This is a genomic window from Corallococcus sp. AB032C (genome assembly GCF_003668935.1).
Lineage (GTDB): Bacteria > Myxococcota > Myxococcia > Myxococcales > Myxococcaceae > Corallococcus > Corallococcus exiguus.
In genome coordinates, this window is the sequence record NZ_RAWP01000037.1 from 1 (window position 1) to 84,439 (window position 84,439).

Annotated in this window: 72 protein-coding genes and 3 pseudogenes; 29 read left to right on the forward strand and 46 right to left on the reverse strand. The window is 70.5% G+C overall.

Annotated elements, in window-relative coordinates; genetic code table 11:
• Nucleotides 1-343 (reverse strand): MASE1 domain-containing protein (locus D7X99_RS18125; RefSeq protein WP_233613493.1); only part of this gene is annotated, 343 nt, incomplete at its 3' end.
• A 211-nt stretch (nucleotides 344-554) separates the two neighbouring features.
• Between D7X99_RS18125 and D7X99_RS18130 the strand changes: the two genes are divergently transcribed.
• The gene (locus D7X99_RS18130; RefSeq protein WP_120560975.1) at nucleotides 555-776 is read left to right on the forward strand and encodes a hypothetical protein; all 222 of its coding nucleotides are present in this window, start codon (nucleotides 555-557) and stop codon (nucleotides 774-776) included.
• Nucleotides 777-896: 120 nt separating this feature from the next.
• Here the strand turns inward: D7X99_RS18130 and D7X99_RS18135 are convergent, their stop codons facing one another.
• Nucleotides 897-1,088, reverse strand: coding sequence for a hypothetical protein (locus D7X99_RS18135; protein WP_120560974.1), 192 nt, complete (start codon nucleotides 1,086-1,088; stop codon nucleotides 897-899).
• A gap of 92 nt (nucleotides 1,089-1,180) precedes the next feature.
• A complete protein-coding gene (locus tag D7X99_RS18140) occupies nucleotides 1,181-1,387 on the reverse strand; it encodes a cold-shock protein (protein ID WP_121778874.1) in 207 nt (68 codons plus the stop codon).
• A gap of 356 nt (nucleotides 1,388-1,743) precedes the next feature.
• On the opposite strand from D7X99_RS18140, the gene D7X99_RS18145 reads away from it, so the two are divergent.
• Nucleotides 1,744-2,877 (forward strand): acyl-CoA desaturase, encoded by a 1,134-nt coding sequence (locus D7X99_RS18145; RefSeq protein WP_121778875.1) that lies wholly within the window; start codon nucleotides 1,744-1,746, stop codon nucleotides 2,875-2,877.
• A gap of 77 nt (nucleotides 2,878-2,954) precedes the next feature.
• Here D7X99_RS18145 and D7X99_RS18150 read toward each other — a convergent pair whose 3' ends face one another.
• The 4 genes from D7X99_RS18150 to D7X99_RS18165 form a co-directional block, all read right to left on the reverse strand.
• Nucleotides 2,955-3,614, reverse strand: a complete 660-nt coding sequence (locus D7X99_RS18150) for an HAD family hydrolase (RefSeq protein WP_121778876.1) — start codon at nucleotides 3,612-3,614, stop codon at nucleotides 2,955-2,957.
• A gap of 113 nt (nucleotides 3,615-3,727) precedes the next feature.
• Entirely contained in the window at nucleotides 3,728-4,306 is a 579-nt protein-coding gene (locus D7X99_RS18155) for a biopolymer transporter ExbD (protein WP_120574843.1), read from the reverse strand.
• A gap of 18 nt (nucleotides 4,307-4,324) precedes the next feature.
• Nucleotides 4,325-4,813 (reverse strand): biopolymer transporter ExbD, encoded by a 489-nt coding sequence (locus tag D7X99_RS18160; RefSeq protein ID WP_120574842.1) that lies wholly within the window; start codon nucleotides 4,811-4,813, stop codon nucleotides 4,325-4,327.
• A gap of 154 nt (nucleotides 4,814-4,967) precedes the next feature.
• The gene (locus D7X99_RS18165; protein WP_120574841.1) at nucleotides 4,968-5,711 is read right to left on the reverse strand and encodes a MotA/TolQ/ExbB proton channel family protein; all 744 of its coding nucleotides are present in this window, start codon (nucleotides 5,709-5,711) and stop codon (nucleotides 4,968-4,970) included.
• Between the two features lie 314 nt (nucleotides 5,712-6,025).
• Here D7X99_RS18165 and D7X99_RS18170 point away from each other — a divergent pair, with 314 nt between their 5' ends.
• Complete coding sequence (locus D7X99_RS18170; protein WP_121778877.1) at nucleotides 6,026-6,886, forward strand: general secretion pathway protein GspE; 861 nt, start codon at nucleotides 6,026-6,028, stop codon at nucleotides 6,884-6,886.
• A gap of 21 nt (nucleotides 6,887-6,907) precedes the next feature.
• On the opposite strand, the gene D7X99_RS18175 is transcribed toward D7X99_RS18170, so the two are convergent.
• The 4 genes from D7X99_RS18175 to grxC form a co-directional block, all read right to left on the reverse strand.
• Nucleotides 6,908-8,830, reverse strand: a complete 1,923-nt coding sequence (locus tag D7X99_RS18175; RefSeq protein ID WP_121778878.1) for a GAF domain-containing sensor histidine kinase — start codon at nucleotides 8,828-8,830, stop codon at nucleotides 6,908-6,910.
• Nucleotides 8,820-10,724 (reverse strand): PAS domain S-box protein, encoded by a 1,905-nt coding sequence (locus D7X99_RS18180; protein ID WP_121778916.1) that lies wholly within the window; start codon nucleotides 10,722-10,724, stop codon nucleotides 8,820-8,822. Before D7X99_RS18180 ends, D7X99_RS18175 begins: the two co-directional genes overlap by 11 nt.
• Nucleotides 10,725-10,830: 106 nt before the next feature.
• Nucleotides 10,831-12,501: a nitrous oxide reductase family maturation protein NosD gene (locus D7X99_RS18185; protein ID WP_121778879.1), complete on the reverse strand. Its 1,671-nt coding sequence runs from the start codon at nucleotides 12,499-12,501 to the stop codon at nucleotides 10,831-10,833.
• Nucleotides 12,502-12,874: 373 nt separating this feature from the next.
• Nucleotides 12,875-13,153 (reverse strand): glutaredoxin 3, encoded by a 279-nt coding sequence (grxC, locus tag D7X99_RS18190; protein ID WP_121778917.1) that lies wholly within the window; start codon nucleotides 13,151-13,153, stop codon nucleotides 12,875-12,877.
• Between the two features lie 207 nt (nucleotides 13,154-13,360).
• Here grxC and D7X99_RS18195 point away from each other — a divergent pair.
• Nucleotides 13,361-14,283 (forward strand): annotated as a pseudogene (locus tag D7X99_RS18195) (peptidase U32 family protein); the annotation flags it as partial.
• A gap of 182 nt (nucleotides 14,284-14,465) precedes the next feature.
• Here the strand turns inward: D7X99_RS18195 and D7X99_RS18200 are convergent.
• From D7X99_RS18200 to D7X99_RS18220, 5 genes are all read right to left on the reverse strand, one after another.
• Complete coding sequence (locus D7X99_RS18200; protein ID WP_121778880.1) at nucleotides 14,466-14,885, reverse strand: hypothetical protein; 420 nt, start codon at nucleotides 14,883-14,885, stop codon at nucleotides 14,466-14,468.
• 70 nt (nucleotides 14,886-14,955) lie between these two features.
• Nucleotides 14,956-15,702 carry a queuosine precursor transporter gene (locus D7X99_RS18205; RefSeq protein ID WP_121751978.1) on the reverse strand — a complete coding sequence of 249 codons (747 nt, stop codon included), beginning with the start codon at nucleotides 15,700-15,702 and terminating at the stop codon, nucleotides 14,956-14,958.
• Between the two features lie 76 nt (nucleotides 15,703-15,778).
• Entirely contained in the window at nucleotides 15,779-16,570 is a 792-nt protein-coding gene (locus D7X99_RS18210; protein WP_233613494.1) for a dihydroneopterin aldolase, read from the reverse strand.
• On the reverse strand, nucleotides 16,567-17,292 hold the full coding sequence (locus D7X99_RS18215; protein WP_120574833.1) for an SDR family oxidoreductase: 726 nt from the start codon (nucleotides 17,290-17,292) through the stop codon (nucleotides 16,567-16,569). The genes D7X99_RS18210 and D7X99_RS18215 overlap by 4 nt, the downstream gene beginning before the upstream one ends.
• Nucleotides 17,293-17,431: 139 nt before the next feature.
• Complete coding sequence (locus D7X99_RS18220) at nucleotides 17,432-17,920, reverse strand: hypothetical protein (RefSeq protein ID WP_169825510.1); 489 nt, start codon at nucleotides 17,918-17,920, stop codon at nucleotides 17,432-17,434.
• A 125-nt stretch (nucleotides 17,921-18,045) separates the two neighbouring features.
• Between D7X99_RS18220 and D7X99_RS18225 the strand changes: the two genes are divergently transcribed.
• Nucleotides 18,046-18,762: a class I SAM-dependent methyltransferase gene (locus D7X99_RS18225; RefSeq protein ID WP_121778882.1), complete on the forward strand. Its 717-nt coding sequence runs from the start codon at nucleotides 18,046-18,048 to the stop codon at nucleotides 18,760-18,762.
• A gap of 7 nt (nucleotides 18,763-18,769) precedes the next feature.
• On the opposite strand, the gene D7X99_RS18230 is transcribed toward D7X99_RS18225, so the two are convergent.
• Nucleotides 18,770-19,291 (reverse strand): GreA/GreB family elongation factor, encoded by a 522-nt coding sequence (locus D7X99_RS18230; protein WP_121778883.1) that lies wholly within the window; start codon nucleotides 19,289-19,291, stop codon nucleotides 18,770-18,772.
• A 127-nt stretch (nucleotides 19,292-19,418) separates the two neighbouring features.
• On the opposite strand from D7X99_RS18230, the gene D7X99_RS18235 reads away from it, so the two are divergent.
• Nucleotides 19,419-19,754, forward strand: a complete 336-nt coding sequence (locus tag D7X99_RS18235) for a PilZ domain-containing protein (protein WP_139919482.1) — start codon at nucleotides 19,419-19,421, stop codon at nucleotides 19,752-19,754.
• Nucleotides 19,755-19,764: 10 nt separating this feature from the next.
• Here D7X99_RS18235 and D7X99_RS18240 read toward each other — a convergent pair whose 3' ends face one another.
• The 5 genes from D7X99_RS18240 to D7X99_RS18260 form a co-directional block, all read right to left on the reverse strand.
• Nucleotides 19,765-20,244 (reverse strand): hypothetical protein, encoded by a 480-nt coding sequence (locus D7X99_RS18240; RefSeq protein ID WP_121751974.1) that lies wholly within the window; start codon nucleotides 20,242-20,244, stop codon nucleotides 19,765-19,767.
• Nucleotides 20,245-20,990: 746 nt separating this feature from the next.
• Complete coding sequence (locus D7X99_RS18245; RefSeq protein ID WP_121778885.1) at nucleotides 20,991-23,876, reverse strand: DUF4105 domain-containing protein; 2,886 nt, start codon at nucleotides 23,874-23,876, stop codon at nucleotides 20,991-20,993.
• Nucleotides 23,873-24,799: a hypothetical protein gene (locus tag D7X99_RS43735; protein WP_233613495.1), complete on the reverse strand. Its 927-nt coding sequence runs from the start codon at nucleotides 24,797-24,799 to the stop codon at nucleotides 23,873-23,875. The genes D7X99_RS18245 and D7X99_RS43735 overlap by 4 nt, the downstream gene beginning before the upstream one ends.
• A 159-nt stretch (nucleotides 24,800-24,958) precedes the next feature.
• On the reverse strand, nucleotides 24,959-26,320 hold the full coding sequence (locus tag D7X99_RS18255) for a D-arabinono-1,4-lactone oxidase (protein ID WP_121778886.1): 1,362 nt from the start codon (nucleotides 26,318-26,320) through the stop codon (nucleotides 24,959-24,961).
• A gap of 4 nt (nucleotides 26,321-26,324) precedes the next feature.
• Complete coding sequence (locus D7X99_RS18260) at nucleotides 26,325-27,500, reverse strand: amino acid deaminase/aldolase (protein WP_120574825.1); 1,176 nt, start codon at nucleotides 27,498-27,500, stop codon at nucleotides 26,325-26,327.
• A gap of 374 nt (nucleotides 27,501-27,874) precedes the next feature.
• Here D7X99_RS18260 and D7X99_RS18265 point away from each other — a divergent pair, with 374 nt between their 5' ends.
• Entirely contained in the window at nucleotides 27,875-29,002 is a 1,128-nt protein-coding gene (locus tag D7X99_RS18265; RefSeq protein ID WP_120574824.1) for a LuxR family transcriptional regulator, read from the forward strand.
• Nucleotides 29,003-29,044: 42 nt separating this feature from the next.
• Nucleotides 29,045-30,193: a metallophosphoesterase gene (locus D7X99_RS18270; RefSeq protein ID WP_121778887.1), complete on the forward strand. Its 1,149-nt coding sequence runs from the start codon at nucleotides 29,045-29,047 to the stop codon at nucleotides 30,191-30,193.
• Between the two features lie 152 nt (nucleotides 30,194-30,345).
• Here D7X99_RS18270 and D7X99_RS18275 read toward each other — a convergent pair whose 3' ends face one another.
• The gene (locus D7X99_RS18275; RefSeq protein WP_121778888.1) at nucleotides 30,346-31,725 is read right to left on the reverse strand and encodes a thioredoxin family protein; all 1,380 of its coding nucleotides are present in this window, start codon (nucleotides 31,723-31,725) and stop codon (nucleotides 30,346-30,348) included.
• 111 nt (nucleotides 31,726-31,836) lie between these two features.
• Here D7X99_RS18275 and D7X99_RS18280 point away from each other — a divergent pair, with 111 nt between their 5' ends.
• The 4 genes from D7X99_RS18280 to traB all read left to right on the forward strand — a co-directional run bounded on the left by D7X99_RS18280 (nucleotide 31,837) and on the right by traB (nucleotide 38,606).
• Nucleotides 31,837-33,582 carry a GTPase gene (locus D7X99_RS18280; protein WP_121778919.1) on the forward strand — a complete coding sequence of 582 codons (1,746 nt, stop codon included), beginning with the start codon at nucleotides 31,837-31,839 and terminating at the stop codon, nucleotides 33,580-33,582.
• Between the two features lie 87 nt (nucleotides 33,583-33,669).
• Entirely contained in the window at nucleotides 33,670-34,734 is a 1,065-nt protein-coding gene (locus tag D7X99_RS18285) for a hypothetical protein (protein WP_233613497.1), read from the forward strand.
• A 141-nt stretch (nucleotides 34,735-34,875) separates the two neighbouring features.
• Nucleotides 34,876-36,981 (forward strand): outer membrane exchange protein TraA, encoded by a 2,106-nt coding sequence (gene traA, locus D7X99_RS18290; RefSeq protein WP_233613499.1) that lies wholly within the window; start codon nucleotides 34,876-34,878, stop codon nucleotides 36,979-36,981.
• Complete coding sequence (gene traB, locus D7X99_RS18295) at nucleotides 36,978-38,606, forward strand: outer membrane exchange protein TraB (protein ID WP_121778890.1); 1,629 nt, start codon at nucleotides 36,978-36,980, stop codon at nucleotides 38,604-38,606. The genes traA and traB overlap by 4 nt, the downstream gene beginning before the upstream one ends.
• A 60-nt stretch (nucleotides 38,607-38,666) precedes the next feature.
• Here traB and D7X99_RS18300 read toward each other — a convergent pair whose 3' ends face one another.
• From D7X99_RS18300 to D7X99_RS18310, 3 genes are all read right to left on the reverse strand, one after another.
• Nucleotides 38,667-39,506, reverse strand: coding sequence for an Ig-like domain-containing protein (locus D7X99_RS18300; protein WP_121778921.1), 840 nt, complete (start codon nucleotides 39,504-39,506; stop codon nucleotides 38,667-38,669).
• A gap of 116 nt (nucleotides 39,507-39,622) precedes the next feature.
• The gene (locus D7X99_RS18305; RefSeq protein WP_233613501.1) at nucleotides 39,623-43,603 is read right to left on the reverse strand and encodes a protein kinase; all 3,981 of its coding nucleotides are present in this window, start codon (nucleotides 43,601-43,603) and stop codon (nucleotides 39,623-39,625) included.
• 109 nt (nucleotides 43,604-43,712) lie between these two features.
• Nucleotides 43,713-45,596 carry a lipase maturation factor family protein gene (locus D7X99_RS18310; RefSeq protein ID WP_121778892.1) on the reverse strand — a complete coding sequence of 628 codons (1,884 nt, stop codon included), beginning with the start codon at nucleotides 45,594-45,596 and terminating at the stop codon, nucleotides 43,713-43,715.
• A gap of 140 nt (nucleotides 45,597-45,736) precedes the next feature.
• On the opposite strand from D7X99_RS18310, the gene D7X99_RS18315 reads away from it, so the two are divergent.
• On the forward strand, nucleotides 45,737-46,390 hold the full coding sequence (locus D7X99_RS18315; protein WP_216672029.1) for an MBL fold metallo-hydrolase: 654 nt from the start codon (nucleotides 45,737-45,739) through the stop codon (nucleotides 46,388-46,390).
• 3 nt (nucleotides 46,391-46,393) lie between these two features.
• Here the strand turns inward: D7X99_RS18315 and D7X99_RS18320 are convergent, their stop codons facing one another.
• Both D7X99_RS18320 and D7X99_RS18325 read right to left on the reverse strand, forming a co-directional pair.
• The gene (locus D7X99_RS18320; RefSeq protein ID WP_121778894.1) at nucleotides 46,394-47,188 is read right to left on the reverse strand and encodes a hypothetical protein; all 795 of its coding nucleotides are present in this window, start codon (nucleotides 47,186-47,188) and stop codon (nucleotides 46,394-46,396) included.
• Nucleotides 47,178-48,080: a dimethylarginine dimethylaminohydrolase family protein gene (locus D7X99_RS18325; protein WP_233613504.1), complete on the reverse strand. Its 903-nt coding sequence runs from the start codon at nucleotides 48,078-48,080 to the stop codon at nucleotides 47,178-47,180. The genes D7X99_RS18320 and D7X99_RS18325 overlap by 11 nt, the downstream gene beginning before the upstream one ends.
• A gap of 182 nt (nucleotides 48,081-48,262) precedes the next feature.
• On the opposite strand from D7X99_RS18325, the gene D7X99_RS18330 reads away from it, so the two are divergent.
• On the forward strand, nucleotides 48,263-49,873 hold the full coding sequence (locus tag D7X99_RS18330) for a sodium:proton antiporter (protein WP_121778895.1): 1,611 nt from the start codon (nucleotides 48,263-48,265) through the stop codon (nucleotides 49,871-49,873).
• 19 nt (nucleotides 49,874-49,892) lie between these two features.
• Here D7X99_RS18330 and D7X99_RS18335 read toward each other — a convergent pair whose 3' ends face one another.
• Nucleotides 49,893-50,555: an SRPBCC domain-containing protein gene (locus D7X99_RS18335; RefSeq protein ID WP_121778896.1), complete on the reverse strand. Its 663-nt coding sequence runs from the start codon at nucleotides 50,553-50,555 to the stop codon at nucleotides 49,893-49,895.
• Complete coding sequence (locus D7X99_RS18340; RefSeq protein WP_121754233.1) at nucleotides 50,552-51,202, reverse strand: 2OG-Fe(II) oxygenase; 651 nt, start codon at nucleotides 51,200-51,202, stop codon at nucleotides 50,552-50,554. Before D7X99_RS18340 ends, D7X99_RS18335 begins: the two co-directional genes overlap by 4 nt.
• A 288-nt stretch (nucleotides 51,203-51,490) precedes the next feature.
• Between D7X99_RS18340 and D7X99_RS18345 the strand changes: the two genes are divergently transcribed.
• Nucleotides 51,491-53,761, forward strand: coding sequence for a di-heme oxidoredictase family protein (locus D7X99_RS18345; protein ID WP_121778897.1), 2,271 nt, complete (start codon nucleotides 51,491-51,493; stop codon nucleotides 53,759-53,761).
• A gap of 279 nt (nucleotides 53,762-54,040) precedes the next feature.
• Nucleotides 54,041-54,751 carry a hypothetical protein gene (locus D7X99_RS18350; protein WP_121778898.1) on the forward strand — a complete coding sequence of 237 codons (711 nt, stop codon included), beginning with the start codon at nucleotides 54,041-54,043 and terminating at the stop codon, nucleotides 54,749-54,751.
• On the opposite strand, the gene D7X99_RS18355 is transcribed toward D7X99_RS18350, so the two are convergent.
• Nucleotides 54,748-57,702, reverse strand: a complete 2,955-nt coding sequence (locus D7X99_RS18355; protein ID WP_147476178.1) for a hypothetical protein — start codon at nucleotides 57,700-57,702, stop codon at nucleotides 54,748-54,750. The two genes, D7X99_RS18350 and D7X99_RS18355, sit on opposite strands and share 4 nt — an antisense overlap.
• A 144-nt stretch (nucleotides 57,703-57,846) precedes the next feature.
• Between D7X99_RS18355 and D7X99_RS18360 the strand changes: the two genes are divergently transcribed.
• Entirely contained in the window at nucleotides 57,847-59,556 is a 1,710-nt protein-coding gene (locus D7X99_RS18360; RefSeq protein ID WP_121778900.1) for a GTPase, read from the forward strand.
• 174 nt (nucleotides 59,557-59,730) lie between these two features.
• On the opposite strand, the pseudogene D7X99_RS44285 reads toward D7X99_RS18360, so the two are convergent.
• A pseudogene (locus D7X99_RS44285) lies at nucleotides 59,731-60,183 on the reverse strand (M23 family metallopeptidase); the annotation flags it as partial.
• A gap of 380 nt (nucleotides 60,184-60,563) precedes the next feature.
• On the opposite strand from D7X99_RS44285, the gene D7X99_RS18370 reads away from it, so the two are divergent.
• The 7 genes from D7X99_RS18370 to D7X99_RS18405 all read left to right on the forward strand — a co-directional run bounded on the left by D7X99_RS18370 (nucleotide 60,564) and on the right by D7X99_RS18405 (nucleotide 67,166).
• Entirely contained in the window at nucleotides 60,564-61,202 is a 639-nt protein-coding gene (locus D7X99_RS18370; protein WP_121778901.1) for a TetR/AcrR family transcriptional regulator, read from the forward strand.
• A gap of 20 nt (nucleotides 61,203-61,222) precedes the next feature.
• Nucleotides 61,223-62,122, forward strand: coding sequence for a sterol desaturase family protein (locus D7X99_RS18375; protein ID WP_120574808.1), 900 nt, complete (start codon nucleotides 61,223-61,225; stop codon nucleotides 62,120-62,122).
• A 180-nt stretch (nucleotides 62,123-62,302) separates the two neighbouring features.
• Entirely contained in the window at nucleotides 62,303-63,892 is a 1,590-nt protein-coding gene (locus tag D7X99_RS18380) for a glucose-6-phosphate isomerase (protein ID WP_121778902.1), read from the forward strand.
• Nucleotides 63,893-63,953: 61 nt separating this feature from the next.
• The gene (locus D7X99_RS18385) at nucleotides 63,954-64,175 is read left to right on the forward strand and encodes a hypothetical protein (RefSeq protein ID WP_120574806.1); all 222 of its coding nucleotides are present in this window, start codon (nucleotides 63,954-63,956) and stop codon (nucleotides 64,173-64,175) included.
• Nucleotides 64,176-65,188: 1,013 nt separating this feature from the next.
• The gene (locus D7X99_RS18395) at nucleotides 65,189-65,770 is read left to right on the forward strand and encodes an SAM-dependent methyltransferase (protein WP_121778903.1); all 582 of its coding nucleotides are present in this window, start codon (nucleotides 65,189-65,191) and stop codon (nucleotides 65,768-65,770) included.
• A 55-nt stretch (nucleotides 65,771-65,825) separates the two neighbouring features.
• Nucleotides 65,826-66,596, forward strand: coding sequence for an SDR family NAD(P)-dependent oxidoreductase (locus D7X99_RS18400; protein WP_121778904.1), 771 nt, complete (start codon nucleotides 65,826-65,828; stop codon nucleotides 66,594-66,596).
• A gap of 42 nt (nucleotides 66,597-66,638) precedes the next feature.
• Complete coding sequence (locus D7X99_RS18405; RefSeq protein WP_169826432.1) at nucleotides 66,639-67,166, forward strand: hypothetical protein; 528 nt, start codon at nucleotides 66,639-66,641, stop codon at nucleotides 67,164-67,166.
• Here the strand turns inward: D7X99_RS18405 and D7X99_RS18410 are convergent.
• From D7X99_RS18410 to atpG, 10 genes are all read right to left on the reverse strand, one after another.
• Entirely contained in the window at nucleotides 67,156-68,187 is a 1,032-nt protein-coding gene (locus D7X99_RS18410; RefSeq protein WP_121778905.1) for a cytochrome d ubiquinol oxidase subunit II, read from the reverse strand. The two genes, D7X99_RS18405 and D7X99_RS18410, sit on opposite strands and share 11 nt — an antisense overlap.
• The gene (locus D7X99_RS18415) at nucleotides 68,177-69,517 is read right to left on the reverse strand and encodes a cytochrome ubiquinol oxidase subunit I (RefSeq protein ID WP_233613509.1); all 1,341 of its coding nucleotides are present in this window, start codon (nucleotides 69,515-69,517) and stop codon (nucleotides 68,177-68,179) included. Before D7X99_RS18415 ends, D7X99_RS18410 begins: the two co-directional genes overlap by 11 nt.
• Nucleotides 69,518-69,553: 36 nt before the next feature.
• Nucleotides 69,554-70,051, reverse strand: a complete 498-nt coding sequence (locus tag D7X99_RS18420; protein ID WP_121778907.1) for a hypothetical protein — start codon at nucleotides 70,049-70,051, stop codon at nucleotides 69,554-69,556.
• Complete coding sequence (locus tag D7X99_RS18425; RefSeq protein WP_120574800.1) at nucleotides 70,048-70,452, reverse strand: phage holin family protein; 405 nt, start codon at nucleotides 70,450-70,452, stop codon at nucleotides 70,048-70,050. The genes D7X99_RS18420 and D7X99_RS18425 overlap by 4 nt, the downstream gene beginning before the upstream one ends.
• A gap of 183 nt (nucleotides 70,453-70,635) precedes the next feature.
• Nucleotides 70,636-71,667, reverse strand: a complete 1,032-nt coding sequence (locus D7X99_RS18430) for an ADP-ribosylglycohydrolase family protein (protein ID WP_121778908.1) — start codon at nucleotides 71,665-71,667, stop codon at nucleotides 70,636-70,638.
• A 430-nt stretch (nucleotides 71,668-72,097) separates the two neighbouring features.
• Nucleotides 72,098-72,367, reverse strand: a complete 270-nt coding sequence (locus D7X99_RS18435; protein ID WP_120560928.1) for a hypothetical protein — start codon at nucleotides 72,365-72,367, stop codon at nucleotides 72,098-72,100.
• Nucleotides 72,368-72,505: 138 nt separating this feature from the next.
• The gene (locus D7X99_RS18440; protein WP_120560927.1) at nucleotides 72,506-72,910 is read right to left on the reverse strand and encodes a F0F1 ATP synthase subunit epsilon; all 405 of its coding nucleotides are present in this window, start codon (nucleotides 72,908-72,910) and stop codon (nucleotides 72,506-72,508) included.
• Nucleotides 72,911-72,939: 29 nt separating this feature from the next.
• Nucleotides 72,940-73,491, reverse strand: a complete 552-nt coding sequence (locus tag D7X99_RS18445; protein WP_121778909.1) for a hypothetical protein — start codon at nucleotides 73,489-73,491, stop codon at nucleotides 72,940-72,942.
• 12 nt (nucleotides 73,492-73,503) lie between these two features.
• Nucleotides 73,504-74,949 (reverse strand): F0F1 ATP synthase subunit beta, encoded by a 1,446-nt coding sequence (gene atpD, locus D7X99_RS18450; protein ID WP_120560925.1) that lies wholly within the window; start codon nucleotides 74,947-74,949, stop codon nucleotides 73,504-73,506.
• A gap of 329 nt (nucleotides 74,950-75,278) precedes the next feature.
• Nucleotides 75,279-76,175 (reverse strand): ATP synthase F1 subunit gamma, encoded by an 897-nt coding sequence (atpG, locus tag D7X99_RS18455; protein ID WP_121778910.1) that lies wholly within the window; start codon nucleotides 76,173-76,175, stop codon nucleotides 75,279-75,281.
• A 272-nt stretch (nucleotides 76,176-76,447) separates the two neighbouring features.
• On the opposite strand from atpG, the gene D7X99_RS18460 reads away from it, so the two are divergent.
• Both D7X99_RS18460 and D7X99_RS18465 read left to right on the forward strand, forming a co-directional pair.
• The gene (locus tag D7X99_RS18460) at nucleotides 76,448-77,095 is read left to right on the forward strand and encodes a vancomycin high temperature exclusion protein (protein WP_169822710.1); all 648 of its coding nucleotides are present in this window, start codon (nucleotides 76,448-76,450) and stop codon (nucleotides 77,093-77,095) included.
• A gap of 114 nt (nucleotides 77,096-77,209) precedes the next feature.
• Nucleotides 77,210-77,485, forward strand: a complete 276-nt coding sequence (locus D7X99_RS18465; RefSeq protein ID WP_120577195.1) for a hypothetical protein — start codon at nucleotides 77,210-77,212, stop codon at nucleotides 77,483-77,485.
• 102 nt (nucleotides 77,486-77,587) lie between these two features.
• On the opposite strand, the gene D7X99_RS18470 is transcribed toward D7X99_RS18465, so the two are convergent.
• On the reverse strand, nucleotides 77,588-78,961 hold the full coding sequence (locus D7X99_RS18470; protein ID WP_121778912.1) for an SMI1/KNR4 family protein: 1,374 nt from the start codon (nucleotides 78,959-78,961) through the stop codon (nucleotides 77,588-77,590).
• Nucleotides 78,962-79,176: 215 nt separating this feature from the next.
• On the opposite strand from D7X99_RS18470, the gene D7X99_RS18475 reads away from it, so the two are divergent.
• Nucleotides 79,177-79,536 (forward strand): co-chaperone YbbN, encoded by a 360-nt coding sequence (locus D7X99_RS18475; RefSeq protein ID WP_121778913.1) that lies wholly within the window; start codon nucleotides 79,177-79,179, stop codon nucleotides 79,534-79,536.
• Nucleotides 79,537-79,540: 4 nt separating this feature from the next.
• Here the strand turns inward: D7X99_RS18475 and D7X99_RS18480 are convergent, their stop codons facing one another.
• Together D7X99_RS18480 and D7X99_RS18485 are read right to left on the reverse strand one after the other, a co-directional pair.
• Nucleotides 79,541-81,406, reverse strand: coding sequence for an ABC transporter ATP-binding protein (locus tag D7X99_RS18480; protein ID WP_121778914.1), 1,866 nt, complete (start codon nucleotides 81,404-81,406; stop codon nucleotides 79,541-79,543).
• A gap of 37 nt (nucleotides 81,407-81,443) precedes the next feature.
• Nucleotides 81,444-82,400: a universal stress protein gene (locus D7X99_RS18485; protein WP_233613506.1), complete on the reverse strand. Its 957-nt coding sequence runs from the start codon at nucleotides 82,398-82,400 to the stop codon at nucleotides 81,444-81,446.
• 459 nt (nucleotides 82,401-82,859) lie between these two features.
• Between D7X99_RS18485 and D7X99_RS43155 the strand changes: the two genes are divergently transcribed.
• A complete protein-coding gene (locus D7X99_RS43155) occupies nucleotides 82,860-83,021 on the forward strand; it encodes a hypothetical protein (protein WP_169828131.1) in 162 nt (53 codons plus the stop codon).
• A gap of 86 nt (nucleotides 83,022-83,107) precedes the next feature.
• Here D7X99_RS43155 and D7X99_RS18490 read toward each other — a convergent pair whose 3' ends face one another.
• Complete coding sequence (locus D7X99_RS18490) at nucleotides 83,108-83,317, reverse strand: CsbD family protein (RefSeq protein WP_121778915.1); 210 nt, start codon at nucleotides 83,315-83,317, stop codon at nucleotides 83,108-83,110.
• Nucleotides 83,318-83,619: 302 nt separating this feature from the next.
• On the opposite strand from D7X99_RS18490, the pseudogene D7X99_RS18495 reads away from it, so the two are divergent.
• A pseudogene (locus D7X99_RS18495) lies at nucleotides 83,620-84,439 on the forward strand (methyl-accepting chemotaxis protein); the annotation flags it as partial.

The following is an 84,439-nucleotide window of genomic DNA, read 5'->3' on the forward strand; positions in this document are numbered from 1 at the left end:
GCCACGCGACGTCGCGCACGCGGTGCAGCTCCAGCGCGCCCCCCATCCGTTGGAACAGCAGCGCCGGCAGCACCGCCTCCAGCGTGGAGCCCAGCACGACGGACAGCCCCACCCCTGGGGTCACCCCCATGGCGTACGCCACCGCGCCCGCGCCCAGCGCCACCGCGGGCCAGCGCGACACGCCCAGGAGCAGCAGCCCGCCCAGCGCCACGCCCGACGGCAACCACACGGGACAGATGTGGCTCTGCTCCGCGGCCAGCGACAGGGCCACTCTCGCGGCCACCAGATACACCGCCGCCAGCGCGAGGACCTCCACGAGGCCCCGGACCGGGAACGCCGCCACACGGGCCTGAGGACGACCTTGGATGATGAATCCCCCCGTCCCTTCCAGGCCGTGACACCAGGGCCGGAGGAACATGCGTCATGCTAGCGGGGACCGCGGTGCGTTGCACCCCATCCGCCAGTACGCCCGCCCGGCGGGCAGGCGGTGTCCGGCAGGGGATGCAATGGACACACCTGGGGGCCGTAGGAAGAGGCAAGGAGGAACGAAATCCATGTCGCGTCCCGGTCTTGCTGCGCTGCTGTCGTTCTTCATCCCCGGCGTGGGGCAGATCTACAACGGTGACATCCTGCGCGGGGTCTTCTGGCTCATCATCACCCCCGGCTTCTGGCTGGGCACGGGCGGCATCCTCGGCTGGGTGTGCCACGTCATCGCCGCGGCCACCGCGTACAACCGCGCCGAGGACAAGGAGCGGATGAGATACGGCATGGGCTAGTCACGCGGTTCCGGAGCTCGGAAGCCGAACGAGCGCGGACATGAAAAAGGGGCCCACCGGCCCCTTGCCCACCGCCGCCCCGGTGCCCTCATGGGCCGGGGCGGTGTCGTTGCATCAGCCTCAGGTGTTGAACGCGTCGGGCAACGGCTGCGGGCCCGGGATGATACCGGCGATGTCGGGATCTTCTTCGCCCGGCCCGCGAGTCGGACGCTGGTCCTTCTCGGTCTTGCGCCCGGCCTTCTTGGCGTCCTTCTCGCGCTGCTTCTGCGCGCGCGCCATCTCCTTCTGCCGCTTCGTGGACCTTCCCTGCATGGAACCTCCTGGAAAACATTGACCGAAAAAGAGGCCCGGCCCCGTCAAGGCCGGACCTCGTGGATGCGTGAAGAGCAGCCGAGCCGGTAGGCTCAGCCGACCGGGCGGACGTTCTCCGCCTGGAGCCCCTTGGGGCCCTTCTTCACCTCGAACTCCACCTTCTGGCCCTCGGCCAGGGTGCGGAAGCCGTCCGACTGGATGGACGTGTGGTGGCAGAACACGTCCGGACCACCGCTGTCCTGCGTGATGAAACCAAAGCCCTTCGCATCATTGAACCACTTCACCGTACCACTTGCCATGATCTGCTTCCTTGTCCCACTGGCAACCCTGCAAAATCGCCGGACTGCCCGCCCCCATATTTTGGGGCGAAGACCGCGCCTTAACCCTGAACAGGCATGAAGTCGAGCCGGGAACCACTCCCGGTCGCCCTCACGCCGTCGAAGGTAACAACCTCGATCCAGCGGTGAAACGCCTTCTTGGGGCGGTGCATTTCCCGCTGGCTGACGCTCCAGGCAGCCAGGGGTGACAGGTTTTGGGTGCGACGGTGTTTTGGAATAGTTTCCGGCCCCGAACACTTCCGCCTGGACGTGTCCTATCGTGGGGTCCGCTCGTCCCGCTCCACCTTGCCGTCCCCTCTCGTGAGGCGTCCCTCCCAGTGACAAACCCAACCCGTGTGACCTTTGGCCAGCGCGATGCCTCCTTCGCGGAGGACCTGAAGCGGCGCGTCTCCGAGTACTTCGAGACACGGAACCTCTCTCAGCGGGCCAACAAGGCCATGTACGTGAAGGCCCTGTCCATCATGGGCTTCACGGGGGGCGTCTACGGCCTGCTGCTCAGCGGCCATTTCAACGCCTGGGGCATGCTGGGCCTGGCGGTGCTGATGGGCGTGGCCATCGCGGGCATCGGCTTCTGCATCGGCCATGACGGCGTGCACGGCTCCTACAGCGACGACGCGCGGGCGAACGCGGTGGTGGGCCTCGCGTTCGACGTCATCGGGGCGAACAGCTACATGTGGCGCATCACCCACAACGTCCTACACCACACCTACACCAACATCCAGGGTATGGACGAGGACCTGACGGTGAGCCCGCAGCTGCGGCTGTCGCCGCACAGCGAGTGGAAGGCGTACCACCGCTTCCAGCACCTGTACGCGTTCGCGGCCTACTCGCTGACCACCGTCTTCTGGGTGTTCGCCAAGGACTACAAGTACTTCTTCCAGAAGGACCTGGGCCCCTACAAGGACAAGAAGCACGCGCCGGCCGAGTGGGCCCGCCTGCTGTCCATGAAGGCCGTGTACTACGGCTGGACGCTGGTGATTCCGTGGCTGGTGCTGGACGTGACCTGGTGGCAGTTCGTGGTGGGGCAGCTGGCCATGCACATGACGGCGGGCTTCATCCTGGGCATCGTCTTCCAGCTGGCCCACGTGGTGGAGGACGCGGAGTTCCCCCTGCCTGACACGGAGGGCAAGGTGGAGGACGCGTGGATGGTGCACCAGCTGCGCACCACCGCGAACTTCGCCCGCGAGAACCGCCTGCTGAGCTGGTACGTGGGCGGCCTCAACTACCAGGTGGAGCACCACCTGTTCCCCAAGGTGTGCAGCATCCACTACCCGGCCCTGAGCGAAATCGTGAAGGCCACCGCCCACGAGCACGGACTGCCCTACATCGAGGCGAAGACCTTCCGGAGCGCCGTGGCGTCGCACTACCGGATGCTCAAGATGCTGAGCCGCCCGCCCGCGGTGGACGCAGCCGCGGAGCAGTCCAAGTCGAACCTCGCCGTGGCCGCCTGATCCACGAAGCCACCTTGCGGTAACCCAGGGGCCGTTCTCCTTACGCTCACGCGAAGGAGGCGGCCCCTTCCGCTTTCTCAGGGGGCCGCGGTCCGGAGCGCGGCCAGCAGCTCGCCCGCCGAGGAGACCACCGCGCGAGCCCCGTGCGCGTGCAGCTCCTCCGCGGTGCGGAAGCCCCAGGTGACGCCCACGCCGTACATGCCCGCGGCCTTCGCCGTGTCCATGTCCACGGAGGTGTCCCCCACGAAGCCGCACGCGTCCGGCGCCACGCCCAGCTCCGCCGCCAGGGCCAGCGCCGCGGTGGGGTCCGGCTTGCGCGGGATGCCCGGCCGCTCTCCGTACACGGCCGTGAACGTCACCCCCGGCAGGAGCCGCGCCGCCAGCCGCTTCACGAAGTCGTCGGACTTGTTGCTGAGCACGCCCAGCCGGATGCCCTCCGCCGCCAGCTCCGAGAGCGCGGCCTCCACGCCCGGGTAGGCACACGTCCGGTCGAACAGGTGGGTGTCGTAGTAGGCGTGGTAGGTGGCCAGCACCTGCCCCTGGAGCGCGGCCGGCGCCCCGCCCGTGGCCCGCTCCGCGAGCTTCGCCACGCCCTCTCCCACGAAGCGCAGGTAGGCGGCCTCCGGGTGCGGCGGCAGGCCGTGCTGCGTGAGCGCGTGGTTCATCGCCGTGGCGATGTCCCCCAGCGAGTCCACCAGCGTCCCATCCAGGTCGAAGAGCACGGCGCGCAGGCGCATGACGGCGGAGAGCCTTTCTTTCAAAAACGCGAACGCCCCGACCCATGCAGGGTCAGGGCGTCTTTTGTAAAGCGCGGATCCCGGAACCGGCCGGGATCCGCCGCGAAGCTTTGTTACGGGGTGGCGGCGGCGGTCTTCTCACCGGCCGCGGCGCCACCGGCCTGGATGACGGCGAAGTTGATGTTGTTGTAGCCGGCCGTGGCGCAGCTGAACATCACCCGCTTGATGACCTTGAACTGAACGTCCTTGTTGGCCTGGATGTTGACGTCACCCTTGAAGGTTTCGCCACCGCCGGCCATGGAGTGCAGGTCCTCGAACTGCTTCTTCATGTCCCGCAGCTTCTCTTCCAGCGCGGGGATGTTGAGGTACTCGTCCTTGGTGAGGTCTTCCACCCGGCCCACGATGGTGCCCGACACGCTGACCTGGTCGTTGGACACCATCACCACCGGGTGCATCTCCACTTCCTTCACGTTGACCGCTTCGGGAAGGACGATGTCCTTGGTCATCATCAGCACCTCGCCCGTCGCGGAGAAGTTCGCGATGAGGAAGAGCACGATGATGACGAACATGTCGACGAGCGGGGTGATGAGCAGGTCCGCGTTGCCGTTCTTCTTGCCGTGACCGCCGTGGCCGAAGACCTTGGAGTGCTCCAGCCGCTTGCCGTACCGCTTACCGGGAACCTTGATGCCCATGGCTTGGGTGCTCTCCTGTTAGCCCATCGCCGCGGAGACCGACACCTGGGGCAACCCGGAGCCGATGCACTCGTCGATGATGCGGACCAGGTCCTCGTAGCGGACCAGGTCCTCGGTCTGAAGGGTGATGGCGGACTGGTCCGGCAGCTGCGCCTTCAACTCCTTGAAGCGCGCCACCAGCTTGGTCAGGTCCGGCCGGCCCTTGTCATCCCGGGTGAGGGGAATGGGGTCGAAGGAGCTCTGGTCGGCGGTGAGGCGCATCTCCGTGGCGGACACCAGGAGGGTGAGCTGGACCGTCTTGGTCTTCTCCTCCTCCTGCTGCTCGTCCGTGGAGGCCCCGCCGGCCTGCGACACCTGGAGACGGCCAATCTGGGTCCAGACCGCCGTCATGATGAGGAAGCTGATGGTCACTGCCATCAGGTCGATGAAGGGCACCATGTTGATGGCGGTATCGAGCGGCTTCTTGCCACCCTTCCCACCTGTGCCCAGGTCCATTCCGCCGGCCATGGCGACTACCTCCCTGCTCTACCGCGCTCTTCGCGCACGAACGACGTTCAAGAAGACTCTGGGGACGGACGCGCCTGTCTGGGTCCACCACTTCGGGGCTACCAGACAGCGCGCCGGTACATCCGGTTCCAAACCGGCGCTGCCGTGAGGAGGACTACTCCTCGGCGTGCGCGTGGGCGGACGCGGGGATGTTCAGGTTCTTGAACTTGTCGCGGTTGGCCACGATGAGGTTCAGCACGGAGACGCTGGTCTCGTTGATGTCGTTGATGAGGCCCTGGGTGCGGCCCATCAGCACGGAGAAGGCGATCAGCGCCGGGATGGCCGTGAGCAGACCGAAGCCCGTGCAGTTCATGGCTTCCGAGATGCCGTTCGCCAGAATGGTCGCCTTGTCGGCCGGGTTCACGTTCGCCACTGCCTCGAAGCAGGTGATGAGACCGTTCACCGTGCCCAGGAGGCCGGCGAGCATCGCCGCGTTGCCGAGCATCGCCAGGTAGCCCGTACGAGCCTCCAGGCGGGGCGTCTCACGCAGGCTGGCCTCGTCGAGCGCCGCCTGGACCTCGTCCTGGCCCTTCGGCACGTTCATCAGACCGGCCTTGATGACGTTGGTCAGCGGCGTGTTCTTCTGGCCGGCCACGTAGTTGATGGCCTTGTCCAGGTCGCCCGCGTAGATGTGCTTCTTCAGGCCGCGCAGGAAGCCTTCCTTGTTGATGGAGGCCTTGCCGAACAGGACGATGCTGCGCTCGATGATGATGGAGAGCGCGACCACCAGGCAGACCGCGATGGGGTACATGCCGGCCTGACCGGATTCCCAGCGGCGCCCCAGCTCCTGCAGGAAGGTCTCATTGCTTCCGCCGGCGTTGGCGAGAACGGACAGATTGGCTACAAACCCCAGGTTCATCACGGAAAGCCTCCAGATGGGCGGCGCGGCGCGCGCTTGCGAGCCGTTCCGCACTGCTACCGGCCGGGTGGACATCCACCCAGGTCAGCAACAGGAATTTTGGATCACGGTGGCGCCGAGTCTAGGAACCGCTCCCAGGCGTGTCAAGGCAGGCACCCTCAGCGTTAGTTACTGAAATCTCACAGGAATTTTGCGTTGGCTCGCGGCTTGCCAAGTCGCTCCACAGGGCAAGTACCAGGCCCTTTCCAGCGGCTTGCGCAACAGGCGTGCCAGCGATTTGGGCACCTTCGGGTGACGTGTTAGGCGGGGAAACCATGGCCAGGAAGCGCATTGGTGAGCTGCTCGTGGAGCGCGGTGCGATCACCCCCGAGCAGTTGGAGGCGGGGCTCGCGGCGCAGCGGCAGACGCGGCAGCGGTTGGGCGTGACGCTCATCGGTCAGGGCGCCATCACGGAGGCCACGCTGGCGCAGGCGCTGAGCGAGGCGCTGGGGATGCCGCAGGTGGACCTGGCGGCGATCACCCCGGACTGGGCGGCGGTGCACCTGCTGCGAGCGCGCTTCTGCGAACAGCACGACCTGTTCCCCTACGCGTTGGAGAGCGTGGGCGGCAAGCGCCAGCTGGTGGTGGCCATGGCGGATCCGCTGAACATCTCCGCCATCGAGGAGATTGAGTTCACCAGCGGCCTGAAGGTCAGCGGCCGGGTGACGGCGCTGTCCGCGGTGCGCGGCGCGATCCTGCGCTACTACCACAAGGTCCCCGTGGCCACGGGCTCCCGCCCCGCTCCGGTGCGTCCGCCAGCCAGGGCCGCTCCGGCGCCCGCGCGGCCGGCCGTGGTGGAGGACGACGAGGAGGTCATCGTCGGCGAGGAGCTGCCCGCGTCGGAGAAGACCCAGCGCACGTCGCTGGCGGACCTCATCCGCGAGCGCGAGGAGCAGGCGAAGCGCAAGCGCGGCGGCGCGGTGGACAAGGGCAAGCCGCGGGCTCCGGCGTCCGGCGGGGGCGGCGTGCTGGACGACCTGGACTACCTCTTCGGACAGGCGGCGCGCGAGGAGCCGGACCGGCTGGAGGAGCTGGAGCGCCGCTTCTGGGCGCTGATGCGCATCATGGCGCGCAAGGGCCTGCTCACGAACGAGGAGTTCCGGCGCGAGTTGGACGACGACGGCGGCGAGGGCTGAAGCGCCCCGCCCCGCTCGCGCTCAATCCGCGGCCAGGGGCAGCCGCACCGTGAAGATGGTGCCCTGCCCCAGCGCGCTCTCCACGGTGAGGCGTCCGCCGTGGTTCTCCACGATGCCCTGGCAGATGGACAGCCCCAGGCCAGTGCCGCGCCCTTCGGGCTTGGTGGTGAAGAAGGGCTCGAAGATGCGCGACAGGTTGCGCTGCTCGATGCCGGTGCCGGTGTCGCGCACGCGCACCACCGCCTCCGGGCCCTCCTGAATCGTGGTCAGGTACACCAATCCGCCGGGCTGCATGGCGTGGCAGGCGTTGGTGATGAGGTTGACGAACACCTGCACCAGGTTGGCGCGCACGGCGGCCAGGGGCGGCACGTCGCTCGCGTATTCGCGCTGCACGCTGACGCGGGCCTGGGAGACGACGTGCTCGCAGAAGCCCACCGCCATGTCCACGACGGCGTTGAGTGACACGCGCTCCGGCCGGTCCTGCGCGGGCCGCGCGTAGCTCACCAGGTCGCGGGTGAAGCGCAGGATGCGGTGGCTGCTCTCCAGGATCTTCTTCAGCTTCTCCTGGTCCGCGGGGTTCGCGCCCGGCGTCATCCGCGAGCGCTGGAGCAGCGCGTCCGCGTAGGTGGCCACCGCCGTCATCGGGTTGTTGATTTCATGCACCACGCTGGCCGCGAGCTGCCCGATGGAGGCCAGCTTCTCCGCGTGGATGATGCGCTTCTCCAGCTCCTTCACCACCGTGACGTCCTGGCCGATGGCGATGACGCCCTCGACCTCACCCGGCTGGGTCTGCATGGAGGAGGTGGCGAAGGACACGCGCACCTCGCCGCCGTCGCGGGTGAGCAGGCGCGTCTCGAAGTTGTTCACGGACTCGCCGCGCATGGCCGCCGCCAGCACGGGCGCCAGCCGCAGCTGCTCGCTGGCCGCCACCAGCGAGGACAAATCCCGCCCCAGCACCTGCTCCTTGGTGAGGCCGGTGAGCGCGCTCAGCGCCTGATTGAAGACCACCACCTGCTTGTCCCGGTTCACCACCAGGATGAGGGCGTTGGCCTTCTCCAGCAGCTCCTCCAGGTACTTGCGCACGAACGTCAGCTCGTCGATGAGCTTCGCGTTCTTCACCGCGACAGCGACCTGGCTGGCCAGCTGGAGCAGCACGCGCTCGTCGTGCGCGGGGTCCGCGTCCAGGCCCTCCGGGTACTCCATGTTGATGGCGCCGAAGAGCTGTCCGCTCGCGACCAGCGGGGCGCTCACCGCGCGGGTGCTGCCATGGAAGAGCAGCGGCACCTCTTCGGAGATGGTCACCCGCCCCTGGGGCAGCGCCGTCTGCGTGAGGTTGGTCTTCTCCACCGAGCGCTGGAAGAGCACCAGCGGTTCGTGCGCGCCCTCCTTGAGGCGGCCTTCCGCGTAGAGCGACGTGAGGCCGCCGGTGCGCGCGTCCACGATGCGGATGCAGAAGGCGCGGCCGGGGAAGAGCTCCTTCACGCCGCGCGCCACCGCGGCCACCAGCTCCTCCTCGCCGCCGGCCTCCGCCACGCTGCGGCCCAGGTCCAGGAGCACACCTTCAGTGCGCGCCTGCTCCAGCAGGGCCCGCTCCGCCACCACCAGCCGGCCGCTGATGATTTCGGTATCCACGCGCGCGCGCACCGCCACGGTGTCCGCCCGGCGCGACAGGGTGAGCACCAGCGACGTGCCGCTCTGGAGCACGAGGTCGAACTCGTGGGACTGCCCGTCCTCCGGCGCGACGGCGCTCGCCAGGGCCTCGGCCACCATGTCCACGCTGATGTCGTGCATGGCGCAGAAGCGGCGCAGCGCGGGGTTCACGGCCGCGATGCGCAGGGACACGTCGCAGACGGCGGCGGGCTCGTCCAGCGCGTCGAAGAAGGCCTGGAAGGCGTCGGGGGCCAGATTTCCGGACGGGCGCACGGCGCGGACCTCACTCTTCATGGGAGCTGGCCTTGTCGAGGTCGAGGATCTGCTGCGCCCCCACGTACGACTTCGTCTCGTAGCGGGTGATCTTCCCGATCTTCCGGACGATCTCCGCCATGCGCTCCGCCTCGCGGTAGATGATGTCCACCGGCCTCCAGGCGAAGTCCTCCTCCTTGAGCTTGCGCTTGAGCAGCTCCGCGTAGCCCATCACGGAGGTGAGGGGCTGGTTGAGCTCGTGGGCCGCGGTGCCGGCGAGCGCGACGATGACGGCGTTCTTCTCGCTCTCCTCCAGCCGCGTCTCCACGTCGGACAGCTTGCGCTCCAGCTGCACCCGGTCCCGGAGGTCCGTGAAGATGCCCACGGTGAAGGACTCGCGGCCGCCCTCGTAGACGATGGAGGCCGTCATGTTCACGGGCACGCGCTCACCGGAGCGGTGCATCAGCTCCTGGCGCGTGAGTGACAGCCGGCCCTTGCCGCCCATGTCGGGCCCGCGCAGCTGGGCCATGATTCGCTGGGCGACGCCGGGCGGGTAGAGCTGGAGCGCGTTGAGCTTCTCCTGGGCCTCCTGCGCGGTGTAGCCGCACATGGCCTCCGCGCCCTTGTTGAAGAGGATGATGCGCCCCTTCAGGTCGGCCGCGATGATGGCGTCCACCGACGAGTCGATGAGCCGCTCCAGGAAGTCCTTCGTGTTGCGCAGCTCGTCCTCCAGCTTGCGAGCGTGCGTCACGTCGCGGAAGGACAGGATGGTGGCCGCGTCCTCGTCGCGCAGCGGCGCCGCGGACATGGACAGCGTGAGGCAGCGGCCCGCGGGCGTGCGCACCACCACGTCCACGCCCATGCGCGCCTCGCCGCGCGACGCGGACGTCACCAGCTCCATCAGCACGCCGTCGTCCACGGGCTGGGTGATTTGATTCAGGTGCTTGCCACGGGCCTCGCCAGCGGTGGTGTCCAGCATCTGAGCGCCCGCGGGGTTGAGCGACAGCACGGCGGCCTCGTCGTCGAGGATGGCCACGCCCTCGCTCACGTGGGCGAAGAAGAGCTGGTAGGGCTTGAAGGACGCGGCCTTCTCCTCCGCCGCCAGCCGCGCCGTCTGCACGGACTGGAGCACCGACGCGCTCCGCAGGGCCACCGCCGTCGCGTGGGCCACCGTGGTGAGGAAGTCGATTTCACGGGTGCTGAAGGCCCGCCTGCGCCCGGCCGCGCGGAGCAGCAGCACGCCGCGCACCTGGCCGCGGATGGGCAGGGGCAGCGCGGCGATGGCGTGGATGCCTCGCGCGGCCACGGCCCGACGCTCCAGGTCGCCCAGCAGCGGGTGCGTGGCGGCCTCCTGCATGACCACGGGCTTGCCGGTGCGCACCACCTCGCGGATTTCCGGGTAGCGCGCCAGGTCGATGCGCAGGTCCTTCATGCCCGGGTCGTCGCTGGCGGCGACGATGACGCCTTCGTCCACGCCACCGCCCACCATCACCAGCGTGGCGCGCGCGATGTCCAGCTGCTCCGCGAGGCGCCGCGTCACGCCGTGCAGGAGCGCTTCCACGTCGGAGCTCTCCGCGTAGTCAGCGGTGAGTTCCAGCAGCAGCGCCAGGTCCGTCTGGCTGCGGGCCTGCTCCTCACGCTCGCGGTGGCGTTCCGCGGCGCGCTGCAGGCGCCAGGTGAGCTCGTGCGGAAGGCTCTGGTGGGTGACGATGTCCGCGGGGCGCAGCGTGTCCACGGCGGCGAAGCCACGCGGCTCCGGGGACACCACCGCGAGGAGCGTGAGGTGCGGCCCGTTGTGGGACGTGAGCAGCTCCACCACGGCGGGGCCGCAGCCGGGAGCGGTGAGGTCCACCAGCGCCAGGGCGGCGTCGTCCGGGTCGTCCACCACGCGCAGGCCCGCGCGCTCGGCGGCGGCGTTCAGGGGTTCTCGAGCCACCGACCCTGGGGGGACCAGGACGATGCCGAAGGCGGGTTCCGACGGGGCCGACACGGGGCGCAGGACTCCGGAGCGAGGGGCCCCGGAGTCTACACAACCCCCGGGGTCAGGGGCAGCCTGACTCGAAGGCACCCTGGTCCGGCGCCGAGCCGCAGTAGGGCAGGCCCAGGGACAGGCCCGCTTCGCGCGCGGGGGACTGCGAGGAGAGCTGGTAGTCGTCCGAGCCCGTGCTCACGAAGCCGGGCGCGCGCTCCTGGGAGCGCTTGTCCAGGCCGGCCTTCGTGCGCCAGTCCGCCAGGCCCAGGGTGGCACCCTCCAGGTTGAACACCGCCGCGCCACTGCTCCGGAAGTACAGGTTGCCGTCCACCACCGCGCCGCTCCGGCCCGCGCCGCCGCGAGCGGCGATGCCACAGCCGGCGAAGATGTTGTTGCGCACATCCAGGCCCTGGCTCGCGCCGTTGGAGCCCGTGCCGAAGATGAGACACGCGCCGCTCAGGTTCCACACGGTGTTGTGCTGCACCTTCACGTCCACGGACGCGTCGATGCGGATGCCGGTGCCCTCTTCTCCGTCCGCCTCGCCCAGGCCGTCGTGGATGAGGTTGCGGCGCAGGATGACGCGCGTGGGGGGCGCGCCCTCGCGGTTGCCGCCAATCTGGATGGCGCGCGCGTTGGCGTAGAAGACGTTGTCCTCCAGCGTGACGTCGGACGGGGACATGTGGACGATGACGCCCTCGCCCGCGGAGGTGGCCACCTCGCGATGGTTGTAGATGGTGTTGCCGCGCAGCGTGACGCGGGTGCACGTCTTGATGTCCGCGCCGTTCTCCCGGTTGTCGTGGAGCTGGTTGTCCTCCACGAGCAGGTTGTCGAACGGCGTGCCTGGATTGGTGGCGCCGCCCTCCGGCCCCAGGCACTGCACGCCGTCGCCGGAGTTGTGGTGGATGTCATTGCCGCGCACCACCACGTTGCTCGCGGAGGTCTGCACACAGACGCCGTGGCTGTCCACGTCGCCCTTGTCGAAGTGGGAGATGTCGTTGTCCTCGATGAGGACGTCGTGCGCCTTCTCCGTCACGTAGACGCCCGCGCCCTCCGTGCCGTTCTTCAGGATGCTGTCCCGGAGCACGCCGTGGTGCGCGCCCGCGCCACGCCACATCACCGCGAAGGTGGACTCGCCGCCCACGTCCACCGTGAGCCCCTGGATGTTCCAGTACGCCCCGCTCACGTCCACCAGCGCCGTCTCGCCAATGGAGCCGCCCTTGAGGATGGCCGTGGCGCCCGGAGCGGCCCTCAGCGTCAGTGGCTTGTCCGCCGTGCCCTGCCGCTCCGTCAGCGGCACGTGTTCGCGCCAGGTGCCGGACTTGAGGAACACCGCCTCGCCGGGCTTCACCAGGGACAGGGCTCGCGCCACCGTGCGCAGGGGCAGCGCTTCCGTGCCCGCAGCGGAGTCATTGCCGCTGGGAGAGACCCAGAGCACGCGCGTGTATTGCGGCTCGGCGGGCGGCGGCGGTTCGGGCTCCGTGGGCGGTGGGTCTACCGGATCCGTGGGCGGATCCGTGGGGGTGGTGCCGCCGTCCGTGGCGACGCCTCCGTCCTCGTCAGGAGACGTGCCCGCGTCGGCCGGCGTCTGGGGCCTCCCTGGCGGAGTGATGATGGGTGGACCGGATGTGCCCGGAGGTGTGGCTGTCGCGGGCGCGGGCTCGACCTTGCCGGTACAGCCGACGGTGCCCGCGAGCATCCCGGCGGCACAGACGATGGTCGTCAGGGTCTGGCGGAAGCGCATGTGGACTCCTCGTAGGGGTTCACGGCGCGGGGGTGCGCTCGCGGGGTCGGCGGGCAACGGGAACACTCGTGCCGCGCATTCCCCGTCAGCCTTGGACTTCGCCGCCGCCCGGTCGCAGGGCAGCCGGGCAGGAATGTGAATCCACGCGGTTGGCCTGGCGACACCGGCCCGCGGATGTGCCGGAGGGTGGGCACCGCGCGCAGGACGGGCTTCAAGGCTCCCACCGCGAGGCCCCGTCCCAAGAGCGCGACAAGTTCCGCCGCCGGTCCCGTCCCAGCCACTGCCCGGAGGGACGACGCGGGCGCCCGGGAAACACGTGGGCCGTGTCCCCCGGCAGGAGGAACACGGCCCGAACGCGACGGCGGAGATGGCTTCAGGGAGCGGTGGAGTCCTGGGCCTTCCGGCCGAGGAGCGCGTCCAGTTCCCCGCGTGCCTCCAGGTCATACAGGTCATCGCAGCCACCGACGTGGCGGCCCGCGATGAAGATCTGCGGCACGGTCTGACGGCCGCAGCGCCGCAGCATCTCCTTGTGACGCTCTTCGTCCGCGGCGACATCCACCTTCTGGAACTCGCAGCCCTTCTCGTTGAGCAGGTCCATGGCCTGCCGCGAATAAGGGCAGGTGCGCTTCATGTAGACGACGACCTCGAGCATCACGACCTCCTGCATCAAAGGGTGGGGACTCCGTCCACGGTCCGCAACCCGGCACGAGGGCGCTCACGCCCCTGTCCGTTCTCCACGAACAACATCCCCGTGCCTCGCATGGGATGGCATCCCTCCCCTCAAACGGGTGCCCGTCCGGGGTGGAGTGGACAGGTCGCAAGAGGGGAGCGGCGGGAACGGGCGTGCTAGGTAGGAGTCATGTCTCCCCGACGCCCCGAAATCCTCGCCCCCGCTGGTGGCCTGGAGTCGTTGCGTGCCGCCCTGGCCAGTGGCGCGGACGCCGTCTACTTCGGGCTCGATGAAGGCTTCAACGCGCGGGCCCGTGCGGAGAACTTCTCGCTCGAGCGGTTGGCTGAGACGGTGGGGGGCTCATCCACCGGGCAGGCGCGCGCGCCTACGTGACGCTGAACACGCTGGTGTTCGAGCCAGAGCTGCCGGTGGTGGAGCACCTGTTGCGCGGTGTGGCAAAGGCAGGCGTGGACGCGCTCATCGTGCAGGACCCGGCGGTGGCGCTGCTCGCGCGAGCCATCTGCCCCCAGTTGGAGCTGCACGCGTCCACGCAGATGACGCTGTCCAGCGCGGAAGGAGCGCGGTTCGCCACGGGCCTGGGCTTCACGCGCATGGTGGTGCCGCGCGAGTTGTCTGTGGCGGAGATCCGCCGGCTGGCATCGCAGACGGACATCGAGCTGGAGGTCTTCATCCACGGCGCGCTCTGCATGTCGTGGAGCGGCCAATGCCTCACGAGTGAGGCGTGGGGTGGCCGGTCCGCGAACCGGGGCCAGTGCGCGCAGTCCTGCCGGCTGCCGTACGACCTGGTGGAGGGGCGCTTCCCGAAGCACCGCGGGCTGTACCTGGGCCGGGTGCATGCGCTGTCCGGCAAGGACGTGCTCGTGGTGCCGGACGACCGGCCGTGGACGGGCGCGCTGGGCCTGGGCGACGAACGACCGAAGGCCCCGGCGGGCAACGTGTCCGCGCCGCTCACGGGCGAACCCGACCCCGCGGACGTGGATCCGCGACCGGGCATGGGCGTGGTGTTCGACGCGGGAGCGCCGGAGGACAAGCACGAGCCGGGCGGTCCCATCTTCCGAGTGGAGCGCGAGGGCGACGCGTGGGTGCTGGGCGCGTATCAGGAGCTGCTCGCGGGCCGGCTGTCGCCTTCGGAGGCGGTGAAGCGCGCGGCGGTGCACGAGCAGTTCGGCGTCACTCGCGGCACGATGCAGGTGCTCAAGCACACGGCGGCGAACGCGCGCTGAGACACGGTGTGAGCAGGGCTCCTGCTTCGAGCCCTGGCCCTTTTGTTCGTTCAGGCGATGTGAAGCACGTCCCCGTGCGATGAGTCGCTCCGCAGCCAGCGCACGCGCAGGAGCGCGAACAACAGCGTCACGGCGGCGAACCACGCCCAAGAGGTGGGCTCAAGGCCAACCAGCGTCGGCTCCACGCCCTCCATCACAAAGCCATTCGCTGCGATGAAGGACGCCATGCAGAGCAGCCATGGTCCGATGAGGGCCACCGCCACGCAGCCCCACGTCAGGAGGTCACGGAAGGCCGAGACGGAGCTCCGGGACGACGGTGCCATCAGGCCCAGGACGTCATGGCCGTCGCGGGCTCCGCGCCGCAACCATCGCAGCAGCAGGAACACCACCACCGGCGAGAGCCAGAGTGCGTAGAAGAACCCTACCGTCGGCGGCGGTGGACCACAGACATCCGCGAGCGTGAACTGCATGGACACCCTCCTGTCGCTGAAGCGAACCAGAACCAGAAGGCGGGTTCAACAGGCCGAGGGTCTACCGCGTTCAGGCCGCGGCCGCGGACGGGGGCTCGGCCTTGGTGGTGACGAGGTTCACCGGCTCACCGTCCTCGCCCAGCACCACCGGGGCGATGCCCAGCTTGCGCTCCACCAGCGCGTGCCCCAGGTAGACGAGCGGCGTCAGGCCGATGGCCACCAGCAGCTTCACCGCGTACGAGGTGAAGATGATCCGGAAGATGACCTCCCGCGGAAGCACGCCCGTCCAGGCGATGAACTGCACCACCACCGTGTCGATGAGCTGCGACACCACCGTGGAGCCCGTGGCCCGCAGCCACAGCATCCGGTTGTTCGTCACCCGCTTGAGCAGGTTGAACACCGAGATGTCCAGGAACTGCGCCACCAGGTACGCCACCATCGACGCCGCCAGGATGCGCTGCGAACCGCCGAAGACGTTGTTGAACGACGACGCCACCGTGCCGCTGTAGTCCTTGGCCTCCGTCATCGGCGCCCACGGAATCTGGCCCGCCAGCGCGACAATCACGAACGTGAAGATGGCCATGACAAAGCCCACCCACGTCACGAACCGCGCGACCTTCTTGCCGTAGAACTCGTTGAGGATGTCCGTCAGCAGGAACGTCACCGGGAACGGCAACATCCCCACCGACATCACCGCCACCACCGGGCCCAGGTGCACCTCGAACAGCTTCACCCCGATGATGTCGCCCACCACCAGCGAGGTGATGAACAGCCCCGCGAGCACCACGAAAAGCTGAATCCGCCGGTCCAGGATCATCCGTTGCGTCCTTCAAGAACGAGGCGCCTCTACAGCTAGCATACCCTCCCGCCCCCGTCGCTTGGACGCCCGGGGCCTATTCGGGCAGGTAGTACAGCGTGCCCGCCCCTACCGGCGCGGCCTCCCCGGAAGCGCCCCCCCCGGAGAGCACCAGGCGTGGCCGGTACACTCCCAGCACTGTCTGCTCGGTCGCCGTCGGGTTGTCGTAGCCGTGCCCGAAGACCTCCGGTCCGCTGAACGCCATCCCCCGCCCCACCGGCTGCCCCTGCAGCACCAGCCCCGCGCCCAGCACCAGCTCCATTCCCTCCGTGTGGCCGTCCGCGCGCGGGGGGATGATCCTCCCCGGCTCCACCCGCAGCCGGTACACGCCGTAGGTCGCTCCTTCGTGGATGACGTCCACGTGACCGAAGGGCTTCGCCTCCGTCCGGTACACCATCTCCTGGGCGGTGCGGTGCACCTGGAGCGACGGGATGGCCCACCCCGTCAGCGCCTCCGGCTTGGTGACCCGCACCGTGGCCGCGTGCAACAGCGCGTGCGGCGCGGCGTCCGTGGGCGGCGCCAGGAGATAGCGGCACACCGCCTCCGCCGCGGACTCCAACAACTCGAAGCGGCACGCATCCAGGAGGAAGCGCAGCTCTCCGGCCAGGCGCCCGTAGTGCACGGTGTTCGCCAGCCTTCCACCCACCGCCGCCTGCCTCGCGTCCAGGAAGAGCGCCACGTCCAGCCGCAGGGGCTGCGGCGTCACGCGCTCGCGGTTGTAGAGGCCCACGATGACGTCCACCGTGAGCCCGCGCAGCTCCATCACGTCCAGCGGACGGCCCTGCGCGTCGGTGACCACGGGGTGCATCCACACGGGTTCATGGCTCACAGCTGCGCGCTCCTTCCGCCATCCACGGCGATGACCTGCCCGGTGAGGTACGGCGCCTCGCGCGCGAGGAACACCACCGTGCGCGCCACGTCCTCCACGCTGCCCTCGCGGCCCATGGGCACGCGGTCGAGCACTTCCTTCCGCGCCGCTTCGTCGAAGTGCTCCGGGAAGGCCACCACGCCCGGCGAGATGGCGTTGACGCGCACGTGCGGCGCCAGCTCCACCGCCAGCGCGCGCGTCAGCATCACGAGCCCCGCCTTGCTCACCGAGTAGTGCGAGTAGTGGCTCACCGCCCGCTCCCCGCCGATGTCGGTGAGGTGCACCACCAGCGGGTCCTTCCCCGCGCGCAGCGACGGCAGCAGCGCCTGCGTGAGGAAGAAGGGCGCGTCCACGTTCACGGCGAGCATGCGGCGGTACTGCTCGCGCGTCACGGCTTCGAAGTCCACGCGTTCGTAGAGCCCCGCGTTGTGGACGACCACGTCCAGCGCGGGATGCGCCTGCCGGACCCTCGCACCCAGCGCGTCCACGGCCTGCGCGTCGGAGAGGTCGCCGCTGTACAGCGTGACGCCGCGGCCCAGCTCCCTCAGCTCTTGCGCCAGTGCTTCCAGCGGCTCCATGGAGCGGTTCGCGTGAAGCGCCAGGTCGTAGCCGGCGCGGCCGAGCGCGCGCGCCACCGCGCTGCCGATGCGTACGCCCGCGCCCGTGATGAATGCGGTCCCCATATGCGGGCCCTGCCTAACAGGCCCGCCCGCGAAAAAACACCGCGGGGCGACACCTGGAGTCCCCACACCAGGTGCCGCCCCGCGTTGTTCCCCTGCTTCCCCTTTGCGTCGTCCGTCCCGTCTCGTCTCCTCGTGTTGGCTACGGGTAGTAGACCACCGTCTGCCAGCGGCGCCCGCCGTACGGCACCCAGACCCACTCCGTCACCGCCTGGTAGCCGCCCGCCACATAGCGCTGGTCGTAGTAGCCCGGCGTGCACCGCGTGTGGCGGCCGTGGCGGCCACGGGACACGCACTGCTCGGGGACCCAGACCTGCTCGTAGCGCGCCGGCACCCAGCGCTCCACCGTCTGCAGCTCGTAGCGGCCGCGCGAATCCACCGGGCGCGGCATGGGGCCCTGGTTGCAGTTCGGGCCGCGGCAGCCCATGAAGCGGCGCGTCTTCGCGTCGTCATTGTCGTAGCGGAACGCCTGGCCCTGCGGCGCGGAATCCCAGCCGCCGTTGTACCGCTGCTGGCCGCCCCACTGCGCATCCGCCCGGGTCGGGCCGCGCCAGTCCGCCGCGAACGACGTGGAGGAACCGAGCAGCATTGCACCGAAGGCCAGGGTCGCGAGTCCGAGCTTGAAAGCCATGTCTTCCATCCTCCGTCCGAGTTGCTTGTCCTGACTGACGGGGCCCCCGCCGGAACATTCAAATCCCATCGAGTCCCTCTCAACCCCGGTGGCGGGACCGGGGGGATGTGGGTACACCTCGTCCCATGTTCCACCGCGACGGCCCCACCTTCCGCGAGCTTGCACGGCAGGCCCTCACCTCCGTCGAGCAGGGCTACAACCTGCTCGCGCCCAAGTTCGAGCACACGCCGTTCCGCACGCCGGATCCAGTGCTCAAGGCCGCGCTCGCGCACGTGGGCCCCGAAGGCAGCGTGGGCAGTGCATTGGACGTGTGCTGCGGCACCGGCGCCGCGATGCGCGTGCTGCGCCCGCTGTGCCGTGAGCGCGTCGTCGGGTTCGACCTGAGCCAGGGCATGCTGGATGAAGCGCGGCGCAGGCTCGCGGATGCACCGGGCAGCGCGGCGCTCGACTTCGTCCGGGGCGATGCGCTGGCGCTGCCCTTCGACGCGGCGTTCGACCTCATCACCAGCTTCGGCGCCTTCGGGCACATCCTGGAGGAGGACGAGCCGCGCCTCGTCGAAGGCATCACGCGAGCGCTGAAGCCCGGCGGCCGCTTCGTCTTCGTCACCGCTCGGCCGCCGTCCGCGCTCAACCCCGGCTACTGGGTGGCCAAGGGCTTCAACGCCGCCATGCGCGTGCGCAACGCGCTCTGGAAGCCGCCGTTCGTCATGTACTACCTGACGTTCCTCGTGCCCCGCGCCCGCACGCTGCTGGAGGCGGCGGGCTTCGACGTGGAGGTGCGCGAGGGCGACATGCCGGAGCCCTTCGGCCGGCTCGTCACCGTCATCGCCACGAAACGCTGAAGAGGCCTTACGGCGCGGCCGCGGCGCCTTCGGACTCCGCGTACTCCACCGCGAGGACTTCGTACTCCACCGTGCCGCGCGGACGCTCCACCTGCACGGCCTCACCGGCCTCCTTGCCCAGGAGCGCGCGCGCCAGCGGAGACTCCACGCTCAGCCGCCCCGCCTTCACGTCCGCTTCATCCGGGCCGACGATGCGATAGCGCATGCGCGCGCCGTCCTCGTCCTCCAGCACCACCCACGCACCGAAGAAGACGCGGCCCGCCTGCGATGGATCCGGCTCCACCACCCGCACGTCCTCCAGGATGGCGGTGAGCTCGCGCGCCCGTCGCTCCCGCTCGCGCTTGCGCACTCCTGCTTCCAGTTCCGGCCAGTCCTGAGGAGCGGGGCCCTGCAACTCCAGCAGCTCCTCCTGGAGCGCGCGGTAGCCCTCCGGCGTGATGTAGCGCTGCTCCGCCGACGTCGACCGTGGACGCGCGGGGATGAGCCCCTCGTCGCCGCCCCCGTCTTCCTTGGTGAATGCCTTCGACATGGCCCGCTCCCTCCTCCCAAGAGATTTCTCAACGAATCCCGGGCTTTGCACGCCGGGTCCGCCTGCCCGCCCGCTTTCTATTGGCGCAATTTTACTACTGAGACGGAATCCGCAAGAATTGGAGGGCATGCACCTCCCCCGAGCCGTGCCTCGCTTCGAGCATCGCCTGGCCGTCCGTCTGCGCGGCATGCTGCCGCTCTACACGCGGGATGTGTCGGAGAGCGGCTTCTGCGCGGAGATGCTCCAGCCGATGAAGGCGGGCGATCTCGTCGAAGGCGCGTTGCTGCTGGGGGACGAGGAGGTCCCCTTCCAGGCCCAGGTGATGTGGTCCCGCCGTTCCGCCGGGGAGCGCACGCGGGGACGCTGCGGCGTGCGCTTCGTCACCATCGGCGAGGACTTCCAGCGGCGGCTGGGTGCGTTCAGGCGCTTGCAGGGCAGGCGCCTGATTCGCTGGTTCACCTGACGAACCGGACCTACTTCGCCGTTTCGGAGGCAGCCGGGGCCGCGGTCTCGGACGGAGCGCCGGGCGTCGCGGGCGTGGTGGACGGCTCCACTGCGGACTCAGCCGGGGGAGCGATGGGGGCGCCTTCGGGAGCCGGGGCCTGACCGGAGGGCACCACCTGGAGCTTGTAGTGGGCCACGCCCTTGGGCAGCACGACCTCCACCAGGGGGTTCTCCTTCACCAGTCCCGGGTCGAGCTGGAGGGAGAACTCGCCGTTCTCGTCGGTGGTCGCGTTGATGTGGTTGCGGTACTCGCCACCGAGAATCTTGGCGCCCTTCACCGGCTGGCCCGTCGCGGCGTCCGTCACGCGCAGCACCACGAGCTGGCCCGCCTGGAGCTCGGTGGCGCCGTTCGCCTGGATGACTTCGTTGTAGCGCGGGCGCAGCGCGCAGGCGGACAGCAGCGCGGAGGAGAGGACGGCGATGGTCAGCAGGTTGCGGCGAAGGCTCATGGAATCCATCCAGGCTGGGAAGCGGTACGGCGGAGGCGCGGCAGCATAGCCGCCAGCCACCGGACGCCAAGTCTCCGGTGCGTTACAGCCCCCGTGTGCGGCATCCGCCCCCACGCCGGGTCGGGAAATTCCCGGCGGGCAGGCACGGCATGCGCCTTCCTCCCCGAGGACCGGTGGAGCCGTCAGCCCTTCCACCCGCCCGCTTCCAGCACCATCTCCCAAGGTGTCCGGGCACGTTCTTCCCCCGCCCGCACGGAGGACAAGCTCCATGGATGAGACCTATACGGAGGAATCCGGACGCGTCGCGCGTCCGGAGCGCCGTTTTGAGATGGAGAACGGGCGGGCCGAGTACTCGCCCTTTCCGCCCGACACGCGCGTGGAGGAGAGCCGCGTCGTCTGGAAGCACAACCGGTTCGACGTGAGCGTGCTGACGATGGTGCTCATCAGCGCCGTCACGTTCTTCATTCCGTTGTTCAACGGCCTGCTGGCCGGCACGTTCGGCGGCTTCCACGCGGGACGCCCCCGCCGGGCATTGGCCGCCGCGCTCGTCGCTTCGGTGGTGGTGCCCGCCGCGTTCTTCGTGGCCTTCAACGTCTTCAGCGTGGGCTCCGTGCGCGTCTTCTACGGCCTGGGCTGGTGGAACTGGACGATGCTGCACGTCATCGGCCTGTTCATCGGGGCGCTCTGCGGCGCCTCCAGCCGTCCGGTGTGGACCGGTGAGGTCCCCATCTTCCGCTCGCAGTACGTCAGCGGACCTCCACTCCTAGCGCAAGGCGATGTCGCGCCAGCCCTTCCGGAAGGCTCGCGAGACTTCTCCCGGGACCTGCCCACGACGCGAGTGTCCCCTCCCAGTGGACCTGTGCGCGGGGAGTGAGCAGCACGCTCCACCGGGAGATGCGCCCCAGGTACCACTCCACCTGGAGCGTCGCGTCCGCCTCGTGCACGAAGCCCGGCGTGATGCCCGTGCGCCACGACGGCACGTACGTGGCCTCCAGGCGCAGGGCGCTGTTGCCTGGACCGGGCAGGCCCACGCGATGGGCCAATGACAGACGAGGCCCCACCGTGGGGACCGTCTCCCTGGGGCTCCAGGCCATCGTGGCCTGGGCGCCCAACCCCACCGCGAGGAAGGTGTCGAAGCGCTCCGAGGCCGCCACCACGCCCAGCGCCTCCGCCTCCACCGTCGCGCGGTAGGGCAGCGGACGGTCGATGTCCGTGGACATCTTCGCTTCCGCGCCCCAGCCCAATGAGTCGGAGAACGACCGTTGCTGCTGGGGCAGTTCGGGCAGCAGCGTGCGGTAACCCACCAGCGTCAGCCGCGAGCCGAGGATGCGCGGTACGCCCCAGCGCGGCTCCACCGACAGCTCTCCGTCCAGCACGCGCAGCTCGCTGCTGGACTGGAAGCCGTGCAGGCGCGCGTCGCCCAGGGCCTCGTTCATCGCGGAGGTGCGCAGGCTCACCACCGGCCGCGCGGCGCCCACCTCCGGGAAGTCCACGCCGCCGCTCACCACCGTGCGGGCCGCGCCAGATTCGCGCAGCGCGCCCCGGGCCCAGGTGGTCTCGAGCTCCACCTTCTGTTCGTGGTCCTTCGCGAGGAAGGCCCGCGGATCCACGTCCGCGAGCGGCCCGTCGTTGAGCTCGCCCTGCGCCTCGGTGGCCGCTGCGAAGGCGGCTTCGGTGTGCTCCGCGCGAACCAGGGCCTTGAGTTCGTCGGGCGTGGGCGGGCGCTTGATGGCCGTGTCCAGGGCCTGCTGGAGCAGGGCCGTGCGGTCGAGCACCGCGAGCTTGCGCTGCATGTCGTCCTCGCGCTCGAAGAGGAGTTGCCGGTCCTTGACGCCCTGGGCGGCGCCGCCCTGCCCTTTCAGCTCGAGGGCGACGAAGCGCTCACGTTCGATGGCGAGCTTCTCCCCTTCGGCCTGGTCCACCGCCGCGCGCTCCACCCGCACCGCGTGCGCCACGTAGGCGTGCAGGGCATCGCGGGCTTCGGCGCGCGCGGATGGAGGAGCGGCGTCGAGCGCTGTCGTCACTGCGTGAGGCAGCAGCTCGTAGGCCTGCCTGCGCACGTCGGGCTCAGGGGACTGGAGGCGGCGGTGCACGTGGTGCAACGGCGCGAGCGCGGGGGACGGAAGCAGGGAGGCCAGCTTCGTGAGCAGCCGCTCCTCTTCCACGAGCGCGCGCCGGGCGCGGTCTCCCGTGGATTCGAGGGCGTCCGGGACGTGCTCCAGCAGCGGCACCGTGAGTCCCTTCGCGTCCACGACGTTCGTCTTCGCCAGCGTGTCCAGCGTGGCCGTGGGCAGGACCCACAGCGTGCCGGGGGCGCTCACGTGACGGCCGTTCTCCAGCGAGCCATTGAGGAGGAAGAGCAGCGCGGCGGCGCAGTTGTCGGTGAAGAAGTAGTAGCCCAGGTAGCCGCGACGCTCGAGTTCCCAGATGCGCTCCAGCATGCGCTGGGACTCGCCGGGCGTGAGGTTCAGCCGGAAGCGTCGGATGGTGCGCTGCTCCAGCTCCAGCGACTCGTGGGTGATGTCGCCGAGGGTGCCCGTGAGGAAGACGGTGCTGTAGCCGCCCGTCATGCCCTTCATCAGGTAGCCCAGGCCCTTCTCCTCCATTCCGGTGAGGGCCACGAGCTGCACGACGCGCTCGAAGCCGGGGCCCTGCACCGTGGCGCCTTCGCGCCAGACCGGGCGCAGGAGCAGGTGGCCGAAGAGGGATTGGGGCTGGCGGCCCGTGGCCGCGACGAGCAGGACCTCCAGATGGGAGAGCGCATCCGCTTCCGCCCACGTGTCGAAGGCCGGGCAGTCTCCTCGCGTGGGCAGCGTGCCCAGGCGCGCCTCCGAGATGAACTCCGACAGGGCGCGCGTCTTGGACAGCTCCTGACAGCGCACCTGATCATCCTCGGGCAATGCGTCCGGACGCAGGGACTCCACGGGGACGAACAGCTCCTCCGCGAACGTGACGAGGTCCAGCGAGGCGCTGACCTGGCCCCGGGCTCGGCTGAAGGCTCCCGCGTAGGTGATGCTCGCGGACTCCTTCCACGTGAGCGGGCGCTCGAAGGGGAGCAGCCATCCGTCCAGCCTGCGCCACTGGGGACGCTTGCTCCAACCGCGCGCGTCGTCCCAGCGCTGCATCACGGCGTGCACCACGGCGCGGCGGCGCCACACGTGTTCGGCCTCCGTGTCGGTGAGGCGTGACAGGCGCAGCGTGGCGCGGCGCTCCTCGGAAGGGGCGTAGCGGTAGAGGTGGAACTGCTCGCGCTGCTCCGACCAGTCCGGACGGGCCTTCGTACCGTCACCCAGGCCCAGCGGCGCGGGCTCCGGATGCAGCACGAACTCCAACTTGCCTCCGGGGGGACGGCGCATCGCGGGAGGGAGGGCGGCGAGCCCCGCCTCCACGTCCGAGACCAGCGAGGCATCCCGAGCCGCCGCACCGCGCAGGAGGATGCCCGACGTGGCCTCCAGTGCCGCGACCCGTTCGGCCAGGACGACTTCCGGAGACAGCCCCTTCAAGAACGCCGGCACCGCGAGGTGGCCCAGGGGTTCCTCGGCCGGTGTGTCCTGTAACTGCTCATGAGCCTGCGCGCTCACGGTCAACAGCAGCACCGTGAGCAACCCCATCCAGGCTGTGCGAGGCCTCACTGGAGGGCCTCGGCCGCTTGGGTCGCACCCTCCTGTTCCTGGAGGAAGGCCTGACGGTCCTCTTCGAGCCGGGGTTCGGTGCGCGCCAGCTGGCCCACGCGTTCCAGCCAGGCGCGGGCGCGCTCGGGCGTCAGAGTCTTCGCGTCCGCCATCATCAGCAGCTCCTTGCGGTGCGTGCGCAGCAGCTTGCCGAAGACATCCAGGTTCTCACGGCGGATGCGCGCCGCCTGCGCCAGGTCCTCCACCGTCGGGCCCGCGCCCAACGCCAGGTCCTCTCGCAGCTGGTGCGTGCGAGCCCGCAGGTACACCTGGGCCGCGTGCCCCACCTCCTTCGGTGAGGGGCGCTTGCCCTTGCGCCGCTCCGCGCGCGCGTACGACTGCCAGATGATGATGCCCAGGCCCATCACCGTCAGCGCCACGGTGGCCGTCGACAGGAGCTGGTTCTCGCGGCCGTTGCTGCTCTCGCTGCGCGTGCGCGAATCGTCGCCCTGGTCCACCTGGTTCGATTCGCTGGTGCCCGCGTTGCTGTTCTCGCTGGAACCGGAGTGGCTGGAGCCCCCTTCTCTCGAGCTGTGGTCGCTGGAACCCGAGGAGTCACCCGAGTCCGACTTGCTCGAATCCCCATGGCTGGAGTTGCCCGAGTCGGAGTCGCTGGACTCGCCCGAGCCCGACTCGCTGGAGCCCTCGTCGCTGGAGCCATTGGAACCCGACTGGCTGGAGTCCCCCTGGCTGGAGTTGCCCGAGTCGGACTTGCTGGACTCGCCCTGGCTGGAGTCGCCCTGGCTGGAAGCGCCTGACTCCGACGAGTTGCCCGAGTCCGATACCTCCGCGGCCCTCAAGCCCACGGCGGGCGTGCGACAACCCACGGCGAGCATCAGCATCGACGCCGTCACCGCGCGCTTCCATGAAGACTTCGTCCGCATCCATCCCCCTCGAAAAGGCGCCACCGGGCCTGGCGCCAGCCAGTGCCCTAGCCAACCGCATGCCGGGCGCTGGATTGTGCATTATCGAGAGGTTGCTGGATCGTCTGACGCGATACGGCGCGAAAATCAGCCTCCACGGTGCGTCACGCGCTTCGCGCCTTACGCGAGCCTCGCGCTTCCGATTTCACCCCGGGTCCGGTGGGAACCCTCCTCCAGGAAGAGACGTTTCAGATAGGGATTGAGGAAGCGTCCCTCCGGGTCCAGTTGCTCGCGCACGCGCTGGAAGTCATCCCAGCGGGGATACAGGTGTTTCAGTGTCTCCGCCGTCTGGGTGTGCAGCTTGCCCCAGTGAGGCCGGCCGCCGTGGTTGCGGAAGATGGCCTCCGCGCCGGAGAAGTAGGGCTCCAGCGGCATGCCCCGGTATTGATGCACCGCGATGAACGCGCGGTCCCCGCCGTGCGCAGGGCTGAGGAACACGTCGTCGCCGCGCACGAAGCGGTACTCCACCGGGAAGTGCACGGGCAGCTGCTCGCGCGTGATGTATTCGGACAGCTCGCGCAGGCAGTCAGGCCCTCGCTCCACCGGCACGGCGTATTCCATCTCCTGGAAGCGCACGAGCCGCGGCGTGGCGAACAGCGTGTGGCTCTGCCCCGCCAGCACGCCTTCCGATGCCAGCTTCGCCGACAGCCGGCTCACCGGCGCGCACCACGCCGGCCGCATCCGGCACGCACGGCTCACCGCGCCGAAGACCGCGTTCTCCATCACCATCTCGCTGAACCAGCGCCCCATGCCCACCCCGTGCGGGGTCTCGTCCGTGAGGTCCATCGCCTTCGTCATCACGCGGTCGGAGTGCGGGAACCAGAAGAACTCGTAGTGCCGGTGGCGCGCACGCGCTTCATCCAATCCCGCCAGGCACTCCTCCAGCCCCAGGTTCCGCCGCGTCAGCCGCAGCCGGTACTCCGGCAGCAAGCGCAGCCGCACCCGCGTCACCACGCCCAGCGCGCCCAGGGACACCCGCGCGGCCTGGAGCAACTCCGGCGACGTGTCCTCCGAGCACGTCACCTCGTCCCCGCTCGCCGTGACGAGCGTCATCTCCGCCGCCTGTGTGGAGAGGATGCCCAGTCCCACGCCCGTGCCGTGCGTGCCCGTGCTCAGCGCGCCGCCCAGCGACTGCTTGTTGATGTCGCCCAGGTTCTCCATCGCGAGCCGGTGCGACGCGAGCAGCGTCCCCAGTTCGCGCAGGCTCGTGCCCGCCCACACCACGGCCTCGCGCGTGCGATCGTCCACGGACACCAGGCCCCGCAGCGCTTCGAGCGACACCATCGTCTCGTCCGTCGCGCACAGGGGCGGGAACGAATGGCCACTGCCCACCACGCGCACGGTGCGCGATTGGGCGCTGGCGTCGCGGAGCGCGGCCTTCAGTGCGTCCACGGAGTCCGGCTGGAGGAAACCGGAGGGATGGGCCACCACCCCGCCGGACCAGTTGCGCCACGTCTTCGTCTTCGCCGCTTCGGTCGTCATGCCGTCACCCCCATTCGCCCCGGTAGGTCGGGACCTCTTCCACGACGCGGCCGCCGGAGATGAGCAGCAGCGTGCGGAAGTGCTCACACACCTCACCCGCCTTCGCGTGCCGGAAGAACACCGGCGCGCCCAGGGGCAGCGGCACCGGCCCCGCGTACGCGATGGGCGTCTGTACCTCGCCCGCACCCTCCAGCGGGAGGAGCTTCGCGCCCTCGGGAAGGTAGGGCACGGGCAGCTTGTCCACGCCCGCCGAGCCGGAGGCCACGAAGCCTCCCCCCTGCAGCGTGAAGAGGCCCGGGCCGGGACGCCGCGTGACGGGGATGGCGAACGCCACCGCGGGCTGATGGTGGAAGCCGCGATAGCCGTCGAAGAGCGCGGGCGAGTACAGGCCGCTGCCCGCGGTGAGCTCCGTGACGCTCGCGTCCTCGCGCGTGGACTCCAGGCTGCCGGTGCCACCGCCGTTCACGAAGCGCGGCGCGAAACCTGCTTCCTTCAGCGCGGCCACCACCGCCTGCCTGCGCGAGTGCACGCGGCCCACCGAGCCCCGCTTGAGCGCGCGGATGACCACGTTCTTCGGCCCCGCGTGCGGCGCGGCGTCCGGCACACCCGCGAGCTGCGCCTCGTAGCCCATGACGCCCGCGAGGAACACGGCGTCCCCTTCCGCCGCGATGCTCCGGGCCACCACCAGCGCGTCCTCCGGCGAGCGCACCGGCGAGCGGTGCACCCCGAAGCGCAGGCCCGGCAGGTCCACGGACAGGTCCACGTCCAGGCACAGCGGCGCTCGGGTCCCATGCCGGCGGGCCGCACGGGCGGCGAGCGCCACGTGTTCCACCGAGTCCACCATCAGCGTCACGGGCGCTGGCGGCCGGCACAGCTCCGCCAGGGCCTCGGCATCCACGACGGGGTAGCCCATGAGCAGGTCGGTAAAGCCGCGCTCACGCAGGTGCACGGCCTCGTCGGCGCTGAAGCACATGAGGCCCTGGAAGCCGGGATGCCCGTCGAGCACGCGCCGCAGCAGCGCGACGCACCGCACCGACTTCGTGGCCACCCGCACCGGCAACCCGCCCGCGCGCCGCACCAGCGCCGCCGCGTTTTCGTTCAGCAGGTCCAGGTCCGCGAAGGCCAGGGGCAGCCTCCGTCCCTCCAGCGCCTGGGCGTAGTAGGCGTAATCACGCGGCATGTCAGTGCCTCCGGGCGCGGACATCATCGCCGCGCCCCCTCGGGTCCGGAGCATGATGGCACCGGGCGCGTGGGGTGGTGGACAGGCAGGGAGAGGAGCCGGAAAAGGGGCAGCGCGCCGGACATCCCTGGGGGAACGCCCGGCGCGCGCACACGCGGATACTTCGACTCCTAGGTCGGCCCACCCCCCCGGAAGGGCACGTGACGCCATGGTGCCGTCAGCCGAAAGTCATTTCTATTGAGGAAATCACGCGAGTCCCAAACGACTCGGGGGGCAGGAAATCACTTCCGACCTGGACAGGCGGAAGAAGCACTGATTCCACTCCCGACCTCACAAGTCTTCCAATTGTCCCCAACGGCTATAGTAAGAAAATCGTGATTGATTTGATTTCCGAGGACCAACGTCTCTTGCAGGAGTTGGAGGGCCTGCTGGAGGGATTGGAGCCCGGCTCCGAGGCCCTGCCGACGGTCCTCGCCGCGCTCCGAAGCGCCCTGCGCGCGGAGCGGACGGCGGCCTACGGCGTGGACGTGGGCCCAGACCGCTATCACACGGCGTTCGTTCACGGCGTCGGCTTCCCGCAGCCGCCCTCCATCCTCTCCGAGGCCTTCGACGCGTCGCTGCCGCCGGCGGGGAGCCGCTTCGGCTACTTCGATCCCGCGCGTCCGCCGCTGGCCCAGCGCAACCGGGCGATGCGCTTCTCGCCCCTGGGAATCTCGGAGACGCTGCGGGCCCTGCCCATCACCGGCGAGGGAGAAGGCCCTCTGTGGGAGCGGCTGGGATTGAGCGAGGCGGAGTGGGAGCACGCGCGGACGCAGCTGGCCGGGTATGCCTTCAATCTCTACCGGCAATTGGGATTGGAGCAGTTCGCGCAACTGCGGGTGCTGGTGTGTGAAGGCGACATGATGCTGGGTTGGGTGGGCGCCTTCCGGGCCGAGCCCTTCACGGAGCGGGAGCAGCGGCTGTTGCAGGCGCTGACGCCCGCCATCCAGCGGCGGATGGCCATGGACCGGCGGCTGCGCGAGGCGGGCCTCTTGGGGCCGGCCCTGGGCGCGGCGCTGGAGGTGCTGGGGCGGCCCGCATGGGTCGTCACGTTCAGCGGCCGGGTGATGCACGCGAACAAGGCGGGGCAGGCGCGGTGGGAGCAGGACTCGCAGGCGCTGGCGACGCAGGTGCGCGAGTGTCTGCGGAGCCCCCCGGGCGCGGGGCCGCTGTTCTCCTCCGGGCCGCTGCGCACGCAGGGGCTGCCGGACCACTACCTGGTGCTGGACCCCGGACCGCCGATGGATCCGACCTCGCGCCTGCCGGTGCTGACCCAGCGCTGGGGGCTCACCGCGCGCGAGGCGCAGGTGCTGGAGCACGTGGTGCAAGGGGAGACGAACAAGGCCATCGCCCTGCACCTGGGCTGCGCCGAGCGCACGGTGGAGGTGCACGTCACGCACCTCTTGAACAAGGCACAGGTGGAGAGCCGCTCCGCGCTCATCTCGCGCTTCTTCCAGTCCTGAGGGGCCGGTGGGCACTGCCCGGCGCATGACTAGGATGGAGGGATGGACGACGTGCTCTTGAGGAAGGCGCTGGCCCGCGCCGACGCGGCGGTGGCGAAGGGGCCACACGCGCTGGCGGCGGATGGCCAGCGCCGCACGCTGCATGTTGCGATGGGGGACCCGCAGGCGGACTTCGACCGGGTGCTGTCCATCCTGGCGCTGCACGGGCTGCTGGACGAAGAGGGAGGACTGCGGCCGCACGTGTGCCTGGTGTCCGTGGGCGACCACTTCGATTGGGGTCCCGCGGCGGACCGGGAGCGCGTGGCCCGGAGCGCGCTCCGGCTGGTGGCGTGGCTCGCGTCCCATCCGGCGGACCAGGCGGTGATGCTCCTGGGCAACCACGACCTGGGACGCGTGGGAGAGTTGGCGGACTTCACCGATGCGACGTTCCGCGCCGCGCAGGTGGAGGCGGACCGGGTCTACGCGGGGGACGACACCGACGCGGCGGCGGAGCGAGCCTTCCTCCAGCGCTGGCCTGGATTGCCTACGGCGGAGCTGGCGGCGCGCGACTTCAGCACCTGGACCGAGGAGCAGCGCGCGTGGGTGGAGCACCTGCTGCGCGCACGGCGCTTCCGCGTGGCGCATGCGGCCGGGGATTCGCTGTTGGTGCTGCACGCGGGTGTCACGCGCGAGGACCTGGGAATCGTGGGGCTCGAACCCGAGCGGTGGGCGGAGGCGCGCGCGGTGGCGGATGCGCTCAACGGCGTGATGGACCGGGCGGTGGCCGAGTGGAAGGGCGGGCCGCTCGTGCTGCCGGGGCTGCACCATCCGGGCAACGCGAAGGATGGCGAGGGCGTGGGCATCTTCTACCAGCGGCCCAGCCTGGCCGCGGAGGATTCGGAGCGCGTGCGGGGAACGCCCCGGCGCAGGTTCGATCCCCGGCGGCTGCCGCTCGGGCTGACTCAGGTCGTGGGCCACACGCGGGACAAGCGGGTGCGGGAGCTGGTCTCACCCGGTCCCGTGCGAGATGGAGTGCTGCGCCACCTGGTGACGGACGGGACGCGTGTGGACTACGCGCACGGCCCGCCGCCAGTGACGGGCGCGGGTGAGGCGGTGATGGTGTTCACCGACGGCGCCATGCGCGAGGGCCGCGCGGAGGACTTCGAGCTGTTCGACCTGGACGCGCGTCGCGCGGTGCCGCTGGCTCCGTGATGGGCCCGCACACCACGTTCACGGCTCGCGCGTGGGGAGGCTGAACAGCGTGAGCGTGCGCCGCATTCACGCACGTGCGGATCAGCACTGTTCGACGTGGCCATCCTTCGCGCATGCCACGTGCGGCGCATGCGCGAAGGCTCGTGCATCTGTTACGGCGCAGCGCCAGGCACGGCGGCCGGCGACTTGAGACCGGCGAGCTTCTTCTCCAGCGACTCCACCTGACGCGGGGACACCTGCGCGGCGGGCAGCGTCTTCGCGAACGTCAGCGCCTCCTCCAGCGTCTTCACCGCGCCCGCGGTGTCCTTGCGCGCGACCTGGATGTCCGCGCGGCCGGAGAGCACGGACAGCCGCCGCGCTCCCTGCACTCGCGCCAGCGCCCGGTCGTTCGCGGCGAGCGCGTCGTCCAGCCGGCCCGACAGGCGATACAGCGTCGCGAGCCGCGCGGGCGGGTTGTAGTCCTGGGGCAGGTCCTTCTCGCTCTGCTCCAGCGCGGGGATGGCCCGCTGCGGCTGCTCCAGCGTCATCGCCGCGAGCATGCGGTGCGAGTCGAACACGCTGCGCGCCTCGGGGTTCGGCGCCTTCGCGGCCTCGCCCTCCAGGAACGTCAGCCACTCCTGGGCCACCTGCTTCGCGCCCGCCGTGTCCTTGTCCTGCTTGCGCGCCTCCACCAGCACTTCGTACAGGCCGGAGCGGTCATCCGCCTCCATGTCGATGGCCGGCGGCGCGAGCACCTCACGCGCCTTCGCCTCCAGCGCGTGCCGCAGGTCCGCCGCCTCGGGCGTGCCTTCCGGGATGGCCAGCGCGCAGCCGAGGCCATTGAGGACGCCGTTGGCCAGGCTGAGCGAGCGCGGCACCCTCGGCAGCTCCACGACCGCCTTCCGCGCGCAGGGCTCGTACTGCTTCGCTCCGTACTGCGCCATCAGCAGCGACTCCAGCGCGCGGCCCCGGCGGGACCAGTCGGCGGGCGCCTCCGCGAGCGCGAGCGACAGGGCCTCGGCGGCCTCCGCGGGCTTGCGCTCTCCGTAGAGGGCATCACCGCGAGCGAGCAGCGCCTCCGCGCCGGTGGCACCGCCCTGGTAGGCGCGCTCGCCGTCCTCGAAGAGGCGCTCCAGCTGCGGCACCGTCGCGCTGCCGGCGAAGCGCAGCAGGGCCTTCTCCTCGCGCGGGTCGATGATGAAGAAGGTGGGCCAGAACTCCACCGGGTACTTCTCCTGGAACGTCGCGTTCTGGGTCAGGTCGGTGTTGAGCTCCAGCCACACGAAGCGGTCCGCGTGCTTCGCCAGCGCCTTGTCCGTGAAGACATACGCGCGCATGGAGCGGCACGTGTGGCACCACGGCGCCCAGGTGTCGACGAACAGGGGCACGCCCTTCGCCTTCGCGTCCGCGAGCGCGCGGGCGTAGTCGTCCGGGATGAAGGGCAGCGGGCCTTCGGCATGGGCCTCGGCGGACGCGGACGCGGGTGCATTGGCGTTCGTGGCCGTGCAGGCGATGGACCCCGACAGGAGCAGGCAGGCGAGGAGGGAGCGCATGCGGCGCACCCTATCGCGCCTCTCCAGGGGTGTCCCCGGTGGACAGAGTGCGCACACCGGGCTGGGCACCACGCTGCGTGCGTGCTGTCCTACGCGTGGCCCCTTATGCCCATGAAGGACCCTCGCGCCCTGCGCACCGCCCTCGCGTCCGCCCTGGACGCCCTACCCGCCTCCGAGCGCTTCCCCGACAGCGGTGACGCCGACGTGGCCCGCCGCCTGGCTGAACGCCTGCGCCGCGACCTGCTGCCCCGCCTGGGCTCCGGCGCCGATGATGCGCCGCTGCTCCTCGTGGCCATCGCCGGCCCCAACAACGTCGGGAAGTCCACCCTCTTCAACGCGCTGGCGAAGGCGTCCCTGTCCCCCGCGCGTCCCGAAGGCGGGCTCACCAAGCAGTGCCTGGCCGCGGCGAATCCAGAGACGTGGACGGGCGCGCTGAAGGACGTGCTCACCCAGCGCTACGACATCATCCCGGTGGCCGACGGCACCGTGGCGCCCGTCGACGAGCCCGGGCCTGCCGGCCGGCTGTACCTGGTGCTGTCGGATGCGGTACCGCGCGGACTGCTGGTGATGGACACGCCGGACTTCGACAGCGTGTACCGAGACAACCGCGAGCGGGCCGAGGCGCTGCTCGTCACGGTGGACGTGCTGGTGTTCGTGGTGAGCCGGCAGACGTACCAGAACGCGGCGCTGGTGGACTTCCTGCGCGCGGCGGTGGGCCACGGCAAGCCGTACCTGCTCGTCTACAACGAAGCCACGCGCGAGGAGGTGGCGCGCGGACACCTGGACAAGCTGGCCCAGGACGTGGGCCACCCGCCCATCGCGCGATACATGGCGCCGCACCAACCGGATGTGGAGGCGGGGCTGAAGCCGCTGTCCACGGAGGCGCTGGACGGACGACCGCCGCTCGCCGCGCTGCTGGGACAGGCGGAACATGCGCGCGAGTTGAAGGCACGGGCGCTGGAGGCTTCGCTGTCGGATGCGCGCTCGGAGCTGGACGCGGTGGCGCGAGCGGCGACCCGCGCGGCCCGTGAGCCGGAGCGGCTGCGGCAACGGCTGCGGCACGACCTGCAAGGCATTGGGGCGCAGGCGGCGTTGAAGGCCGTGCCCGCGGACGTGCTCGTGGATGCATTCCGCGACGAATTGGATGCGCGCAGCACCTTCCACCGGTTCGTGCGCCTGCCGTTCCGCGGGCTGGCCACGGCACTCTCGTTCGTGAGCCGCAAGGTGCGTGAGTCCTTCACCGGGCCGCAGCCGAATGAGGCGCTGCCCACGCAGGCGGTGGATGACTCTCTGAAGGACGGGCTGCGCAGGCTGGTGGACGCCTTCGCGCCGGAAGTGGCCGCGTGGCGCGGGGACGCGGAGACGCGCGAGCAGTTGGCGCAGTCCTTCGGGCCCGCGATGCTCGGCCGGTTGGATGCGCCGCTGGACCTGGGCGCGCTGCACGCGCACGCGGCGGACCGGGCGACGCTGTATGACTTCTGCCGCCAGCTGGTGGGCAGCGAGCTGCAGGGCGGCATGCGCGAGGAGCTGCTCCAAGCGCTCACCACGCTGGTGTACTCGGTGCCGTCCGGGGCTGCGGCGGTGGTGACGGTGGCCACCGGCGGCCTGGGCCATGACGCGGTGGTGTGGGCAGGGACGCTCCTGTCCACGCCGCTGCTGGAGCGCTTCGTGGACCTGCTGGGCGCCCAGGTGCGCGCGACGGTGACGCGCAAGTGGGCGGACGCGCACGGGGCCACGCTGGCGCAAGCCATGGAGAAGCGCTTCTTCGCGGAGCTGTTGTCCCACCTGGACGCCCAGGCGGAAGGCTGGCTGCGCACCGCCTCCACCCTGGAGACGGCACGGCGAGCGGCGGAGTAGGCGGCCGGTTCCTGACAGGGCCCCGCCTCCGCGATGGCGGCGAGACTTCGTGCCTCATCGTCACCGATGCGTCATGCTGGGTCCGCCATGACCGGTCCGGACCCGGAGGCGGGTTCTCCTCTCATCCTGTCGTTCCGTCACCTGCTGACCGAGTCCGTCAGTGCGTTCCTCGACGAGGCGGACATGACGTGTCCGCAGACGGCGGACGCGGTCAGCGAGCTGCTGGTGACACTGTCGCGCTACCGCGAGGAGGGCGCGCTGCTGTTCCCCACCGCGTTCCTGGGTGACGACCTGGGCACGATGATGGAGATGTTGGGCGGGCACGACCCGATTCCCCTGGGCTCGGGGCCGCGCAGCCGCGCCACCATCCAGCGTGCGCTCAAGCAGTGCGCGCCGCTGGGACAGGGGCGCTGGTGGGCGCTGTACCTGGTGCGCGAGCCGGCGGGACTCACCTACGGCATCTTCCGGACGGATCCGTTCCCCCTGGCGGAGACGCCGCTGGAGCGCCTGCGGCACGCGCCGGACCGGGGCGCACGGGTGGTGGGCGTGTTGCAGCTCGCGGACAACATCATCGAGCTGCGCGGTGGCGGCGGGCTGTGCCGGCACGTGTACCTGTCCGGCGCGCGCGTCGACCTGGAGCCACCCTCCGTGGTGCTGGACTCGCTGGCGAGCGCGGTGACCGAGCAGGTCCTGCCCTCCAGCCGCGAGTACGCGCGGGGCTTCTTCCGGAGGGTGCTGTTCGAGGTGATGCAGTCCTCGCACGGCACGCTGGTGGCGGTGCTGCCCCGCGAGCGCGCGGGTTCGGCGCTGTTCGTGGACGGCATCCTGTTGCCCCGGCCCATGGACGTGGTGTCGCTGTTGGACCGGCACCACGCGACCCAGGACGACAGCGCGGCGTCAGCGGTGCGGGCGGCCGCGCAGCTCTTGCGCGGCATGATGGCCACCGACGGCATCACCGTGCTGCGCGCGGACGGGTGCATCCTCGGGTACAACGTCTTCGTGCGTCACCCGGAGACCCTGGCGCGGCAGCCGGGCTTCTTCGGTGGAGCCCGGCGGCGGACGTTCGAGGTGCTGTGCGCGGCCCTGGGGAACGAACTCGCCGCGGCGTTCATCCGCTCTCAGGACGGGGACGTCGCGTGCCGTCGCGTGTGACGGTTTCCTGTTTTGCAAGCTGTCCGGATTGATTGCGGCCCTGAGGGACAGAGGACCCTGGAGGTCGCATTCGGGCACTGGGACTCGGGACGTGGGCGGAAGGTTGAGAACGTCAACTTAATCTGTAAGGCTGCGCGCGCTTTGCGCACAGCTCCCCTCCCGCTCCGCGCGTACGCCGCGCTGTCCCTGCTCGCCGTGTGCCTCGCGAGCGCGCCTGCCGTGGCACAGAAGCTGCCGGCTGTCGTGGTGACGGGGGCACCCGCGGCGCCCTCTCCGGTCAACGATGTCGGCACGGGGCTCTGCATGGCGTCCAGCGTGTGGACGCGCACCGCGAACGAGTTTCCGCAGAGCCAGTCGCTCTACACGGAAAGCCTGAACGCATACATGGAGGAGAACAGCGGGGCGCGCATGACATCCGTGCTGCGCTCCGCGTTCGACCTGTCGAACAACCTGAATGACGGTCGCATCCTGAGCTTCGGCGACTTCATCAACGTGGTCTCGGGCTGTTCTCAGGGTGGTTGCCCCTTCCACTACAACGATTCAAGCACGCGCTTCGTCTCACGCTTTCGCGGCTACTTGAATGTCACTCCGGCCATGGTCGGACGCGTCCTGCACTTCGGCTTCTACGCCGATGACGCCATCAGCTTTGTCCTGTTCGACAAGGCCAGCAGGCGCTACGACGTCATCATCCGGCCACCGGAAATCGGGGCTCCGACACGGCGCACCACCAACTCCGTCACCTTCACCCAGGCAGGGCTCTATGCCCTGGAGCTGCTCTACGTGCAGATCGTGGAGCACGCTGCATTGGAGTTCTCTGTTCTGGACGGAGCGTTCACGGACTTCGATCGACCCGCAGGCCAGGCCCCGGTCGTCCCGCTCAACTCTTCCGGCTTCTCTCTGGTCGAGCCTGCCCAGTTCTACCAGACCGAGACCGGCCGCCCGTCGTTCCCGGACAACCTGGACCAGTGCGTCCAGTGCAACCGCCAGTTCGCGAACCAGCCCGGCAATGGCAGTTGTGGTTCGTCCTACTACTGCAACTCCGCTGCGCTCTGCGCGCCCTGTGACACGAACCTCCTTTGCGGAAGCACGTGCACGCCGTGCGGACCAACCGCGCCCATCTGCGCCGAGGTCAACGGCCAGTTCACCTGCGTCGCTTGCACCCAGAACAGTGACTGCGCCACGGGCCGCTGCGACACCACCACCAACGTGTGCACCGGTTGCGTCCGCGATTCCGACTGCGGCTCCGGCCAGGTCTGCGACGAGCCGAACTTCACCTGCGTCCAGTGCACCTCCGACGCGGAGTGCCCCGGCAGCCAGGTCTGCAACCTCACCGCGAGCACCTGCGTCGAGTGCAACAAAGACACCCAATGCGACCGCGGTGAGAGCTGCTCCAACAACGTCTGCACGCCCTGCAACACCAACGACGCCTGCGCCGGCAACTCCTGCAACTGCTGCCCCAATGGCACCCAGTGCGCCGCGCCCACTCCCGGCGCCCCGCCCTCCTGCGTCGAGTGCACCACCGACAGCCAGTGCTCCAACGGCCAGCGCTGCGACACCCTGAACGGCGCCTGCGTCGACAGCGTCGCCGAGTGCAACACCTCCGACCGCTGCGGCCCCGGCTGCTCCAAGTGCCCCGGTGAGCGCCCCTACTGTCTCGACGGCGAGGTCTGCGTCCAGTGCCGCAACGACCTGGAATGCGGCGACGGCCAGACCTGCGTCAGCGGTGAATGCAGCTCCTGCACCACCGACAAGCGCTGCGGCCCGCGCTGCGACTCGTGCGGCGAGGGCGCTCCGTTCTGCCTCTCCGACGGCACCGCGCAGAACAGCGTGTGCGTGGGCTGCGTCAACGACACCGACTGCGGCAGCGGCAAGTGCGACCCCACCACCCGCACCTGCACCAACACCGGCGCCTGCGCCGTGACGTGCGAGCAGGGGCGCGTGTGCGACGGCTCCACGTGCGTCGAGTGCTTCGCCGATGCCCACTGCCCCTGCGGCGGCACCTGCGACCTCACCTCCAACACCTGCCTCGAAACCTGCGCCGACAGCGGCGACTGCCTGGGCGTCGAGTTCTGCTCCGCCGAAACCCAGCAGTGCGAACGCGGCCGCCGCAAACCCGGCACCGAACCCCAGGGCGGCGCCTTCTGCTGCGGCACCACCGCCGAGGACACCCCCACCGGCAGCACCGCCATGCTGGTCACCCTCGCCCTGGGCTTCCTCTTCCTGCGCTCCACCCGCCGCGTCCGATGAAGCCCTCCCGCACGCCGCTCCTCCCGCTGCTGCTGGCCCTCGCGCTGTCCACCGCCGCCCACGCCGCGCCGGATCCGCGCTTCAACATCCAGGTCTTCCGCCCATCCGGCGCGCCGCAGGACCTGGTGATGGTCACCCAGTCCCGGCCCCTGTCCCACCTGTCCGTCGCCGCCGGGCCCTACTTCAGCTACTCCCTCAACCCGCTCTCCCTCGTCCCCAAGGACGGTGACCTGGGCTCCATCAGCCTCGTGGGCAACCGGCTCCAGCTGGACGTCATGGCCACCGTCGGCCTCTTCGACTGGTTCGAGGTCGGCGTGGACATGCCGCTCGTGCTCCTCCAGGGCGGCCAGAACCTGGAGGTCATCGGCACCGAGGGGCCCGTGGAGAGCTTCGCCCTGGGCGACCTCCGCCTCATGGGCAAGGTGGCCATCCCCGGCTTCCGCCGCTCCGCGGAGGGCCACGGCTGGGGCGCGTCACTCACGCTCAACGTCAGCTTCCCCACCGGCGTGCAGGAGGCCTTCGCGGGCGACGGCGAGCTCACCTGGGCACCAGGCCTGGTGCTCGACTACCGCTTCGAGTCCGGCATCCTCCTCGCCTTCAACGGCGGCTTCTGGAAGCGGCCGGACGTCATCTTCAGCGGCACGCAGCTGGGCGACATGGCGCCGTTCGGCCTGGGCACGGAGGTGCCCCTGCTGCGCGGCAGCGGCATCACCGCGCTCGCCATGGTGAACGGCGCGTTCGGCCTCAAGAAGGCTCCGGGCCAGGAGCGGCAGATTCCCGCGGAGCTGCTCATCGGCCTGCGCTGGTACAGCTCGCTGGGCGTCACCTTCACCTTCGGCGGTGGCCTGGGCTGCGGCTGCTCGCTGGCGTCGCCGAACCTGAGCTTCTTCACGTCCATCATCTGGGTGCCCGCCAAGACGCGCGAGTGGGAGGCCATCGAGCGCTTCAAGGAGCCGCCCGAGCCGCCCCCGCCGCCCGTGGACCCTGACAACGACGGCGTCATCGGTGAGCGCGACCGCTGCCCCAACCTCGCGGGCCCGGTGGAGAACAGCGGCTGCCCGGACACCGACGCGGACTCCGACGGCGTGGTGGACCGCATCGACAAGTGCCCGGACGTCCCGCAGGGCAAGCGCGGCCGCGACGGCTGTCCGCTCGCGCGCACGTCGGGGAACAAGATCGTCATCCTGGAGCAGGTGAACTTCGCCACCGACCAGGACGTCATCCTCTCCGAGTCCTACCCGGTGCTGGAGGAGGTCGCGCGGGTGATGGAGGAGAACCCGAAGATGGACCGCATCCTCATCGAGGGTCACACCGACTCGCGCGCCAGCGACCAGTACAACCTGGAGCTGTCCAAGCGCCGCGCCGCCAGCGTGAAGCGCTTCCTCATCGAGACCGGCGTCGCCGCGGAGCGCGTGTGCTCGCAGGGCTACGGGCGCAGCATGCCCCTGGCCGACAACGCCACGGAGGAGGGCATGGCCCTCAACCGCCGCGTCGAGTTCACCATCCAGCCGCCTGCCGACGGTCCCCGCCCGCCCTGCCCGGACGACGCGGAGGCCGCGTCCAAGAAGAAGGGCGGCAAGCGCCCCGCGCCGAAGTCCCCGGCGCCGACCAAGAAGCAGCCGTAGCGGCCGTCGCCTCGGGGGCCGCCGCTTCAGTGCGGCGGGCCCGGTGTCGAAACGGCGGAGCTACTCGACGATGAAGTCCGCGGCCGTGCGGCGGCGGCCGGCCACCACCGACACCACCGCGCGGCCCTTGCCCACGGCCGTCACGCGGCCCTCGGGCGACACCGTCACCACGGCGGCATTCGAGCTGAACCACTCCAGCGGCACCTTCTCCAACGCCACGCCGTTGCGGTTGTACGCGCGCGCCTGGACCATCACCGACTGGCCCTTCTTCTTGAAGGTGTACGAGGTGAGGTTCAACCCCAGGCGGGCGAAGTCCGGCGGCACCACCTGCACGGCGATGGCGCGGTTCAGGTGCCCCAGCGTCGCGGTGACGGTGGCCACGCCGGCCGACGCGGCGATGAGCTCGCCTTTTTCCACGCGCGCCACGGCCTCGTTGCTGGAGCGGAAGGCGGGCTCCGCGTCCGCGATGACGTGGCCCGCTTCATTGCGCGCCACCACGCGCACCTTGAGGGTGCGCCCCACCTCCACGAAGTCCGCGCCCGGCGCGCGCACGTCCAGCGACGCGAGGATGGTGAGGTCCAGCGGCAGCGCCGCCTTCGCCCGTCCGCCCTGCACGCCGATGATTGTCTTTCCGGACTTGCGCGCCACCACCGTGCCGTCCTCCAGCACGGAGGCCACCTCCGGCGCGGAGCTGGTCCAGCGCAGGCGCGTGTCCATCATCTTGCGCCCGTCCGCGTCCAACACCGTGTAGCTGAGCGGCAGGTTCTGCCCCTGCGTGCGCAGGTAGCGCAGCTCGGGCGGATCCAGCGTGATGGTCGTGGGCGACGGTCCACACGCACCAAGGACACCCAGCGCGAGGAAACCCAACAGGGAAAAGGAGATGGGACGTGAGGTCTTCACGAAGGCAGGCACGGGGGCAGGTGGGGAAGGGCCGAGTCTACCGGTGGACCACCCAAAGGGCGTGAAAACCGCGAGCGCCCGCGTCGAAGTCCGCGCGCCTGCACGCCTGCTGACGACTACTGCCCATTTCCACGGCGCGGGGTCCGGGCCTCCATCGACCCCAACACCTGCGCGGCCAGGGCCTCCCCTTCCCGCCAGCCCGCCACCCGGGCGCGCTCCCTCGCCTGCTCCAGCCGCTCGCGCGCCTCTGGCGCACGGCCTCCCGCCACCAGCAGGCGCCCGGCGTTGTAGTGGATGCGCGCCACCTCCTGGGCGTCCCCACCCTGCTCGGCCAGGGCGAGCGCGCGCTCCAGGTCCGACAGCGCCTGGGCCGGCTCGCCCGCGAGGACCCGCAGGCCCGCGAGCTGCGACAGCGCCCGCGCCTGGCCCACCGCGCTGCCCACCGACCGCGCCTGCTCCGCCGCGCGCGTGAAGGCCACCCGCGCCCGGTCCAGTTGCCCCAGCCGCTGCTGCAGCCGGCCCAGGAGCAGGTAGTGCTCCCAGAAGAAGTCCGCCATGTGCGGGGTCCGGTTCCCCATGCGCTGGAAGGCGCGCGCCAGCAGCTCCACCGCGGCCGTCGTCTCGCCCTTGGCCTCGCGCACGCGCGCGAGCTCGCCCAGCACCAGGGCCTCGGCCTCCGGATCCGAGCCCGCCGGCCCCTGCGCCATGCTGAGCCGCACCTCCGCGTCGTCCACGCGCCCCAGCTTCAGCTCCGCGACGGCCAGGCGCCGCGCGGCCTCCGCCCACCGGCCGGGTGTCTGCATCACCGGCACGCGGTCCAGCCACGGCGTCACCAGCCCGTCCACGGCGGCGGGGTCCGTCTGCGTGAGACATCCCGCCGCGCGCGCGAGCACGTCCAGCTGCCAGCGCACCACCGCCGCCGTCGCGCCGGGCGCCCGGCCCAGGGCCCAGCGGAAGAACTCCACCGCCGAGCGCCACTCGCCTCGCGCCGCGAACCAGTCGCCCGCCCGCTCGCACGCGACCGGCGCGCCGGAGGCATCCGCGCCCAGCAGGTGGTCCGCCACGCGCACCTCGCGGGCCGGCTCCTGCACGAACGCCTCGTCCTCCAGCGTCTCCGCCAGCTCCTGGTGCGCGCTCCGCAGCTGCGGGGGCGACAGGCGCTCGCGCAGCACCTGCCGCGCCTCCTCGCTCGTGAAGCGGAAGATGCCGGGCTGCCCGGGCACGGGCACCACCCACTCCGCGTCCTCCAGCACCCCGGCGCCGTCCGTGGCCGTCAGCGACGCGCGCACCAGCTCCGCGGAGAAGAGCGAGCCCTCCACCGCGGCCCGCTGGAGGAAGCGCAGCGACGCGGCGGGCAGCAGCTCCAGCCGCGCGCCCAGGGCCTGCCCCAGGCCTTGCGGCAGCGCCGCGGGGGACAGCGGGCCATTGGACTGGAAGCCGCCCTCCGTGCGCTGCAACACCCCCACCGACACCAGCAGCCGCACCAGCGCCAGCGCATGCGCGGGATTGCCGCGCACCCGGTCCGCCACCGCCCGCTCCAGCGACGGAGACAGGGCCATGCCCAGGCTCGCGGTGAGCAGCGCGTTCAGCTCCGACGGCGACAGCCCCTCCAGCACCGTCACGGGCTGGGACGCCAGGGCCGTGGGCACCGCGTCCACGTCACCCGTGGCCACCAGCGACACGCCCAGCTCCTTCGCCGCGAGCAGCCCCGCGAGCATCTCCAGCGACGGGCCGTCCACGCGGTGCACGTCGTCCACCAGCAGCAACAGGCCGGACGGCTTCGCCACGCGCTGGATGGCGTCCACCACCGCTCCGTCTCCCGCCGGCAGGAGTCCGCCGCCCACGGGCGCGCCCCGCGCGAGCCTCCGCCAGAGCGCCGCGGCCTCCGGTTCGGAGAAGCCCAGCCCCGACAGCGGAGGCAGCGACGCGTCTCCGCCCGTGGCGGCCCGCGACAGCGCGGCGAGCACCGTTCGCCACAGTCCCAGCGCTCCTGCGGAACGAGGATCTCCACCCCACGCGTACACCACGCGCGGCGAGGCGCCCGCTGCCAGCTCCGCCACCGCCTCCAGGAAGCGGCTGCGGCCCACGCCCGAGGGCCCCACGAAGAGCCGCGCGCCGCCTTCGCCCTTGCACGCCGACTCCACCACCATCGCCGCCTGGGTCAGCGCCTCGTCGCGCCCCACCAGCGCGTCCACGCGGGTCGCGGGCGCGCCGGACTCCACCCGCCACGCCGTGCCGCCGGGCAGCTCGCGCGCCATGCCGATGCGCACCCCTCCCGCCTCCACCAGCAGCGCCTTCACCGAGGCGCCCACCAGCAGTTCTCCAGACACCGCCGCGTCCGCCAGCGCCTGCGCCCGCTCCAACCCCAGGCCGGACAGCCGGGGCGCCCCGGCCTCCGCGCTCGAGCGCACCACGCCGGACTCCAGGCCCCGCCGCACGTTCAGGCCCGCGCCGCCCAATTCCTCCGCGCACTTCAGCGCCCGCGTCGCGTCGTCCGGGCGAGCCTGCGGCAGGCCGAAGGGCAGACACCAGTGCGTGTCCGACAGCGCCATCGCCTCCACGTGGTGGCGCGCGGAGACCTGCGCCACCACCTCGCGCAACCGGGCAGCGTGGGCCGGCTCGCTCGCGACCACCAGCAGCGTGAGCCGGCGCATCTGCGCCTGCGCGTCCATCGCGCGGATCTTCACCGTGGGGCCCGGGGCCTCGTCTCCCAGGGCCGGAGGTCCGTCGTCATCCCCGGTGGCGGACGGAGGCGCGGACAGGGCGGAGACCAGCGGCGCGGGCACCTCCATCGTCGGGTCGGTGGGCGGCTCGTGCACGGCGCCGTCACCGCGGCGCGCGGGCGCCTTGGCCGTCGGCGCGTCAGGGAGGTCCTCGTCGCCCAGGTGCACGGGCGGCTCGCGCAGCGCGGGCATCAGCGGGAGCTTGGGCGCGGCGCCTCCCGACGACGGCGTGAGCGACTTCTGCGCGGCGTCCACGCCCATGGGCGTGAGCGAGTTGCCGCACGCGGGACAGAAGCGACTGGTCGCGCTGGTGGACTGGCCACAGCGCGGGCACGACACGTTGGAGGGCTCGCGGACCTGGGGCAGGCCGGGCTCGCCGCTGCCCGCGTCGCGCAGCCGCGCCAGCACCGTGTCGCCCACCAGCCGCGTCACCACCGCGGGGACGCTCTCCTCCGGCGGCTCCGGCGTTTCATCCAGATAGGACTGGAGCGCGCGGGCCACGTCCGCGCAGCGGGCGAAGCGCTGGCCGGGGGCGCGGTGGAGCATGCGCAGGATGATCTGCTCCAGCAGCGGCGACAGCCCCTCCACGAACTGCGAGGGCTTGGGCACCGCCGCCAGCGCGATGCGCCGCATGGCCTCCGCGGGGTTGTCCGTGTCGATGAACGGCCGGCGCGTGCACAGCTCCCACAGCACCACGCCCAGCGCGAACTGGTCGCTGGTGCCGGAGACGGGCTCGTTGCGCACCTGCTCCGGCGACATGTATCGCAGCTTGCCCTTGAGCACGCCCGTGCGCGTGCGGCTGGCGCGGATGGTCGCCTTGGCCACGCCGAAGTCCACCACCTTCGTCAGGCCGTCCAGGCGCACCATGATGTTCTGCGGGCTGATGTCCCGGTGCACCAGCTCCAGCGACGCGCCCTGGCTGTCTCGCGCGTGGTGCGCGTGGTCCAGTCCCAGCGCCGCGTCGCGGATCATCTGCGCGCAGGCGCGGTGGGGCAGCGGCGTGCCGGCCCGCTGCGACGCCTTCGCCAGACGGCCCAGGTTCTCGCCCTCGATGTACTCCATGGCGATGTAGAACGTGCCCTGCCACGCGCCGACCTCGTACAGCGAGACGACGTTCGGATGGTTCAGGTGCGCCGCGACGCGGGCCTCGTCCAGGAACATCTCCACCGAGCCGTCGTGCTCCAGCAGGTCCGGCAGCAGGCTCTTGAGGATGACGGGGCGCTCGAAGCCGCTGACGCCCACCTGACGTGCCAGGAAGATTTCTCCCATGCCCCCCACGGCCACGCGGCGCAGCACCGCATACCTGCCGAAGATGAGTGAAGACGGGGAAGCACCGGACACCATCGCCCTTGAACCGTACCCAGCGATCCCCATCCCCCGCCAGTCCCCGGCCCTTCGCTTTCGCACGAGGTGCCATTAGCCACTCCGCCCCCGTGTGGGGTCCTGACTTACCGGGCACGAGTCACGTGGACCCAGGCATGTTTCAGACGTGCCAGGTCAGACGCCCCGCCTGCTCGGACGCACCGGGCGCGAGGGTCAACGGCGACACATACAGCCCGCGCCGCTCCCGCTTCCACCAGGCCCCGGTGCGCTGGCGCTCCGTCCGGGACGTCATCCGGTAGTCGTGGAGCACCGCCCTCACGAGCCGGGGCGGACGGTCCGGGAAGGGGTTGGACGCGAACAGCCCCAGCACCTCCGGCGAGCCCTCCAGCAGCCGCTCCATCAGGGCCAGGAACCACGAGGGCGGCGACCCCAGCGCGGCGAACCACATCTGCCAGTCCAGCCGGGGCTGATGCGGGGCAACCTGGCGCGGTGGCCGGTCCACACCCGACGTCTTGTATCGGAACGGGTACTCCAGCCAGTGCACGCCGTCGTCAGAGCCCTCCACCGTGATTTCCGGCCGGTCCACTGTCATCACCGCGAACAGGCCGTAGGAGTTCACCGAGTGCAGCGGCGCCACCCGGTCCTCCAGCCAGTCCACCGCCCGCACCAGGCGCTCCGGACCGCGCGGCCACCACCCCATCCGGCGGAGCTGCTCCACGGTGCCCAGCGTGAGCAATGGCACCGCCGCGGCCACGGACAGCGCCAAGCCCGGCACCGACGGACGCCGCGCGGGCCCGGCGTCGCGCCACAGCGCCTCCGGCAGCACGCGCCGCAGGGCCGCGTCGTCCAGCAGCCACAGCCCCAGGGCCAGCGACTGGACGTTGAAGAAGCCGTAGTTGCCCGTGGCCATGATGGCCGCCTGCAACGCGGAGAGGATGCCGAAGGCGGCCTGCCGCACGCGCCGGGGACCGAAGGCGAGGAACGGCACCGCTGTCTCCGCCGCGAGCACCGCCGCCGTGCCCGCGTGGCGCACCTGGCGCGGGAGCTGATGCGCGGCCCAACCGCCGCGCGTGGGCAGGGGCGCGGTCTCGAAGTACACGTCGCACGCGCTCAACTCGCGCCACGTCCGGTCGCCCGAGTGGAACTTGCTGATGCCCGATCCGAAGTAGAGCCGGAACACGAGCATCCGGAAGAGGAACACCTCCAGCGCGGACACGTCCCGCTTCCCCAGCCCGGGCCTCACGCCGACCGGCGCAGTGAGCGCGCCCACCAGCCCCATCTCCAACAGCAGCACGTCCCACTGGAACGACAGGAATTCACGCCCCAGTGACACATAGGACAGATACAGCGCCCACAGCGCGGCGGCGCTCGGGAGCGGGGCCACGTTGAGGAGCAGCGCCAGCGACAGGGCCTGCCCCACGCGGCAGCCGCGCACCAGCGTCACATCCGACGCGTCCTTCCAGAACACGGAGGGACGGCGCCATCGGCCCTGCGCGGCCCAGCGCTCGGACTGTGCGACGTCTCGAATAGGACGAATGCCCTTCTCCCCGTAGAGCCCCAGCACCTGCTTCCCCAGCGACGTGAAGGCGATGAGGAACGTGCCGCCCAGCAGACGCATGAAGGCCCAGCGCACCAGCCGGTGCTCCGCGGGCTCCGTCACGCGGCTGAACAACAAGGTGTCCCACCGCGACGCGCGCCGGCGGTGGTGCGCGATGACCGAATACACCGCGCCCGCCACGTGCCGGACGCCGGGCACCAATCCCAGCCGCGCGGCAAGGCGCGTGCTCCAGCGAGGCGACCAGGCGAGCATGCGGAGGACAGCCTCCGCGCCGGACGAGCGGCGCCCCGACGGCTCCACCAACTGCATCGCCCGCAGCATGTCTTTTCTGGAAATGCCCAGGAGCTTGAGCAGCCACCTGCTCCCGCGCGCGAAGCGCACCCGGCCACCGGTGTCCTGGCGCCAGCGAGCCACCCAGCGCTTGCAGAAGCCGCAGTCCCCATCGAACAGCACCAGCGGTCGCATCTCGTGGGTCATCGCGCGCATCGGGTCGCTCCTTACGTCCGACGACAAAGGTGCGCGCGGCGAGCGGGATGCGAAGGGGACAAGAGGGCTCGCCGGAGGGGCAGGCGGGCAGCGGAGCGCGCACCCCTGACATCCGGGGACAGGTGCCTAGGTTTGTCCGCATGAGCGAGCCCAAGGCCCAGGCGAAGAAGACGGTTGAAATCGTCCCCGGCGTGCACCACTGGACCGTCTCCGACGACCGGCTCGGCGGCATCCGCAGCGACGCCTACGCGGTGGTGGATGACGACGGCACCGTCACCCTCATCGACCCGCTGCCCATCGACGAGAAGCTCCTGAGCAAGCTGGGCGACATCGACGCCATCGTGCTCACCGCGGGCAACCACCAGCGCTCCGCGTGGCGCCTGCGCAAGGTGTTCGGCGTGCCCGTCTGGGCTCCGGAAGGCGCGCAGGGCCTGGAGGAGAAACCGGACTTCGAATACGTGAACGGCACCACGCTGCCGGGCGGCCTCAACACCTTCCAGACACCAGGGCCCACGGAGGCCATGTACACGCTGTGGCTCCAGAAGAGCCCGCACGCCGTGGTGTTCATCTCCGACCTGCTGTCACACGAGGTCCGGCGCACACCCACCTTCGTCCCCGGCGAGTACCAGGACGAACCGCTGCGCACGCGCAGCAGCATCCAGCGCATCCTGGACCACCTGCCCATCCAGACCGTCTGCTTCGCGCACGGCGCGCCCATCCTCAAGGACGGCGCCAGCGCCCTGCGCAAGGCCCTGGAACAGGACGACGAGTTCCCGCACGCCCCCGCGCCCTGAAACTCAGCCCGGAGGCACTTCGCGCACCAGCACGTGGCCTGCGTCCTGGCCCGGAGGCACCAGCTCCAGCCGTGCCCCGGCCTCCGCCCGGTCCAGCAGCGTGCCCAGCGATAACAGGTCGGTGACGGGGATGCGCGTGGCGGGCGCGGGCGCATCCCCCCGGAGCATCGCCCGGGCCACGCGGGCCTCGTCGGAGAGGTCCGTCTCGTAGACGAAGGTGCGCTCGTCGTAGTCGTGGCCGCCGGGGACGCGCCCCACCAGCCGCATGGGCCCCAGCCGCGAGTGCACGCGCACGGCGGGGTTGTCCCACTGGGTGACGCCGCGCAGCCGCTTCGCGCGCACCATGCCCAGCGTGAGCAGCTTCACCCACGCGGACGCGCCCCGGCCCGGCAGGAAGCTGAACAGCGACACGCCCACGAACAGCCCCGGCGTCAGCGACGGCGCCACGTAGCAGGCCGCGCCAATGGCCGACTCCTCGTCCGCCAGCAGCAGCCGCTCGCGCGCGGGCGCCTTGAGCAGCCGCGCGGGACAGCGCAGCAGCCCGATGGCGCCGGGCAGCAGGTACAGGTCCGACAGCACCCAACGCGGCACGCCGATGCCGCCGAACGCCAGCTGATTGAGCGTGAGGTATTGCCGCGCGAGCTCCGCGTTGTGCTCCGCCAACAGGTGCGTCACCGGGATGCCGTACGGCAACAGGTCCAGTGACGGGACGTGCACGCCGGAGCCCAGCGCCTGCAACGACAGCTCCGGGGTCGAGGCGAAGAACGCCTGGGCCTGCGATGCGAGCTCACCCGCCATCGGCTTCGATGTCCTTCGCCACGACGTCCAACCGGTACTCGGGCGGAATCGAAACGCGCGAGGCATCCACCGGCGCGCGCGACACGAGGCAGCGCGACGAACCGCCACCCTTCTCCGTCAGCTCCGGCATCGGCATGGACACCACGCGCAGGCCCAGGCGCTCGAAGGTCTCCACGATGTGCGCGGGCATCACCGTGGGCGCGAGCAGGTCCCTGCCCAGCGGCAGCCCGTTCGTCGCATAGCGGCGGATGTCCGCTTCCGTCACCCGCACCAGCCGGTTCGCGCCGAAGCGCTGCTCCAGGAGCGCCACCGACTCCGGCGCCATCACGTCCGGGCACACCACCAGCCGGTCCACCGCCGGCAGGGGCAGCACCGCCATGTTCCCGTGGAACGCGGGCTCGCGCACCTGCACGCGCAGCACCTCGCCGGGGAAGGACTTCTGGGCCGCCTCCAGTCCGTCGAGCGTCGTGCGCCCGCCCCAGAACAGCAGCGTCACACCGTCGAACGCCGCCACGTCGCCGTGCGCCTCCCAGATGCCCACGCCTGGATCCACCACCTCCAGGCCCAGGCGCCGGGCCAGCGGCGTCCAGTGGTCGCGCTCCGTGAAGCGATGCGCGCTCATCATCTTGGGCAGGAGGAACAGCGGGGCCTGGCCCTCGCGCGCCACCACCTGGCCGCACTCGGCCGCGTAGGGCATGCCCGTCAGCGCGTCCGACGGCGAGGGCAGCGCCACCACCGTGCCGCCTCGGGACTCGATGTGCCGGGCCAGCGTCAGCCACTCCCGCCGTGCGCCTCGCGCATCCGCCGGAGCAGCCTCACGGCTGCGGAAGTTCGAACGGCCCCGCAACGCCCAGCCCCGGCCCGGGGGCGACATGAGGAAGAGGTCCATCATCCCTCGCTTCTAGCCGCCGGCCCGGGGCGTCACAACGCATCCGTCTCCAGGCTTGAGAAAACAGTCTGGCAAAATGCCATGGCCGCCCGTCTCCTCTCATTTCTCCCCGAAAGGGGGTTGCCCCACCGCCCCGCGCGCATGGCATTCTCGCGCTTTTTGAGCACAAACGGGGCTGGGGATTCATGCACTTCGAGTTGGCCTTCGTGCTGCTCTTCTCCATCGCGACAGCGGTGGCGATCGCGGCGCGCTACTTCAAGTTTCCGTACACGGTGGCGTTGGTGCTGGCGGGCCTGGGCCTGGGCATCGTGCAGGCCTTCGAACCGCCGCACCTGACGAAGGAGCTGCTGTTCGCGGTCATCCTGCCGGGGCTGCTGTTCGAGGCGGCGTTCCACGTGGACTTCCGCAAGTTCATGAAGAACAAGCTGGCCATCACCTCGCTGGCGATTCCGGGCCTGGTGGCGTCCATGGCGCTCACGGCGCTGCTGCTGTCCCCGGCCATGAGTGGGCTGAACGCGCTGGAGGGCTTCGGCCTCATCCACGCCATGGTGTTCGCGTCGCTCATCGTGTCCACGGACCCCATCGCGGTGGTGGGCCTGTTCAAGGCGCTGGGCGCGCCCAAGCGGCTGGCCATCCTGGTGGAGGGTGAGAGCCTGCTCAACGACGGCACCTCCGTGGTGCTCTTCACGCTGGTGGTGGGCGTGGCCGGAGGCCAGGCGTTCACCGCGGGCGGCGCGGTGATGGACTTCATCAAGGTGGCGGGCATGGGCGCCGTCATCGGCGCGGCGGTGGGCTTCGCGGTGGGCAAGGTCATCCTGCGCGTGGAGGACGCCATGGTGGAGATCACCTGCACGGTCATCGCCGCGTACGGGTCCTTCGTGGTGGCGGAGCACTTCCACTACTCGGGCGTCATCGCCACGGTGGTGGCCGGCATGGTGTGCGGCAACTGGGCGGCCCAGGAGGGCATGGGCCCCACGGTGCGCATCGCGGTGGAGAGCTTCTGGGAGTACCTGGCGTTCGCGCTCAACTCGGTGGTGTTCCTGCTCATCGGCCTGGAGGTGCAGCTGTCGTCGCTGCTCGACTCGTGGCTGCCCATCCTGCTGGCGTACGGGGCGGTGCTGCTGGGCCGCGCGGTGGTCGTCTATGGCGTGTCCGGCCTGTTGCGGTTCACGTCGGAGAAGCTGCCGTGGAAGTGGAGCGCGGTGCTCACCTGGAGCGGCCTGCGCGGCGCGGTGTCCATGGTGCTGGTGCTCGGCCTTCCGAACGACTTCGCCCACCGCGAGCTCCTGGTGAACATGACGTTCGGCGTGGTGGTGCTGTCCATCATCGTCCAGGGGCTCACCATGGCGCCGGTGCTCAAGGCGCTGGGCATCACCGGCATCAAGGACGTCTACCAGGAGCAGTACGAGCTGGCCCGCGGCAAGCTGGGCGCCATCCACGCGGCGCTCGCGTCGCTGGAGACCATGCGCCGTGGCCGCGAGATTCCAGTGGACACGCTGGAGCCCCTGGAGCGCGACTATCAGCAGAAGGCGCAGGCGGTGGAGCAGGAGCTCATCACGCTCAAGCAGCAGTCCAACCGCTTCCACGACGAGGAAAAGCAGGAGGCCATCCGCCGCGTCCTCATCGTGGAGAAGGACGCCCTCTTCAGCGCCTACCAGCAGGGCACGCTCAACAAGGAGGTCTACGAGCACCTCACCGCGGAGCTGGACGAGCGCATCGCCAAGGCGAAGGACGCGGAGGTCCACGTCCCGGAAGAGAACGCCCACCCTCCCCCGCCGCAGGCCCTGGCCTCCTGAGCAGCCACCAGGGGCGGCGTCAGCTCGCGCCGCCCTCCACGCGCGACTGGAGCACCGCGCCCAGCACGTCCGCGGTGTCCTCGCGCAGCCGCGACAGGTGCGTGTAGAGCATGTCCTCCACCTGGGCCACCGCCTCCTTCGGCGCGCCCGCCTCGCGCAGCCCCGCCAGCACCGCGTAGGTGGCCACCGCCAGAGGCCCCATGTAGCCGCGCGACTCCTCCCAGAACTCCTCGAAGCACGGCACCGCCTCGCCCGCCACCACGCGCGCGAGACGCCCCAGGCACGCCTCCCAGTAGGCGCGGTGCGCGTCCCGGGCCGCGTCGTCCGCGAACGGCCCCTGGCGCAGCTCCAGCCGCGTGCCGTCCTCCGCGAGATGGAAGGTCAGCTCCGCCCGGGTGCGCCCCGGCGGCACCGGCCCGCCACCCTCCCAGTCCATCTCCAGCGCCAGCAACCGCCCCGGATCCACCTCCACGATGCAGCCCACCTGCGAGAACGCACGACCCGCCGAGTCCCTCAGGCCAATCCGGTAGGGCTGGCCCAACGCACCGGGGTCCGGCGCGTGCGTGCGGTAGCAGCCCGGCGGCGCGCCGAACCAGCGGCGGATGAGCGCGGGCTCGGACAAGGCGGGGAACACCGCGTCCGGCGGCGCGGGCAGCTTCCACTCCAGCGTCAGGTCGCTCACGCCCGCACCCCCGAGCGCGTGCGCAGCTCGAAGCGCGGCACGTTCGCCAGCTGCTCCGCGGGCGCGCGGTACTGCTCCACCACCAGGCTGATCCGCGACTCCTGCATCGACTCCGCGCCGGAGGTGATGGCCTCCACCTCATGCAGCAGGTCGCCCCGGAACATCACCAGCGCGTTCTGCTGCGGCGTCAGCTCCGCCACCCGACCTCCCCGGTGGTACAGCCGCAGCGCCCCGCCCCGGAGTTCCTTCGGAACCTGGACATAGAGCACGCTCACCGCCACCGGGCAGCCGATACTCGGACCGTAGAATTCAAGACTCCGGTCGATGTGCGCCGCGACGTTCCGGCCCTTGCCCACCAGCAGCGGGTTGAGCAGGAACGCGTTGCACTCCGGCAGGAGCGTCTTCGCCAGGTACGGCGCGAACGCCGGGAAACGCTCGTGGACGTCCGGCAGCGCGTCCCGGCGGAACGTCAGCGAGAAGCCGTACGTGCCGGAGAACTGCCCCGACAGGTTCGACTCTCCCAGGAGCGACGAGCCCAGGATGGCCGAGCGGATGGAGGCCATCGTCTCCTCGGGGAGGACGTCCGGAGTGCGGTGGAAGAAGGTGTCGAGCCGGAAGGCTCCACCCCACGGTGGCTGGAAGCGCATGGCCCCGGAGTCTACCCACCCACGCCGCGCTGCCCCATCCCCCGCCGTCACTCGGGAGGAAGCCCTCCACACCCCACGAGCAACACAACGCGTCAATCCCTGACAACACGGCGCGTCAGGGATGATATCAATTTCGCTTATTTATCAGTTATCAGGCCTAAGTCGAATTCTCCGACATCCCACCTTGCGACTCCCAGGCGTTCAGACTTTCTTCGGACAAGCTACGAAGTCCCCTTCGCAGCGCTCGCCGTCCCACGCCCCATCCACCCCCACAATGGAGTTGCAACCATGAGCCGAAGCAGACTCACGGGAATCGCGCTCGCATTCCTGGCCGTCAGTTGTCTGGCGGTTCCCTCCGCAGAAGCCGCCACGTATGGCGTTACGCCATCGGGCACATCCGCCCTCTTCTACGTCGACACGACGGACTGGGCGGACATCCACTACAAGCTCAACGACGGCCTCCAGCAGAACCTCCGCATGGCGGTGACGGGCGGGCGCAACCAGTACACCGTCACGGGCCTGAGCAACGGCAACTCCATCGACTATTTCTTTACGTACTGGGACGTGTCCTGCGCCTGCGCGCGTGACACGGCCTGGACGCGCTACACGCATACCGGCACGGGTGGCGGCACGGACGCGGGCACGGGCACGCCTGACTCCGGCACGGGCACGCCCGACGCGGGCCCTCCGCCCAACGGCGACGCGGGCCCGGTGGTGCCGCTGTTCACCAGCGCCACCGCGCTGGAGCCGGCCACGGTGGAGAACACCTCCACGGCCATCATCACCCGCGTGGGCGACCGCGTTCGCGACCGCCACATGCGCGAGGACATGTACCAGGCGTACGACCACTACCTGAAGCTGTACTTCGAGAAGCGCACCCACTGGATTGAGATCGTGGACGAGGTCGCCAAGGGCGGCAGCGTCATCACGGTGAACCTGTACACGATTTATCCGTATGACTCGCCGGACTTCCGCGCGTTCTTCCGCGGCCTCAACACGGTGGCCGAGTACTTCCACAACGCGGACTTCGTGAAGGTGAACGACTACAAGTACACGTCGTCGGTGAACTTCAACGCCAAGGAAGGCCGCGCCATCCGCGTGGGTGACCGGATGGAGCTGGAGATTGGCGTGTTCCTCCAGGCGCCGGTGGAAGGCCGCTTCAACTACTACTCCACGGGCATGCTCTACATCGTGGGCCAGGGCGGCATCGTGCCCTTCGAGGGCCAGGGCGGCATCCGCGACTCCTTCCCGCTGCCGGACAAGGCCTGGGCGGGCGGCCGCACCACGCTGCACACGCCGTTCTCCAACGAGCCGGACAACCGCTTCCTGCAGATGGCCACCAACCTGGCGCCGGTGAACGCGCAGCCCTTCGTGGAAGGTCGCCGCCTGCACCACACGAACTTCCGCGACGGCACCCACTCCGAGCCGGACAACCCCATCTTCACCGCGCACGCGAACAAGCTGGGCAACAACTACGTCAACGTGGCCTGCATCTCCTGCCACAAGCAGAACGGCCGTGGCCTGCCGCCCACCACCACGAACACCACGCTGGACAACTACGTGGTGAAGGTGGGCAAGGTGAACGGCAGCACCGTGACGGTGGACCCCGCGCTGGGCTTCCGCCTGCAGCCGCGCGCGGTCAGCGGCACGCCGGAGGCGGACGTGCGCATCGGCAGCTGGACGACGACGGCGAGCGGCACGCTGCCCGGCGGTACGGCGTACAGCCTGCGCAAGCCCAACTACAGCTTCCTCAACGTGACGCCGACGAACTTCTCCGCGCGCATCACGCCGCAGCTGGTGGGCATGGGCCTGCTGGAGGCGGTGCCGGAGACGCAGATTGCCGGCCTGGCGGATCCGAACGACGCGAACGGCGACGGCATCTCCGGCCGCATGCAGACGGTGAAGGACCCGGAGACGGGCGTCACCCGCATGGGCCGCTTCGGCTGGAAGGCCGGCACGGCGCGCGTGAAGCACCAGGTGGCCGAGGCGCTCAACAGCGACATGGGCGTGACGACGAACGTGTTCAAGACAATGGACTGCGGCTCGTCGCAGCAAGGCTGCGCGGGCACGAGCACGGAGCTGGCCGACAGCGAGCTGGACAAGATGACCCGCTACATCGCCCTGCTGGGCGTCCCCGCGCGCCGCGACCACTCGGACGCGACGGCGATGCAGGGTGAGACGGTGTTCACCAACGCGGGCTGCGCGAAGTGCCACGCGCCCACGCTGACCACCAGCCAGTACGCGGCGATGACCGAGTTCCGCAGCCAGACCATCCGTCCGTACACGGACCTGCTGCTGCACGACATGGGCGCGGGCCTGGCGGACAACCTGCCGGAAGGCCAGGCCTCCGGCGCCGAGTGGCGCACGGCTCCGCTCTGGGGCATTGGCCTGACGTCGGGCGTGTCCGGCGGTGAGGCGTACCTGCACGACGGCCGCGCGCGCAGCGTCACCGAGGCCATCCTCTGGCACGGCGGCGAGGGCGAGGCCTCCAAGCAGGCCTTCGTGAACCTCAGCGCCGCGGACCGCAACGCGCTGCTGAAGTTCGTCAACTCGCTGTAAGGCAACAGGCCGGTTTCAAACACAGACGCCGGGCGGGAGGGGTCATCCGTACCCTTCGCGTCCGGCGTCGTGTCGTTCCAGGGGAGCGGATGTCGCGCTCCGCATGGTGGGAACACATCCGCGGATGCCACCTGACACCCCGGGTGGGCCAGACGACTGCGCACGGGAGCACGGTCGGCGTCCGTGATGCGCAATGGCAGACATGTGCGGTGGAGTCCCCACTCCCGGCCTCATGAAGCGTTCCGACCTTTCCGGTGTCCCTTTTCCCGGAGAACGCCCATGGAGCATCGTCCCGCCCCTCCGCCGCCGCTTTCCGACAGTGAACTCCAGGTGGAAGCCGTGGCCTTCATGGATGCACGGGGACACTGGCTGACCGCCGTCGCGGCGCGGCGGGTGGCGGCGGTGCGCGAGTTCTTCCGGCAACACGCCCACCTGCGGCGCGACTTCCTCCGGGAGCGGGCCGAGGAGGAGCGCCGGGAAGGGCGGCTCGCGCTGGAGCTGTTCTCCCGCGCGGTCCAGCGCGTCCGGTGGCTGCTCACCACCGGCGAGGAGCCCATCACGCGCATCCATGGCGCGGAGGCCGGACGCGACCTGGGCCTGCTGTTCGCGGGCACGGACTCCGGACTGGATGGCCTGACGTCCGAGCGAGACCAGCGCTGGAACCTCAACCACCCGCACCCGCTCCCGCCCACCGGCTTTCGCACCAGCCGCATCAATCACGACGGCCCACGGGAGGACCAGACCCACCACCTGGCCTTCTACGCGATGTTCGGCGCCTCCAACGACAGCTTCCCGGAAGAGCAGCTGAACAAGCTGACGGGTGCGCTCAGTGACATGGGCCCTCCGGAGGATCAACACCTGGCCTGGGACGGCATCGACCTGGGACGCCAACTGGGCGACCCGCGCTTCGACGTGAACGCCTGGCTCTGGAAGACCGTGGGGGACACGTGCCAGGTCTCCCCACCGGGCGCCGAGGCCGTCGCCAGCTAGGGGCCTGGCGTCAGCGGCAGCAGCACGAGCTCCTTGGGGTATTTCTTCGGGTCGTCGGGTTTTCCCCAAGGGATCCGCACATAGGACAGCCAGCGGCCATCGGGCGACGCCATGGGGGCGCGCACACCGTAGTCCTCGGACTCCAGGGGCAGCTTCCAGCACAGCCACGGGCGCACCGCCGTGCACAGCCATGGCGAGCGTGCGTCCTTCGGGACGCGCAACAGGAACCTGCCCTCCCCCAGGGACGCGGAGCCTCCGCCGTTCCGCGCCGCGAGCGCCAGCTCCTCCACGGTGGGTGCACGCGTGCGCACAGGGCCCGCGTCCTCGGGGACTTCGATGACGTTGAACTCCGGAGACAGCTCGCCGTGCGAGAGGTCCGCGATCAACGAGGCCCGCGACGACAGCGGCAGGACGTCGAGCATGTCCTCCGACAGGGGAACGGCGCGGCCGCCCATCGGGTAGCACGAGCCCGGTTGAGACATCGACTTCAGGAGCAGGTCCTCTCGCGGAAACGGGCGGCTGTACATCGCGACCGTGGGCCCCCACTCGCGCGCCGCCGGGTCGTAGCAGCGCACCTGTCCGCGCCCATCCTGCTGGACCAGGCACAGGGTGCCATCCCTCCAGTACAACCCGGGCGTGGGCCACGGGGGGGTGGTGGGAACGAGCAGCACCCGGCCGATGACCTCCGCCTTGTCCTTCGCCGCCCCGACGCTCAGCGGAAGCGGAGGCGTGGCGGTCTCGAGCCGCTGCTGGAGGGCGCGCATGCCGTAGCGTTTGGCGCAGGCGCCGTCGGTCTCCAGTGAGCCATGCAGCTCCGGGTGGACCCCGTCCGCGAGCGCCCGCCGGGCGGAGATGGCCTCCAGCGCCGTGGAGAGACAGCCCATGCGGGAGATGCGCCCCTCTTCCTTCTTCTCCCCGAACGAGGCGTCGCGCGCGTCGTCATTCATCTTCACCAGCCGCGCGAAGGCGGCCAGGGCCTCGCGGGCGGGGGCGTCGTCGCGGGCGAGCAGCGACTGGAGGCGGGCTTCGGTCTCCGGCGCCAGGTCCCAGCGCACCGCGCCGAACGCGCCCATGTTCGCGGCCAGCGTCAACGCCGGGACGTCGGGCACGCCCGCAATCCACAACGACAGACGTCCCGGCTGGCAGCGCATCTTCACCTCGCCTTCAGATGATTGACTGTCCCCGACGACGGCGACGCCGCTGCGGGAGAACTCCAGGCCTCCGGGCGCGGACAGCTTTTGATACATCCTCACCCCGTCGCCGCCGCAGGCGGCCTGATTGACGGGGCTGTAGTACGGCCTGACGATGCGCTGCGTCTCCAGTTCGAAGGGGATGCGCGGATCCTGGCCCAGGTCGCAGGAGATCCGCGCGCGAGTGAGCCGCTCGCCGTCGTCCCACTTCAGCGAGGGCCCTTCCCAGAGTGGCTTCTCCATCACGACGTCCGTGCGCACGAGGCGCGGTGCCGTCGAAGCGAGTACGCGGGGCGCGACGTACGAACCGAGCTTCAGGGAGCGCACGACCAGCGTCCGGGTCTCGTCGTCCGAGTCCGCCTTGCTTGGACCGGGACCGCGCATGTAGGCGACCCACCGGCCATCCGGGGACACGCGGGCCTCGTACAGCCTGTGGCTGCCCTCATCCTCATACGGACTGTCCCATTGGAGGGACCAGCACCCCAGGGGCCTGCGCACGGAGCAGAGCTGCTTGTTGTTCTCGTCCAGGATGAACCGGCCTTCGGCGAAGAGCCGGGAGCCGGTGGACGCGAGCATCGCCTTCTTCAGCTCCTCCGCTTCCGGCGCGCGCAGGCGCGGTGGGCCATCCCCCTCAGGGACCTCCAAGACGACGGCCTCGTGGTCCCAGGTGCGCCAGAACAGGACGGCCCGAGGAGACAGGCGCAGGACCGGCTCCCCAGGAGGCCGGACGTTCCGGGTCCCCATGAGAATCCTCCCGTAGCAACCCGGGAAAGAGCTCCAGGCAGGCTGGTCACCCCGGTCCAACGGGACGGCCTTGCCCCAGCTCCGCGCCACGGGGTCGTAGCAGCGCATCCGCTTGCCGGTGTCCTGCTGCGCCACGCACAACCGGCCCTGTCGCCAGAACAGGTCCGAGTCCACTGGCGCGCCAGACTGGACCTGCCCCTTGGACGGCTGGACCTCGCCGATGGTTTCGGGATCGCCTGTCTTCAACGGCGGGCGGTCTCCCTCCAGGTCCGGAGCCAGGACATCGCGAGGAGTGGTGGACCGTTCCGGGTCATCGCCCGAGGCCAGGGCGACGCGCTTCCGGGCGCGCTCGAGCGCTGCGGCCAGCCCCGCGACGCTGTCCGCCTCCAGGTCCGCGTCACGACCGTACAGGCGGGAGGGAACGTCCTTGATCAGCAAGCCCAGCTCCTTCAGCGCCTCGCGGGCCCCGGCGTCGTCGCGGACCAGCAGGGGCAGGAAGCGGGCTTCACTGTCCCGGGACACCCGAAACTTCACGGAGGTGGAGGCGGCGCCGATACCGATGGGCTCCAGCGTCAGCAGCGGGGCCTCGGGCACGCCTTCCACGGCCAGCTTCAGCCGCCGCGCCTCACAGCGGACGCGGATGCGGGGGCGCGGGGGAGGCGGCGGCAGTTGGGTGCCAGGCGCGTCATCCACGATGCTGAACCGGCGCTCGACGCGCGAGCCATCTGGCAGGGACAGCGTCTGGGTGATGACCACCTCGGCGGGCAGGCAAGAGTTCGGGGTGGCCTGCGTCACGTCCACGGACTGGGAGACGGTGATGTCGGGGGTCTTGCCTGGCCCCAGGTCGCAGGCAGCGGACCCGGTGAGCTTTTCGGGAAGCGCCTTCGCCTCCGCGAAGGTACGCGGCTCGGCGGCGAGGACCACGCCTTGCGACGGCGATTCCGCGGCGGCAGCCAGGGTCGAGGACAGGGTCAGCAGGAGCCCCAGACACCACCCACGAACGGTACGAAAGTGCATGTGCTCCAGACCGTATCAGCAGGGCATCCCTCGCCGTCCAGGGAGGGGCCGGTGAGCGCGAGCAGCGGGGGAATGCACGCTGGCGCACCGTCACCGCACATCCCGGTAGCCAGCACGCGCGCCTCACGCCACGCTGGCCCTTCCGTGGACGACACCCGCCTTCCCGACCCCGAAGCCCTCCGCCCGCTGCTCACCGACGCGCTGACGCTGCCCGCGCTCCAGCCGCATGGCCCGCGCCTGGAGCGGCTGCTGGAGGACTACGCGCGAGGCGTGGCCCGGAAGGACGCACCGCTCGTCGTCGCGCTCGTGGGCGCCACCGGCGCGGGCAAGTCCACCCTGCTCAACGCCCTCTCCGGACAGTCCCTGTCCCGTGAAGGCGTGGACCGCCCCACCAGCACCATCTCCACCCTCTTCGCGCCGGAGGGCACGCCCACGGAGGAGTTGGCCCGCACCGGCGCGCGCGTCGTGCGCTACACGCCCGGCCCGCAGGGGCTGTGGAGCGGTCAGGTCTTCATCGACACGCCGGACCTCAACAGCGTGGCCACCGCGCACCGCGACGTCGCGCGCGCCGCGCTGGACAAGGCGGACGTGGCGCTCGTCGTCATGCACCGGGGCAGCGTCGCGGAGGCCACCCAGGTGGAGTTCCTCACCGAGTTCGCCCGCCGCCGCGCGCTCGTCTTCATCCTCAACTTCGCGGACGAGCTCTCCGCCGAATCCCGCGACGCGCTGAAGTCCCAGGTCCGCCGCGTGGCCACGCAGCACTACGGACTGGCCGCGGAGGATGTGCCCGTCTTCGCCATCAGCGCGCGCGCCGCGAAGGACGGCCAGGACGTCTCCGGCGAGTTCGGGCCGCTCCTCTTCCACCTGCGCGGGCTGGCCACCCAGGCCGTCGCCGCGCGCGTGCGCCACACCAATGCACTGGGCGCGCTGGAGGAGTTCGCCTCCACCGTCCAGACAGCGCTCAACGACACGGACGCACTGCTCGCGAAGACGCGCACCGCGCTGGACGCGGGGCTCGCGCGCGCGGCGGAGTCGCTCCAGGCGGACTTCGACGCGCGGCTGTCCCTGGCCCACGGGCACCTGGCGTCGGAGGTGCGCCGTCAGGCCGCGGGGCGCTTCTGGGGCCCGGCCGCGTGGGGGCTGCGGTTGTCATTGTGGGGAGCGTCCGGCATGGGCGTGGGTGCGCTCGTCGCGCGTCGCAGCCTGCCCGCGGGGCTCGCGGTGGCGGCGGCCTCCACGGTGGTGGACGCGGTGAGGGACCGCACCCGCGCTCGCGCCGCGGAGGTGGCCGTGGTGGAGCCCTTCGAGGACGACTTCCTCGCGGAGTCCGCCGCGCGCACCGCCCTGGCGGAGGCGCGCAGCGTGGCGCGCACGCAGGGGCTGGAGGCGGAGCGCCTGGGCGTGCCGGACGTGGAGGTGATGCTGGCGGAGCTGCGCATGGCCCGCGCGGGCGCCTGGCGCTACACGGCCTCCACCGCCGTCGCGGAGGCCGTGGCCCGCTGGTGGCGCACGGCCCGGTGGCTGGTGTTGCCGCTCATCAACCTGCCCCTGCTCGCACTGCTGGGGCACGTGGGTTACCGCGTGGTGCGCGGATACGTCGAAGGCCCCCTGTTGCCGTTGGAGTACTTCCTCAACGCGGGGGCCTTCTTCGGGTTGCTCGCGGGCGCCGGAGCGCTGCTCGCGTCAGCGAGTCTCGTCGGAGCCGCTCGCCATGCGGGGAGAGCGGGCCGGGGGCGTTTTGTCGAGGCCCTCGCCGCCCTGGGCAGGAGGCTGGGAGAGGCCGTCGATGATGGCCTTGGCACCGGGCGGCAGGCCGCGCGACGCATCCTGGAGCGGATTCGCGCTGTCGGGTGACATGGACATGACGGCCTGGCCCGGCAGGTGGACGCCACCGTTGGAGGCCATCATCGGCTGCGCGGAGTCCCTGCACAGCGGCGCCGACACCAGCGTCTCACGCACCGGATCGCCAAAGCCCGCGATGCGCGCGGGCACGGAGGGGTTGTTCCACCCGGCGCCCTGCTCCTTGGCGACCTTGAAGTGCAGGTGCGCGCCGCACGCCCAGCCCGTCGCGCCGGAGAAGCCGATGAGCTGGCCCTCCTTCACGCGCTCACCGGCCTTCACCACCACGGCGCTGAAGTGCAGGTACTGCGTCTCCAGCCCGTCGCCGTGCGAGATGACGACGTAGTTGGCCAGCGGCGCGAACTGCTCGCCGCACCCGCCCTGCTTGCTGTCACCCCGCGCCATGCGCACGACGCCGTCGTGCGACGCCACGATGGGAGTGCCTTCCGGCATGCGGAAGTCCCACGCGAACGTGTCGTTGTGCTGGTGACTGCCAGTCTCATGGCCCTGGCTCACCGTATAGATGCGACCACACGCGAAGGGCACGCCTACCTCAGGCATGTTCGCGGCCGCCTTGGCGGCGGGAGGGAGGGCAGGAGCCGAAGCGAGGAGGGAGCCGACGAGAAGAGCGGTAATGGTCATATCGGGGCGCGCGGACAACCGGCACAAGGGCTTGCGCTATTTCCTCGGGATTTTCGCTCAGTCCCGAACGGATCACTAGCAGCCGAGCCTCGCCCCGCTCCGTCCCAAGGGGGCGACCCTTGACCACACTCCAGAGGGGAAATGGCTCAAAAGCATAGGAGCGCCTGTCTCCCTGTCTGCTCAGTTGGCAGGCGCTGTGCCTCTCAACCCGTGACGCTCCAATCCCTGTCACCCGTCCAGATGTAAAGGCAGACGCCCGCCTGCTCGAACGCTCCACGGGCAGGCTTTGGCCGGCCCCTGTCCCGCGATCACCCGTCGGCTCGCGGATAGCCCCAACAAAGTGACTGGTCACTTTTTAAGTGAACGGTTATCCTCCCGGTATGCCCCCGAAGTCCTCCTCCAGGAAGGCCTCGGCGCCGGTGCGCCGCACGCAGGCGGAGCGCCGCGAGTCGACGCGCCGCAAGCTGCTGGACGCCACCATCGAGACGCTGGTGGAGCAGGGCTATGCGCGATTGACGACGGTGGAGGTGGCGAAGCGGGCGGGGGTGTCGCAGGGCGCGCTCTTCACGCACTTCGAAACGAAGGAGGAGCTGCTCGCGGTGGCGGTGGAGCACCTCTTCCCCCGCCTCATCCAGGACTTCCTCGCGGGCGTGGGAGCGCGTCCGTCCGGGAAGGACCGGGTGGGGGCGGCGGTGGACATGCTGTGGACCGCCTACCAGCGGCCGGAGTTGCAGGCCGCCATCGAGCTGTACGTCGCGGCGCGCACCAGCCCGGAGCTGCAGAAGGCGCTGGCGGTGGTGGACGGTCCGCACCGCCAGAACATGCACCGCGTGGCGCGCGAGCTGTTCCCGGACGTGGCCGCCACGCACCCGGACTTCGACGGTGTGGTGGAGCTGGCGCTGGACGCGGTGCAGGGCGCGGCGGTGGGCGGCGCGGCCCGCCCGGAAGACCCCGCGCACCGCCGCATGTTGGACACGCTGGCGCGCTTCATGCGCGTCGCGTTCGCACCCAAGGATTGATTCGCAGGAGGTCAGCAGCCATGGACATGACGCACATCCCCGACCTCATCACCCCGGCCATCCCGGTGTTCGTCATCACCGTCATCGCCGAGGCCCTCTGGGTGCGGAAGCTGCGGCAGGAGCGCGGCGAGAGCATCAAGGGCCACACGTGGAAGGACACGTTCGCCAGTCTCTCCATGGGCCTGGGCAACGTGGCGGTGAGCGTGTTCTGGAAGGGCGTGGCGTTCGCGGGCTACGCGGCGCTCTACCACCTGACGCCGCTGCGCATGGGCCACGGGCTGGTGGCGTGGGTGCTGCTCTTCTTCCTGGAAGACCTCTGCTACTACGCCTTCCACCGCGTCCACCATGAGAGCCGCCTCTTCTGGGCGTCGCACGTGGTGCACCACTCCAGCCAGCACTACAACCTGTCCACGGCGCTGCGGCAGACGTGGACGCCGATGACGGGCTGGGTGTTCTGGGTGCCGCTGGCGCTGCTGGGCTTCTCCCCGGAGATGATCGTCACGCAGCAAGCCGTGAGCCTGCTGTACCAGTACTGGATCCACACGGAAGCGATTGACCGCCTGCCGCGCCCGGTGGAGTGGCTGTTCAACACGCCGTCGCACCACCGCGCGCACCACGCCTCCAACGCGGCCTACATCGACGTGAACTACGCGGGCATCCTCATCATCTGGGACCGCCTCTTCGGCACGTTCGTCCCGGAGACCGAGCGCCCCATCTACGGGCTGACGAAGAACCTCACCACGCACAACCCGGTGCGCATCGCGTTCAACGAGTTCGCCGCCATCGCGAGGGACGCGGCCCGCCCGGGACCGTTGAGCCAGCGGCTGGGCTACATCTTCCGCAACCCGGCCTGGAAGCCCAAGGGGGCGCTGCCGCCGTCGGAGTCCCCTCCCGTGGAAGCCGCGCCCTCGGCACCGTAGGGCCCGCGTCCTTCCGGGTGGAGGACAGCCTGGGGGTGGAAGCGACGTCCAGGCGACGTCCAGGCAACGGGGACCGCGACATCGTTGCGTCCGCGCCGTGCGGGCCTTGCTACGGTGCGCCGCGACGGTTCTGGCGGGCGCCGCGCATGAGGACGGCGCCCCTTGCAAGGGAGTCGGGTCATGACGGAGCGCGAGTTGTGGGAGCGGTACCAGCGGCACCTGTGCGTCGTCCCCTCCGTGGGGCTCACGCTGGACATCTCCCGCATGAACTTCGGCGCGGACTTCCTGGACGGGATGCGCTCGCGCATGGACGCGGCGTTCCAGGCCATGGACGCGCTGGAGAAGGGCGCCGTCGCCAACCCGGATGAGAAGCGCCGCGTGGGCCACTACTGGCTGCGCGCCCCGGAACTGGCGCCGGAGGCGGAGCTGAAGACGGCCATCACGGACATGCAGGCCCAGGTGGCCGCGTTCGCGAAGGACGTGCACGCGGGCAAGGTGAAGCCCGTGAAGGCGCAGAAGTTCACGCAGGTGCTGATTGTCGGCATCGGCGGTTCGGCGCTGGGCCCGCAGCTGGTGTCGGACGCGCTGGGCAGCGGCCGGGACGCCATGCAGGTGCACTTCCTGGACAACACGGACCCGGACGGGATGGACCGGGTGCTCAACGGCCTGGGCGAGCGGCTGGCGGAGACGCTCACCGTGGTCATCAGCAAGTCCGGCGGCACCAAGGAGACGCGCAACGGCATGCTGGAGGCGGAGGCCGCCTACAAACAGCGCGGCCTGGACTTCGGCGCGCACGCGGTGGCGGTGACGGGCGACGGCAGCGAGTTGGATACCTACGCCAAGGGCCACAAGTGGCTGCGCACCTTCCCCATGTGGGACTGGGTTGGCGGGCGCACGTCGGTGATGTCGGCGGTGGGGCTCTTGCCGGCCTGGTTGCAGGGGCTGGACGTGGACGGCTTCCTCGCGGGCGCGAAGGACATGGACGCGGCGACGCGCGGGCATGACGCGGCGGCGAACCCGGCGGCGCTGCTCGCGCTGATGTGGTTCCACGCGGGCGGCGGCAAGGGCCAGAAGGACATGGTCATCTTGCCGTACAAGGACCGGCTGATGCTGATGTCCAAGTACCTCCAGCAGTTGGTGATGGAGTCCCTGGGCAAGGAGCTGTCGCTGGACGGCAAGGTGGTGAACCAGGGCATCGCGGTCTACGGCAACAAGGGCTCCACGGACCAACACGCCTACGTGCAGCAGCTGCGCGAAGGCGTGAACAACTTCTTCGCGACCTTCGTGGAGGTGCTGAAGGACCGGGACGGCAAGTCCCTGGCGGTGGAGGGTGAGAACACCAGCGGCGACTACCTGCTGGGGTTCCTGCTGGGCACGCGCCGGGCGCTGTTCGAGAAGGGCCGCGAGTCGATGACGCTCACCGTGCCGGACGTGAGCGCGCGCACCGTGGGAGCGCTGATTGCGTTGTACGAGCGCGCGGTGGGCCTCTACGCGAGCCTCGTGAACATCAATGCCTATCACCAGCCGGGCGTGGAGGCGGGCAAGAAGGCCGCGGGGCGCGTGCTGGAGCTGCAGGACAAGCTGCTCTCGAAGCTGAAGACGGCGAAGGCGGAGGCGCGGTCGGCGGATCAGCTGGCGCAGGACATCGGCGCGGCGGATGAGGTGGAGACGGTGTTCAAGCTGCTGCAGCACCTGTCCGCGAACGGCGACCACGGCGTGAAGCGCACGGGCGGCGCGCGTCCGGCGGAGGCACGCTTCCAGGCTGGATGACAAATCATTGCCCGGCGGGGCAATGCCTGACGGTTCCAGGCCACGGCTAGCCTGGACCGTCATGGGCCGAGCACACGCGGTGGGGCTGTGGCTGTGCGTCCTGGGCGGGCTGGCGGCATGCCCGGAGGTGCACCGCCCGGGCGGCAAGCTGGACCGGGCGGCGCACAAGGACGCGTTGGAGCAGATACCGGACTCGAGCTGCACCTCGCGCGACTACCAGCGCCTCTGTCCCCGTGACACCGAGCCGAGCGAAGAGTGCATCGAGCTGTGTGGTGGACCATGACGCGGCCCTGGCACGTGTCCATGAGCCTGGTGGCCTGCCTCGTCCTCCTGGCCCCCGCACTCTTCGTCCTCCAGCAGGTGCGGGAAGCGAGTGCGACACCCATGCAGGAACCGGAGGGCCTGGTCCCCATGCTGACCTACGACGAGCGGATGCGGCGGGTGACCTACCACTACACCTGCTTGAAGCAGACCGACTGTGAGGCCCCTCTCGTCTGTTACCGCGACGTCCGCTTCCGGCGCTATTGCACGGACAGCGCCTGCACGACCGACAGCCAGTGCCCCGAAGGGCAACGATGCACGAGCCTGCCGGTCTCCAGTGCGGGCGAAGTCCTGGTCAGGCTCTGCGCGCTCGTGGGCATTCGCCAGGAGGGAGAGCCCTGCTTGGAGACCGCTTTCGATGCGACCTCCGCATGCAGGGCGGAGTTCGAGTGCGTGGGGAGGGATGGCTACTGTGCTCGTGCCTGCACCCCCGGCCAACCCGGGACGTGTTCGGAGGGATTCTTCTGCGCGGACGTGAAGCCGAAGCCCTCGTGTCTCCCCACCTGTGAGAAGCGCGGCTGCCCTCAGGGGGAACGCTGTGTCCCGTTCGAGGAGGGCACCTCCATCTGCGCATCCATCCATGGTCCGAACTGCCTGGACACCCCCTGTCCCGAGGGCCGCAAATGCCGAGTGTTCTCGAGCTCGGAGTTCCCGGGCAAGGTCTGGGCGGAGTGCCTCCATCGCTGCTCCGCCACGAATCCGACGTGCGGCGAAGGCCAGGTCTGCGATGGCTTTCACTGCCTCCAGGCCTGTGACCCGAATGGCCCCAATCCCTGCGCCGACGGCTTTCACTGCGACCGGCGGGGCAAGGAACTCCCGTGGTCCTGTCAGCCAGACTACTGGCACGGCGGCTGATCACCTCCCGACGCTCGGACTGCCCCAGGGTCGACACCTTCACGGCCCCGGGCGCACGGGATGTGGAGGGCCCAGACGGGTCCCATCGTGAGGATTCGACATCCTCCAGGACCCCTCTCGATGAAATCTTCACCCGCCTTCCTGCTGGCCCCTCCCCTCCCGACTCAAGAAGCCGAAGACCCGTGGCCCTTCGCCGCGCACGGCTGCGTGCGCAGCCGCGATGACGTCACCCTGGCCTCGCTCCCCCGCGCGCGCTACCGCTCCGCCCTGGAGATTGGCGGCGCCATCGGCCTGCTCACGGAGAAGCTCCAGGCGCGCTGTGACGCCCTGCTCTCCGTGGAGACCTCCGACTCCGCCCAGGCCCGCGCCATCCACCGCTGCCGCCACCTGTCTCACGTGCGCTTCCAGCGGATGAACGTGCCGGAGCGCTACCCCGAGCAGACCTTCGACCTCACCCTCGTGTCCGGGCGCGGCGCCTACTGGAGCCTCCCGGAGCTGGCCCTCGCGCAGCAGCGCATCCTGGAGCACCTGGAGCCCGGCGGGCACCTGGTCCTCGTGCACTGGACCGGCCAGACGCGCGACATGCGCTGCAGCGGCCACGAGGTCCACGACGCCTTCCGCCGGCTCACCCCCAGGCGCCTGCACCACCTGCGCGGCGAGCTGGAGGGCACCTGGCGCCTGGACGTCTTCGAACGGCTTTGAACGCCCAGGTGAATCCCGTCCCCACCCGGCCCGGCCCAGCGGTAGAAGGGACGGCATGGAACTCGGAATCACGGGAAAGACGGCGCTCGTCACCGGCAGTAGCAAGGGCATCGGGCGGGCCATCGCCATGGTGCTGTCGCGCGAGGGCGCCCGGGTGTGCGTGTGCGCGCGCCACCCGGAGGCGCTGGAGGTCCTCGCGAAGGAGCTGCGCTCCGAGGGCGCCCAGGTGGCGACAGTGGTCACGGACGTGGCCACGCAGGAGGGCGCGTACCTGGCGGTGGACTCCGCGGTGCGCGCCTTCGGTTCGCTGGACATCCTGGTGAACAACGTGGGCGGCAGCGGCGGCGCGGGCGCCTTCGACGCGGCCAGCACCCAGCAGTGGAACGACGTCTTCCAGCGCAACGTGATGTCCGCCGTGTGGTGCAGCCAGCGCGCGGTGCCGCTGATGCGCCAGCGCGGCGGCGGCAGCATCGTGCACATCAGCTCCATCTTCGGCCGCGAGTACGCCACCAGCGCGCCCTACAGCGCGGCCAAGGCGGGCCTCATCGCGCTCACCAAGGAGATGGCCGTGGACCTGGCGTCCCACCGCGTCCGCGTCAACTCCGTGGCCCCGGGCTCCATCTTCTTCCCCGGCGGCAGTTGGGACCGGCGCAATCAGCACGACCCGGAGGCGGTGTCCAAGATGGTGCGCGAGCAGATTCCCTGGGGCCGCTTCGGCACGCCCGAGGAGGTGGCGGACGTGGTCGCCTTCCTCTGCTCCGAGCGGGCGAAGTGGGTGACGGGCTCCACCGTCCCCGTGGACGGAGGCCAGGGCCGTGCCTACTGAACCCGGTTGCGGTATGGAGTCCGCGCGAATGAGGCCAACGCATTGCTGAAGCTCTACATGAAGGACGGCGACACCCTCCGCTACTGGGAAGCCTGGGAGCACGAGGGTGTCGTCACGGTGCACTGGGGCACCGTCGGTGATGGAGGCGAGCAGAAGACCGTTCCCGTCCCCCCGGACGAGGACCCCGACATGGTCATCGCCCAAGAGGCCGAATCCCTGGTGGACGCCGGCTACGACGAGCCCGAGCCGGACGCCATGGCCGTGCTGCTCGTCGAATACGCCGTGCAGGGCAAGGGCACCGGCCACGACTTCGAGCAGCGCAGCGCCGTGGAGGAGTTGCTCACGGACGCGCTCGGCTGGACGGGCAACGGCGAGGTGGAGGGCGGCGAGACGGAAGAGGGCGTCATGCGCGTGCACTGCCGCGTGATGGACCCTGACAGCGCCGCGCGCACCGTGGTGGAGGCCCTGGACTCGGAGGACCTGCTCGAAGGGGCCCGCGTGCTGGTGGCGCGAGGCGACGAGAAGCCCCGCGTCGTGCACCCGCCGCTGTTCCCCGTGCTCAAGTCGTAGGCGTTTCCGGCGCCTGGGGAGCCTGGCCCCGGGGACCGAAGACGCGGAACAGCAGCACCAGCGACGGCCCCACCGTCACCAGTCCCACCCCGAGCGCCACCAGGAGCAGCCGCTGCACCACCGGCTGCGCCGCGGCGCTCTGGAGCGTCAGGTTCGGGTAGACGAGGTACGGCGCCTGCGAAACCGCCCACCCCAGCACGATGAGCCCGCCCTGCGTGGCCGCCGCCACCCGCGCGGCCCGGAAGCGCCGCGTCCACAGGAGCGCGAACGCCGTCACCGCCGCCACCGCGGTCCCCACATGCAGTGCCAGCGCGAACGGCGTCTGTAGCAAGCCCGTCCACACCCGGGGCGCGCCCTCGCGCGACAGCAGCAGGGCGGCCAGGGCCAGAGGGAACAGGAGCCCGCCCGTCACCAGCGCCCGGCGCCGGAAGTCCTCCGCCAGCTCCGGCGTCCGCGCCTCATGCGTGAGGTACACGGCCGCCAGGAACGCGAACAGGCCCAACGTCAGCACGCCCACGGACAGCGCGAAGGGCGACAGCCACGACGCGAAGAAGCCGCTCACCACCGCGTGCCCCTGCATGCGGATGGCGTCGCTGGCCACCGCGCCCACGCACATGCCCAGCAGCAGCGGCGCCACCACGCTCGCCACGCTGAACACCACGCCCCAGCGGCGCTCCACCGCGTCCCCGCGCGTGTCGTAGGCGCGGAAGGTGAACGCCGTGCCCCGGAACACGATGCCCAGCACCAGCAGCGTCAGGGGCACGTGCAGCGCCACGCTCAGCGCCGCGAAGGCGCGCGGGAAGCCGCTGAAGAGCAGCACCAGCCCGACAATGAGCCAGACGTGGTTCACCTCCCACACCGGGCCGATGGCGCGGGCGATGAGCGCGCGCTGCTCCGCCTTGCGAGGCCCCCGCGCCAGCAGGTCCCACACCCCACCGCCGAAGTCCGCCCCGCCCAGGAGCGCGTACAGCACGAACGTGCCCGCCATCGCGAGCCCCAGCACCGTCGTCTCAATGGGCATGGGCCACCTCGCCATCCGCGGCCGCGCCGGGCCCCTTGGGCAGCGTGCCCGCCACCTGCCGCCAGAGCACGAAGAGCACCGTCACCCCGAGGAACAGATACACCGCCGTGAAGGTGAAGAACGGCGCGGCCAGGTGAGGCACCGGCGTCACCGCCTCGCCCGTGCGCATCACGTCGCGGACGATCCACGGTTGCCGGCCCCACTCCGTGACGAGCCACCCCGCCTCCAGCGCCACCAGCCCCAGCGGCCCCGCCCAGAGCCACGCGCGCATCATCGCCCTACCGTGCGGCCACTCGCGGCCCCGCCACCTGCGCCACAGCGTGGCCAGCGCCAGCAGCGCCATCAGGCTGCCCGTGCCCACCATCACCTGGAAGGCCATGTGCACCTTGGCCACCGGCGGCCAGACGTCGCGGGGGAACTCGTTCAGGCCCTTCACCTCCGCGTCCGGATCCGCGAACGCCAGGATGGAGAGCCCCTTCGGCAGGTCGATGGCACCCGACACCGTGCCCGTCTCCACGTCCGGCCATCCGCCCACCTTCAGGGGCGCGCCCGACTCCGTGTGGAAGTGCGCCTCCATCGCGGCCAGCTTCACCGGCTGCTCGCGCGCCACGTGCTTCGCGGACAGGTCCCCCACCAGCGGCTGCGCGAGCGCGGTGATGCACGCGAGCGGCAGCGCGATGGACAGCGCCTTCTTGTGGAACGCGGCGCCTGGGTGCCTCAGCAGGATGAAGGCGTGGATGCCCGCCATCGCGAACGCGCTGGCCTGGTAGCAGGACAGGAGCACATGGGCCGTCTGGTACTGCCAGCCGGGACTGAACATCGCCACCAGCGGCTGCACGTCCGTGGGCCCAGACGGCGTGGGCGTGAAGCCGGACGGGTTGTTCATGAACGTGTTCACCAGCGTGACGAAGAACGCGCTCGCCGCGCCGCTCACCGCCACCATCACGCCGCTGAACAGGTGCAGGCCCGGCGACACGCGCTCGCGGCCGTACAGGTAGATGCCCAGGAAGATGGCCTCGGTGAAGAAGGCCACGCCCTCCAGGCTGAAGGGCAGGCCAATCACTTCGCCATAGCGGCCCATGAACTCCGGCCACAGCAGGCCCAGCTCGAACGAGAGCACCGTCCCGCTCACCGCGCCCACCGCGAACAGGATGGCGGTGCCCTTGGCCAGCTTCTCGCTGAGCTTCCGGTAGTCCGCGTCCCCCGTGCGCCGGTGCTTCAGGTCGCTCAACACCATCAGCACCGGCAACGCCACGCCGGCCGCCGCGAACACGATGTGGAACGCGAGCGAGAGCCCCATCTGCGCGCGCGCATAGAGCAGGTCCGTCATGGACATCAGTCTGCTTTATGCGCGCATTTTTCGCATTCAGTATTTCTTATCTTTGTCCGCAGGCACCTTGGCGATGGCCCGCGAGGGCACCAGGGTCTGGATGGAGTTGCGGGCCACGGCGGTGGCGAGCGAGGTGGCGAAGATCATCACCATCTTGCGTCCCAGCTCCGCGCCCAGCGGCTTGTCCTCGATGCTGGTGGCCAGGCGGTCCGGGTGGGCCCAGGCGCGCTCCAGGGCCTTGCGGCGCTGGCGGCGCACGCGCTCGTCGTGGTGGCGGGCGCGGTAGATGGCGAGGCCCACGCCCAGGCCCACCGCCACCAGGGCGGCGGCGCCCACGGTGAGGAGCAGGTCCTTGTTCTGGTTGACGTGGTAGCGCACGTCCGTGGCGCGGGTGCGCCGGCGGTCCAGCTCCTCCAGGGTGAGCAGCAGCTCGTCGCGGATGCGGTCCGCGGTCTGCTCCACCTGCTCGCGATCACCCATGCGCTTGGTGATGGCGTGGTCGACGTGCGCTTCGGTCTCGGGTGCCTGGCTCATTGCAGCGTCTCCCGGGTCATCTGGAGGTCCGTCTTCAAGCGCTCCTGGGTGTGGACCAGCGGCTTCTTGGGAATCCGCTTCGTGCCCAGGAACAGGAGGAGGCCGGCCACGGCCAGCAGCACCGCGCCCACGATGAGCACGCCCACGGCGGCCCCCAGGGGCAGCGCCAGGCCCAGCGCGACGAAGAGCACGGCCAGCGACGTGAGGGCCAGCACGGCTCCGGCGCCCAGGAAGATGCCCGCCAGCTTTGCCGCCTGCAGCTCCTGCTTCAGCTCCTTCTTGGCGTGCATCACCTCCGCCTTCACCAACAGGCGGGTCTCCGACAGCGCGTGCCGGATGAGTTCGGGGGTGGAGAGCGTCTCCAGCTGGCTTCGCTCCAGGCGTTCTGATTCGAGGTCCACGACCGTGCCTCCGACAGGATGACTTCCAGGGCACCACCGCCGAACGCCTGCCTGGCGTCCCGGCTGCCCCGGTCTGTCCTCAAGGTGGTCAGGAAGGGTGTGTGGGAGAAGTCCCGCCGCACACCCCATCCACGTCCGGCTGCCTGCCTGGTGCCCCCACCCTCCCGGGCGGAGCGAGCGAGGCTAGCGGCGGGTCTTCTGGTGCGCGATGGCCGTGGCCAGCGTCTCGCGCACCTGGCGGGCCCGGAACAGGCGGTCCGCGGTGTCCAGCAGGTTCTCCGCGTACAGCACCTGCTTGCGCAGGCGGGCCGGGATGGCGCGGGTGCCCAGGTGCGCGCCCAGCAGGGCGCCCGTGAGGGCCGCGGCCACGTCCGCCTCGCCGCCGCAGCGCAGCGTGAGGACCACGGCCTCCCGGAAGTCGTGCGGCACCTTCAGCGTCGCGTACAGCGACGTGAGCAGCACCGGCACCACGTGGCACGGCAGGCCGTCCACGCCCTTCAGCTCGCTGGGGGGCACGCCCACCTTGCGCAGCTGGTTGAGCGCGCGCTGGGTGTCCCAGGTGAGCAGGCGCGGCAGGTGGCGGATCTCCTCCGCCAGGTTCTTGTCGTGCACGGCGGCGGACAGCGCCAGGGCCTCGCAGAAGGCCGCGGGCGTGAGGGCCTCCTGCTCCATGCCCAGCGCGACGGCCTGCGCGAACGCGGCGGCGGCGGCGGCGCAGACCGGGTCCTTGTGCGTGATGACGGTGAGCACGCCCGCGTCGTGCGGCAGGCGCGCGCGCTGGCCGCTTTCGAAGAGCCCCACCACCAGCGCGCGGCTGAGCACCGACGGGCACCGGGTGCCCAGGGGCGCGCCCGCGCTCATCCACGGCGTGCCGCTCGCAAGGCGCTGCAGCGCTTCCGACAGGCTGCGCGGCGGCTGGAGGATGATGCCCTCCTGCCACAGCCACGCCAGGTGCAGCGCCGCGCTGCGGCCGTCCACCTTGCCCTCGCGGATGACGCTCTCCGCGGACGCGAGCAAGAGCTGCGTGTCGTCGCTGAACTGGCCCTTCGCGAACTTGCCGCGCGGCCGGGGCGCGAAGTCCTCGGCCAGGCCGGGCAGCCGCGCCAGGCTCGCCGGGGGGATGCCCCTCAGCGGAAAGCCGAGCGCATCCCCGATGGCGAGCCCCAGGAATGCCGCATGAAAACGGTCCTGGCGGTCTGCGGGAGTCAGCGGCATCGGAGGAGCAGAGGTTACCCGAGCCTCAGCCAAGGACGAGCACCGAGATGAACGCTGCGAGGGCGCGCGACGTGATGGCGGATCGATCATGGGGCCTTGACGTGCACGGAGTGGCCGCGGTGGAGCGCTGGACAAGAAAGGTCCCGCTGGATTGCACCACGCGCGTCGCCACTGTCCGCCTCCTCCGCCGTCACCACGGCGCAACCGGGGGCGCGGTAGCTATCGCATCCCGCTGCGTTTCAGCAAGCAGACGGGCCTGTTGAAACGCGCGAGCACGCGTGCATGTCCAACTTCGAATGCTGCGCATGGACCGAAAGGGACGCACGGGTGGCCGTGCGTGGGTGCGCAAGGCGCCGTGCGCGTGCGCTGCCCACGGGCTCAGGTGTTCACCTTGACGCGCGCGACTTCACTTCGTCCACGCGCGCGCGGATCACGCGTCGTCGCGGCCCAGGTTCACCACCGCCATCAATCGCGCCACCACGGCCTCCGCGCCCTGGTGCAGCCGCGTGCCGTCCCACAGCGCGGGGGACGTGTGGCCGCCGCGCTCGCGCCAGTCCTTCTCCACCTCTTCGTAGGTGAGGTTGCGGAAGCGCACGCGGTCCTCCAGCGCGTGGTCCGTGACGAAGCGGCGCGCGGTGGCGGATGGCGGATCCGCGATGCGGTGGAACAGCTCCAGGACGGGCGACTCGGGCGTGCTCATGACTTGAGCCGCATCATGCGCCGTCCGGGCCCCGGAACGCGAAAAGGGTGGAGCGCCGGCCCCCGTGCCTTGGGGGCTTCGGAACTCCACCCTTCCGGTGCTGCACGCGCGCCCGGGAAGGGGCGCGCGGGTGAAAGCCTAGCGGGACTCGGAGGCGCTGATGCGCGCGGCCTCGCGGCGCACCGCGGCCTGCTCCAGCGCGTAGCGCGCGTCCGCGGCGTTCAGGTCCTTGAGGCGCGCCTGGGCCTCTTCCATGCGGCGGCGGGCACCCGCGACGTCGATGCCGTTGACGTGCTCGGCGGCGTCCGCCAGCACCAGCACCTTGTCGTTGCTCACCTCCACGAAGCCACCGGCCACGAAGTAGCGGTCCTGCTTGCCCGCCTCGATGAGGGTGAGCGTGCCCGGCTCCACCAGCGACAGGAACGGCGTGTGGCCGGGACGCACGCCGAACAGGCCCTCTCCGCCCGGCACGATGGCCTCGTCGGCCTGCACGGACAGGATGCGCTTCTCGGGGGTGACGATCTCGACAGTCAGCTTGGCCATGAAGGTCCTCGTGCTACCGCACTACCGCATCAGAAAGTCAGCCGCTGGGTCTTCACGCCCACCGGCTCGAACTCCACCACCCCGGCGTCCGTCAGGCGCGGGCCCTTGCCCGGGACGCCCAGCGTGCCTTCCAGCCACTTGAGGTGGTGGGCCATCTGCCGCACTTCCGACAGCTGCTTCGTCGTCATCAACTCCGTCAGCCGCCGCTCCTGGAGCTTCTGCCCGGTGCGGTCGAACTGGGCGGCTACCATCACCCGCGCCCACGCCAGGCTCTGGCCCTTCGTCCTCTTCTTGCTGGGGAGCGGCTTGCCCTTCTCCACCAGCGGGTAGAGCACCCAGACCTTCTCCCCGTCGTTGGACGCGAAGTAGAGGTCGTCCACCGTCCCCACGCACACGTCCGCCGACCAGAGAGGCCCGCTCTCCTTGAGCATCTCCAGCCGGCACTTCCCCACGCCCACGTCCACCGAGCGGACGCTGTAGAGGCCGTTCGCGCTCACCCGTGCCCGGCTGCCGCGCTCCTCCGCCAGGGCGGAAGACGCGGCACCACAGACGAGCAAGGCGAGCGCGACGGTCAGGCGCATGGGAGCTTTACCTTACGCCGCCGCCAGCCTGCTGGCCTTCTCCCGCGCCTCTTCGATGGTGCCCACCATGTAGAAGGCGGACTCCGGGAGGTCGTCGTGCTTGCCGTCCACGATCTCCTTGAAGCTGCGGATGGTGTCCTGGAGCTTCACGTAGCGGCCGTCCAGGCCCGTGAAGACCTTGGCGACGAAGAACGGCTGGGACAGGAAGCGCTGGATCTTCCGGGCGCGCGCCACGGACAGCTTGTCCTCTTCGGACAGCTCGTCCATGCCGAGGATGGCGATGATGTCCTGGAGCTCCTTGTAGCGCTGCAGGACACCCTGGACGCGGCGGGCCACGGAGTAGTGCTCGGCGCCCAGCACGTCCGCGGACAGGATGCGGCTGGTGGAGTCCAGCGCGTCCACGGCGGGGAAGATGGCGAGCTCCGCGATGGAGCGGCTGAGCACCGTGGTCGCGTCCAGGTGGGCGAACGCGGTCGCGGGGGCCGGGTCCGTCAGGTCGTCCGCGGGCACGTAGATGGCCTGCACGGAGGTGATGGAGCCCTTGGTGGTGGAGGTGATGCGCTCCTGCAGGCCGCCCATCTCCGTGGCGAGCGTGGGCTGGTAACCCACCGCGCTGGGGATGCGGCCCAGGAGGGCGGACACTTCCGAGCCGGCCTGGGTGAAGCGGAAGATGTTGTCCACGAAGAGGAGCACGTCACGGCCCTCCACGTCGCGGAAGTACTCCGCCATGGTCAGCGCGGAGAGGGCCACGCGGGCGCGGGCGCCGGGCGGCTCGTTCATCTGGCCGTACACGAGGACCGCCTGGCTCTTCTCCAGGTTGTCGGTCTGGATGACCTTGGTCTCCTGCATCTCGTGGTACAGGTCGTTGCCTTCGCGGGTGCGCTCACCGACGCCGGCGAACACGGAGAAGCCGCCGCGCTCCACGGCCACGTTGCGGATGAGCTCCTGCAGGAGCACCGTCTTGCCCACGCCAGCGCCGCCGAACAGGCCGATCTTGCCACCACGGGTGTAGGGGGCGAGCAGGTCGATGACCTTGATCCCGGTCTCGAACATCTGCACGCGCACGTCCTGCTCCGTGAAGGGCGGGGGCGCGCGGTGGATGGGCCAGTACTCGGTGGCGTTCACCGGGCCCATTTCGTCCACCGGCTCGCCGGTGACGTTCATGATGCGGCCCAGGGTGGCCTTGCCCACCGGCACCTGGATGGGGGCGCCCGTGCTGCGCACCGGCATGCCGCGGCCCAGGCCCTCGGTGGAGTCCATGGCGATGCAGCGCACGGTGTTCTCGCCCAGGTGCTGCGCCACCTCGATGGTGAGGTTGTCCTTCTCCGCGCCCAGGTTGGGGTTGGTCAGCTTGAGGGCGGCGTACACCTCAGGGAGCCCGCCGGGCGGGAACTCCACGTCGACCACGGGGCCGAGAACCTGCGTGATCTTGCCAGTCGTCGGGACTTGAGCGCTCATGGGACTCCTCTGCCTTGTCTCGTGTGGCGAGCGGCCGGGGCGCCGCCGCCCGTCAGGAAATCGAACCCCGAAGAGGGGTGTGGGCGGGCCCCCTTTACCGGGGGGTGCCCGGCAGGGTCAAGCCTCCCGGGTCCGCGCACGTAAGTCCCGCTTAGCGGAGCGGTGCCCCGCACGCCAGTCCCTTGCTGTTTCCCTCTGTCCCGCCTGCCCGGTGGGGGGGCTGAGTGGGGGGCCTGGAAACACGAAGGGCCCGTGCTCCGGTCGCTCGTGGGAGCGCGAAGCATCGGGCCCTTGCGTCTGGAGCCGGGGACGGCCGGACGGGAGGCGGGCTACTTGAGGGCCTCGGCGCCGGAGACGATCTCCATGAGCTCCTTGGTGATGACCGCCTGGCGGGTGCGGTTGTAGAGCAGGGTGTAGCTGGAGATCATGTCCGTGGCGTTGTTGGTGGCGTTCTCCATGGCGCTCATGCGCGCGCCCTGCTCGCTGGCCACGCTCTCCAGCAGCGCCCGGTACAGCTTGATGTTCACCGCCTGGGGCACCAGCCGGTCCAGCACGGCCTGGCGGGACGGCTCATACTTGAAGTCCACCAGGGCGGGCGCGGCGGCCACGGTCTCCGGGGTGGGCTCGGCGGCGGCCTTCGCCGTGGCGGGCTGCAGCGGCAAGAGCTGCGACACGACCACGTTCTGGGTGATGGCGGAGACGAACTCGTTGTAGACGACGTAGACCGCGTCGACCTCGTCGTTGAGGAAGGCGGCGGACAGCTCTTCCGCGACGTTGGCGGCGGAGCGGTAGTTGAGCGTCGCGTACAGGCCGGCGAAGTCCTTGCGGATGGACTGGCCGCGGTTGCGGAAGAAGTCGTTGCCCTTGCGGCCCACCGTGGAGACGCGCACCTGGAGGTTGCTGTTCTCGTACAGGTAGCGGTTGGCGCGGCGGATGACGTTGGAGTTGAAGCCGCCAGCGAGGCCGCGGTCGGACGTGAGGAGCAGCAGCTCCACGCGGCGGATGGGGCGGGAGGCGAGCAGCGGGTGCGCCAGCTCCTGGTCGGCGGAGCGCACGGCCAGCTCGGAGATGATCTGCTCCAGCGTCTGCGCGTACGGGCGGGCGGCGAGGATGGCGTCCTGCGCCTTCCGGAGCTTCGCGGCGGAGACCATCTTCATGGCCTTGGTGATCTGCCGCGTGTTCTTCACCGAGCGGATGCGCTTGCGGATGTCGCGAAGGGACGCCATGGACCGGAAACTCCTCTGAGACGTGCGGCGCGCGCCCCGTGACAGCCCGGGCTGGCCATGAGGGACGGCGGGCCCCCTATATAGGCGGGGCGGGGGCCGGTCAACGGCGGGGTGCCCGGACGTAGCCCCCCTGCCGGCCTCCAAAGCCCGCCGCCACAGCCGTCCGGAGGCCGGGCGGGCGTGACCAGTTCCCGGCAGAGGGCCGCGGGTGGTGCTTTCCGACCGGGAGGCGCCGGAAGAGAATGGCCCTTTCCGACTGTTCCGCGGGGTCCATGAAGGCTGGCGGCACGACCAGGGTGTGGGTACGCAGGGGCCTGGGGCTGCTCGGGCTGGCCCTGGCCGTCCTGCTGGGTCTGTCCCACTTCGTGCGCCTGCGCTACCAGGGCCGCATCGTGCCGCTGGCGGTCGCGCCGGAGGCCCCCGTGGCCCTGGTGTTCGGGGCGGGGCTGGCGCCGGGCGCGGTGCCCTCGCCGGTGCTGGCGCAGCGGCTGGACGCGGCCATCGCGCTCTGGCGGCAGGGCAAGGTGCGGTCGCTGCTGGTGAGCGGGGACAACTCCGCGCCCTTCCACAACGAGACGCGGGCCATGCGGCGCTACCTGCTGGAGCACGGGGTGCCAGAGGACGCGGTGGTGGGGGACGAGGCGGGGCTGTCCACCTACGACAGCTGCCTGCGGGCGCACTCGGTGTTCGGCGCGAACCGGGCGGTGCTCGTCACGCAGCGCTTCCACCTGTCGCGGGCGCTCTTCATCGCCAATTCGGTGGGCATCGACGCGTGGGGCGTGGCGGCGGACGAGGGACGGGCGACTCCCTGGCGCTACACGGTGCGCGAGACGCTCTCCCGGGTGCTGGCGCTGGGGATGGTGCTGCTGGAGGTGAAGCCCGGCAGCACTGACGGCCAGCCGCCGACGGCTCCTCGCTGACGTGGGCCGGGCCCGCCAGGCAGGCGGGCGGCGTCCATTGCCGCTCGCGTCCGGGGGGCCCATTTTCGTGGGGACACGGAAGCTTTTCTCAACCGTCCCTGTCGAGGAGACCCCATGAAGTTCAACAAGCTCGGAGACGAGGATGTGGGCGAGTCCACCTCGCTGCGCCACCGGAACCCGGACACCGGAGAGGATGAGATCAACATCACGGACCAGGACCTGGCGCTGTCGCCCCCCATGGAGGAGGAGGCGGACGCGCGGGACATCCTGCCGGATCAGATCCAGCGCTTCGGCCGGGGGGATGAGGAGGAAGAGGAGCGCGAGCTGACCGCGCAGCCCGACGAACCCGGCCCGCGCGCCCAGTCGCCGGACCTGCTGCCCGAGGGGTAGCCGGGTCCAGCAATCGGGTGCGGCGTAAGAACAGGGCGCGTCCCAGGACATGGGACGCGCCCCTTGTTTCAGGTGGGGCCTCCGAGGGAGGCCCCGTGCGGCTCAGGACCGACGGCGCGAGGACTTCTTCGCGGCGGCCTTGCCCGTGGCCTTCTTCGCGGCCCCGCGCGTGGATGCGCCCTTCTTCGCGACGGCGCCACGCTTCGGAGCAGCGCCCTTCTTGGCGGCGGCCTTCTTCGCGGTGGCACCCTTCTTCGCCGCGGCCTTCTTCGCAGTGGCGCCCTTCTTCGCGGCAGCCTTGCCCGTGGCCTTCTTCGCGGTGGCACCCTTCTTCGCGGCGGCCTTCTTCGCGGTGGCGCCCTTCTTCGCGGTGGCGCCCTTCTTCGCGGCAGCCTTGCCCGTGGCCTTCTTCGCGGTGGCACCCTTCTTCGAGGCGGCCTTGCCCGTGGCCTTCTTCGCGGCCCCACGTGCAGGCGCGGCCTTCTTCGCGGCGCCCTTCTTGCCGGCAGCCTTGCGCGCTCCCGCCCTGGTGGAGCCGGCTTCGCTCGGCGCCTCCGCTTCGACGGCTTCGGCCTTCTTCGTGGCGGCCTTGCCCGTGGACTTCTTCGCGGGGGCGGACGGCGTCTCGGCGACAGTCTTCTCGCGGCGGGCCTTCTTCACGGCGGGGCGCTTGGGCTCGGGCTCCTCGAACAGCTCCTCCTGTTCGGTGGGCTCGGCCTCCTCCTCACCGGTGTCCTCGGCCAGTTCCTCCTCCAGTTCCTCCTCGCCGGACACCTCGGCCTCCCCGGCTTCGAACTCGTCGGCGGGCTCCGCGGCTTCGAGTTCCTCCTCCTCGTCCTCACCCGCGTCACGGGCCAGGGCAGCCAAGGCGCTCGAGTAGTCGCCGCCACGCCCAGAGGGAGCCTCCTCGTCCTCCGCCGCCTGCGCGGCCGCACCAGAGAGCGCGCCCTGGAGCACGGCGTTCATGGCGCGCGCGAAGGTCCGCTCCCCGAAGCTCTCCACCTCTTCCACGGGCGGAATCAGCACCTCGAGCATGTCCTTGAGCGCGCGGTACAGCCGCATCTCCTTCTTCTCGCCGTCCCAGGTGCCGAAGACCCAGGTGTCCCCGTCCAGCGCGTCCACCCAGCCGGGCAGCGGCCCACCGCCGTCCCCCTGCTCCTCCATCGCGGACTTGCGCGCGACGAACAGGTGCCGGTGTGCCCCCTTCAGCCCGAAGCGCCACACGCCCGCCGCGGGCAGACCCACCACCATCAGCCGGGTCTTCTCCAGGACGCTGGGCTCCCCCTCGTCGCCACGCAACGGGAACAGCCGCACCTCGCCCTGGAACTCACCGCCGTTGAGCGCCTGGTACAGGTCCCCCAGGTCCTCGGGGAACGGGACGCCGCACTCTGTCTCCGCGCGGCGGACCTCCTCCGCCAGCACACCCACCGAGGTCGCCTTCGCCGACTTGCGCAGTGCCTCCAACCACTCGTGCATGACCCCTCCACGACATCGACAGCCACCAGGGCTCGCACCTTACGGCGCCTTGGGCCCCCGTGAGCAGTGTGCATGTCGGGTTTCGTCCACCCGACGCCCTGTAGACATATCTGGACAACCTGACACGCCCGCCCCCTCCGTCCCTCCTGGCCGCCTGCCCCGGGTCCAGGCGACCCTGATGGAAGCCCGTCCCCCCGGGCGTTAGGAAGGGCGCCATGGCGCATCCCGTAAGCATCGAGGCGACGACCGAGACCTTCGACTCGCTCGTCATGGAGCCCCGCGACGAGCTGGTGGTGGTGGACTTCTGGGGCCCCGGCTGCCCGAACTGCGACATCTACGCCGCCGCCGAACCCGAGCTCCTCCAGGAGCTGGACGGCGCCCCCATGCGCGTCGTCAAGGTCAACGCCTACGAGCACGAGGCCCTGGCCACCCGCTTCGGCCTGTACGGCATCCCCACCTTCCTGCTGTTCCGCGACGGGAAGCTCTTGGGGAAGATGAGCCAGTACTACGGCAAGCCGTACTTCCTGGGCGTCATCCGGGACCACCTGCCCGGCGGCGCCAAGGCCCAGGCCTGAGCCCTCAGTCCCGGTAGCCGCGCGCCTGCAGCCGGAACAGGTGCGCGTACCGCCCGTCCAGCGCCATCAGCTCGTCGTGGCTGCCCAGCTCCTGCACCGTGCCGTTGTGGAGCACGGCGATTTGATCCGCCATGCGCACCGTGGAGAAGCGGTGCGAAATCACGATGGCGATGCGGTCCGCGGCCAGCGCCTGGAAGCGCTCGAAGAGGGCGTGCTCCGCCTCCGCGTCGATGCTGGCCGTGGGCTCGTCCAGGATGAGCACCTCCGCGTCGTCACGCATGAAGGCGCGAGACACCGCCAGCTTCTGCCACTGGCCGCTGGACAGCTCCTGGCCCTTCTCGAACCAGCCGCCCAGCATCGTGTCGTACTGGCTCGGCAGCGTCGCGATGACGGAGCTCGCCCCGCCCTGCTCCGCCGCCCGTTCGATGGCAGGCCGGTCCTCCAGCGCGGGCACGTGTCCCAGGCCGATGTTCTCCGACACGCTGAACTGGTAGCGCACGAAGTCCTGGAACACCGCCCCGAAGCGGCCGCGCAGGTCGTCCGCGCCCATCCGGGCCGTGTCCACGCCGCCGTAGAGAATCTGCCCTTCGGTGGGCTCGTACATGCGCAACAGCAGCTTCACCAGCGTGCTCTTCCCCGCGCCGTTCTCCCCCACCAGCGCCAGCTTCTGGCCGGGCTTGAGCGTGAGGTTCACGTTGCGCAGCGCCCACGCGTCCTTGCCCGCGTAGCGGAAGGACACGTCGCGCAGCTCGATGGCGTTGCTCCTCCCGCGCGGCGGTGAGACGGCGGGCAGCACCCTCGGCGCGTTCTCCAACGTGGGGATGTCCAGGTAGGCGAAGAGGTTGCTCATGAAGAGCGCGTCCTCGTACATGGAGCCCACGCTGGTGAGGATGCCCTGGAACGCGGCCTGCCCCTGCCGGAACACGGCCAGGTACAGCACCATGTCACCCACGGAGATGCCGCCGTCCGCCGCGCGGCTCGCCACGAAGAGGTAGCAGCCGTAGAAGGCCGCCAGCGACAAGAGGCCCAGGCCCAGGCCCCACACCATGCGCTTGCGCGCGAGCGCCCGGTCCTCCGCGAAGAACTTCTGGAACAGGTCGCGGTAGCGCCCCAGCACCAGCGGCCCCAACCCGAAGAGCTTCACCTCCTTCACGGTGCTGTCGCGCGTGAGGATCCACTCCAGGTAGTTGAGCTTGCGGCCCTCCGGCGCGCGCCACGAGTACAGCCGGAAGCCCTCCGCCGCCAGCCGGGCCTCCGCGATGAACGCGGGGATGGACGCGGCGAGCAGCACCACCACGCTCCACGGCGACAGCGCCACGAGCAGCACCGCGTAGGTGGACAGGGTGATGACGTTGCGCACGATGCTGAACGCCTGCATCACCAGCGACAGCGGGCGCGCGTTCGCCTCCCGCCGCGCGTTCTGCATCTTGTCGTAGGTGTCCGAGTCCTCGAAGTGCTTGAGCTCCAGGTCCAACGCCTTCTGGAGGATGCGCTCGTTGAGCAGGTTGCCCAGGTGCGCGCGCAGGAGGTCCTTGGTGAGCGTGAGCCCCCGCTCCACCACCGCGGAGGCCACCATCAGCGCGAACTCCGTGGCCACCAGCCCCACCACGCGCGAGTTCGCCGCCACGTCGCCCTTCGCCGCGGCCACCACCGTGTCGACGATGAGCTTGCCCACCCACGCGATGCCCGCCGGCAACACCGCCGCCACCAGCGTGAGCACGCCGAGCACCACCGCGCCCCGGGGGCTCGCCCGCCAGAAGAGGTGGAAGGTGCCGGGCAGCTGCTTGAAGAGGACGCCCGCGTTCTTCAAGCGGGCCCGGAGCGATGGCGGTGTCGACGGCGTGGGAGCTGGCAAGGTGCCGCCCCTCATAACGCCTCGACGCCCGCCGCGCTGGACTTCCCTGCTTTCAGGAAGCCGGTGTGCCCCCGCCGTCCGGCAGGGCGGCGGGCGGGGCGGCGTGCCGCGAGATGAGCACGTCACAGCGCGAGTGCCGCAGCACGCCCTCCGTCAACGCGGTGGGCGGATTCGCGGAGGACATGCCCAGCGTGAGCAGGTCCGAGTCGCGATCCCAGGCCTCCGCGAGGATGCACTCGCAGGGGTCTCCGAAGCGCAGGCGGATCTCCAGCGCCCGGCCCGTCTCCCGGTACGGCGCCAGGAAGCGCCCGAGCGCCCTTCGCGCCGCGTCCTCGCGGTCCTCATGCAGCCGCAGCTGCTGCGTCACGGGGACATCCTCACGGCGCAGGGCCTCCTCCTCCTCGCGCAGGTCCACCACGTGCAGCACCTCGATGGGGGTCGAGGCCGGACACAGGCGCATCGTCAACTCCAGCGCGCGGCGGGACTCCCGCGAGAAGTTCACCGCGACGAGGGGCCGGTGATAGACGCGGCCCGGGTGCGGCATCACCACCAGCACGGACGCGTCCACCTCCCGCACCAGCCGCATCACCATGGCGTCCTCCGGCAGCGGCTTCGCCGGTGGGGGCAGGTGCGGCCAGCCCACCACCAGCACCTCCACGCCCTGGTCCTTCGCCAGCTCCGCCGCCTCGTGCGGCGCGTCACCGGTGCGCAGCTCCTCGCGCACGTCCACGTCCGGCCGCTGCCGCAGCCGCTTCGCCGCGGACGTCACCGACCGGCGCAGGCACTGCTCGCCGTCCACCGTCCCATCCGGGCCGGAGTGGCCATCCAACCGCGGGCTCACGTGCAGCACGCTGAAGGCCGCTCCGTGCGCGAGCGGAAGGCGCAGCGCACGGGCGAGCGCGAACTCGGACTGCAGGGAGAAGTCCAACCCCACCGCCACCCGCCGCAGCCCCCGCTGGGTGCGGAGGAAGCCGTCGGGCAGCAGGGGCAGACTCCTTCGGGAAGACACGTTTGGCCTCATCTTGACTCCCTTCCACCTCACCGCTGGACGCACCGCGCGGAAGGGCTGACCGCCTCACGCGGGCCCTCATGGACATACATTCAGCCCCGTCGGTGGATGTGCCACCCGTCTTTTGCGGGGACGCTGCGTCCGCAGCCTGGCGGCGGGGCACGCGAGCGGCTTGGGCCGGCGGGACGCTCCGGCGAGGGCAGGCGGGCAGGCCTTCCATCCTCTGGACGCCGTCCTGTTTCTGTAACGTTTTCAGGGCGCCGCACCGCTTCGTTCAAGGACTCCAGGGCAGGCGTGCGTTCAGGGCCGCCATTTCAACGGTTTGAGACGTTGACCGCCGGACCTTGGGGCAAGGGGGCACTTTCGGAGGCTCGGCCAGCCCTTTGCAAAGACCTCTGACCGGCCTCTCACGAGGCCATGGGCGGCGGGTCGGACGGCAGGTCGCAAGGGAGCGGGAACATGCGCGGGGTCATCACCGGACGTGAGGTGGCTGCCAACCTGGGACTCATCTACCGGGAGTTCGGAACAGCCTGTGTGTTGCGCTGTCTCTGGGTGATGCTCAGCGGGAAGTCCACCACCTTCCTGGAGGTGGCGTGTCCCTGCGAGAAGATGCGGCCGTGAGCACGCGTCACTGAAGACAGCTCGGGCCGCGGGAAGCACCAGCTTCCGCGGCCCGAACAGTTTCAACGGCGGTGTGAGATGGGTCGCTAGCGCTGATGCGGATCCGCGTCACCGCGACGCACTTCCTCGCGCTCGTCGACCTTGTCCTTGATGGCGTGCTTCACGTCCTCGACCACGCCCTTGACCTTGCCCTTGAGCGTGTCCGCCTTGCCTTCGGCTTCCAGCGAACGGTCGCCCGTCGCCACGCCCACGGTTTCCTTCACCTTGCCCTTTGCCTTGTCAGTCCACTCGCCCATGGCGTCCTCCTGACGTCGGTGTGTGAATCGTTGTGGAGGACAACGTGCGCACGTCATGGACGGGCGGCAGGTGACGGTGGCTCGTCCGCACGGTCGCCCTGCTCGGGCCGGGACAGGTCGGAATGTCAGGCAATGAACAATGCCCGGCGCGCGGTGAAACGACACGCGCCCTGCCCTCCCTACCCGTTGTGTCCCTGTTATTCGCGGAGACCCGGGAGTCTGGCTCACAAGACGACGACGTTGCATTGACGCATCCGCACTTCGCCCGCAGGCTTGAGCCGTTCGACCGGATCCGTCACCCGATGACACAGCCATCGCACCCTTCGACCCAGGCGCTGCTCTTCAAGCTGCTCTTGCTGCGCACGCTGGTCGTCACGGTGGCGGTGGCGCCGGCCATCTACGTCGACATGCAGCTGTTGGACGTGGACGCGAGCCACACGGGGTTCGTGCTGGGCGTCGTCACGCCCATCGTCATTGGCGGGCTGGCGCTGGTGGTGCCCATTGGGGCGGTGGGCGCGCTGTTGCGGTACGCGCTGGAGGCGAAGGCGAGTCCCGCGGAGCGGCTGAGGCGGCTGTTGCGGCTGCCGGGCGTGCTCACGTTCGTGGAGGCGCAGTCGGGCTGGTTCCTGGGCGGCATCTTCTTCAACGGCGCCATTGGTCTGGCGCTGGACCGGCCGCCGCGCGTCATCCTGGTGGGCGTGGCGGTGGCGATGAGCGCGGGGCTCTTCAGCGCGCCCATCATGTACATGCTCTACGAGAAGGCGCTGGCGGCGGTGACGCTGGAGGCGTTCCGCCGCGCGCCGCACGAGCGCCCCGCCGGCGAGGGGCTGTTCCTGCCCCGGCAGAGCTGGTTCCTGCCGGCCATCGTCGTGTCCGCGCTGCTGATTACGTGCATCACGAGCATCGCCACGTTGCAGCTGCGGCTGGAGAAGAACCTGTCGTCGCTGGCGGACGACCTGGAGCTGTCGGGCGAGTACCGGGGCGCGGCGCGGGTGCGCTCGCGCATCCAGCCGTTGCAGCGCGACCTGACGTTGCCGGTGGCGTTCCTGGGCGGGTTCGCGGCGCTGGGGGCCATCTTCACGGCGGCCTGGGCGGCGCGCCGGCTGGCGCAGGGGGCGAGGG

Coding starts and splice junctions, on each gene's coding strand:
- D7X99_RS18130 (WP_120560975.1), top strand. CDS start 555: ATGTCGCGTCCCGGTCTTGCTGCGCTGCTGTCGTTCTTCATCCCCGGC.
- D7X99_RS18135 (WP_120560974.1), bottom strand. CDS start 1,088: ATGCAGGGAAGGTCCACGAAGCGGCAGAAGGAGATGGCGCGCGCGCAG.
- D7X99_RS18140 (WP_121778874.1), bottom strand. CDS start 1,387: ATGGCAAGTGGTACGGTGAAGTGGTTCAATGATGCGAAGGGCTTTGGT.
- D7X99_RS18150 (WP_121778876.1), bottom strand. CDS start 3,614: ATGCGCCTGCGCGCCGTGCTCTTCGACCTGGATGGGACGCTGGTGGAC.
- D7X99_RS18155 (WP_120574843.1), bottom strand. CDS start 4,306: ATGGGCATCAAGGTTCCCGGTAAGCGGTACGGCAAGCGGCTGGAGCAC.
- D7X99_RS18160 (WP_120574842.1), bottom strand. CDS start 4,813: ATGGCCGGCGGAATGGACCTGGGCACAGGTGGGAAGGGTGGCAAGAAG.
- D7X99_RS18165 (WP_120574841.1), bottom strand. CDS start 5,711: ATGAACCTGGGGTTTGTAGCCAATCTGTCCGTTCTCGCCAACGCCGGC.
- D7X99_RS18170 (WP_121778877.1), top strand. CDS start 6,026: ATGGCCAGGAAGCGCATTGGTGAGCTGCTCGTGGAGCGCGGTGCGATC.
- D7X99_RS18175 (WP_121778878.1), bottom strand. CDS start 8,830: ATGAAGAGTGAGGTCCGCGCCGTGCGCCCGTCCGGAAATCTGGCCCCC.
- D7X99_RS18185 (WP_121778879.1), bottom strand. CDS start 12,501: ATGCGCTTCCGCCAGACCCTGACGACCATCGTCTGTGCCGCCGGGATG.
- grxC (WP_121778917.1), bottom strand. CDS start 13,153: ATGCTCGAGGTCGTCGTCTACATGAAGCGCACCTGCCCTTATTCGCGG.
- D7X99_RS18200 (WP_121778880.1), bottom strand. CDS start 14,885: ATGCAGTTCACGCTCGCGGATGTCTGTGGTCCACCGCCGCCGACGGTA.
- D7X99_RS18205 (WP_121751978.1), bottom strand. CDS start 15,702: ATGATCCTGGACCGGCGGATTCAGCTTTTCGTGGTGCTCGCGGGGCTG.
- D7X99_RS18215 (WP_120574833.1), bottom strand. CDS start 17,292: ATGGGGACCGCATTCATCACGGGCGCGGGCGTACGCATCGGCAGCGCG.
- D7X99_RS18220 (WP_169825510.1), bottom strand. CDS start 17,920: ATGGCTTTCAAGCTCGGACTCGCGACCCTGGCCTTCGGTGCAATGCTG.
- D7X99_RS18225 (WP_121778882.1), top strand. CDS start 18,046: ATGTTCCACCGCGACGGCCCCACCTTCCGCGAGCTTGCACGGCAGGCC.
- D7X99_RS18230 (WP_121778883.1), bottom strand. CDS start 19,291: ATGTCGAAGGCATTCACCAAGGAAGACGGGGGCGGCGACGAGGGGCTC.
- D7X99_RS18235 (WP_139919482.1), top strand. CDS start 19,419: ATGCACCTCCCCCGAGCCGTGCCTCGCTTCGAGCATCGCCTGGCCGTC.
- D7X99_RS18240 (WP_121751974.1), bottom strand. CDS start 20,244: ATGAGCCTTCGCCGCAACCTGCTGACCATCGCCGTCCTCTCCTCCGCG.
- D7X99_RS43735 (WP_233613495.1), bottom strand. CDS start 24,799: ATGCGGACGAAGTCTTCATGGAAGCGCGCGGTGACGGCGTCGATGCTG.
- D7X99_RS18255 (WP_121778886.1), bottom strand. CDS start 26,320: ATGACGACCGAAGCGGCGAAGACGAAGACGTGGCGCAACTGGTCCGGC.
- D7X99_RS18260 (WP_120574825.1), bottom strand. CDS start 27,500: ATGCCGCGTGATTACGCCTACTACGCCCAGGCGCTGGAGGGACGGAGG.
- D7X99_RS18270 (WP_121778887.1), top strand. CDS start 29,045: ATGGACGACGTGCTCTTGAGGAAGGCGCTGGCCCGCGCCGACGCGGCG.
- D7X99_RS18275 (WP_121778888.1), bottom strand. CDS start 31,725: ATGCGCTCCCTCCTCGCCTGCCTGCTCCTGTCGGGGTCCATCGCCTGC.
- D7X99_RS18280 (WP_121778919.1), top strand. CDS start 31,837: ATGAAGGACCCTCGCGCCCTGCGCACCGCCCTCGCGTCCGCCCTGGAC.
- D7X99_RS18285 (WP_233613497.1), top strand. CDS start 33,670: ATGACCGGTCCGGACCCGGAGGCGGGTTCTCCTCTCATCCTGTCGTTC.
- traB (WP_121778890.1), top strand. CDS start 36,978: ATGAAGCCCTCCCGCACGCCGCTCCTCCCGCTGCTGCTGGCCCTCGCG.
- D7X99_RS18305 (WP_233613501.1), bottom strand. CDS start 43,603: ATGGGGATCGCTGGGTACGGTTCAAGGGCGATGGTGTCCGGTGCTTCC.
- D7X99_RS18310 (WP_121778892.1), bottom strand. CDS start 45,596: ATGCGCGCGATGACCCACGAGATGCGACCGCTGGTGCTGTTCGATGGG.
- D7X99_RS18315 (WP_216672029.1), top strand. CDS start 45,737: ATGAGCGAGCCCAAGGCCCAGGCGAAGAAGACGGTTGAAATCGTCCCC.
- D7X99_RS18320 (WP_121778894.1), bottom strand. CDS start 47,188: ATGGCGGGTGAGCTCGCATCGCAGGCCCAGGCGTTCTTCGCCTCGACC.
- D7X99_RS18325 (WP_233613504.1), bottom strand. CDS start 48,080: ATGATGGACCTCTTCCTCATGTCGCCCCCGGGCCGGGGCTGGGCGTTG.
- D7X99_RS18330 (WP_121778895.1), top strand. CDS start 48,263: ATGCACTTCGAGTTGGCCTTCGTGCTGCTCTTCTCCATCGCGACAGCG.
- D7X99_RS18340 (WP_121754233.1), bottom strand. CDS start 51,202: ATGCGCTTCCAGCCACCGTGGGGTGGAGCCTTCCGGCTCGACACCTTC.
- D7X99_RS18345 (WP_121778897.1), top strand. CDS start 51,491: ATGAGCCGAAGCAGACTCACGGGAATCGCGCTCGCATTCCTGGCCGTC.
- D7X99_RS18350 (WP_121778898.1), top strand. CDS start 54,041: ATGGAGCATCGTCCCGCCCCTCCGCCGCCGCTTTCCGACAGTGAACTC.
- D7X99_RS18355 (WP_147476178.1), bottom strand. CDS start 57,702: ATGCACTTTCGTACCGTTCGTGGGTGGTGTCTGGGGCTCCTGCTGACC.
- D7X99_RS18370 (WP_121778901.1), top strand. CDS start 60,564: ATGCCCCCGAAGTCCTCCTCCAGGAAGGCCTCGGCGCCGGTGCGCCGC.
- D7X99_RS18375 (WP_120574808.1), top strand. CDS start 61,223: ATGGACATGACGCACATCCCCGACCTCATCACCCCGGCCATCCCGGTG.
- D7X99_RS18380 (WP_121778902.1), top strand. CDS start 62,303: ATGACGGAGCGCGAGTTGTGGGAGCGGTACCAGCGGCACCTGTGCGTC.
- D7X99_RS18385 (WP_120574806.1), top strand. CDS start 63,954: ATGGGCCGAGCACACGCGGTGGGGCTGTGGCTGTGCGTCCTGGGCGGG.
- D7X99_RS18395 (WP_121778903.1), top strand. CDS start 65,189: ATGAAATCTTCACCCGCCTTCCTGCTGGCCCCTCCCCTCCCGACTCAA.
- D7X99_RS18400 (WP_121778904.1), top strand. CDS start 65,826: ATGGAACTCGGAATCACGGGAAAGACGGCGCTCGTCACCGGCAGTAGC.
- D7X99_RS18410 (WP_121778905.1), bottom strand. CDS start 68,187: ATGCCCATTGAGACGACGGTGCTGGGGCTCGCGATGGCGGGCACGTTC.
- D7X99_RS18415 (WP_233613509.1), bottom strand. CDS start 69,517: ATGACGGACCTGCTCTATGCGCGCGCGCAGATGGGGCTCTCGCTCGCG.
- D7X99_RS18420 (WP_121778907.1), bottom strand. CDS start 70,051: ATGAGCCAGGCACCCGAGACCGAAGCGCACGTCGACCACGCCATCACC.
- D7X99_RS18430 (WP_121778908.1), bottom strand. CDS start 71,667: ATGCCGCTGACTCCCGCAGACCGCCAGGACCGTTTTCATGCGGCATTC.
- D7X99_RS18435 (WP_120560928.1), bottom strand. CDS start 72,367: ATGAGCACGCCCGAGTCGCCCGTCCTGGAGCTGTTCCACCGCATCGCG.
- D7X99_RS18440 (WP_120560927.1), bottom strand. CDS start 72,910: ATGGCCAAGCTGACTGTCGAGATCGTCACCCCCGAGAAGCGCATCCTG.
- D7X99_RS18445 (WP_121778909.1), bottom strand. CDS start 73,491: ATGCGCCTGACCGTCGCGCTCGCCTTGCTCGTCTGTGGTGCCGCGTCT.
- atpD (WP_120560925.1), bottom strand. CDS start 74,949: ATGAGCGCTCAAGTCCCGACGACTGGCAAGATCACGCAGGTTCTCGGC.
- atpG (WP_121778910.1), bottom strand. CDS start 76,175: ATGGCGTCCCTTCGCGACATCCGCAAGCGCATCCGCTCGGTGAAGAAC.
- D7X99_RS18460 (WP_169822710.1), top strand. CDS start 76,448: ATGAAGGCTGGCGGCACGACCAGGGTGTGGGTACGCAGGGGCCTGGGG.
- D7X99_RS18465 (WP_120577195.1), top strand. CDS start 77,210: ATGAAGTTCAACAAGCTCGGAGACGAGGATGTGGGCGAGTCCACCTCG.
- D7X99_RS18470 (WP_121778912.1), bottom strand. CDS start 78,961: ATGCACGAGTGGTTGGAGGCACTGCGCAAGTCGGCGAAGGCGACCTCG.
- D7X99_RS18475 (WP_121778913.1), top strand. CDS start 79,177: ATGGCGCATCCCGTAAGCATCGAGGCGACGACCGAGACCTTCGACTCG.
- D7X99_RS18480 (WP_121778914.1), bottom strand. CDS start 81,406: ATGAGGGGCGGCACCTTGCCAGCTCCCACGCCGTCGACACCGCCATCG.
- D7X99_RS43155 (WP_169828131.1), top strand. CDS start 82,860: ATGCGCGGGGTCATCACCGGACGTGAGGTGGCTGCCAACCTGGGACTC.
- D7X99_RS18490 (WP_121778915.1), bottom strand. CDS start 83,317: ATGGGCGAGTGGACTGACAAGGCAAAGGGCAAGGTGAAGGAAACCGTG.